This window comes from Streptomyces sp. NPDC047981 (genome assembly GCF_040653315.1).
Lineage (GTDB): Bacteria > Actinomycetota > Actinomycetes > Streptomycetales > Streptomycetaceae > Streptomyces.
This window is the reverse complement of the sequence record NZ_JBEZNQ010000011.1, coordinates 56,387-152,106: the sequence shown is the minus strand read 5'-3', so window position 1 is coordinate 152,106 and position 95,720 is coordinate 56,387. Positions and strand designations below refer to the sequence as shown.

General features: G+C 73.4%; 77 protein-coding genes and 1 tRNA gene (1 of these 78 cut by a window edge). 55 read left to right on the top strand and 23 right to left on the bottom strand.

Going from position 1 to position 95,720, the window contains the following annotated elements; all coding sequences use genetic code 11:
* Both AB0E14_RS09865 and AB0E14_RS09860 read right to left on the bottom strand, forming a co-directional pair.
* A partial coding sequence (locus tag AB0E14_RS09865; RefSeq protein WP_362414405.1) for a hypothetical protein occupies nucleotides 1–193 on the bottom strand: 193 nt, incomplete at its 3' end.
* Between the two features lie 8 nt (nucleotides 194–201).
* On the bottom strand, nucleotides 202–2,688 hold the full coding sequence (locus AB0E14_RS09860) for a DEAD/DEAH box helicase (protein ID WP_362414403.1): 2,487 nt from the start codon (nucleotides 2,686–2,688) through the stop codon (nucleotides 202–204).
* Nucleotides 2,689–2,767: 79 nt separating this feature from the next.
* Between AB0E14_RS09860 and AB0E14_RS09855 the strand changes: the two genes are divergently transcribed.
* The 12 genes from AB0E14_RS09855 to AB0E14_RS09800 all read left to right on the top strand — a co-directional run bounded on the left by AB0E14_RS09855 (nucleotide 2,768) and on the right by AB0E14_RS09800 (nucleotide 19,620).
* Nucleotides 2,768–3,121, top strand: a complete 354-nt coding sequence (locus AB0E14_RS09855; RefSeq protein WP_362414401.1) for an STAS domain-containing protein — start codon at nucleotides 2,768–2,770, stop codon at nucleotides 3,119–3,121.
* Between the two features lie 92 nt (nucleotides 3,122–3,213).
* Nucleotides 3,214–3,672, top strand: coding sequence for an ATP-binding protein (locus AB0E14_RS09850; RefSeq protein WP_362414398.1), 459 nt, complete (start codon nucleotides 3,214–3,216; stop codon nucleotides 3,670–3,672).
* A gap of 244 nt (nucleotides 3,673–3,916) precedes the next feature.
* Nucleotides 3,917–6,355 (top strand): sodium-translocating pyrophosphatase, encoded by a 2,439-nt coding sequence (locus AB0E14_RS09845; RefSeq protein WP_362414396.1) that lies wholly within the window; start codon nucleotides 3,917–3,919, stop codon nucleotides 6,353–6,355.
* Between the two features lie 188 nt (nucleotides 6,356–6,543).
* Entirely contained in the window at nucleotides 6,544–7,176 is a 633-nt protein-coding gene (locus AB0E14_RS09840) for a small secreted protein (protein WP_362414394.1), read from the top strand.
* A 211-nt stretch (nucleotides 7,177–7,387) separates the two neighbouring features.
* Entirely contained in the window at nucleotides 7,388–8,917 is a 1,530-nt protein-coding gene (locus AB0E14_RS09835; protein ID WP_362414392.1) for a methyltransferase, read from the top strand.
* A gap of 313 nt (nucleotides 8,918–9,230) precedes the next feature.
* On the top strand, nucleotides 9,231–9,428 hold the full coding sequence (locus tag AB0E14_RS09830) for a hypothetical protein (protein WP_362414390.1): 198 nt from the start codon (nucleotides 9,231–9,233) through the stop codon (nucleotides 9,426–9,428).
* A 237-nt stretch (nucleotides 9,429–9,665) separates the two neighbouring features.
* Nucleotides 9,666–12,506 carry a type I DNA topoisomerase gene (gene topA / locus AB0E14_RS09825; RefSeq protein ID WP_362414387.1) on the top strand — a complete coding sequence of 947 codons (2,841 nt, stop codon included), beginning with the start codon at nucleotides 9,666–9,668 and terminating at the stop codon, nucleotides 12,504–12,506.
* 139 nt (nucleotides 12,507–12,645) lie between these two features.
* Nucleotides 12,646–16,020 carry a dTMP kinase gene (tmk, locus tag AB0E14_RS09820; protein WP_362414385.1) on the top strand — a complete coding sequence of 1,125 codons (3,375 nt, stop codon included), beginning with the start codon at nucleotides 12,646–12,648 and terminating at the stop codon, nucleotides 16,018–16,020.
* 132 nt (nucleotides 16,021–16,152) lie between these two features.
* Nucleotides 16,153–17,355: a DNA polymerase III subunit delta' gene (locus AB0E14_RS09815; protein WP_362414383.1), complete on the top strand. Its 1,203-nt coding sequence runs from the start codon at nucleotides 16,153–16,155 to the stop codon at nucleotides 17,353–17,355.
* Nucleotides 17,356–17,413: 58 nt separating this feature from the next.
* Nucleotides 17,414–18,967: an alpha/beta hydrolase gene (locus AB0E14_RS09810; RefSeq protein WP_362414381.1), complete on the top strand. Its 1,554-nt coding sequence runs from the start codon at nucleotides 17,414–17,416 to the stop codon at nucleotides 18,965–18,967.
* Nucleotides 18,968–19,062: 95 nt separating this feature from the next.
* Nucleotides 19,063–19,139: transfer RNA gene (locus AB0E14_RS09805), tRNA-Thr, on the top strand.
* A gap of 310 nt (nucleotides 19,140–19,449) precedes the next feature.
* The gene (locus tag AB0E14_RS09800; RefSeq protein ID WP_362414379.1) at nucleotides 19,450–19,620 is read left to right on the top strand and encodes an MbtH family NRPS accessory protein; all 171 of its coding nucleotides are present in this window, start codon (nucleotides 19,450–19,452) and stop codon (nucleotides 19,618–19,620) included.
* Nucleotides 19,621–19,633: 13 nt separating this feature from the next.
* Here AB0E14_RS09800 and AB0E14_RS09795 read toward each other — a convergent pair whose 3' ends face one another.
* Entirely contained in the window at nucleotides 19,634–20,641 is a 1,008-nt protein-coding gene (locus AB0E14_RS09795) for a helix-turn-helix domain-containing protein (protein ID WP_362414376.1), read from the bottom strand.
* Nucleotides 20,642–20,810: 169 nt separating this feature from the next.
* Between AB0E14_RS09795 and AB0E14_RS09790 the strand changes: the two genes are divergently transcribed.
* Nucleotides 20,811–20,978 (top strand): hypothetical protein, encoded by a 168-nt coding sequence (locus tag AB0E14_RS09790; protein WP_362414374.1) that lies wholly within the window; start codon nucleotides 20,811–20,813, stop codon nucleotides 20,976–20,978.
* A gap of 79 nt (nucleotides 20,979–21,057) precedes the next feature.
* Nucleotides 21,058–21,963, top strand: coding sequence for a LysR family transcriptional regulator (locus AB0E14_RS09785; RefSeq protein ID WP_362414372.1), 906 nt, complete (start codon nucleotides 21,058–21,060; stop codon nucleotides 21,961–21,963).
* 197 nt (nucleotides 21,964–22,160) lie between these two features.
* Here AB0E14_RS09785 and AB0E14_RS09780 read toward each other — a convergent pair whose 3' ends face one another.
* Complete coding sequence (locus tag AB0E14_RS09780) at nucleotides 22,161–23,276, bottom strand: aspartate-semialdehyde dehydrogenase (protein ID WP_362414370.1); 1,116 nt, start codon at nucleotides 23,274–23,276, stop codon at nucleotides 22,161–22,163.
* A 511-nt stretch (nucleotides 23,277–23,787) separates the two neighbouring features.
* On the opposite strand from AB0E14_RS09780, the gene AB0E14_RS09775 reads away from it, so the two are divergent.
* From AB0E14_RS09775 to AB0E14_RS09700, 16 genes are all read left to right on the top strand, one after another.
* Nucleotides 23,788–24,516 (top strand): NAD(P)H-dependent oxidoreductase, encoded by a 729-nt coding sequence (locus AB0E14_RS09775; protein WP_362414368.1) that lies wholly within the window; start codon nucleotides 23,788–23,790, stop codon nucleotides 24,514–24,516.
* Nucleotides 24,513–25,352 carry an alpha/beta fold hydrolase gene (locus AB0E14_RS09770; RefSeq protein WP_362414366.1) on the top strand — a complete coding sequence of 280 codons (840 nt, stop codon included), beginning with the start codon at nucleotides 24,513–24,515 and terminating at the stop codon, nucleotides 25,350–25,352. Before AB0E14_RS09775 ends, AB0E14_RS09770 begins: the two co-directional genes overlap by 4 nt.
* Nucleotides 25,349–27,037, top strand: coding sequence for a condensation domain-containing protein (locus tag AB0E14_RS09765; protein WP_362414364.1), 1,689 nt, complete (start codon nucleotides 25,349–25,351; stop codon nucleotides 27,035–27,037). Before AB0E14_RS09770 ends, AB0E14_RS09765 begins: the two co-directional genes overlap by 4 nt.
* A complete protein-coding gene (locus AB0E14_RS09760) occupies nucleotides 27,027–28,892 on the top strand; it encodes an amino acid adenylation domain-containing protein (protein ID WP_362414362.1) in 1,866 nt (621 codons plus the stop codon). Before AB0E14_RS09765 ends, AB0E14_RS09760 begins: the two co-directional genes overlap by 11 nt.
* The gene (locus tag AB0E14_RS09755) at nucleotides 28,889–33,580 is read left to right on the top strand and encodes a beta-ketoacyl synthase N-terminal-like domain-containing protein (protein WP_362414360.1); all 4,692 of its coding nucleotides are present in this window, start codon (nucleotides 28,889–28,891) and stop codon (nucleotides 33,578–33,580) included. The genes AB0E14_RS09760 and AB0E14_RS09755 overlap by 4 nt, the downstream gene beginning before the upstream one ends.
* A gap of 2 nt (nucleotides 33,581–33,582) precedes the next feature.
* Nucleotides 33,583–34,860 (top strand): MupA/Atu3671 family FMN-dependent luciferase-like monooxygenase, encoded by a 1,278-nt coding sequence (locus AB0E14_RS09750; RefSeq protein WP_362414357.1) that lies wholly within the window; start codon nucleotides 33,583–33,585, stop codon nucleotides 34,858–34,860.
* Nucleotides 34,857–38,957: an amino acid adenylation domain-containing protein gene (locus AB0E14_RS09745; protein ID WP_362414355.1), complete on the top strand. Its 4,101-nt coding sequence runs from the start codon at nucleotides 34,857–34,859 to the stop codon at nucleotides 38,955–38,957. Before AB0E14_RS09750 ends, AB0E14_RS09745 begins: the two co-directional genes overlap by 4 nt.
* Nucleotides 38,950–40,224, top strand: a complete 1,275-nt coding sequence (locus AB0E14_RS09740; RefSeq protein WP_362414353.1) for an MFS transporter — start codon at nucleotides 38,950–38,952, stop codon at nucleotides 40,222–40,224. The genes AB0E14_RS09745 and AB0E14_RS09740 overlap by 8 nt, the downstream gene beginning before the upstream one ends.
* Entirely contained in the window at nucleotides 40,221–43,439 is a 3,219-nt protein-coding gene (locus tag AB0E14_RS09735; RefSeq protein ID WP_362414350.1) for a condensation domain-containing protein, read from the top strand. Before AB0E14_RS09740 ends, AB0E14_RS09735 begins: the two co-directional genes overlap by 4 nt.
* Entirely contained in the window at nucleotides 43,436–45,025 is a 1,590-nt protein-coding gene (locus AB0E14_RS09730) for an amino acid adenylation domain-containing protein (protein WP_362414348.1), read from the top strand. The genes AB0E14_RS09735 and AB0E14_RS09730 overlap by 4 nt, the downstream gene beginning before the upstream one ends.
* Entirely contained in the window at nucleotides 45,022–47,778 is a 2,757-nt protein-coding gene (locus tag AB0E14_RS09725; protein WP_362414346.1) for an amino acid adenylation domain-containing protein, read from the top strand. The genes AB0E14_RS09730 and AB0E14_RS09725 overlap by 4 nt, the downstream gene beginning before the upstream one ends.
* Before the next feature lie 3 nt (nucleotides 47,779–47,781).
* Nucleotides 47,782–49,065 (top strand): ATP-grasp domain-containing protein, encoded by a 1,284-nt coding sequence (locus tag AB0E14_RS09720; protein WP_362414344.1) that lies wholly within the window; start codon nucleotides 47,782–47,784, stop codon nucleotides 49,063–49,065.
* A complete protein-coding gene (locus AB0E14_RS09715) occupies nucleotides 49,058–49,792 on the top strand; it encodes an HAD-IA family hydrolase (RefSeq protein WP_362414342.1) in 735 nt (244 codons plus the stop codon). The genes AB0E14_RS09720 and AB0E14_RS09715 overlap by 8 nt, the downstream gene beginning before the upstream one ends.
* Nucleotides 49,789–50,922: a hypothetical protein gene (locus AB0E14_RS09710; RefSeq protein ID WP_362414340.1), complete on the top strand. Its 1,134-nt coding sequence runs from the start codon at nucleotides 49,789–49,791 to the stop codon at nucleotides 50,920–50,922. Before AB0E14_RS09715 ends, AB0E14_RS09710 begins: the two co-directional genes overlap by 4 nt.
* A gap of 100 nt (nucleotides 50,923–51,022) precedes the next feature.
* Complete coding sequence (locus AB0E14_RS09705; protein ID WP_362414338.1) at nucleotides 51,023–52,012, top strand: NAD-dependent epimerase/dehydratase family protein; 990 nt, start codon at nucleotides 51,023–51,025, stop codon at nucleotides 52,010–52,012.
* A 199-nt stretch (nucleotides 52,013–52,211) separates the two neighbouring features.
* Complete coding sequence (locus AB0E14_RS09700) at nucleotides 52,212–52,907, top strand: pyridoxamine 5'-phosphate oxidase family protein (RefSeq protein ID WP_362414336.1); 696 nt, start codon at nucleotides 52,212–52,214, stop codon at nucleotides 52,905–52,907.
* A 3-nt stretch (nucleotides 52,908–52,910) separates the two neighbouring features.
* Here AB0E14_RS09700 and AB0E14_RS09695 read toward each other — a convergent pair whose 3' ends face one another.
* From AB0E14_RS09695 to AB0E14_RS09680, 4 genes are all read right to left on the bottom strand, one after another.
* A complete protein-coding gene (locus tag AB0E14_RS09695; RefSeq protein ID WP_362414413.1) occupies nucleotides 52,911–53,537 on the bottom strand; it encodes a dihydrofolate reductase family protein in 627 nt (208 codons plus the stop codon).
* Between the two features lie 161 nt (nucleotides 53,538–53,698).
* Nucleotides 53,699–54,589: a sigma factor-like helix-turn-helix DNA-binding protein gene (locus tag AB0E14_RS09690; protein ID WP_362414334.1), complete on the bottom strand. Its 891-nt coding sequence runs from the start codon at nucleotides 54,587–54,589 to the stop codon at nucleotides 53,699–53,701.
* Nucleotides 54,586–54,762 carry a hypothetical protein gene (locus tag AB0E14_RS09685; RefSeq protein ID WP_362414332.1) on the bottom strand — a complete coding sequence of 59 codons (177 nt, stop codon included), beginning with the start codon at nucleotides 54,760–54,762 and terminating at the stop codon, nucleotides 54,586–54,588. The genes AB0E14_RS09690 and AB0E14_RS09685 overlap by 4 nt, the downstream gene beginning before the upstream one ends.
* A gap of 23 nt (nucleotides 54,763–54,785) precedes the next feature.
* Entirely contained in the window at nucleotides 54,786–55,184 is a 399-nt protein-coding gene (locus AB0E14_RS09680) for a DUF6479 family protein (RefSeq protein WP_362414330.1), read from the bottom strand.
* Nucleotides 55,185–55,332: 148 nt separating this feature from the next.
* Here AB0E14_RS09680 and AB0E14_RS09675 point away from each other — a divergent pair, with 148 nt between their 5' ends.
* Nucleotides 55,333–55,842 (top strand): SigE family RNA polymerase sigma factor, encoded by a 510-nt coding sequence (locus tag AB0E14_RS09675; RefSeq protein ID WP_362414328.1) that lies wholly within the window; start codon nucleotides 55,333–55,335, stop codon nucleotides 55,840–55,842.
* An 88-nt stretch (nucleotides 55,843–55,930) separates the two neighbouring features.
* Entirely contained in the window at nucleotides 55,931–57,166 is a 1,236-nt protein-coding gene (locus AB0E14_RS09670; protein ID WP_362414326.1) for a hypothetical protein, read from the top strand.
* A gap of 65 nt (nucleotides 57,167–57,231) precedes the next feature.
* Here the strand turns inward: AB0E14_RS09670 and AB0E14_RS09665 are convergent, their stop codons facing one another.
* The gene (locus AB0E14_RS09665) at nucleotides 57,232–58,938 is read right to left on the bottom strand and encodes a bifunctional 3'-5' exonuclease/DNA polymerase (protein WP_362414324.1); all 1,707 of its coding nucleotides are present in this window, start codon (nucleotides 58,936–58,938) and stop codon (nucleotides 57,232–57,234) included.
* A 78-nt stretch (nucleotides 58,939–59,016) separates the two neighbouring features.
* A complete protein-coding gene (locus AB0E14_RS09660) occupies nucleotides 59,017–60,276 on the bottom strand; it encodes a LuxR C-terminal-related transcriptional regulator (protein ID WP_362414322.1) in 1,260 nt (419 codons plus the stop codon).
* A gap of 128 nt (nucleotides 60,277–60,404) precedes the next feature.
* Between AB0E14_RS09660 and AB0E14_RS09655 the strand changes: the two genes are divergently transcribed.
* The gene (locus tag AB0E14_RS09655) at nucleotides 60,405–61,322 is read left to right on the top strand and encodes an NADP-dependent oxidoreductase (RefSeq protein ID WP_362414320.1); all 918 of its coding nucleotides are present in this window, start codon (nucleotides 60,405–60,407) and stop codon (nucleotides 61,320–61,322) included.
* An 87-nt stretch (nucleotides 61,323–61,409) separates the two neighbouring features.
* On the opposite strand, the gene AB0E14_RS09650 is transcribed toward AB0E14_RS09655, so the two are convergent.
* Entirely contained in the window at nucleotides 61,410–62,528 is a 1,119-nt protein-coding gene (locus AB0E14_RS09650) for a serine hydrolase domain-containing protein (protein ID WP_362414318.1), read from the bottom strand.
* A 187-nt stretch (nucleotides 62,529–62,715) separates the two neighbouring features.
* Here AB0E14_RS09650 and AB0E14_RS09645 point away from each other — a divergent pair, with 187 nt between their 5' ends.
* Nucleotides 62,716–63,390 carry a helix-turn-helix domain-containing protein gene (locus AB0E14_RS09645; protein WP_362414316.1) on the top strand — a complete coding sequence of 225 codons (675 nt, stop codon included), beginning with the start codon at nucleotides 62,716–62,718 and terminating at the stop codon, nucleotides 63,388–63,390.
* Between the two features lie 140 nt (nucleotides 63,391–63,530).
* On the opposite strand, the gene AB0E14_RS09640 is transcribed toward AB0E14_RS09645, so the two are convergent.
* From AB0E14_RS09640 to AB0E14_RS09630, 3 genes are all read right to left on the bottom strand, one after another.
* Complete coding sequence (locus tag AB0E14_RS09640; RefSeq protein WP_362414314.1) at nucleotides 63,531–65,771, bottom strand: FtsX-like permease family protein; 2,241 nt, start codon at nucleotides 65,769–65,771, stop codon at nucleotides 63,531–63,533.
* A complete protein-coding gene (locus AB0E14_RS09635; protein ID WP_362414312.1) occupies nucleotides 65,765–66,613 on the bottom strand; it encodes an ABC transporter ATP-binding protein in 849 nt (282 codons plus the stop codon). The genes AB0E14_RS09640 and AB0E14_RS09635 overlap by 7 nt, the downstream gene beginning before the upstream one ends.
* 168 nt (nucleotides 66,614–66,781) lie before the next feature.
* Nucleotides 66,782–67,594: an NAD(P)H-binding protein gene (locus AB0E14_RS09630; protein ID WP_362414310.1), complete on the bottom strand. Its 813-nt coding sequence runs from the start codon at nucleotides 67,592–67,594 to the stop codon at nucleotides 66,782–66,784.
* A 79-nt stretch (nucleotides 67,595–67,673) separates the two neighbouring features.
* On the opposite strand from AB0E14_RS09630, the gene AB0E14_RS09625 reads away from it, so the two are divergent.
* Nucleotides 67,674–68,078, top strand: coding sequence for a helix-turn-helix domain-containing protein (locus tag AB0E14_RS09625; protein WP_362414308.1), 405 nt, complete (start codon nucleotides 67,674–67,676; stop codon nucleotides 68,076–68,078).
* A complete protein-coding gene (locus AB0E14_RS09620; protein WP_362414306.1) occupies nucleotides 68,075–69,208 on the top strand; it encodes a DUF2786 domain-containing protein in 1,134 nt (377 codons plus the stop codon). Before AB0E14_RS09625 ends, AB0E14_RS09620 begins: the two co-directional genes overlap by 4 nt.
* A gap of 24 nt (nucleotides 69,209–69,232) precedes the next feature.
* Here AB0E14_RS09620 and AB0E14_RS09615 read toward each other — a convergent pair whose 3' ends face one another.
* On the bottom strand, nucleotides 69,233–69,721 hold the full coding sequence (locus AB0E14_RS09615; RefSeq protein WP_362414304.1) for a hypothetical protein: 489 nt from the start codon (nucleotides 69,719–69,721) through the stop codon (nucleotides 69,233–69,235).
* A 712-nt stretch (nucleotides 69,722–70,433) separates the two neighbouring features.
* Here AB0E14_RS09615 and AB0E14_RS09610 point away from each other — a divergent pair.
* Complete coding sequence (locus tag AB0E14_RS09610; protein WP_362414302.1) at nucleotides 70,434–72,596, top strand: FUSC family protein; 2,163 nt, start codon at nucleotides 70,434–70,436, stop codon at nucleotides 72,594–72,596.
* 138 nt (nucleotides 72,597–72,734) lie between these two features.
* Here the strand turns inward: AB0E14_RS09610 and rpsN are convergent, their stop codons facing one another.
* Nucleotides 72,735–73,040 carry a 30S ribosomal protein S14 gene (gene rpsN, locus AB0E14_RS09605; RefSeq protein WP_362414300.1) on the bottom strand — a complete coding sequence of 102 codons (306 nt, stop codon included), beginning with the start codon at nucleotides 73,038–73,040 and terminating at the stop codon, nucleotides 72,735–72,737.
* Entirely contained in the window at nucleotides 73,040–73,276 is a 237-nt protein-coding gene (gene rpmB, locus AB0E14_RS09600) for a 50S ribosomal protein L28 (RefSeq protein WP_362414298.1), read from the bottom strand. Before rpmB ends, rpsN begins: the two co-directional genes overlap by 1 nt.
* A 73-nt stretch (nucleotides 73,277–73,349) precedes the next feature.
* Between rpmB and rpmG the strand changes: the two genes are divergently transcribed.
* The 5 genes from rpmG (at nucleotide 73,350) to AB0E14_RS09575 (ending at nucleotide 75,604) form a co-directional block, all read left to right on the top strand.
* Complete coding sequence (gene rpmG / locus AB0E14_RS09595) at nucleotides 73,350–73,514, top strand: 50S ribosomal protein L33 (RefSeq protein WP_362414296.1); 165 nt, start codon at nucleotides 73,350–73,352, stop codon at nucleotides 73,512–73,514.
* 6 nt (nucleotides 73,515–73,520) lie between these two features.
* Nucleotides 73,521–73,787 (top strand): type B 50S ribosomal protein L31, encoded by a 267-nt coding sequence (locus AB0E14_RS09590; RefSeq protein ID WP_362414294.1) that lies wholly within the window; start codon nucleotides 73,521–73,523, stop codon nucleotides 73,785–73,787.
* Nucleotides 73,787–74,974 (top strand): GTP-binding protein, encoded by a 1,188-nt coding sequence (locus AB0E14_RS09585; protein WP_362414291.1) that lies wholly within the window; start codon nucleotides 73,787–73,789, stop codon nucleotides 74,972–74,974. Before AB0E14_RS09590 ends, AB0E14_RS09585 begins: the two co-directional genes overlap by 1 nt.
* A gap of 4 nt (nucleotides 74,975–74,978) precedes the next feature.
* Entirely contained in the window at nucleotides 74,979–75,218 is a 240-nt protein-coding gene (rpsR, locus tag AB0E14_RS09580) for a 30S ribosomal protein S18 (protein ID WP_362414289.1), read from the top strand.
* 173 nt (nucleotides 75,219–75,391) lie between these two features.
* Nucleotides 75,392–75,604: a DUF397 domain-containing protein gene (locus tag AB0E14_RS09575; protein WP_315892628.1), complete on the top strand. Its 213-nt coding sequence runs from the start codon at nucleotides 75,392–75,394 to the stop codon at nucleotides 75,602–75,604.
* A 177-nt stretch (nucleotides 75,605–75,781) separates the two neighbouring features.
* Here AB0E14_RS09575 and AB0E14_RS09570 read toward each other — a convergent pair whose 3' ends face one another.
* Entirely contained in the window at nucleotides 75,782–76,282 is a 501-nt protein-coding gene (locus tag AB0E14_RS09570; RefSeq protein ID WP_362414287.1) for an ATP-binding protein, read from the bottom strand.
* Between the two features lie 287 nt (nucleotides 76,283–76,569).
* Here AB0E14_RS09570 and AB0E14_RS09565 point away from each other — a divergent pair, with 287 nt between their 5' ends.
* The 7 genes from AB0E14_RS09565 (at nucleotide 76,570) to AB0E14_RS09535 (ending at nucleotide 83,725) form a co-directional block, all read left to right on the top strand.
* Entirely contained in the window at nucleotides 76,570–77,442 is an 873-nt protein-coding gene (locus AB0E14_RS09565) for a helix-turn-helix transcriptional regulator (RefSeq protein WP_362414285.1), read from the top strand.
* 123 nt (nucleotides 77,443–77,565) lie between these two features.
* A complete protein-coding gene (locus tag AB0E14_RS09560) occupies nucleotides 77,566–79,023 on the top strand; it encodes an aldehyde dehydrogenase family protein (RefSeq protein WP_362414283.1) in 1,458 nt (485 codons plus the stop codon).
* Between the two features lie 179 nt (nucleotides 79,024–79,202).
* Nucleotides 79,203–79,760 (top strand): DinB family protein, encoded by a 558-nt coding sequence (locus tag AB0E14_RS09555; RefSeq protein ID WP_362414281.1) that lies wholly within the window; start codon nucleotides 79,203–79,205, stop codon nucleotides 79,758–79,760.
* A gap of 55 nt (nucleotides 79,761–79,815) precedes the next feature.
* Nucleotides 79,816–80,475: a PadR family transcriptional regulator gene (locus AB0E14_RS09550; protein WP_362414279.1), complete on the top strand. Its 660-nt coding sequence runs from the start codon at nucleotides 79,816–79,818 to the stop codon at nucleotides 80,473–80,475.
* Nucleotides 80,476–80,553: 78 nt separating this feature from the next.
* Nucleotides 80,554–81,525 (top strand): ATP-binding cassette domain-containing protein, encoded by a 972-nt coding sequence (locus AB0E14_RS09545; RefSeq protein WP_362414277.1) that lies wholly within the window; start codon nucleotides 80,554–80,556, stop codon nucleotides 81,523–81,525.
* Nucleotides 81,522–82,286 carry an ABC transporter permease gene (locus AB0E14_RS09540; RefSeq protein WP_362414275.1) on the top strand — a complete coding sequence of 255 codons (765 nt, stop codon included), beginning with the start codon at nucleotides 81,522–81,524 and terminating at the stop codon, nucleotides 82,284–82,286. Before AB0E14_RS09545 ends, AB0E14_RS09540 begins: the two co-directional genes overlap by 4 nt.
* 155 nt (nucleotides 82,287–82,441) lie before the next feature.
* Nucleotides 82,442–83,725, top strand: coding sequence for a sialidase family protein (locus AB0E14_RS09535; RefSeq protein WP_362414273.1), 1,284 nt, complete (start codon nucleotides 82,442–82,444; stop codon nucleotides 83,723–83,725).
* 9 nt (nucleotides 83,726–83,734) lie between these two features.
* Here AB0E14_RS09535 and AB0E14_RS09530 read toward each other — a convergent pair whose 3' ends face one another.
* From AB0E14_RS09530 to AB0E14_RS09520, 3 genes are all read right to left on the bottom strand, one after another.
* Nucleotides 83,735–85,153: a glutamate decarboxylase gene (locus AB0E14_RS09530; protein WP_362414271.1), complete on the bottom strand. Its 1,419-nt coding sequence runs from the start codon at nucleotides 85,151–85,153 to the stop codon at nucleotides 83,735–83,737.
* 20 nt (nucleotides 85,154–85,173) lie between these two features.
* Nucleotides 85,174–86,463: an ion channel protein gene (locus tag AB0E14_RS09525; RefSeq protein ID WP_362414269.1), complete on the bottom strand. Its 1,290-nt coding sequence runs from the start codon at nucleotides 86,461–86,463 to the stop codon at nucleotides 85,174–85,176.
* Nucleotides 86,464–86,557: 94 nt separating this feature from the next.
* Nucleotides 86,558–86,926, bottom strand: a complete 369-nt coding sequence (locus AB0E14_RS09520; RefSeq protein WP_362414267.1) for a YbjQ family protein — start codon at nucleotides 86,924–86,926, stop codon at nucleotides 86,558–86,560.
* Between the two features lie 160 nt (nucleotides 86,927–87,086).
* On the opposite strand from AB0E14_RS09520, the gene AB0E14_RS09515 reads away from it, so the two are divergent.
* Complete coding sequence (locus AB0E14_RS09515) at nucleotides 87,087–87,794, top strand: VTT domain-containing protein (RefSeq protein ID WP_362414265.1); 708 nt, start codon at nucleotides 87,087–87,089, stop codon at nucleotides 87,792–87,794.
* Nucleotides 87,795–87,998: 204 nt separating this feature from the next.
* Here the strand turns inward: AB0E14_RS09515 and AB0E14_RS09510 are convergent, their stop codons facing one another.
* On the bottom strand, nucleotides 87,999–89,645 hold the full coding sequence (locus AB0E14_RS09510; protein WP_362414410.1) for a threonine/serine exporter family protein: 1,647 nt from the start codon (nucleotides 89,643–89,645) through the stop codon (nucleotides 87,999–88,001).
* 150 nt (nucleotides 89,646–89,795) lie between these two features.
* Nucleotides 89,796–90,290 (bottom strand): inorganic diphosphatase, encoded by a 495-nt coding sequence (locus AB0E14_RS09505; protein ID WP_019888410.1) that lies wholly within the window; start codon nucleotides 90,288–90,290, stop codon nucleotides 89,796–89,798.
* A 102-nt stretch (nucleotides 90,291–90,392) separates the two neighbouring features.
* Between AB0E14_RS09505 and dacB the strand changes: the two genes are divergently transcribed.
* From dacB to ftsH, 5 genes are all read left to right on the top strand, one after another.
* Nucleotides 90,393–91,832: a D-alanyl-D-alanine carboxypeptidase/D-alanyl-D-alanine-endopeptidase gene (gene dacB / locus AB0E14_RS09500; protein ID WP_362414262.1), complete on the top strand. Its 1,440-nt coding sequence runs from the start codon at nucleotides 90,393–90,395 to the stop codon at nucleotides 91,830–91,832.
* 28 nt (nucleotides 91,833–91,860) lie between these two features.
* Entirely contained in the window at nucleotides 91,861–92,991 is a 1,131-nt protein-coding gene (locus AB0E14_RS09495) for a zinc-dependent metalloprotease (protein WP_362414260.1), read from the top strand.
* A gap of 196 nt (nucleotides 92,992–93,187) precedes the next feature.
* Entirely contained in the window at nucleotides 93,188–94,234 is a 1,047-nt protein-coding gene (tilS, locus tag AB0E14_RS09490) for a tRNA lysidine(34) synthetase TilS (RefSeq protein WP_362414257.1), read from the top strand.
* A gap of 41 nt (nucleotides 94,235–94,275) precedes the next feature.
* Nucleotides 94,276–94,815 carry a hypoxanthine phosphoribosyltransferase gene (hpt, locus tag AB0E14_RS09485; protein WP_067161225.1) on the top strand — a complete coding sequence of 180 codons (540 nt, stop codon included), beginning with the start codon at nucleotides 94,276–94,278 and terminating at the stop codon, nucleotides 94,813–94,815.
* Nucleotides 94,816–94,989: 174 nt separating this feature from the next.
* On the top strand, nucleotides 94,990–95,720 hold the beginning of the coding sequence (gene ftsH / locus AB0E14_RS09480; protein ID WP_362414255.1) for an ATP-dependent zinc metalloprotease FtsH. It continues 1,291 nt past the right edge of the window; 731 of the gene's 2,022 nt are visible here — the first part of the coding sequence; its start codon is at nucleotides 94,990–94,992; the stop codon falls past the right edge of the window.

Genomic DNA, 95,720 nt, shown 5'->3' with positions numbered 1-95,720 from the left:
CCAGCTCCAGCTCGCCGATCTCGGCGGAGCCGTCGAGCAGCTGAGGATCGTCAAGCCGGGCCCTGTGGGGCGAGGAGAGCGCCTGCGCGGCCGCGGACCGGGTCGCCGCCGCGCAGGGGGCGGCCGTGGTGCGGTGCGCGGTGCGGGGCGACGTCGCGGACGTGACGGCGGCCGTGCGCCTCGGGCCGTACACACCGCGGGTCAGGGCGCGGGCGGGGCCTCCTGGGGCGCTGCCGGGGCCGGCGGAGCTTCCCGCAGCAGTTCCGTGAGCAGCCGCACGGCGCCGCGCTTGTGGAGCGGGTCGTTGCCGTTGCCGCACTTGGGGGACTGGATGCACGAGGGGCAGCCCGCCTCGCACTCGCAGGACGCGATCGCCTCCCGGGTGGCCGTCAGCCAGGCGCGCGCCGTGTGGAAGGCCCGCTCGGCGAAGCCCGCGCCGCCCGGATGCCCGTCGTAGACGAAGACGGTGGGCAGCAGGGTGTCGGGGTGGAGCGGCACGGACACCCCGCCGATGTCCCAGCGGTCGCAGGTGGCGAAGAGCGGCAGCATGCCGATCGAGGCGTGCTCGGCGGCGTGCAGGGCACCGCCGAGGATCTCCGGGTTGATCCGGGCGGCGTCGAGCTGGTCCTCGGTGACCGTCCACCACACGGCCCGGGTGCGCAGGGTGCGCGGTGGCAGGTCGAGCTTGGTCTCGCCGAGCACCTCGCCGGTGATCAGACGGCGGCGGAGGAAGGAGACGACCTGGTTGGTGACCTCGACGGAGCCGTAGCAGAGGCGGCCGGCGCCCCAGGGGATCTCGGTGTCGGTCTCCAGGACGGAGATGGAGGTGGTGTCGCGGGCGGTGGTCGAGTACGGCGGGACGGCCTCCTCGACCAGGGCCACGGAGTCCTTCAGGTCGAGGGTCTTCACCAGGTAGGTACGGCCCTGGTGGAGGTGGACGGCGCCCTCGTGCACGGCGGTGTGCGAGGCGGCCTCGTCGACCGTGCCGAGGAGACGGCCGGTGGCGGCCTCCACGATCTGGACGGGGCTGCCGCCCCCGCCCCGGATGTCGGTCAGGTCGGCGGCCCGCTCGCGGCGGGTCCAGTACCAGCCGGCGGCGCGTCGGCGGAGCAGTCCGGCGGCCTCCAGCTGGGGCAGCAGCTCGGTGACGGCCGGGCCGAAGAGGGCCAGGTCGGCGTCGGTGAGAGGCAGCTCGGAGGCGGCGGCGCACAGGTGCGGGGCGAGGACGTAGGGGTTGTCGGGGTCCAGGACCGTCGACTCGACCGGCTGCTGGAAGAGCGCCTCGGGGTGGTGGACCAGGAAGGTGTCCAGCGGGTCGTCGCGGGCGACCAGGATCGCCAGGGCTCCCTCGCCCGAGCGGCCCGCCCGGCCCGCCTGCTGCCACAGGGAGGCCCGGGTGCCCGGATAGCCGGCGATCACCACGGCGTCCAGGCCGGAGACGTCCACGCCCAGCTCCAGGGCGGTCGTGGCGGCCAGGCCGAGGAGCTCGCCCGAGTGCAGGGCGCGCTCCAGGGCCCGGCGCTCCTCGGGCAGGTAGCCGCCCCGGTAGGCGGCGACGCGGCGGGCCAGGGAGCGGTCGACCTCGGCGAGCCGCTCCTGGGCGATCACCGAGATCAGCTCGGCGCCGCGCCGGGAGCGGACGAAGGCGACCGAGCGGACGCCCTGCACGGTCAGGTCGGTCAGCAGGTCGGCGGTCTCGGCGGTGGCCGTGCGGCGGACCGGGGCGCCCTGCTCGCCGTGCAGCTCGGTCAGCGGCGGCTCCCACAGGGCGAAGGCCAGCTCGCCGCGCGGGGAGGCGTCGTCGGAGACCTCCGTGACCGGCAGGCCGGTGAGCCGGCCGGCGGCCTGGGCGGGCTCGGCGGAGGTCGCGGAGGCGAGGAGGAAGACGGGGTCCGCGCCGTACCGGGCGCAGACGCGGCGCAGCCGGCGCAGCACCTGGGCGACGTGGGAGCCGAAGACGCCCCGGTAGGTGTGGCACTCGTCGATCACGACGTAGCGCAGGGAGCGGAGGAAGGAGGACCACCTGGGGTGGGAGGGGAGTATGCCCCGGTGCAGCATGTCGGGGTTGGTGAGCACGTAGTTCGCGTACTGGCGGACCCACTCCCGTTCCTCGACGCGCGTGTCGCCGTCGTAGACGGCCGGCCGGATCCGGTTGCCGAGCGGAGCCGCCAGCTCACGGACCGCGCGGCGCTGGTCGGCGGCGAGGGCCTTGGTGGGCGCCAGGTAGAGGGCCGTGGTCCCCCGGCCGTTGGCGGCCTCCGAGCCGTCCAGGAGCGTCGAGAGGACCGGGGCGAGATAGGCCAGCGACTTGCCCGAGGCGGTGCCCGTCGCGATCACCACGGACTCGCCGTCCAGGGCGTGCTCGGCGGCCTGGGCCTGGTGGGCCCAGGGGTGCTCGATGCCCGCGGCCTGGATCGCCGCGATCACCTCGGGACGGATGCGATGCGGCCAGACTGCATGGCGACCCTCCCGGGCGGGCAAGTGCTCCGTATGAGTGATGCGCGCGGCCCGGCTCTCGCCCGAGGAGAGCCGGTCGAGGACCATGCCGGGGGAGGGGCGGCTGCCCGTGTCCCCGGCTGGACGACTGGGGCGGTGATTCTTGGCCATCGGCATCGAGTGTGTCACTGGCGTGACGGACAATGCTCCCAAGGCGTCGTGCATGGCTGCAGGTAAGTGATTGAATGCCATCGCGGCTGGCGATCCGTCCCCCGACTCCGCCCGGGAGACTTGAGGGACGACCGCTCGATAGCAAGGTGCTGGAGGATCCGTGGACCTGTCCCTGTCGACTCGCAATGTGTCCGGCCCGAGTGGCGACCGTACGGTCGTCGAGGTCGGTGGCGAGATTGATGTGTATACCGCGCCCAAGCTGCGCGAGCAGTTGGTCGAGTTGGTGAACGACGGCAGCTACCACCTGGTTGTCGACATGGAAGGCGTCGACTTCCTCGACTCGACCGGCCTCGGCGTGCTGGTGGGTGGCCTGAAGCGCGTGCGCGCGCACGAGGGCTCGCTGCGTCTCGTCTGCAACCAGGAGCGCATTCTCAAGATCTTCCGGATCACTGGTCTGACCAAGGTGTTCCCCATCCACACCACGGTCGACGAGGCCGTCAGCGCCACCGACTGACGGCCCGCAGCGGCCGGAAGAAGGAGTGGAGAACCGGGCCGCACACGCCCGGTCCTCCGAGTTGCCCGCTCAGACGTTCCAAGGGGGACCGCATGGCCACCGTTGAACTCCGCTTCAGCGCCCAGCCCGAGCACGTCCGCACGGCCCGCCTCGTGGCGGCCGCGGTGGCGCGCCGGGCCGGGGTGGACGAGGCGGTCCTCGACGAGGTCAGACTCGCCGTCGGCGAGGCGTGTTCCCGCGCGGTCGGACTGCACCGCAGCAACGGGGTGAGCACCCCCGTCCGGGTCGTGCTGACCGAGGAGGAGAAGACGTTCTCCATCGAGGTCGGCGACGAGGTGCCGGGCGCGGGTGTGGCGGCGGCCGACGCCGCTGGTGTCCCCGGCGCGCGCGACGAGGCGCCGGCCGAGGAGTTCGACGACGCCGACGGCGAGGACGAGATGGGTCTCGCGGTGATCCGCGGGCTCGTCGACGACGTCGAGGTCCGGGCCGGCGAGGAGGGCGGGGTCATCAGGATGAGCTGGCCGACCAACCCGGCCGTCGTGATTCCCTGACCGCGTCCGTACGGCCGACGCCGTAGCCGAGCCGTAGCCAAGATCGGAAAAAGAGGCCCTGCCGAGCAGGGCCTCTTTTCATTTCTCTAGATCATCGATCATGTGCCAATGCTTTTGGCCCATTACCGCATTCGGTGGGAAGATCAAGGCAATGGTGAATTCCATTTGCGGCGCCCTGTTTTGATCAGGTTCCGCTCCCTACAATCCGTCCACGTCTTGACCTCGCAAACGTCAAGGAGGACGAATGGCGGGGCTCTTCAACCCAGAACTGACCGGACACCCCACTTCTCTCGCCGCGGCGGTACTCACGGACGAGAACCGTACGATCGTGATCGTCATCGCGGCCGTCGCGCTCGCGGCCCTGCTCGTCGCCCAGGTCCTGACCCGTCAGGTGCTGGCGGCCGGTGAGGGCACCGACTCGATGAAGAAGATCGCGGCAGCCGTGCAGGAGGGCGCCAACGCCTATCTCGCACGGCAGTTGCGCACGCTCGGGATCTTCGCCGTCGTCGTGTTCTTCCTGCTGATGCTGCTGCCCGCCGACAACTGGTCGCAGCGCGCCGGGCGTTCTCTGTTCTTCCTGGTGGGTGCGCTTTTCTCGGCGGCCACCGGATACATCGGCATGCGACTCGCGGTGCGGGCGAATGTACGCGTGGCGGCCGCGGCCCGAGAGGCGACCCCGGCGCCCGGTGAACCGGAAAAGGATCTCACCACCGTCGCGCACAAGGCCATGAAGATCGCTTTCCGCACGGGCGGAGTGGTCGGCATGTTCACCGTGGGCCTCGGCCTGCTCGGCGCGGCCTGCGTCGTCCTCGTCTACGCGGCCGACGCGCCCAAGGTTCTGGAGGGATTCGGCCTCGGAGCCGCCCTCATCGCCATGTTCATGAGGGTCGGCGGCGGCATCTTCACCAAGGCGGCCGACGTCGGCGCCGACCTCGTCGGCAAGGTCGAGCAGGGCATCCCCGAGGACGACCCGCGCAACGCGGCGACCATCGCCGACAACGTGGGCGACAACGTCGGCGACTGCGCGGGCATGGCCGCCGACCTCTTCGAGTCGTACGCCGTGACGCTCGTCGCCGCCCTCATCCTGGGCAAGGCGGCCTTCGGCGACCTCGGCCTCGCCTTCCCGCTGATCGTCCCGGCGATCGGCGTGGTCACCGCGATGATCGGCATCTTCGCGGTCGCCCCGCGGCGCGCCGACCGCAGCGGCATGTCCGCGATCAACCGCGGCTTCTTCATCTCCGCGGTCATCTCGCTCGCCCTGGTCGCGATCGCCGTCTTCGCCTACCTGCCGTCCTCCTACGCCGACCTCAAGGGCGTCACCGAGCCCGGGATCTCCGACCACCCCGGCGACCCCCGGATCCTCGCGCTGGTCGCCGTCGCCATCGGCATCGTCCTGGCCGCCCTGATCCAGCAGCTCACCGGCTACTTCACGGAGACGACCCGGCGCCCGGTCAAGGACATCGGCAAGTCCTCGCTCACGGGTCCCGCCACCGTCGTCCTCGCGGGCATCTCCATCGGCCTGGAGTCCGCCGTGTACACGGCCCTGCTCATCGGGCTCGGCGTCTACGGCGCGTTCCTGCTCGGCGGCACGTCCATCATGCTGGCGCTCTTCGCGGTCGCCCTGGCGGGCACCGGACTGCTCACCACGGTCGGGGTGATCGTGGCCATGGACACCTTCGGCCCGGTCTCCGACAACGCGCAGGGCATCGCCGAGATGTCCGGCGACGTCCAGGGTGCGGGCGCGCAGGTCCTCACCGACCTCGACGCCGTCGGCAACACCACCAAGGCCATCACCAAGGGCATCGCCATCGCCACGGCCGTCCTGGCGGCGGCCGCGCTGTTCGGCTCGTACCGCGACGCCATCGCCACGGCGGTGGCCGACGTCGGGGCCAAGGCCTCCGGGATGAACCTCTCCATGGACATCTCGCAGCCGAACAACCTCTTCGGGATGGTCCTCGGCGCGGCGGTCGTCTTCCTCTTCTCGGGGCTCGCGATCAACGCCGTCTCCCGCTCGGCCGGCGCGGTGGTCTACGAGGTGCGGCGGCAGTTCCGCGAGCACCCCGGGATCATGGACTACACCGAGAAACCCGAGTACGGGCGCGTGGTCGACATCTGCACCAAGGACGCGCTGCGCGAACTCGCCACGCCCGGGCTGCTCGCCGTGATGGCGCCGATCGCGGTCGGCTTCACGCTCGGCGTCGGCGCGCTCGGCGCGTACCTCGCCGGGGCCATCGCGACCGGCACCCTGATGGCGGTCTTCCTCGCCAACTCCGGTGGTGCCTGGGACAACGCCAAGAAGCTCGTCGAGGACGGCCACCACGGCGGCAAGGGCAGCGAGGCGCATGCCGCCACCGTCATCGGCGACACCGTCGGCGACCCGTTCAAGGACACCGCGGGGCCGGCCATCAACCCGCTCCTGAAGGTGATGAACCTGGTCGCCCTGCTGATCGCGCCCGCCGTGGTGCAGTTCAGCTACGGCGACGACGCGAGCGCCGGATTGCGGACCATGGTCGCGATCCTCGCGGTCGCGGTCATCGTCGCCGCGGTCTACGTCTCCAAGCGGCGCTCCGTGGTCGTCGGGGACGACGAGAGTGACGAGAGCGGCGAGAGTGGCGACGTGGGTGACGAAGGCAACGCCGCGCGGCGCTCGACGGGCTCGCCGGACGCTCCGGTGATTTCGTAATACCAGGTCAGAAGGCGGGCGGACGGCACGTTCTGACGTGCTGTCCGCCCGTTTCGCGCCGCCGCGTGAGGTGCGTCTCCCTTGGTGCAATCGGCTGCAATATCGGATGAATCAGTCGCCTGAAAGGTGGATGTCGCGCGCTCGGCGTGTATGTTCCGGGGCCGAGAGCCTTGGAAGGGACCGAACCGGTGAACAAGAAGCTTGCTGTCGCGCTGTCAGGCGCCGCTGTGCTGGCGCTCACGCTGTCCGGCTGCAGCGACGACGGCGACAAGGTGAACGACTGGGCCAAGACGGTCTGCGACCAGGCGAAGCCGCAGATCCAGAAGCGGGCCGACGCCCAGCAGCTGATCATCTCGACGGCCGCGGACGGCAAGCCGGCCGACATCCAGGCCGCCGACTCCAAGGCCTTCCAGGACATCGCCAACGCCGACCGGGCGCTCGCCAAGGCCATCGAGGGCGCGGGGGCGCCGCCGGTCGACAACGGCGAGAAGCTCCAGCAGGACGCCGTCAAGGAGCTCAACTCCACGGCGGTCGCCTACGAGGCGCTGAAGAAGCAGGTCGACGCGCTCGACCCGAGCAACCAGCAGAAGTTCGCGGACGGCCTCCAGGACGTCGCCGACGGTCTGAAGAAGATCGAGAAGATGGACCAGGACGCGCTGGCCAAGCTTCAGTCCGGCGAGCTGGGTACGGCCATGGCGAAGCAGCCGGGCTGCCAGAAGGCCACGCCTTCCCCCGCCGGGTCCTCCCCGAAGGCGGGCTCCACGCCGTCCGGCGGGGCCTCCGCCAAGCCGTCCGGTTCCGCGAGCAAGAGCTCGGAGTAGAGCCGACGGTTCGGCGGCGCGGGACCGCGCCCGACGAGGGCCCCGGGACGAGCACGCCTCGCCCGGGGCCCTCGTGCGTCGTGACGGGCCCCACGCGCGCGTGGGGCCCGTGCGGCTCCACGCGCGCGTGGTTCCGTACGACTCCACGCGCGACCCCACGCGGGGGTGGGGCTGACGCGGCAATGTCGGTGTCGGCCGCCACAATGGTGGGGTGAGTACGACCAGCCTGACCTCCCGCCTCCCCGTCCCCGCGCGCGCCGCCCGGCTCCGCGAGGCCCTGCTCGCCGCCGACTTCACCGCCGACGGCCTGCTCGAACTGCTCGGCGCCCCCGCCTACGCCGCGCTCGCCCGCAGCGAGACCGTGCCCGCGCTGCGCGCCACCCGGGGGGACTCCGCACTGGAGACCCTCGTGCGGCTCTTCCTCCTCCAGCAGCCCGTCTCCCGCGACCGCGCCGCCGCCGCGCTGCCGTTGGAGGAGTGCCTGGAGGACGGCTGGCTGGTGGCCCGGGAGGACGAGCAGGAGGTCGGTGCCTCCGTCGACGTCCGGCCGTACGGCGGACCCGACGGGCAGGACTGGTTCATCGTCTCCGACCTGGGCTGCGCGGTCGGCGGGGCCGGGGGCATCGGCCAGAAGGACGAGGGTGTCGTCCTCGGCGTCGGCGGCGCCTCCACCACCCTGGCCGGCATCACGGTCCGTACGCCGGTCTCCTCCGCGCTCGACCTCGGCACCGGTTCCGGCATCCAGGCCCTGCACGCCGCCCAGCACGCCACGCTGGTCACCGCGACCGATCTGAACCCGCGCGCCCTGGACTTCACCCGGCTCACCCTCGCGCTCTCCGGCGCACGCGGGGCCGAGCTGCTGACCGGCTCGCTCTTCGAGCCGGTCGACGGGGACACGTACGACCTGATCGTCTCGAACCCGCCGTTCGTCATCTCCCCCGGCGCCCGGCTCACCTACCGCGACGGCGGCATGGGCGGCGACGACCTGTGCCGCACGCTCGTGCAGGAGGCGGGCGAGCGGCTCAACGACGGCGGGTACGCCCAGTTCCTGGCCAACTGGCAGCACGTCGAGGGCGAGGAGTGGCAGGAGCGGCTGCGCTCCTGGGTGCCGCGCGGCTGCGACGCCTGGATCGTGCAGCGCGAGGTCCAGGACGTCACCCAGTACGCCGAGCTGTGGCTGCGGGACAGCGGCGACCACCGCGCGGACCCGGCGGAGTACACGCGGCGGTACGAGGCCTGGCTCGACGAGTTCGAGGCCCGCAGGACCAAGGCCGTCGGCTTCGGCTGGATCACCCTGCGGAAGAACGCGGCGGTGGCCTCCGGCGCGGTCGAGCCGTCCCTTGTGATCGAGGAGTGGCCGCACCCCGTCGAGCAGCCGCTCGGCGACACCGTGGTCGCCCACTTCGAGCGCCAGGACTACCTGCGCTCGCGCGACGACGCGGCCCTGCTCGCCGACCACTTCACCCTCGCGCCCGAGGTCGTGCAGGAGCAGGTCGGGCTGCCGGGCGCCGAGGACCCGGAGCACGTGGTGCTGCGGCAGAACCGGGGCATGCGCCGCGCGACCAAGGTGGACCATGTGGGGGCCGGTTTCGCGGGCGTCTGCGACGGGACACTGAGCGCGGGCCGGATCCTGGACGCGATCGGTCAGCTGATGGGCGAGGACCCGGTGCTGCTGCGGGACCGCACGCCGCAGGCCATCCGGCTCCTGGTGGAGGAGGGCTTCCTGCTCCCGTCGAGCTGACCCCCGCGGCGCCGGGAGGTGCCTGGGAGTGCCGGTGAGGTGCCTGGGGGTGCCGGTGAGGTGTCCCGGGTCCCGGGTTTCCCGGGCCTCCCGGGGTGACCCGCGACACGCCCCGGACGCCCGTTCGCCTCGTCGTGAGGTGACGGACGAGGCGGCCGGGGGCGGGGGACACTACCGGCCATATTCGTGAACCCGTACGGGACCGTCCGCGTCGTTCACCCGGAATTCGCACCGGAGACGCCGGAAGGTGCCAGCCTCGGCCTCCAGGGCCACCGGGCGCCACCGGGGCCCGTGAAGGGAACGGGGTAGGGGCATGGAGAGCGGGCCTGCGATCTTCGCCGGAACGGCGTTCGCGCTGTTCGGAGCCGCACTGCTGCTGTGGACGGGGGTGCGCGTGGCGCACGGGGAACCCGTCGCCCAGGGGGTCGCCACCCGGGTCGCCGCCACACTCGCGACGATCTTCGGACTGCTCTTCCTGCTCCTCGGGGTGTGGTGCTTCGGCAGGGTGTGACGAGGTCGTTCCGCTTGGTCCCGCCCCACCGGACCGGGAGTCCGGGCGGCAGGAATGCCAGGAGTCGGGTTACCGTTCGAGTGGCCGTTGCGGGCTTTCGCCGTTTGACACGGGGGCGGGTTGTACCGTCACACTCCGCAGCGATGGCAGCGTCACCGTGCGTGCCGCCGCCGTGCGTGCACGCGGAGTGCCAGCGCCGTACGTGCCACCGAGCGTCGACCGGAGAGAAGAGCGAAGTTGTCCCCGACCAGCGAGACCGCACAGGGCGGCCGCCGACTCGTCATCGTCGAGTCGCCTGCCAAGGCGAAGACGATCAAGGGCTACCTCGGCCCCGGCTACGTCGTCGAGGCGAGCGTCGGGCACATCCGCGACCTCCCGAGCGGCGCCGCCGAGGTGCCGGAGAAGTACACCGGTGAGGTGCGCCGCCTCGGTGTCGACGTCGAGCACGACTTCCAGCCCATCTACGTCGTCAACGCCGACAAGAAGGCGCAGGTCAGGAAGCTCAAGGAGCAGCTGGCCGAGTCCGACGAACTCTTCCTCGCCACCGATGAGGACCGCGAGGGCGAGGCCATCGCGTGGCACCTCCTCGAAGTCCTGAAGCCCAAGGTCCCGGTCCACCGGATGGTCTTCCACGAGATCACCAAGGACGCGATCCAGGCGGCCGTCCGCAACCCGCGCGAGCTGAACAAGCGCATGGTGGACGCCCAGGAGACCCGCCGCATCCTCGACCGGCTGTACGGCTACGAGGTCTCGCCGGTCCTGTGGAAGAAGGTCATGCGCGGCCTCTCCGCCGGCCGCGTCCAGTCCGTCGCCACCCGGCTCGTCGTCGAGCGCGAGCGCGAGCGCATCGCCTTCCGCTCCGCCGAGTACTGGGACCTCACCGGCACCTTCTCCACCGGCCGCGCCGGAGACCCCTCCGACCCGTCCTCGCTGGTCGCCCGCCTGAACTCGGTCGACGGGGCGCGCGTCGCCCAGGGCCGTGACTTCGGCGCCGACGGGCAGCTGAAGAGCGCGAACGTGCTCCACCTCGACGAGGAGAAGGCGCGCGCGCTCGCCGCCTCGCTCGCCGACACCTCCTTCAGCGTCCGGTCGGTCGAGTCGAAGCCGTACCGCCGCTCCCCGTACGCCCCGTTCCGGACGACCACCCTCCAGCAGGAGGCGAGCCGGAAGCTGGGCTTCGGCGCGAAGGCGACCATGCAGGTCGCGCAGAAGCTGTACGAGAACGGCTTCATCACCTACATGCGTACGGACTCCACGGTCCTCTCGGACACCGCCGTCACGGCGGCCCGCGCGCAGGTCACGCAGCTGTACGGCGCCGACTACCTGCCGGAGAAGCCGCGCGTCTACGCGGGCAAGGTCAAGAACGCGCAGGAGGCGCACGAGGCGATTCGCCCTTCGGGTGATCGTTTCCGCACCCCGGCGGAGACCGGCCTGACCGGCGACCAGTTCCGGCTCTACGAGCTGATCTGGAAGCGGACCGTCGCCTCCCAGATGAAGGACGCGACCGGTAACTCGGTCACCGTCAAGATCGGCGGCCGGGCGGCCGACGGCCGTGACGCCGAGTTCAGCGCGTCCGGCAAGACGATCACCTTCCACGGCTTCATGAAGGCGTACGTGGAGGGGGCCGACGACCCGAACGCCGAGCTGGACGACCGCGAGCGCCGGCTGCCGCAGGTCGCCGAGGGCGACGCGCTCTCCGCCGAGGAGATCACGGTCGACGGCCACGCGACCAAGCCGCCGGCCCGCTACACCGAGGCCAGCCTGGTCAAGGAGCTGGAAGAGCGCGAGATCGGCCGCCCGTCGACGTACGCGTCGATCATCGGCACGATCCTCGACCGCGGCTACGTCTTCAAGAAGGGGACGGCGCTCGTGCCGTCGTTCCTCTCCTTCGCCGTCGTCAACCTGCTCGAGAAGCACTTCGGCCGGCTCGTCGACTACTCCTTCACCGCCAAGATGGAGGACGACCTCGACCGCATCGCCCGCGGCGAGGCCCAGGCCGTGCCGTGGCTGAAGCGCTTCTACTTCGGCGAGGGCGGCGGCACCGGCGAGGGCGGCGCGGCGGACGCCGGCAACGGCGACGGCGACCACCTCGGCGGTCTGAAGGAGCTGGTGACCGACCTCGGCGCGATCGACGCCCGGGAGATCTCCTCCTTCCCGGTCGGCGAGGGCATCATGCTGCGCGTCGGCCGCTACGGCCCGTACGTCGAGCGGGGCGAGAAGGACGCCGAGGGCCACCAGCGGGCGGACGTGCCCGAGGACCTCGCGCCCGACGAGCTGACCGTCGCGTACGCCGAGGAGCTGCTCGCCAAGCCGAGCGGCGACTTCGAGCTGGGCACCGACCCGGTCAGCGGCAACCAGATCGTCGCGAAGGACGGCCGGTACGGCCCGTACGTCACCGAGATCCTGCCCGAGGACACCCCGAAGACCGGCAAGAACGCGGTGAAGCCGCGGACCGCCTCGCTCTTCAAGTCCATGGCGCTGGACACCGTGACGCTGGAGGACGCGCTCAAGCTGATGTCCCTGCCGCGCGTGGTCGGCGCGGACGCCGAGGGTGTCGAGATCACCGCGCAGAACGGCCGGTACGGCCCGTACCTGAAGAAGGGCACGGACTCGCGCTCGCTCACGGAGGAGGAGCAGCTCTTCACGATCACGCTGGAGGAGGCGCTCGCGATCTACGCGCAGCCCAAGCAGCGTGGCCGGGCGGCCGCGAAGCCGCCGCTGAAGGAGCTGGGCACCGACCCGGTCAGCGAGAAGCCGGTCGTCGTCAAGGACGGTCGCTTCGGCCCGTACGTGACGGACGGCGAGACCAACGCGACCCTGCGGACCGGGGACAGCGTCGAGGACATCACGCCCGAGCGCGGCTACGAGCTGCTCGCCGAGAAGCGGGCCAAGGGGCCGGCGAAGAAGGCGGCCAAGAAGGCGCCCGCGAAGAAGGCGGCCGCCAAGAAGGCAGCCCCGGCGAAGAAGACGGCGGCCAAGAAGACCGCCGCGAAGAAGACGACCACGGCCACGGCGAAGACGGCGGCGGCGAAGAAGACGACTGCCGCCAAGAAGACGGCGGCCAAGTCGGAGCAGTAAAGCGGAACCCCGCGCTCTGCGGCGGGGTCTTGTAAGGGGCGGGGGCAAGTGACCCCCGCCCCTTACACGTTTCCCCGCCCCCCGACGTTTGTTCGGATGGAGGCCACGGGGAGTCAGAGGGTCCGGATAGGGTGGACGGATGACGCGAGCAGAGCAGCCAGACTCCGACGTCGCGCTTGTCGCAGACTCAAGGGAGCGTGCCGTACGGGCGCTTTTGCGCCATCAGCCCTTGCGACGGTTGTGGAGCGCCCAGTTCGTCGGCGGGACCGGTGACGCGCTCGCCGTGCTCGTCCTGGTGCTCCTCGGGCTCCAGGCGGCCGTCTCCGAGCAGGCTTTCGGAGGCGGGTACCGGGGCGCCGCGTTCGCCGTCGCCGCCGTGATCGGCGCCCGCCTGCTGGCCTCGGTGCTCTTCGGCGCCGTCCTGCTCGGCCCGCTCACGCAGCTGACCGGCCCCAAGGGCCCCCTCGACCGGCGCTGGACCATGATCGGGGCGGACGCCCTGCGGGTCGCGCTGCTCGTGATCGCGCCCCTGTGGATCGACTGGACCCCGGACAAGGCCCTCGGCTTCCTGCTCGGCACCGTCTTCGTCGTCGGCGCCGCCGAACGCCTGTGGACGATCGCCCGCGAAGGCGCGGCCCCCGGGCTTCTGCCCGCGCCGCCGCTGGAGGGCGCCGCCGTGCGCCCGCTGCCCGACCACCTCGACGCGCTGCGCAGGCTCTCGCTGCGCACCGGCTTCCTGGCCGTACCGGCCGCGGCAGTCGCGCTGCTCGCCGCCACCCTGGTCAGCAACCTGCTGGGCGCCGGCATCGACTGGTTCACGCTGCACCAGGCCGCCCTCGGCTCGTACGTCGCCGCCGGTCTGTTCGCCGCCTCCGTCTCCGTCCTGTACTTCGTCGAGCTGCCCGGCGGGCAGACCCCGAGGCCGCGCTCGCCCCTGGAGGGCCTGCGCCGCCCGGCCGCCGAGAAGGGCCGCACCGGCGCGGTCGGACTGCTCGTGATCGCCTGCGCCACGGTCGCCGGAGCCATCGCCGCCGCCGCGGCGGTCGCCGTCCTGCACGCGTACGACCTGGGTGGCGGTCCGGTCACCTTCGCGCTCCTGATCCTCGCGCTGAGCGGCGCCACCGCCGTCGGCATCCGCACGGCCGGCTCCGTGCTGACCGTGCTCTCCCGCCGCCGGCTCCTCGCCCTCGCGATCGCCCTCACCGGCATCGCGCTGCTCGCGATGGGCCTCGTGCCGGACACGGCCACGGTGCTGCTGCTCGCCGTACTCGCCGGCTACGCGGCCGGAGTCGCCGCCAACACCGGCCACACCCTCATCGACCAGGAGACCGAGGAGGCCCGGCGCCCCCGGGTCACCGAGCACCTCCAGGCCGTCGTCCGGGTCGCCATGGCCGCCGGCGCGCTCGCCGCGCCGCTGCTCGCCGCCGCGATCGGACCGCACCGGCTCGCCTCGGGCAGCTTCGTCTTCGCCCACGGCGGCGCCGCGTTCACGCTGATGCTGGTCGGCGCGCTGCTGCTGCCCGTCGCGGCCCTCGTCCTCGCCAAGACCGACGACCGGGCCGGCGTACCGCTGCGCCGCGACCTGCGGGACGCGCTGCGCGGCGCCGACCCGGCGCAGGCACCCGCGCCGACCGGCTTCTTCATCGCCCTGGAGGGCGGCGACGGCGCCGGCAAGTCCACCCAGGCCGAGGCGCTCGCCGAGTGGATCCGCGCCAAGGGCCACGAGGTCGTCGTCACCCGCGAACCGGGCGCCACCCCGATCGGCAAGCGGCTCCGCTCGATCCTGCTCGACGTCTCCAGCGCCGGGCTCTCCAACCGCGCCGAGGCGCTGCTGTACGCCGCCGACCGCGCCGAGCACGTCGACTCGCTGGTCAAGCCCGCCCTGGAGCGGGGCGCCGTGGTCATCTCCGACCGGTACATCGACTCGTCCGTGGCCTACCAGGGCGCCGGGCGCGACCTGTCGCCGACCGAGATCGCCCGCATCAACCGGTGGGCGACCGGCGGGCTCGTCCCGCATCTGACGGTCCTTCTCGACGTCTCGCCGGAGACCGCGCGGGAACGGTTCACCGAGGCCCCCGACCGCCTGGAGTCCGAGCCGCCGGAGTTCCACGCGCGCGTGCGGGCCGGTTTCCTCGCCCTCGCCGCCGGTGACCCCGGCCGCTACCTCGTCGTCGACGCCGGCCAGGAGCCGGAGGCCGTCACCACCGTCGTACGCCACCGGCTCGACCGGATGCTGCCGCTGTCCGAGGCCGAGGTGAAGGCCCAGGAGGAGGCGCGCCGGAAGGCCGAGGAGGAGGCCAGGCGCAAGGCGGAGGAAGAGGCCGCGCGCAAGGCCGAGGAGGAGCGTCTCGAGCGCGAGCGCCAGGAGCAGCTCGCCAAGCTCCGTGCCGAGGAGGAGGAGCGCAAGCGCCAGGAGGAGGAAGAGGCCCGGCGCCGCGAGGCCGAGCGCCAGGCCGAGGAGGCCCGCCGCCGCGCGGAGGAGGCCCGGCTGGCCGCCGAGGAGGAGCGCAAGCGGCGCGAGGCCGAGGAGAAGGTCCGCCGCGAGGAGGAAGAGCGGCGCCGCAAGCAGGCCGAGGAAGAGGCCCGGCTGCGTGCGGAGGCGGAGGAGCGTCGCCTGGAGAAGCAGCGCAAGGCCGAGGAGGCACTGCTGCGCGCCGAGGAGGCCCGTCGCCTGGCCGAGGCGGCCGCCGCGAAGGCGGCTGAGGAGGCCCAGCGGAAGGCCGAGGCGGAGGCCGAGGCTGCTCGGAAGGCCGAGGCCGAGGCTGAGGCTGCTCGGAAGGCCGAGGCGGAGAAGGCCGCTGAGGCCGCTGCGGCGGCGGAGGCGAAGGCGGCCGCCGAGGCTGCCGAGGCGAAGAAGGCGGCGGAGGCCGCTGCCGCGGCCAAGGCCGCGGAGGCCAGGAAGGCCGCGGAGGCCGCTGCCGCGGCGAAGGCGGCCGAGAAGGCGAAGGCCTCGGCGAAGTCGTCGCAGTCCTCGGCCTCGGCCTCGGCCTCGTCCCCGTCCTCGTCCTCTGCCGAGTCGGCGAACGAGGTCACCGTCCCGACGCCGGTCGTGCGCCCGGACGCGCCCCGCCCGGACGCGCCCCGCCTCGACGACGACGTGACGCAGGTCGTCCCCGTGGTGTCGCCGAACGAGATCACGGTCCCGACGCCCGTCGTGCGCCCCGATGACGTCCGGCCCGAGGAGCGGACGACGGTCCTCCGCCCCGTGCGGGACGCGGAGGAGACCACGGTCCTGCCGCAGATGCCGGCGGCCGCCGACGAGACCGCCGTGCTGCCTCCCGTACGGGACGCGGACCCGGCGGACCGGTTCCCCCAGGGGATCTTCCGTGACGAGCCGGACGGTGCGAACGACCGGACGCGCGAGCTGCCCCAGCTCGACGAGCAGGGCCGCCCCAAGCGCCGTTCCGACTGGGCGGAGGAGACCCCGCTCGACGACCTCCCGTCCCTGGCGGACGAGCTGCTCGGCCCGCACGACGACGAGAACGACGGCCGCCGCAGGGGCCGCGGCCGCTGACGCCGGGCACCCCGGGCCGCCCGTCGTGTTCCGGCGGGCGGTCCGGGGTGTCACCGGGGTGTCAGTGGGGTGCCCCACAATGGAGGACGTACCAGGGCAAGGACGTACCTGGGGCGTACCTGAGGAGCGCACATGGCCGTATGGGACGACCTCGTCGGGCAGACGCGGGTGGAGGAGCAGCTGGCCGCCGCCGCGCGGGACGCCGACGCGTTCGTGACCGCCCATGCCGCCGGTGCGCCCGTCCCCGAGGCGTCCAAGATGACCCACGCGTGGCTCTTCACCGGCCCTCCGGGTTCCGGGCGGGCGACGGCGGCGCGGGCCTTCGCCGCCGCGCTGCAGTGCGTCAGCCCGGACCGGGCGCTCGGGGGCGCGCCGGGGTGCGGGTTCTGCGAGGGCTGCCACACCGCGCTGGTCGGGACCCACGCCGACGTGGAGGTCGTCCGTACGGACCTGCTCTCCATCGGTGTGAAGGAGACCCGTGACCTCGTCCGGCGCGCCCAGCTCTCCCCGGCGGTCGGCCGCTGGCAGGTGATCGTCCTGGAGGACGCCGACCGGCTCACGGAGGGCGCGGGGAACGTGCTCCTGAAGGCGGTCGAGGAGCCCGCGCCGCGCACAGTCTGGCTGCTCTGCGCGCCGTCGCTGGAGGACGTGCTGCCCACCATCCGCTCGCGCTGCCGGCACCTGACCCTGCGGACGCCCCCGGTGGACGCGGTGGCCGACGTGCTCGTCCGGCGGGACGGCATCGAGCCCCAGGCCGCCGCGGCCGCCGCCCGCGCCACCCAGGGCCACATCGACCGGGCCCGCCGCCTGGCCACCGACGAGCGCGCCCGGGCCCGCCGGGCCGTCGTCCTCAAGCTGCCGCAGCGGGTCGGTGACATCGGAGGCTGTCTCAAGGCGGCCCAGGAGCTGATCGACGCGGCCGGCGAGGACGCCAAGCAGGTCGCCGAGGAGATCGACGCCAAGGAGACCGAGGAGCTGAAGGCCGCGCTCGGTGGCGGCCAGGGCGGGCGGATGCCGCGCGGCACGGCCGGCGCCATGAAGGAGCTCGAGGAGCGCCAGAAGCGCCGCAAGACGCGTACGCAGCGCGACAGCCTGGACCTCGCGCTCACCGATCTCACCGGCTTCTACCGCGACGTGCTCACGCTCCAGCTCCGTACGCGCACGCCGATAGCCAATGAGGACGTGCGGGACGCGGTGGAGCGGATCGCACGGGACACCGCGCCCGAGCGGACGCTGCGCCGGATCGAGGCGGTCCTCGCCTGCCGCGACGCGCTGGACCGGAACGTGGCCCCGCTGCTCGCGGTCGAGGCGATGACGATGGCGCTGCGCGACTGAGGCAGTACCGGGACGGCCGATTGGACACGTTCCGTACTCGTACGGATACGCTCCGGGCATGGACTCCAGGCGTTTGCTCCGCACGTCCGCGACGGCCGTCGTCGCCGCCGGACTGATCCTCTCCGGCTGTACGGGCGGCAGCGACGCCGCCGCCCCCGCGGGCGCGCCGGTGTCGCTGGCCAGGACCGCGCCCGCCACACCGGACCCGGCCCTGCGGAGCTTCTACGCGCAGAAGCTCACCTGGCGGGACTGCGGCGTACCGCGGTTCCAGTGCGCGACGCTCCGCGCGCCGCTGGACTACGCGAACCCGGCGGCCGGTGAGATCGAGCTCGCCGTCTCCCGGGTCGCGGCCACCGGCCCCGGCAAGCGCCTCGGCTCGCTCCTGGTCAACCCGGGCGGCCCCGGCGGCTCCGCCGTCGGCTACCTCCAGGGCTACGCGGGCATCGGCTACCCGGTGGCGGTCCGCGCCCAGTACGACATGGTCGCCGTCGACCCGCGCGGGGTGGCCCGCAGTGAGCCCGTCGAGTGCCTGACGGGACCGCAGATGGACACGTTCACGCAGGTCGACCAGACCCCCGACGACGGGAAGGAGACCACCGCCCTGACGACGTCCTTCAAGGGGTTCGCGGCGGGCTGCGCGAAGCGCTCGGGCGAGATCCTGCCGCACGTCTCCACGGTCGAGACGGCGCGGGACATGGACATCCTGCGCGCGGTGCTCGGGGACGAGAAGCTCACGTACGTGGGCGCCTCGTACGGGACCTTCCTCGGTGCGACGTACGCGGAGCTGTTCCCCGGCCGCGTCGGACGGCTTGTCCTGGACGGGGCGATGGACCCCTCGCTGCCCGCGATCGACCTCGCGCGCGACCAGACCGCCGGCTTCGAGACCGCGTTCCGGGCCTTCGCGGCCGACTGCGTCCGGCAGCCCGACTGTCCGCTGGGCACGGAGTCGGTCGACGCGGCCTCCGAGAACCTGAAGAAGTTCTTCCGCAGCGTCGACGCGGAGCCCGTGCCGACCGGCGAGAGCCGCGAGCTCGGCGAGTCCCTGGCGACGACCGGGGTCATCGCGGCGATGTACGACGAGGCGGCGTGGCCGCAGCTGCGCGAGGCGCTCACCCGGGCGATGGGCGGCGAGGGCTCGGGCCTGCTGGCCCTGGCCGACAGCTACTACGAGCGCGAGGCGGACGGCACGTACTCGAACCTGATGTTCGCCAACACCGCCGTGAACTGCCTCGACCTCCCGGCGGCCTACACCGGCCCGCCGGACGTGGAGAAGGCGGTCCCGTCCTTCGAGAAGGCCTCCCCGGTCTTCGGCGAGGGCCTCGCCTGGGCGGCCCTGAACTGCGCCTACTGGCCCACCGAGGCCACCGGCCGCCCCCACCGCATCACCGCCGAGGGCGCCGCCCCGATCGTCGTCGTCGGCACCACCCGCGACCCGGCGACCCCCTACAAGTGGGCCAAGTCCCTCGCCTCCCAGCTCTCCTCCGGCACCCTCCTGACCTACGAGGGCGACGGCCACACGGCCTACGGCCGGGGCAGCGACTGCATCGACTCCGCGATCAACACCTACCTCCTGACCGGCACCCCACCGTCGGCGGACAAGCGCTGCACGTGAGGGGTGTCGCGCACCACACGAGCATGGTCAGGAGCACCCCGGAAACTGTGTAGACTTGGCGAGGCCGCTGCGCCCAACATGGGAACGCACGGCATGCCGCCTTAGCTCAGTTGGCCAGAGCAACGCACTCGTAATGCGTAGGTCTCGGGTTCGAATCCCGAAGGCGGCTCCAAGGAAAGCCCCAGGACTCACTCTCCGTGACCTGGGGCTTCTGCTTTTCGGCCTCGGAGGTGTCACGAGCCTCGGTCGGGCAGCTCGGATCTCGACGTTTCGACTCCTTCAGCAGGGCCGCGAGTTGCCCCGGGCCAGATCCCTTCTGGCCTGGGGCTTCCTGGTTCGGGGGCGGGCTGATCGGCTGGGGCGATTCGCCGGTTCGGGAGTCGGTATGGGGTGGGTGTTGTGGGGCGGGGCGTGGGCGGATCAGGGTGGGGGCGAGTTCAAGTGGGCCGGTCGTGAGGCCGGCCGCCAGGTGGAGGTGCGGCGTGGAGCGGTACAGCGTGGTCGTCAACGGGGAAGAGCAGTACTCGATCTGGGCCGAAGGGCGCGAACTGCCCGCCGGCTGGCGGGGCGTGGGGGTCACCGGGACCAAGGAGGAGTGCCTCGCGCACATCGACGAGGTCTGGACGGATCAGCGGCCGCTCAGCGTGCGCTAGCAGGCCCCAGGGGTTACGGCTCCGGGGGTAGCCAGCCGCGTTGGACTGCCTTCGCGCCGGCCTCGAAGCGGCTGCGGGCGCCCAGGCGGTCCATGAGGACCGTGGCGATGCGGCGGGCCGTGCGGTGGGAGACGCCCAGGCGCTTGGCGATGCCCTCGTCGGTGTGGCCCTCGGCGAGCAGGCGCAGCGTCGCGGCCTCCTGGTGGTCGAGTTCGCCCTCGTCCCGGCGGGGCGCCTCGCCCAGCGGGCGGGCATTGGCCCAGACCGTCTCGAACAGGGTGCACAGGGCCGTCAGGATGCCCTGGCCGGTGAGGACGACACCGCCCGCGCTGCTGTCCTCGCTGTCGACGGGGATGACGGCGGTCGTCCGGTCCACGATGGTCATCCGCAGCGGGAGCGTGGCGACCGTGCGGACCTGTCCGCCGAGCTCCGTCAGCCACTTGGCGTGCGCCACGCTCGCCGGGCTGTTGCGCACGCTGTCCAGGTAGATCGTCCGCATCGTGACGCCCCGGGTGAGGAGCCGTTCGTTGAGGGGGCGGGAGGCCGCCATGTTCGCCTCGGTCTGCGCGCCGCCCGGCGCGAAGACCATCACCTCGGTCCTGAGGTTCTCGGTGAGCACCGCAAGCCGGGCCCGGATGTCGTCGAGGTGGACGAGGTGTTCGACGCCCACCGGAGGGTCCGCCGGGCGGAGTTCCTCGTACGCGGAGATCAGCCGCTCCGCCGCCGCTCTGGCGCCCGCGATCCGCTGGCGCTGGAGCTCGAATTCGGCCTGGCGCTGCGTCAGCAGGTACTCCAGGCCGGCCTCGGGGTGGACCGCGCGCGGTGGCGCGGACCCGTCGTGCGGATCCCCCGCGGGGTACTGCGCGAGGGACAGCTCGGCCAGCCGCCGCCATGCCTCGCGTACGGACGTCTCGGGCATCCCGAGCTGTTCGGCCAGCACGTCGGCCGGGGTGTCGGGGTGGGTCAGCATCGCCAGGTACACGGCCTCGGTCGGCTGATCGAGTCCCAGCAGTTCGAGCATGCGTTCCCCTCCGTTCCTTCCGCCATTATCCCCGGGGTGGCCGAAACGGCGCGGAGGTGGCCCCATTGGGTCAGGACCCAATCGGGCCAGCCGGAAGGCTTTCCTCCCGGTGTGACCAGTGGTGATGCTGAGGGCACAGAGACCACGTCGTCACAGGGGGATGCACGTCATGTTTCGCGCTCGTATGGTCCAGGCAGCCGCTCTCCTCGCCGTCACCGCCGCGCTGCTCGCGCCCGCCGCGGTCGCGCAGGCCGACGAGCCCGCGCCTGTGCCGCCGGCCGCGGCCGTGGTGACCGAGCCGGTGGAGGGCGCCACCAACGACATGGGCTGGCAGTGATCGCTCCGGCCGTTGTCGGGATCGCAAGCGGGTCCGCTTCCGGGGTCGCTTCCGGGTCTGCTTCCGGGCGGGACAGAGCATGGATCTGAAGCAGCTCACCACCTTCCACCGGGTCGCCACGATGCTCAGCTTCACCCGGGCCGCGGCGGATCTGAAGTACGCGCAGTCCAGCGTGACCGCCCAGGTCAAGAGCCTGGAGGTGGCGCTGGGCGTCGAACTCTTCGAACGGCTGCGGGGGCGCATCCGGCTCACGCCCGCCGGCGAGCGGCTCGTTCCGTACGCCGAGCAGATCCTCTCCCTCGTCGAGGAGGCCAAGGACCGGACGAGCGGCCAGGGGGAGCCGGCGGGGGTGCTCACCATCGGCACGATGGAGAGCTTCACGTCGTACCGGATGCCGCCCGTCCTCGAGTACTTCCACCATCGCTATCCACGGCTCCAGCTCGCGCTGCGGCCGAGTCTGTGCGAGGACACCTGCGAGTCCCTGCGCCAGGGCACCTTCGACCTCGGGTTCCTCATGGAGCCCGAGACCGAGCACCCGGGGGTACGGACCGAGGTCCTGGGCTCCGAGCCGCTGGTCGCGGTCGCCGCGCCCGGGCACGTGCTCGCGGACCGGGCCGACATCACCACCGCCGACCTGCGTGCCGTGCCCATCCTGGCCCCCGAGGCGGGTTGCTCGTACGGGGCGATGTTCGAGGCGGAGCTGAACGCCGGGACGGCCGAGCCCGTGCCGTTGCTGCAGTTCGGCAACGTCGAGTCGATCAAGCGCGGGGTCTCGGCCGGGCTCGGCATCAGCGTGCTGCCCGCGATGGCGGTGGCCGCCGAGGTCGAGGCGGAGTCGCTGACGGTCCTGGACTGGAAGGCTCCGTTCGAGGTGTACACCCAGCTCGCCTGGCGGCACGGCCGTCGGCTCACGCACGAGATGCGGGTCTTCATCGACGGGACCATCCGGTTCATGGAGCAGGAGCGGCCCCGGGTCGCCTGCTGACGGCGGCCGGGGCGGCCATGCGCGCCGGCCCGGCCGCTCGCGGTGCGCGGCGGCCGGTTCTGCCCACGTGTCGCCCGGACGCTCGCGGTCCATCCGTCCCGCCGTTCGCTGCGCATCCGCTCGGCCGCTCGCAGTGCATCCGTCCCGCCGTTCGCTGCGCATCCGCCCGGCCGCTCGAAGCGCATTCGCCCCGCCGCTCACAGCGCGCCGTGCGCGAGGAGTTCCTCCACGATCCGTACCGCGTCCAGCGCGCCCCCGACCCGGAGGTTGTCCGTGGCCAGCCAGAGCCAGAAGCCGTCGGACGCGGCACCGGTGACCCGGATCCGGCCCACGTGCACGCGGTCCGGGTCGCCCAGGTCCGCCGGGGTGGGCGACCCGGGGTGGTCGTGCACCGTCACCCCGGGCAACGCCCGCAGCAGGGCGACCAGTTCGGCCCGGTCCACCGCCGACCGGCACTCCACCCACACCGACGCGCCCTGCCCGCCGACCACCGGCACCCGGACACAGGTCGCCGTCACGTCGAGGCCGGGCAGCCGGAGGACCCTGCGGATCTCCTCGGCCAACTCCCGCTCCCGGCGCGTGGAACCGTCCTCCAGCGGCTCGCCGATGCCCGGCAGCACGTTGAAGGCGAGCGGCGGCGAGAACACCGCCGACACCGGGGACGCCTGCGGGTCCTGCAGCACCGTCCGCGAGCCGTCCTGGAGTTCCTCGATGCCCGGGTGGCCCGCGTCCGACGCGCCCTGGTACGTGCTGACCACGATCCGGCGCAGCCCCCAACGGCGCTCGACGTCCCGCACCACCCGCACCACCGGGACGGCGGCCGCGCCAGGCACCGCGATCACCCCGCCCGTCGGGCGGCGGTCCAGCCGGCCGGTGTCCAGCTCCGGGACGACCAGCGGGATCTCGGGGGACGCCCGGAAGGCGGAGGTGCCGTCCACGACCAGCGCGCCGTGCGCCACGGCGACCGGGACCCACTCCCGGCTGACGGCGGCGCCCGCGCAGAAGAACGCCACGTCCACGGAACCGAAGTCGAACCCGGCCAGCTCGGCGACCCGATGGTCCTCGCCGTCGACGCGGATCGTCCGGCCCGCCGAGCGCGCGGAGGCCACCAGGTGCAGTCGCCGGTACGGCAGCCCCCGGTCCTCGATGAGTTCGAGCAGGGTTCCGCCCACCGCGCCCGTCGCACCGACCACGGCGATACGCGGGGAGGCGGGCGCGGCAGGGGAGTTCGGGGCGTCCGGAGGGTTCGGTGCGTTCGGGGCGTCCGGAGGGTTCGGTGCGTTCGGGGCGTCCGGTGCGTCGGCCTGGAGCATGGGCTACTCGGATCCGCTAGACGATGGCGCCACAGCCTCCCCGGCCGCGCTCCGGGCGGGAGGCGTCGGCGGTCGGCCGGGCGGCCGCGCGAACCGGACGTCGACCCTGTCGGAGTACGTGCCGGACACGCGGCGGTGGGGCGGGGCGCGATCGGCGCCGGTTCGATCATCGGGGTCCGCGGGGCGCTCGGCAATGGGGGGCCGTACGGGCATCTCCGATGGTTCCCATCAGCGGGATCGATCGGTTCGGCGCGCTGTCGGCGGAGCCTGCGCGCACCTCGCGCACCTCATCGGAAAGTCCGAATCCCGGCATCGGAATCCCCGTCGGACGAGCGTTGACCGGCACGTGGGCTTCGCGAAGGCTGTGGCCGGTCCTGATCGGTCCGAAGAGACCGAGGCGGCTGGGGAGGCCGCGGGCGCCGACGGGTCGACCACCCGTCGGGAACCGGCGGCCGGCCCGCACCCGAGACGGGCCGGGCAGCCGGTCCGCACCACGCGAAACGGGGAGTTCATGCAGCAGGCCGTGAAGGTCGTCGGAATCGGGGGATCCTCCCGGCCCGGCTCGACCGCGGAGCTTGGCCTTCGGGTGGTCCTCGCGGAGGCCGCCCGGCTGGGCGCCGAGGTCAGCCTCGTCGGCGGCGCCGACCTGGTCATGCCGCTGTACGACCCGAGGGCGGCGAGCTGCCCGGCTCCGGCGCGGCGCCTGCTCGACGAACTGGCCTCGGCGGACGGGGTCGTCCTTGCCAGCCCCGCGTACCACGGCACGGTGTCGGGGCTGTTGAAGAACGCCCTCGACCACACCGAGGAACTCCGCGGCGACGCCCGCCCCTACCTGTCCGGCCGGGCGGTCGGCTGCCTCTCCGTCGGCATGGGCTGGCAGGGGGCGGTGACCACGCTCGCCGCGCTCCGCGACATCGTGCACGCCCTGCGCGGCTGGACCACGCCGCTGGGCGTGGCGCTCAACAGCGCGACGGCCGGATTCGGCCCGGACGGGCAGTGCGACGACCCGCACATCCAGGGCCAGCTCACCGCGATGGCCGGCCAGGTCGTCGACTTCGCCGAGGCGTTCCGCGCCCATCGGGCGCTCCGCGCGACCGCGGCCATGTCGACAGGGGCCGTGTCCGCCGAGACCGGGGCCGTGTCCGCCGAGCCGGCACCCGCCACGACCGCGGCCGTGTCCGCCCAGACCATGTCCGCCCAGACCGCGGCCGTGTCCGTCGAGGCGGTGCCCGCTCGATGACCGGTACGGCGACCGCGCACGGTCCCGACGACGACGCGCACTGTCCGGGCGGCGCACGACGTTCGGCCGTCAGTCCCTGGATCCGCTGCTTCCACCCGAAGCCCGAGGCGCGGCACACCCTGGTCTGCTTTCCGCACGCGGGCGGCGCGGCCAGTTACTACTTCGGCCTCTCCGCCGCGCTCGACCCGGACATCGAGATGCTGGTCGTCCAGTACCCGGGGCGCGAGAACCGTCTCTTCGAGGAGCCCGCGGGCTCCGTGGCCGAGTTGGCGGACGGTGTGTCCGAGGCGCTCGGCCACCGGCTGCGCAGGCGCCCGGCCTTCTTCGGCCACAGCATGGGCGGGGTCATCGCCTTCGAGGTCGCCCGCCGCCTGGAGCGGGCCGCTGGCCCCGCCCCGCACGTCCTCGTCCCCTCCGCCAGCTCCGCGCCCTCGATCCGTGCCGAACGGACGGTCACGGCCACGGCCGAGGAGGAGACCGACGACGCCGTGCTCGCGCGCCTCATGGATCTGGGGGGTACGCGCGAGAACGTGGGCCAGGACCCCGAGCTGATGCGGCTCGTGCTCCCCGCGGTCCGCGCCGACCTGCGCGCCCTCGCGGAGTACCGGGTCGACGCGGGCGCGGTCGTCGGCTGCCCGGTCACCGTGTTCGTGGCCGACGCCGACCCGGACGTACCCCCGGGAGAGGCGGACGCCTGGGCCGCCCACACCGTCTCGGAGGCCGAGGCCCACGTCTTCGAGGGCGACCACTTCTATCTGGGCGCGCTGCCGCCGAGGTTCCTCGCCCTGCTCCAGGACGCCGTCCGCCACTCTCGCACCGGGGTTTCACGCGCATGACAGCCATGGGATTCGTCGAGGAAGAACTCGCCCTGATGTGGGCGGAGTTGCTGAACATCACCAACTCCGCGGCCGCCGTCGCGACGCCCGACGCGGACTGGCACGCCCTCGGCGGCCGGACGCCGGCTGCCCGGCGGCTCGCCGACCGGATCGAGGAGGACCTCGGCGCCCGCGTCGAGCCGGGTGCCCTGGAGGGCGCGGCCACCCTCGAAGGGATGGCCACGCTCGTACGGCAGGCCATGGCGGCCAGGACCGCCGCCACCAGGAGCGCGGCCGGCGGCGGCACCGCGGTCGCGGGTGCGGGGGAGCGGCCCGCGCGCCCCGAGCGGCCCGTCCTGTCCTTCGCACAGCAGCGCCTGTGGTTCATGCAGCAGATCGACCCCGACACCACGCTCTACAACGTGCCGACGGTGCTCCGCATGCGGGGCGCCCTCGACCGGGACCGGCTCGGCCGGGCCCTCGGCGCGCTGGTCGCCCGGCACGAGGTGCTCCGCACCACCTACGAGGCGCCCTCGGGGGTCCCGCACCAGGTCGTGCGGGAGGCCGGTGCCTTCGACCTGCCGTACGCCGACCTGTCCGGCGAGCCCGACCCCTCCGCAGAGGCGGCGCGGCGCGCCGCCGAGGAGGGCCGGTGGGTCTTCGACCTCGCCGCGGCCCCGCCCGTGCGGGCGGCCCTGCTCCGGCTCGCCGGCGACGAGCACCACCTCGTGGTGACGTTCCATCACATCGCCATCGACGGCTGGTCGGTGGAGATCTTCTTCCGTGAACTCGGCCTGCTCTACGGTGCCGGCGAGGCCGCTGGGGCCCTGCCCGCGCCTTCCCCGCACTACGCCGACTACGCGCTCTGGCAGCGGGAGTGGCTCCAGGGCGACACCCTTGAGGCGCTCACCGCCCACTGGCGGGCGGTGCTCGGCCAGGACCCGCGGGCCCTGGCCGTGCCCACCGATCGCCCCCGGCCGCGGAGCCGCTCCTTCCGGGGGGCCGTCGTCACCCGCGAGCTCGGGCCCGAACTCACCTCCCGCATCCGGCGGTTCGGCCGGTCCGAGCGGGTCACGCTCAACATGACCCTGCTCGCGGGCTTCCAGGCGCTGCTCGCGGGCTGGTCGGGGGCGGACGACATCACCGTCGGCACACCCGTCTCGGGCCGCACCCGGCCGGAGCTCCAGGACCTCGTGGGCTGTCTGATCAACATGGTTCCGGTACGGGTCCGGCTCGAAGGGAACCCCGACTTCCGGGGGCTGCTCGCCCGCACCCGCACCGCGCTGATCGACGCCTCCGCCCACCAGGACCTCCCCTTCGACAAGCTGGTCGAGGCCCTGGTGTCCCGGCGCGGCCGGGACTTCCTGCCCGTGTTCCGGGTGATGTTCAGCTTCCTGAAGGAGCAGGCCGAGCCGGTCTTCCCCGGCCTGGAGCAGTGCGCCCTCGACCTCACAGGGCCGCAGGACACCGCCAAGTACGACCTCAGCCTGTACGCCCAGGAGAGCGGCGCGGGCGTCGCGCTGACCCTCGAGTACGACACCGATCTCTTCGGCCCGGACACCCCGGCCGAACTGCTGGCCGCCTACGAGCGGGCCCTGGACGACGCCATGACCTTCCCGGGCACCCCGGTTCTGGACCTGGACGCGGTCCGGTTCCGGGCGTCCGGCCCCGACGGCTCCGAGAGGAACATCCACAGTGACCGTTGACCGAGTGCCCGGCGCCGAACCGGGCACCATCGACGCCCGGTTCGCCCGGCGGGCGGCCGAGCGGGGCGACGCGATCGCCGTGACCGGCATCGACGGCCGGCTGAGCTACCGCGATCTCGACCGGGCCGCCAACCGCCTCGCCCACCGCCTGCGGTCCCTCGGCGTCGGCCCCGAAACGCCCGTCGCCGTCTGCGTGGAGCGGACGACGACCCTGGTGACCGCGCTGCTCGCGGTGCTCAAGGCGGGCGGCGCGTACGTGCCCGTGGACCCCGCGAGCCCCGACGAGCGGATCGGCTTCACCCTCGCCGACGCGGGCGCCCGTGTCCTGGTCACCGACCGGGCCGGGCGCGGCCTGGCCGTCGCGCACACCGTGGTCGTCGGCGAGGGGGCCGGCTCCACCGACCTCGCCGCCCACCCCGAGACCGCGCCCGAGGACCCCGGCACCGGACCGGACAGCCTCGCGTACGTCATCTACACCAGCGGCTCGACCGGCACCCCCAAGGGCGTCATGATCGAGCACCGCAATGTGACGGCTCTGCTCGACGGCACCCGCCGCCACTTCGGCTTCGGGCCCGACGACGTGTGGTCGATGTTCGCCTCCGCCGCGTTCGACGTGTCGGTCTGGGAGATGTGGGGCGCTCTGCTGCACGGCGGCCGGCTGGTCGTCGTACCGGAGGAGACCCGGCGCGCCCCGCAGGAGCTCCACGCGCTGCTGGGCCGCGAGCGGGTCACCGTCCTCAACCAGACGCCCGCCGCCTTCCGCCAGCTCGTCCGGCACGAGCAGGAGGCCGGGCCCGCCACCCTGGACGCGCTGCGGCTCGTGGTGTTCGCGGGGGAGGCCCTGCCGCCCGAGATGCTGCGGCCATGGATCGCCCGCTACGGCGACGAGCGGCCGGAACTGGTCAACATGTACGGGATCACCGAGACCACCGTGCACACCACCTACCGCCGGATGACCTCGGCCGACCTCGACTCAGGGGCCGGCAGCGTGATCGGCGGCGCCTTCGACGGCTGGACCATGACCGTGGTCGGACCCGACGGCGCCGAGGCGCCGGCCGGCGAGGCGGGCGAGCTGTTCGTCGGCGGCGCCGGGGTGGCCCGCGGCTACCTGGGCCGGCCCGCGCTGACCGCCGAGCGCTTCCTGCCCGACCCGGACGCGACGGTGCCCGGCGCCCGCCGCTACCGCTCGGGCGACAGCGCCCGGCGCACGGCCGACGGCGACCACGCGTACCTGGGCCGCCTCGACCACCAGGTCAAGGTGCGCGGCTACCGCATCGAGCTGGGCGAGATCGAGAACACGCTCACCCGGCACACCGCCGTCCGTGACTGTGTGGTCGTCGTCGACGAGGACTCCGTCGGCGAGCCGCGCCTGGTGGCGTACTGGGTGCCGGTCTCGGTGGACGCCGCCGAGAGCCACGGCACGGTCGACCTGCGCGAGCACCTGGGCCGGACCCTGCCCGCCTACATGCTGCCCAATGTCTTCGTCGTGCTCGACGCGCTGCCGCTGACCCTCAACGGCAAGGTCGACCGCCGGGCCCTGCCGGCGCCCGAGGCGGTCCGCCCCGAGCTGGGCGGCGCGTTCGAGGCCGCCGGGACCCCCGTCGAGAAGGCCCTCTCGGAGATCTGGGCCGACGTGCTCGCGGTCGACCGGGTCGGCCTGGACGACGACTTCTTCGACCTCGGCGGGCACTCGATGCTCGCGACCCAGGTGGTGGCCCGCACGAAGGAGCAGTTCGGGGTCGCCGCGACGCTCCGGCTCTTCTTCGACGCACCGACCGTCCGCGAGCTCGCGCAGGCCGTCGAAGAGCTGCTCGCCGCACAGTCCACAACCCATCCGCACGGGGAGAACGCATGACGCACGAGACGGAACTGCCGCTGCCCGAGCAGTCCGTGGCCATCATCGGGATGAGCGGCAGGTTCCCCGGAGCCGCGGATGTCGACGCCCTGTGGCGGATGGTGGCGGCCGGCGAGGAGGGCCGCCGTGCCTACTCCGACGAGGAGCTGGCCGCCTCGGGGGTGCCCGAGCTGCTGCTCGCCGACCCGGTTTTCGTCAAGGCGGGCTTCCCGCTCGACGGCTTCGACCGGTTCGAGGCCGAGTTCTTCGGCGTGACCCGGGCCGAGGCCGAACTGATGGACCCGCAGCACCGGTTGTTCCTGGAGACCGCGTGGCAGGCGCTGGAGCGGTCGGGCTACCCGGCGGGCCGTTTCGAGGGTCGTACGGGTGTCTTCGCGGGCACGTCCGGCAGTGGCTATCTGCGCGAGCGGATCGACGGTACGGACGACTCCGGCGGTGACGGGCGGATCTCCGACGAGATCCAGGTCGCCGTCGGCAACGACCCCGCCATGCTGGCCCTGCGCGTCTCCTACAAGCTGGGCCTGACCGGTCCCAGCTTCACCGTGCAGAGCGCCTGCTCGTCCTCCCTGGTCGGCGTGCACCTGGCCGTGCAGTCGCTGCTGAGCCGCGAGTCCGACCTCGCGCTCGCGGGCGGTGTGGCGGTACGGGAGTTCGAGCCGCGCGGCTACCGGTACGAGGAGGGCGCGATCCTCTCCACCGACGGCCGCTGCCGCCCGTTCGACGCGGACGCCTCCGGCACCGTCTCCGGCGACGGCGTCGCCGTGGTCGTCCTGAAGCGCCTGGAGGACGCGGTCGCCGACGGCGACCACATCCACGCCGTCATCCGCGGCTCGGCCGTCAACAACGACGGCTCCGCCAAGATCGGTTTCACCGCGCCGTCCGCGCAGGGCCAGGCCGAGGTCATCGCCGAGGCGCTGGCCGTGGCCGGGGTCGAGCCGGGCACGGTCCAGTACGTCGAGGCGCACGGCACCGCCACCCCGCTCGGGGACCCCATCGAAGTGCAGGCGCTCAACGAGGTGTTCGGGCCCGAGGCGGCGGCCGGAACGATTCACCTCGGCTCGGTGAAGTCCAACATCGGCCACCTCGACGCGGCCGCCGGTGTCGCGGGCCTGATCAAGGCCACGCTCGCCCTGGAACACCGCTTCCTGCCGCCGACCGCCCACTTCCGCGCCCCCAACCCGCGACTCGCCCTCGACAAGGGCCCCTTCACGGTCAGCGGGGAGGGCACCGCGTGGCCCGCCTCGGCCGCCGGCACGCCGCCGCGCGCCGGGGTGAGCGCCTTCGGCATCGGCGGCACCAACGCGCACGTGGTCCTGGAGGCCGCGCCCGCCGCCGCCGTGACCCCGGACGCCCCCGAGGAGGCCGGCGCGTGGCAGGTGCTGCCGCTGTCGGCCCGTACGCCCGAGGCGCTGGAGACGGCCGCCGAGCGGCTCGCGGACGCGCTCGGCGGGACGGACGCCGCCCTCGCGGACGCCGCCCACACCCTCCAGTCCGGGCGCGCCGAACTGCCGTACCGCCGGGCCGTCGTGGCCGACAGCCGGCAGGGCGCATCCGACGCGCTGCGCGAGGCGGTCCGGACGGCGACCACGGCCGGCCAGAACGGCCAGAACGGCCAGAACGGCCAGAACGGCCAGAACGGCCAGGCCGACAAGGCCGCGGGCCGGGACGGCGCCGCGCCCGCCGTGGTTTTCCTCTTCCCCGGCCAGGGCGCCCAGTACCCGGGCATGGGCGCGGACCTCTACCGCACCGAGCCCGTCTTCCGCACCGCGTTCGACGAGTGCGCCGACCTCCTCCTGCCCCGGCTCGGCTTCGACGTCCGGGAGGTGGCGTTCGCCGCCGACGGCGAGGAGACCCGGGAGCGGCTCCGGCAGACGCTCTACACCCAGCCGACCGTCTTCGCCCTCGACTACGCGACCGCCCGGCTCCTGCTCTCCTGGGGGATCCGCCCGGACGCGATGACGGGACACAGCCTCGGCGAGTACGTCTCCGCCTGCCTGGCCGGGGTGTTCAGCCTCGACGACATCCTCACGGTGGTCGCCCGCCGTGCCCGGCTGATGAACGACCTCGCCCCCGGCCGGATGCTGTCCGTGCTCCTCGACGAGGAGACGCTCACCGGGATCCTGGACGGCCGGGCGACGATCGCCGCCGTCAACGCGCCCGGCTCCTGCGTGGTCGCCGGAACGCCCGAGGAGGTCGCCGAGGCCCGTCGCGTCCTGGAGGCCCGCGGCGCGTCCGTACGGGAGCTGGAGACCTCGCACGCCTTCCACACCGCGCTGGTCGAACCGGCCCTGCCCGGTCTGGAGGAGGTCCTGCGCCAGGTCACCCTGAACGCGCCGCGCATCCCGTTCCTCTCCAACGTCACCGGCACCTGGATCACCGACGAGCAGGCCACCGACCCGGCCTACTGGGTCGCTCACACCCGCCGCGCGGTCCGCTTCTCCGACGGCGTCGACGCCCTCGGCCGGCGCGGCCCCGCCGTCTTCGTCGAGGCGGGACCCGGCAGCCAGCTCGGCGGCCTGGTCAAGAGCCACCCCGGCCACGGGCCCGTCGTCACCCTGCTGCGCAAGCCGCGGCCGGGCGCCGAGGTGCGCCCCGAGGGCCGCGGTGTGCGCGAGGGCCTGGCCGAGCTGTGGAGCCATGGCGTGAACGTCGACTGGGCCGCCCTGCACACCGGCCGGACGCCGCGCCGGGTGCCGCTGCCCGGGCACCCCTTCGAGGGCCGCAGCTTCCTGCTGCCCAAGCGGGCCGCGGCCACCACCGTGCGCACCGACCCCTCCCGGTGGACCTACGCCCCGGTCTGGCACCGCGCCGCCGCGCCCGCCGCCCCGGAGGGCCCGGCGACCGCCGCCACCTGGCTGGTCCTCGCGGACGGCCGCGGCCTCACCGACGCGTGGGTCGCCGCGCTGCGCGAGCGCGGCGAGAGCGTCGTCACCGTCCACAAGGCGGCCGCCTACGCCCGCACCTCGGTGCACGGCTACGCGGCCGACCCGGCCGACCCCGAGCACCTGGGCCGACTCCTCAAGGAGCTGCGCCAGGACGGGCTCGGCCCGGACCGGATCCTGCACGCCTGGGCGGTCACGGACCCCGAGGGCACGGACGGCCGTCCGGCCGCCGAGCGGTACGCCCACGGCATGGCGACCGGCTTCCACAGCCTGGTGTCGCTGGCCCAGGCGCTCGGCGAGAGCGGTCAGGACGCGCCCGTACGGATCGACGTCCTCACCGACCAGCTCCAGGACGCGCACGGCACGCCCGTGACGCGGCCCGAGCGGGCCGCGCTGTACGGGGCGCTGACCGTGCTGCCGCAGGAGTACGCCTGGCTGACCTGCCGGTCCGTCGACGTCACCGTGCCGACGGACGCCGTGGAGCGGGACCGGCTCACGGCGCGGCTGACCGCCGAACTCGCGGGCCCCGGCACCGAACCGCTCGTCGCCTACCGGGGCGCGCAGCGACTGGTCCGCGCGTTCGCGCCGGTCGAGCAGGCCCCCGTGGCCGTCGAGCAGGCCTGGAAGGCCGGCGGCGGGTACCTGGTCACGGGCGCCTCGGGGGAGGCCGGGCTCGGCTTCGCCGAGCAGCTCGCCGAGGCGGGCGCCCGGCTCGTGCTGGTCGCCGACCCGGCGTTCCCGGCCCCGGCCGAGTGGACCGGGCTGCCCGCGGGACCGGAGCGGGACCGTGCCGGGCGGCTCGCCGCGCTGCGCGCCGCCCACCCGGACGCCGTCACCTACCGGGCCGCCGACCTGGCCGACCCGGACGAGGCGCGGCGGACCGTCGAGGAGGCCCGCGCCCTGCTCGGTGCCGTCGACGGCGTCCTGCACTGCGCCGACGCGCGCGGCACGGGCCTGGTGGCGCTGAAGACCCGGGAGGACTTCGAGGCCGTGCTCGGCGCCCGGATCCGCTCGACGCTGCTGCTCGAAGAGCTCCTCGCCGACGAGCCGTCGGCCTTCTTCCTGTCCTGCTCGGCGACCACGGGCATCGTCGGCGGCTTCGGCCAGGCCGACAACTGCGCGGCCGCCGCCTTCCTCGACGCCTTCGCGGCAGCGGCGGCGGCCTCGGCCGAGGGGCGGAACGCCGTGACCCTCGACTGGGCGCAGTGGGAGTGGGACGACTGGTTCGAGCGGCAGATGGCGGGACTGCCCGAGGTGCGCGAGCTGTACGAGCGGCTCCGCCGCAGCCAGGGCATCCCGGTCGAGGACGGCCTGGCCCTCGCCCGCGCCGCGCTGGCCGGCGGGGTGCCGCAGGTCGTGGTCTCCCGGGCCGACTTCCAGGACGTCCTCGCCGACCAGCAGGGCCTGACCGCGACCTCGTTCACGGACGCGCTCGGCACCGGCCGGGCGGCCGAGGACAGCGACTGGGACCCGGCGACGGTGTGGCCGGACGACGAACTGGCCCAGTCGGTGGCCCGGGTGTGGCAGGAGATGCTCGGCGCGGCCCCGATCGGCCCGGACGACGACTTCTACGACCTGGGCGGCAACTCGCTCTTCGCCATCCAGATCGTGGGCCGGCTGCGGCAGGCGCACGGTGACTTCCCGATGAGCGCCGTCTTCGAGGCGCCGACCGTACCCGGGCTCGCGGCGGCGATCCGCGCCCACCAGGCCGAGTCCATCGGCCTCGACGAGTTCGAGGCGATGCTCCGCGAGGTCGAGGCCCTCTCCGCGGCCGAGGCAGAACAGAAGCTGAAGGGGGACAGCTGACCATGGCTGACGACACGAACACCGAGCAGCGCGACGCCCAGGCGAGGGCCCTGCAGGAGCGGCTCGCCTCACTGAGCCCCGAGCAGCGTGCGGTCCTGGAGCGCTCGATGCGCGAGCGCGGCGTGAAGGGCCCCGAGGGCGTGGACACCGGGGAGCGGTCGGCAGCCGGGCGGCAGACCGCCGCCCCGCGCCGCACCCGCCGCCCGGGCAGCACCATGGAGTTCAGCCTGTTCTTCTTCTCCGGCGACGGCACCGCCGCCGGGCCGGGGAAGTACGACCTGCTGATGGAGAGCGCCCGGTACGGCGACGCCAACGGCTTCGCCGGGATCTGGGTGCCCGAGCGGCACTTCGTGGACTTCGGCGGGCTCTACCCGAACCCGTCCGTGCTCGCCGCCGCCATCGCCGTGCAGACGGAGCGGATCCAGATCCGCGCGGGCAGCTGTGTGCTGCCGCTGCACCACCCGGTGCGGGTGGCCGAGGAGTGGGCGGTCGTCGACAACCTGTCCGGCGGGCGGGCCGCGCTGTCGGCCGCGTCCGGCTGGCACCCCGACGACTTCCTCCTCGCGCCCGGCGACGGGCAGGCGCGCTACCCGCGCCGCAAGGAGGAGATGTTCGAGTCCATCGACACCATCCAGCGTCTCTGGGCCGGGGAGAGCGTCGAACTGCCGCGCGCCGACGGCTCCTCGCAGTCCGTACGGACCCTGCCCCGGCCGCTCCAGGCCGAACTCCCGATCTGGGTCTCCGCGCAGGGCAGCCCCGAGACCTTCGTCAAGGCCGGTGAGGCCGGCGCGTACCTGCTGACCGGGCTCGTCGCCCAGCGGCCCGCCGACCTCAAGGACAAGATCGCGGCCTACCGCGAGGCGCTCGTCGCGGCCGGCCACGACCCGGGCCGCGCGAAGGTCACCGCGATGGTGCACACCTTCCTGGACGCCGACGAGGACACCGCGCGCGAGATCGTGCGGAAGCCGCTGACCGACTACCTGAAGACCTTCCTGGCCCAGCAGGACAGCTTCGGCAGCGAGTACTCCAAGCTCTCCGACGCCGAGCGCGACGTGATGCTGAACGCCACCTTCGAGCGCTACTTCGACTCCCTCGCGCTCCTCGGCACCCCCGAGAAGTGCGAGTCCCTCATCGAGGACCTGGTCGACATCGGCGTCGACGAGGTGGCCTGCCTGGTCGACTTCGGCCTCGCCGACGAGCAGGTCGTCAAGGGCCTGGAACACCTCACCGAACTCAAGAACCGGTACCGGGCCGCCGCGCCCGAAGGAGAGCAGTCGTGACCGAACTCGCCAACCGGCTGGCCGGCCTCACCCCCGCCCAGCGGGCCCTCCTCGACAAGAAGATGCGCGAGCGCGCCCAGGCGCCGGCGACGACCGCGCCCGTGCCCCGGCGCACCGGCGGGAACCGGATCCCGCTCACCGTCGACCAGGAACGCATCTGGCTCATCCACCAGTTCGACACCGAGGACCCGCTCTACAACGTGTACTTCGCCTCGAAGCTGTACGGCCCGCTGGACCGGGAGGCGCTGCAGCGCGCCACCGACGCGTTCGTCCGGCGCCACGAGGCGATGCGCACCACCTTCGAGCAGGACGGCCACGCGCCCGTCCAGGTCGTCCACGACACGATGACCGTGCCCGTCCGCCACGTCGACCTGCGGTCCGTGCCCGAGGCCGAGCGCGAGGCCGAGCTGACGCGCCTCGCCACCGAGGAGATGCGCGCCCCCTTCGACCTGGTGAACGGCCCGCTGCTGCGGATCGCGATGCTGCGCACCGCGGACGAGGAGCACGTGCTCGTCGGCACCGTCGACCACCTGGTCTGGGACCGGGGCTCGATGGGCCTGTTCAACGCCGAGTTCGCCGAGTTCTACACGGCGTTCGCGACCGGCCGGGAGCCGCGGCTGCCGGACATCGAGGTGCACTACGCGGACTACTCCGAGTGGCAGCCGAAGTGGCTGGCGGAGGAGGTCCGGCACAAGCACCTGCCGTACTGGAAGAAGCAGCTCGACGGCGCCGAACTGGTCCTGGAGATCCCCACCGACCGGCCCCGCCCGCCGCTGATGACGTCCAACGGCGCCCGCTACCAGTTCCCGCTCACCCGGGAGCTGACGCAGGCGGTCCGGGACCTCGCCAAGCGCGAGGACGTCACGGTCAACATCGTGCTGCTCGCCGCCTGGCAGACGCTGCTCGCCCGGCTCAGCGGCCGGCAGGACGTCGTCGTCGGCACGACCTCCTCGACCCGCAGCAGGCCCGAGACCGAGCCGATGGTCGGCTACTTCCTCACCATGCTGCCGCTGCGGACCACGGTCGCCCCCGCGATGACCGTGCGCGAGCTGCTGCAGGCGACCCGCTCCACGATGCTCGGGGCCTTCGACCACCACGACATCCCGTTCGGCACGCTCCTGGACGAGCTGGACCTGGTCCGCGACCCGAGCCGTACGCCGATCTACCAGGCGTCCTTCATCCTCGTGGACTTCGTGCACGAGGACCCGCCGCCGATGGCCGGGCTGCGCGTCGAGGAGCTGATGCTCGACAACGCCACCGCCAAGGACGACGTGATGCTCGGGTTCCTCGACGACCCGGCGCTCGCCGCCGACCACTTCCACGGCCTCTTCGAGTACAACACCGACCTGTTCGACGAGTCGACGATGGCCCGGATGGCCCGGCAGGTGCTGCGCGTCCTGGAGCAGATGACCGAGGACGCCGGGCGCACGGTCGGCGAACTGTCCCTGGTCGACGCCGAGGAGGCGCACACCCTCCTGGTCGCCTGGAACGACACCGCCGCCGCCCGCGAGCCCGGCCTCGCCCTCGACGACCTGGTCCGGCGGCAGGCCGCCGCGACCCCGGACGCCGTCGCCGTCTCGTGCGGTACGGAGGAGCTGACGTACGCCGGTCTCCTGGAGCGGTCCGGGAAGCTGGCGTCGCACCTGCGCGCGCGGGGCGTCACCCCCGAGACGGTCGTCGGGGTCTGCCTGGAGCGCTCGGTCGACCTCGTCGTCGCCCTGCTCGGCGTGGCCATGTCGGGCGGCGCCTACCTGCCGCTCGACGCCTCCTACCCGGCGCGCCGGCTCGCGGACATGACCGGGGACGCGGGCGCCGCGTACCTGCTGACCCGGTCCGGGCTGCTCGACGCGCTGGCGGACTGCCCCGGCGAGCGGATCCTGCTCGACTCCGACGCCGGGGCCATCGAAGCCGCGTCCGCGGAACCCGGCCGTCCGGCGGCGGGTGAGGACCGGCTCGCGTACGTCATCTTCACCTCGGGCTCCACCGGCCGCCCCAAGGGCGTCGAGGTCACCCACCGCAACCTGGTCAACCTGCTGCTCGCGATGGCCCGGGAGACCGGGCTCGGCCCGGGCGACACCCTGGCCGCCGTCACCCCCGTCACCTTCGACATCGCGGGCCTGGAGCTGTACGCCCCGCTGATCAGCGGCGCCCGGGTGCACATCGTCACCAAGGAGCAGGCCGTCGACGGCCGGCGCCTCGCCGAGCTGCTCGCCGAGACGGGCGCCACCGTCATGCAGGCCACGCCCGCCACCTGGCACCTCCTCGTCGAGGCCGGCTGGCGCAACGACGGGGGCCTGCGGGTCCTGGTCGGCGGCGAGGCCCTGCCCCCGGCCCTTGCCGAGCGGCTGGTCGTCGAGCCCGGCCGCACCTGGAACGTGTACGGCCCGACCGAGACCACCATCTGGTCCACGTTCCAGCGCCTGGACAGCGGCACCGAGCAGATCTCCATCGGCCGCCCACTGGACAACACCCAGGTGTACGTCCTCGACGAGCACCTGGAGCCGGTGCCCGTCGGCATGCCCGGCGACCTGTACCTCGGCGGCACGGGCGTGGCCCGCGGCTACCGGGGCCGCCCCGGACTGACCGCCGAACGCTTCGTACCCGACCCGTACGGCACGGTCCCGGGCGCGCGCCTCTACTTCACCGGTGACCAGGCGCGGCTGCGCGAGGACGGCACGCTCGTCTTCCTGGGCCGCGACGACGGCCAGATCAAGCTGCGCGGCTTCCGGATCGAACTGGGCGAGATCGAGGCCCGGTTGGAGGAGCACCCGGCGGTGCGCCGCGCGGTCGCCCTGGTCCGCGAGGACCGGCCCGGCGACAAGCGGCTGACCGGCTACGTCGAGACCGCCGACGCCTCGCTCACCGCCGAGTCGCTGCGCGAGCACCTGCGCGGCACGCTTCCCGACTACATGGTCCCGGCCGCGATCGTCCGCCTGGAGACCTTCCCGCTGAACACCAGCGGCAAGATCGACCGGCGCGCGCTGCCCGCCCCGGCCGTCGAGCGGGACGCGGCGAGCTACGTCGCACCGCGCGACGCGGTGGAGCTGGAGGTCGCCCACATCTGGGAGGAGGTCCTCGGCGTCTCCCCGATCGGTCTGCACGACCGCTTCTTCGACCTGGGCGGCCACTCCCTCCTCGTGCTGCGTCTGATGGCCGAGATCGAGAAGCGGTTCGGGCAGCAGCTGCCGATGGCCGCGATCTTCCAGGGCGCCACCGTCGACCGGTTCGCCCGGATGCTGCGCGAGGGCTACCGGGCGGAGACCGGCGTGCACCTGGTGGAGCTGGGTTCCGGCACGGGCGGCGGCACGCCGCTGTTCTTCGCCCACCCGGCCGGCAGCGAGGTCGTCTGCTACCTGCCGTTCGCCGAGCTGGTCGAGCCCGCCGGACGCCCGCTGTACGCGCTCGCCTGCCCGCCTCCGGTGGACGGGAAGCTGCCGTTCACCGACTTCGGCGACCGGGCCGCCCAGTTCGCCGAGCTGATCCGGGAGACCCAGCCGGAGGGCCCGTACACGCTGGCCGGCTGGTGCTACGGCGGCGCCAACGCGTTCGCCGTGGCGAGCGAGCTGGAGAAGGACGGCGCCGAGGTGTCCGTCGTGATGATGGACGCGCACGCGCCCGCCGTCGTGGCACCCGGCTCGGAGCCGGACCCGGCCGAGATCGTCGAGGCCATCGCCGCCAACCTCCAGTGGGACTACGGCGACCGGCTCAAGCCGCTCGACGAACTGCGGACGATGAGCACCGAGGAGCACCTCGACTACCTGCTCGACATCGCCCGCGCCTCCGGCTACGTACCGCCGGACGCCGGACGCGAGCAGATCCGGGACGTCCACACCCTGTGGGTGGCCAACCTGCGGCTGATGTGGAACTTCCGGCCCGCGCCCGTCAAGGGCAGGGTCACCCTGCTGCGCGCCGCCGAGGAGACCTGGGATCTCGCCTCGACCTGGCGCGACCTGACCGGGCAGAGCTTCGACGTCCGCGCGGTCCCCGGCAACCACTACACGATGATGCGCGAACCCCACATCCAGGGCGTCGCCGCAGCTCTCAACGAGGTACTGAACACCGCCCCGCGCGGTGCAGACGGAGGCGACCGTGCTTGAGCTCCTGAAGGACCGGACGTACATCCGGTACTGGCTGGCCGTCGTCGCCTCCTTCCTCGGTGACGCCATCACGAAGATCACCCTGATCTACGTGGTGGCCACCGAGACCGACGACCCGGTGCTGTACGTCTCGCTGGTCGTCATCGCCCAACTCCTGCCGTTCGGCGTGCTCGGCGCCTTCGTCGGCCCGCTCGCCGACCGGCTGCCGGCCCGCTTCCTCATGGTCGGCTCCGACATCGTCCGGATCGGCCTGGTCCTCGCGATGATCGCCGTACGGGACTCACCCCTGCTCCTGCTCGTGCTGATCCTGCTCAGCGGCATCGCCAAGGCCTTCTTCGAGACGGCCCGCATCACGGCGATCCCGCTGATCGTGCGCGGCCACAGCATCCCGACGGCCGTCGCCCTCTTCCAGTCGACCAACCACACCCTGAACCTGATCGGCCCGGCGCTCGGCGGACTGCTCATCGCCTTCGGCAGCGTCACCGCCGTCTTCGTCATCGACGCGGCGACGTTCGCGGTCTCCGCCGTGCTGCTGGCCAGCATGGCCGTCCTGAAGGAGGTGCCCGTCAAGGGCGCCGACAGCGGACGGGAGGGGTACTGGACGTCCCTGCGCACCGGTATCTCCGGGGTGCTCGCCGTGCCCTCGCTGAGGTTCCTGGCCATCGTGATGGTCCCGGTGATGCTGGTCCTCGGCCTGTTCACCACCAACCTCAACTCCCAGCTCCTCAACGTCTTCGAGCTGCCCGCCACCAGCTACGGCCTCGCGCAGGCCATGTTCGGCGCGGGCAGCATCGTCGGCGCGCTGGCCGGACCGCCGCTGGTCCGCCGGTTCTCCGACCGCAAGCTCCTCATCGGCTCGATCGTGGTCTTCGGCGCCTCACTGCTGCTGCTCGCCCCCGCCGGCGCCGTCTGGGACGGCACCGACCGGGGCGCGGCCGGCCTGGTCGTCGTCATGGCCTGGTGCGTCCTCGCCGGGCTCGGCTCCGGCCTCTTCCAGGTCCCGGTCGCCAACACGCTGCTCAGCGACCTCCCCGAGGAGCTGCGCGGCCGGGGCGTCGGCCTGCTCAACGCGCTGATGGTCAACTTCACCGTCATCGGCGTCGTCGTGGGCGGTCTGCTCGCCGGGTTCGTCGGCATCGCCGCCTCCATCATCTGGTCCGGCGCCGTGCTCGTCGCCGCCGCCCTGGTGCTGCTCGTCCCGGCACGGCGCGGCGGGACGAGCGCCACGGCGTCCGCGGCCGAACCGGAAGCGGAGGCCGTCAAGTGAGCCCCCGCCACCTTCCCCTCAGCCCCGCCCAGCGGCGGCTGTGGGCCCTGGGCCGGCTCCGGCCCGGGGACCCGTTCTTCACCGTCCCGTTCGCCGTCACCCTCGAAGGCCCCCTGGACGTCACCGCGCTGCGGCGCGCCCTGGCCACCCTCGTGGAGCGGCACGACGCGCTGCGGGTCCGGATCGTGCCCGGCGCCGACGGGCAGCCCGTCCAGGAGATCGGCGCCCCGGCGCCGCTCGACCTGGACCCCGTCGACGTGACGGAGGCCGAAGCGGCCGAGGCCGCCGACGCCTTCGCCGCCACCGCCTTCGACCTCGACGGCGGCCCGCTCCTGCGGACCCGGCTGCTGCGCCTCGGCGCGGAGCGCCACCAGCTGCTCGTCGGCGTCCACCACATCGTCTTCGACGGCGCGTCCCTGGAGCTGTTCACCTCCGAACTCGCCGCCCTGTACGGCGCGTTCGCGCGCGGACAGGCGGACCCGCTGTCCGCGCCGGCCGTCGGGTACGGGGAGTTCCTCGCCCGGCGCACCGCCGAGGACGAGCAGGCCCGTCCCGAACGCCTCGCCTACTGGACCAAGCGCCTCGCGGGCGCCCCCGACCTGCTCGAACTGCCCCTCGCCGGGCCGCGGGAGGCCCGCGCGGGCCACGCGGGCGGGCGGGTCACCGCCTCCGTCCCCGGGACGGTCGTCGAGCCGCTGCGCCGGCTCGCCCGGACGAAGCGCGCCAGCCTCTTCATGGTCCTGAAGGCCGCCGTCGACGTCGTGCTCAGCCAGTACGGCTCCACCGACGTGCTCACCGGCATGGCCCTCTCCGGCCGTGACACCACCGAGAGTGCGGGCGTCGTCGGCTACCTCACCCGCCCCGTCGTGCTGCGCGGAGACCTGTCCGACGACGCCGCGTTCACCGACCTCGTCGGCCGGGTCCGCGGCGACCTGCTCGACGCCCTCGACCACCCCGACCTGCTCGTCGACGAGGTCATGGACGAGCTGGGCCTCGGCCGCGACCCGAGCTACCACCCGCTGTACCAGGTCATGTACACGCACTCCCCGGCTCCGACCGGGCACGAGGCCGCCGGCGTCCGGATCGACGCCGCCGAACTGCGGCTGCCGACCATGAAGACCGACCTGGCGATCGACACGATCGAGACCGGCGAGGGCCTGCTCGCTCTCGTCGACTTCCGCACCGACCTCTTCGCACCGGCCACCGCCGAGCAGCTGCTCGCGCGACTGCGCACCGTCCTGGAGCGGATCGGCGCCGACCCGGGCGCCCGGGTCTCCGCGCTGCTGCGCACCGAGGCCCCGGCGCCGACGGAGGCGTACGAGGACGAGAGCCTGCTGCACGACCTGGTGGACGCGCAGATCGCCCGCACCCCCGACGCGGTCGCCGTGACGGCGGGCCCGCGCGCCTGGACGTACGGCGAAGTCGGCGAGGCCGCCGAGCGGGTGGCCGCCTCCCTGCGCTCGCGCGGGATCGGCCCGGAGACCCCGGTCGGGGTCTGCCTCGCGCCCTCCTTCGCGCTGGCCGCCGCCCAGCTGGGCGTGGTCAGGGCGGGCGGTGTCTGCGTGCCGCTCGACCCGGCCCTGCCGGCCTTCCTGCTGCGGCTCGCCGTCGACGACGCGGGCCTGCGGACGGTCCTCGCGGACGGGTTCTCCGGCGCCCTGTTCGACCACACCCGCGTCGACGTCCTTGACCCCGAGCGGCCCGACGCGGAAGAGCCCGGCGTCGCGGGGGCGGCAGCCCCTGCCGGACCTGTACGGGCCGACGTCCTGGACCCCGAGCGGCCCGACGCGGCAGCGGCGGCAGCCCCTGCCGGACCCGTACGGGCGCGCAACGCCGCCTGGATCCTGCGGACCTCGGGCGTCACCGGGGAGCCCCGGGCCGTCGTCGCCGAGCACCGCAACCTGGTGTCCCGGCTGCGCTGGGCCCACCGGGAGCTGCCCGCCGGGACCCTGGACGCGGTGGCCCTGCTCGCCCCGCCGGACTCGCCGGCCGCGTTCCTGGAGCTGTTCGCCCCGCTGACCGGCGGCGGCCGGGCGGTCGTCCCGACCGGCCGCGACGAGGCCACGGTCCTCGCCACACCCGCCGACCTGGCCGGGCCGCTCACGAGCGGCGCCCCCGCCCTGCTCAGCCACGGCGAACCGCTCTTCCCGGGCGCCCTCGACGACGTGCGCGCGGTCCACCAGCTGTACACCTCCGCCGAGACCGCGGGCCCCGCGCTCGCGGGACCCGTCGATCCGGCGCCCGCGGCGGGCTTCGGTCCCGTGCCGCTCGGGCTCCCGGCCGGTGCCACCGCGTACGTCCTCGACCGGTTCGGCGCGCCCGCCGTGCCCGGGGCCGTCGGCGAGCTGCACATCGGCGGCCCCGCCGTCACCCGCGGCTACCCGGACCGGCCGGGCGCGACCGCCGAGCGGTACCTGCCCGACCCGTTCGCCGCCGAGCCCGGCGCCCGGATGTACGCGACCGGCGACCTGGCCCGGCAGACCCCCGACGGGCGCTTCGTCCTCGCCGGCCGGGCCGCCGACCGCACCCGGGTGCGCGGCGTCCGCGTGGCCGCCGTCGACGCCGAGGGGGCGCTGCTCGCCCACCCCGACGTCGTCCGCGCCCAGGTCCTCGTGGACCCGGCGGACGGCTCCCTCGGCGCGGCCGCCGTGGCGCGGGCCGGCAGCGGCCTGACCCCGGACGCGCTCCGCACCCATCTGCGCGACCTCGCGCCCGGCTACCTGATGCCCGCCCGGCTGTACGTGGTCGACGCGCTGCCGCTGCTGCCCGGCGGGCGCCCGGACCGGGAACGGACCGTCGCCCTGCTGGCCGAGGCGGCCGAGCGGGCCCGGCGGACGGCCGAGGAGGCGCAGGCGCCGCCGGTGAGCGACGTCGAACGGACCGTCGCCGCCGCCTGGGGGCACGTCCTCGGGCGGGTGGTCGGCCCGGCCGAGAACTTCTTCGACGCCGGCGGCAACTCCCTGCTCCTGATCCGGCTCCGCGAACGGCTCCACACCGACCTGGGCCGGGACGTCGACGTGGTGGACCTGTTCCGGCACTCCACCGTCCGCGCGATGGCCGCCTTCCTCGGCGACACCCGGATCCCCCGGCAGCCGGACGCCGCCACGGCCTCCGCCGCCGAGCGCGCCCACGACAGGGCGGCGGCCCGCGCCGAGGCCATGCGCGCCCGCGGCCGCACCCGCCCGACCAGCACCCCGACAGCGAGGAACCGATGAACCAGCGGCAACCACGCACGCTCTACCAGTTGTTCGAGGACTCCGCGCTGCGCCACCCGGACCTGCCCGCCCTGGAGATCGGCGACGAGGTCCTCACCTACCGCGAGCTGCGGGCCCTCGCCCTCACCCTCGCCGACCGCATCGCCCGCAAGCACGGGTCGGTGCCCGCCCGCGTGGCGCTGGCGGCGAACCGTTCCGTCGCCGCGTACGCCGGCTATCTGGCGATCCAGCGGCTCGGCGCGGGCATCGTGCCCCTGAACCCCGACTACCCCGAGCAGCGCAACCTCGACATCGCCCAGCGGGCCGGGGTCGAGGTGGCGCTGGTGGCGGGCCGGACCGCCGGGCTGTTCGGCCGGCTGCCCGAGCGGCACCGGCCGACCGTCCTCGAACTCGACGAGGCGGAGCGGGCCGACGCCGCCGCGGCGGACGTCCTGGCGGAGTCGCTGCCGCCCGTGCCGACGGACCTGGACCGTGAGGCGTACCTGCTCTTCACCTCCGGCTCCACCGGCCAGCCCAAGGGCGTGCCGATCCGGCACCGGAACGCGTACGCCTTCCTCGCGCACACCATGGCGCGGTACGAGGTCGCGCCGGGCGCCCGGCTCACCCAGACCTTCGGGCTGACCTTCGACGCGCACCTCTTCGACCTGTTCGGCACCTGGGGCGGCGGCGCGACGATGGTCGTGCCGCTCGCGGCCGACCTGTTCCGGCCCGTCGACTTCATCGTGGAGCGCCGGCTCACGCACTGGTTCTCGGTGCCGTCGGTGGTCCGTGAGGCGCAGCGGCTCGGCAACCTGCCGCTGGGCCGCGCGGTCACCCTGAAGCACAGCATGTTCGGCGCCGAGCCGGTCACAGCCCAGCACGCCGAGCTGTGGCGGGCGGTCGCCCCGAACGCGCGGATCCACAACGTGTACGGGCCCACCGAGCTGACCGTCTGCTGCACCAACCACGGCCTGGACGGCGACAGTTCGAGCTGGCCCGCGTTCTCCAACGGCACCGTCCCGATCGGCGTCGCCTTCACCGACATGGACCTCGTCCTGCTCGACGAGGACGGCCTCGCCGCCGACGAGGGCGAGTTGTGCGTCCGCGGGCCGCAGCGCTTCGACGGCTACCTCGACCCGCGCGAGAACGCCGGCCGCTTCCTCTCGTACGAGGAGGGCACGGGACCCGCCGTGGGCTACGACGGCACCACGGAACTCACCGACCGGCACTGGTACCGCACCGGCGACCGGGTCCGCCGCGAGAACGGCCTGCTCGTGCACTGCGGCCGGCTCGACCAGCAGGTCAAGGTGCGGGGCTTCCGCATCGAGCTGGGCGAGGTCGAGGCGGCGCTGCACCGCCACCCGTACGTCATCGACGCCGCCGTGCTCGCCCTGCCGGGCGCGGACGGCGAGACCGAGCTGCTCGCGGCCTACGCGGGCCGGCCGGTGGAGCCGGAGCGCCTCGACGCGTGGCTGCGCGAGTCGCTGCCGCTGCACATGGTGCCCGCCTCCCTCACCCACCTGCCCGACGGGCTTCCGCTCAACGACAACGGCAAGACGGACCGCAAGGCACTGGCGCGGATCCTCGGCACCTCGGAGGGGTCATGACCGACGCGCTGGAGTACTGGCGTACCGAACTGGCGGGCGTGGACCCGCTGGAGCTGCCCACGGACCGGCCGCGCACCCCGTCCCGTACCGCGGGCACCGCGCACGTGGACCGCGTGGTGCCGGACGGCACCGCGCGGGCGCTGCGCAAGGCCGCCGCCGAGTACGGCACCGGTCTGCCCGCCGTCCTGCTCGCCGCGTACCAGGCGGTGCTGGGGGTGTGGTCCCGACAGCGCGAGCTGGCCGTGGGCGCGGCCCTCGGCGGGCCGGGCGGGTCGGGCGGTTCGGCCGCGGTGGACGCGCCGGGCGCGTTGGGCGGGTCGGTCGCTTCGGCCGCTTCAGTCGTGTCAGGCACGTTGGGCGCGTCGGGCACCTCGGGGCCGCCGGTCGCGCCGGTCGCGCCGGTCGCTTCGGCCGGCGTGGGTGAGGGCGCGGGCGCCGGGGACAGCTCGGGCGGCCAGGGAGGCACGTCCTTCGCGGGGCCGCGCTTCACGCCCGTACGGGCGGACCTGACCGGCGACCCGGTCTTCGCCGCGCTCGCGGCGGCCGCCGACGCGGCCCTCGCCCGCGGCCGGGACGCGGCGCTGCCGGTCGCGCGCCTTGCCGAGGAGCCTTCGGCCGGGGCCGACCCGAGCCGCCATCCGCTCGTCCAGGCGCTGTTCACGGACGGCCCGGTCGCCGAGGCCACCGGCCCCGGCTGCCCGCCGGACCTGGTCCTCGGGCACGAGGACCGGGACGAGCGGCTCACCGTGCGCGTCGGCTACGCCACCGACCTGTTCGACGCCGCGACCGCCGAGCGGTTCGTGGGCACCTACCTCACCCTCCTCGCGGCGGTCGCCGACGCCCCGGACGCGGCGCTGAGCGGCCTCGACCCGCTGACCGCCGACGAGCGCGCCCACCTGCTCACCGACTGGGGCACGGGCCGCACCGGTCTGCCCGCCGCCCCCGGTGTCGCCGATCTGGTCGCCGCGCAGGCGGCCCGGACGCCCGGCGCCGTCGCGGTCGTCTTCGGCACCGAGGAGGTCACGTACGCAGAGCTCGACACCCGCGCCGACCGGCTCGCCCACCACCTGCGCGGTCTCGGCGCGGGCCCCGACGTGCCGGTCGCCGTCTGCCTGGAGCGCGGCCCCGACCTCGTCGTGGCGCTGCTGGCGGTCCTCCGCTCGGGCGCCGCGTACGTGCCGCTCGACCCGCGCCACCCCGTGGACCGGCTCCAGTTCGTCCTGCGGGACACGGCCGCCCCGGTCGTCGTCACCCAGGAGTCGCTGCGGGAGCGGCTGGCCGGGCAGGCGGGCGAGGGCCGCACCCTCGTCGCCGTCGACACCGACCGCGAGGCGATCGCCGCAGCCGCAGCCGCATCCGCAGCCGAGGCAGAAGCGGAAGGTGCCGCGCCCGCGCCCGCCGCCGGGCCCGAGCACCTCGCGTACGTCCTCTACACCTCCGGCTCCACCGGCACCCCCAAGGGCGTCGCCGTCACCCGGGGCGGCTTCCTCACCCTGCTCCAGGGGATGGTCGCGACCTTCCCCGCGCCCGCCCCCGACCGGGTCCTCTTCACCACCTCGGCGACCTTCGACATCGCCGGAGTGGAGGTCTTCCTGCCGCTGATCACCGGCGGCCGGATCATCGGCGCCGACCAGGACCAGATCCACACCCCGAACGCCCTCGTGGAGCTGATCGACCGGCACGCCGTCACCCTCGTCCAGGCCACGCCCTCCGCCCTGCGGCCGCTCCTGGACGCCCTCGGCGACCGGCCGCGCGCCCTGGAGATCTTCGCGGCGGGCGAGGCGCTGCCCACGGAGCTGGCCGCGCGGATGCTGCGCGTCGCCACCCGGGTCCTCAACGGCTACGGACCGACGGAGACCACCGTCTACGCCTCCGTCGCCGAGATCACCGGCACCGACGGCGTGATCCCGATCGGCCGCCCGACCGCGGGCACCGCGCTGTACGTCGTCGACGACGCCGACCGGCCGGTCCCCGTCGGCGTGCCCGGCGAACTCCTCGTCGGCGGCGCGGGCGTGGCCCGCGGCTACCTGGGGCGCGAGGACCTGACCGCCGAGCGGTTCATCGCGAACCCCTTCGCCGAGGGGCGGGCGTACCGCACCGGCGATCTGGTGCGCTGGCTGCCCGGAGGCGAACTGGAGTTCCTCGGCCGCCTCGACCACCAGGTCAAGGTCCGCGGCTTCCGCATCGAACTCGGCGAGATCGAGGCCGCGTTGCTCGCCCACGACGAGGTCGACACCTGCGTCGTCACCGTCCGCGAGGACGCCCCGGCGTCCCCGGGCGAGAAGGCGCTCGTCGCCTACGTCGTCCCCGCGCCCGGCGCGACCCCCGGCATCGGGGCGCTGCGCGACTGGTGCGCGCGCACCCTGCCCGGCTACATGGTGCCCGGCACCTACGTCTTCCTCGACCGGCTGCCGCTCACCACCAGCGGCAAGACCGACCGGACGGCGCTGCCCGCGCCCGACGGTGAACGCACAGGTCTCGAAGCCGAGTTCGTCGCGCCGCGCACCCCCGCCGAGCGGGCGGTGGCCCGGACGTTCGGCGAGGCGCTGTGGGCCGACGAGGTCGGCGCGCACGACGACTTCTTCGACCTGGGCGGCGACTCGCTGACCGCGACCCGGGTGGCGCACGCCCTCCAGGCGGAGTTCGGCCTGGAGATCCCCGTACGCGCCCTCTTCACCCATTCCACCGTCGAGTCGCTGGCGCGGGCGCTGACCGCCGCGCGCCGCGCCGGCGCCTTCCCGGACGGAGGCTGACCCATGACCGGTACCGCTACCGACACCCCTGGCGGGCTCCTCGCCGAGCAGCCCGTCCTCCTCGTCGTCTACGACGCGGGGAGCCTCGCCCCCACCCGACTCGCGGAAGCCGCCCAAGGGGTGGGCTGCGCCCTGGTGTTCGTCACGGCAGACACCGCGCACGCGCAGGAGATGATCCCCACCCTGGAGATGGTCGGCACCGTCGTGAACACGGCGGGCCGTACCGAGGCGCAGACGGTCGACACCCTGCGGGTCCTCGAACCGGCGGGCATCCTCACCTTCAGCGAGTTCCAGATCGCGGCCACGGTCCGGTTCGCCGAGGCCCTCGGGCTGCGCTACCACCGCCCGGCCGACGTCGAGGCGATCACCCACAAGGACCTCCAGCGGCAGCGGTTCGCCGAGACGGGCGTGGACAGCGTCCGCTTCCGCACCCTGACCGGGCCCGAGCAGGCCGACGAGGCCATCGCCCACGTCGGGCTCCCCGCGATCGTCAAGCCGGTGATCGGCGCCTCCAGCCGCAACACCGTGGCCGTCACCACCCCCGAGGAGTGCCGGGCCGTCCTCGACTCGGTCTTCACCGGGTCGGACGGCGCCCCCGCCGAGACGGCCGTGATGCTGGAGGAGCTGCTCGTCGGGCGGCCCACCCCGGCGCCCTGGGGCGACTACATCGCCGTGGACTGCGTCGCCGACGGCGACGACGTCCGGCCCGTCTTCGTCACCAGCAAGTTCGCCCTCGCGGAGCCGTTCCGCGAGCGCGGCGGCTACGGCGGCTTCTCCGTGGTCCCCGAGGACGAGGAGCGCGCCGTCCGCGACCTGGCGTGCGCGGCGGTGCGCGCCCTGAACATCCACGGCGTCGCCGACGTCGAGATCAAACTGACCGTGGACGGCCCCCGGGTCATCGAGGTCAACGGCCGGCTCGGCGCCTGGGTCGACGACCTCGCGGTCCGCTCGGGCACCTCCGACCCCGCGCACGTCGCCGTCGCGGCGGCCCTCGGCCTCCCGTACGAGACGCCCGAGGTCAAGCGGGGCGGGCCGATCGCCTTCCACTACCTGACCGTGCCGCCGTTCGGAGCGCGCCGGGTGCGCGCCATCCGCAAGGTCTCCGCGCTGCGCCGGCTCGTGAACGTCGACCGGGTGGTCGTGCTCGCCGAGCCGGGCGCCGACGTGGACTGGCGGATCGGCGCGCGCGGCAACACGGCGGCCGTCATCGGCTCCGCCGCCACCCATGAGGAACTGGCCGCGACCGTCGCCGCCATCGAGAGCGTGGACTGGATCGACTATGAGTGAGTTCAGCGGTTCGACTCGGAGCCCGTTCGCCGTCTTCGACCTGGACGGTGTCCTCGTCGACACCCAGGACGCCGAGAACGGCGGCCTGGCGTACGTCGGCGAACTGATGGGCCTGCGCCTGGACAAGGAGCGGCGCGACGAGCTGTTCTCCGGCAAGAAGATGCAGGAGTGCCTCGACCTGATGGCGGACCTCACGGGGACCGCGCCGCCGAGGGACGCCATGCCGATCGCCCGCGCCAGGTGCGAGGAGCTGATCGGCGACCGGATCGAGCCCATCGACGGTGTCGCGTACGCCCTGGAGCAGCTCGCCGCCGCTCTCGGCGACCGGATGTGCGTGGCCTCCAACAGCCCGCTCGCCATCATGGAGAGCCGGCTGCGCAAGGCGGGCATCCTGCGCCACTTCGAGGGCCGGCTGTTCTCCGCGTACGACATCGACGCCTGGAAGCCCGACCCGAAGCTGTTCCTCTGGGCGGCCGAGAGCTGCGGCGTCACGCCCGACGAGTGCGTCGTGATCGAGGACAGCCCGGTCGGCGTGGACGCCGGCCTGGGCGCCGGGATGCGGGTCCTGCAGTACACCGCCGACCCGGCCGACGGGCCGCACCGGGAAGGCGCCGTCGCCTTCCCCTCGATGCGGCTGCTGCCCCGACTCGTCCTCGAATCCCCCCTCATGGCGCCCGTCGCGCCGCCGTCCCTCGCCGTCGCCGCACACCTCGGAGGCACCGCATGAGCAACGCCCGCAAGATCATGGTCCTCGGCTCCGGCGACATCGGCCGCCGCGTCTTCCACGAGCTGGCGCACAGCCCGCACGACCGCCACCTCCAGCTGGTCGGCCGCGACGAGGAGACCACGCTCCGCGCCACCAACCTGACCCGCTTCTGCAGCGTCCAGCGCGGCTACGCGACCACGGTCAGCCACGCGCGGACCGACGTCACGGACGTGGCGCGCACGGCCGAGCGGATAGCCGCCTTCGACCCGGACATCATCTTCCTGGCCGTCAGCTACCAGGCCTGGTGGGTCATCTCCACCCTGGAGCAGGCCGCCTTCCAGCGGGTCTACCGCGCCAACTTCGGCCCCTGGCTGCCCATGCACCTGGTGCCGGTGATGAAGGCGATGGAGGCCGTCCGGCTGGCCGGCAGCCGGGCCCTCGTCGTCAACGCCGCCTTCCCCGACGCCGTGCACCCCGCGCTCGCCGCGATCGGCCTCTCCCCGGACATCGGCATCGGCAACGTCGCCAACAACGTGCCCGGCATCACCTCGGTCGCCGCCGACGAGCTGGGCCGCTCCACCGCCGACGTCGAGGTGCGCCTGGTCGCCCACCACTACGTCTCGCACCGCCTGTCCCGTACGGGCAACAGCGGACCGGCCGCCATGGGCCTCGGCATCCGGGTGGACGGCCGGGACGTCACCGCCGAACTCGACGTGGCGGCGCTCCTGAACCGCCTGCCCGCCGAGTACCGCCGCACCGGCGGCCTGCCGGGACAGACCATGACCGCGTCCTCCGCGCTCAGCGTCCTGGAGCCGCTGGCCGACGAGCGCGACGCGCTGGTCCACGCGCCCGGTGTCGACGGGGCGCTCGGCGGCTACCCGGTGGCCATCGAGGGCGGCAAGTTCCGGGCGGTGCTGCCGGACGGCATGACCCCTGAGGAGGCGCACGCCATCAACGTCTCCGGTTCGGTGCAGGACGGCATCAGCGAGATCCGCCCGGACGGCACGGTCGTCTTCGAGCCCTCCGCGATGGCGATCCTCGCGGAGGAACTCGGCTACGACTGCCCCGAGATGAAGCTGTCGGAGGCCGAGGACCGGGCCCGGGAGATCGCCGAGCGCTTCGCCGCGTACCGCGCGCGCACCACCGGCTGACGCGGGTTCTGCCGCCGCGTGCACGAACGGGACGGCCGGCCTCCGGGAAGCTTCTCCCGGCGGCCGGCCGTCCCACCTCGAACGGAGAAGAGGAACGACGATGAGGCTGCTGCTGCTCGGGGGAACGGACTTCGTCGGCCGCGCGGTCGCCGAGGCCGCGCGCGACCGGGGCTGGGACGTGACCGTGTTCCACCGGGGCGAGCACCCGGCGCCCCCCGGAGTGCGGGCCCTGCGGGGCGACCGCACCGCACCGGACGGCCTCGGCGCGCTCGCCGTGGGGGAATGGGACGCGGTCGTCGACACCTGGTCGGGTGCCCCGACGGTCGTCCGGGACGCGGCCCGGCTGCTGGCCGGCCGCGTCGGGCGCCACGCCTTCGTCTCCAGCCGGTCCGTGTACGCCTGGCCCGCTCCCGCGGGCCTCGACGAGTTCGGGCCGCTCGCCGAGGGCGACCCGGACGCGGACCACACGGACTTCGCCGCCGACAAGCGGGGCGCGGAGCTGGCGGTCGTCCGGGCGTTCGGCGCCGAACGCGCGCTGCTGGTCCGCCCCGGCCTGATCCTCGGCCCGCGCGAGAACGCCGGCCGGCTGCCGTGGTGGCTGGCCCGGATCAGCCGGGGCGGCACGGTCCCGGCACCGGGACCGCGCGACACCCCGCTCCAGTACGTCGACGCGCGCGACCTCGCCGACTGGCTCCTGACCGCCCTCGCACAGGGCCTCCACGGGCCGTACAACCTGGTCTCCGCACCGGGGCACACCACGATCGGCGAACTCCTCGACCTGTGCGTCCGCGTCACCGGCTCCACGGCCCGGCTGCGCTGGACCACCCCGGAGGCGATCGAGGCGGCCGGCGTCTCGCCCTGGACCGACCTGCCGATGTGGGCGCCGCCCGGCACGGACTTCCACGCCGCGATCCACGCGGGCGACGTCACCCGCGCCCTGGCCACGGGCCTGCGCTGCCGCCCGGCCGAGGAGACCGTCGCGGACACGTGGGCCTGGCAACAGGGCGTTCCCGGCGATGAGTTGAGGACGGCCGAGGGGCTGAGCGAGGAGGCGGAGGAGAAACTGCTCGCGGGAGGGGAGAGCCGGTAGCCCGCCCGGTGGTCGCTCGGTAGCCGTTCCGACAGGCGGGCGGCGGTGGCGGCGCACGCCCGGAGGACGTAGAAAACCCGGAGCACGCGCTCGCACCGGAGCACGCGCACGCACCGAGTGCACGCTCGCACCGGAACGAGCGGACGCACCGAAGTGCCCGCTCGCACCGGCACACACGCTCCCCGACGAAGAGGACTCCATGAGCACCGCCCCCGCAGGGACACCCGCCGCGCCGGACGATTTCGGTCCCACCGAGCGCACCCGCCTCCGCCGGATGCGCCACAAGGGCAGCCACCGGCGCGCCGATCTGGAGGCGGTGCTCGCCGCCGGGTTCCTCTGCCACCTCGGCGTCACCGTCGACGGCACCCCGATGGTGGTGCCCACCGTGTACGGCACCGAGGGCGACCGCCTGTACGTGCACGGCTCCGTCGCCAGCCGCAGCCTGGTCCAGGCGCCCGACGCGACGGTCTGCGTCACCGTGACGCACGTCGACGGCCTGGTCCTCGCCCGGTCCGTCTTCGAGCACGGGGTCAACTACCGGTGCGCGATGATCTACGGCGTTCCGCGTGTGGTGACCGACCCGGAGGAGAAGCTCCGCGGGCTGCGGGCGCTCACCGAGCAGAGCACGCCCGGCCAGTGGGAGTACGCGCGGCAGCCCAGCCGGAAGGAGCTGGCGGCGACCTCGCTGCTGGCCCTCGACCTCACCGAGGCATCGGTCAAGATCGCCTCGGGCCCGCCGGACGACGGCGAGGGGCCGGACGCCGAACTGGGCCTGTGGGCCGGGGTCCTCCCGGTCGTCACGACCTTCGGCACCCCGGTCCCCGACCCGCTCCTGCCGGCCGGCGTCGAGCCGCCCGCGCACATAGCGGGCCGCGCGGGGAGCCGGCTCGGCTGAGGGTCACTTCCGCCAGAACAGATGGTGGGTGACACCGCTGGGGCTGGGCACGATCTCCAGGTGGAAGCGGTCGAGCAGCTCGTCCGGGGACTTCCAGAGCCGTGATCCCGCGCCGAGTTCCACGCCGTCGGCGACCGCGACATGGAGGGTGTCCACGAGGTCGGCGTCGAGGAACTCCCGTACCGTGGCGGCCCCGCCGCCGAGCCGGACGTCCTTGCCGTCGGCCGCCTCCCGCGCCTGCGCGAGGACCGTGGCGGGGTCGGCGTCGACGAAGTGGAACGTGGTGTCGGAGAGCGTGAAGGACGGCCGCACATGGTGCGTCATCACGAACACCGGGGTGTGGAACGGCGGTTCGTCACCCCACCAGCCCTGCCACTCCAGGTCCTGCCACGGCCCGCGCTGCGGCCCGAACTTGTTCCGGCCCATGATCTCCGCGCCGATGTTGTTCGCGAAGTCCCGGGTGAAGTAGTCGTCGATGCCCCGGGTGCCCCCGGGCTCGGTGCGGTTCGGCCAGCTCGCCGTGGCACCGGCCCAGGCGAACATGGTCCCGGGGTCGGCGTGGCCGAAGGGCCGTTCGAGGGTCTGGTTCTCGCCCGCGCCGAATCCGTCGCGCGAGACGCAGAAGTTCATGACTCTGAGCAGTTGGTCCTGGTGCACGGGTCTCCTCCTGAGGCTGTCGAAGGGGTGGACCGTCCGGGCCGGCGGAACTCATCGGCCCGTCGCGGGCGCGTCGCGGGCCCGTCGCGGGCGCGGAAGGGGAAGGAGAAGCGGGGCGCGGGCACCCGGGGGCCTCAGCCGCCGTCCAGGACCTCCACGCGCAGCCGGTCCAGATGGCCGGGGTCCATCAGGACGTCGACCGCAGTGACCCGCCCGTCGATCACGGTGAAGGCCATCACCACGGCAACCCCTGCCTCCACCTGCCCGACCAGTCCCGCCGCGCCGTCCACGAGTGCGGGATACGCCGTCCCGGCCCGCTCGGCGAGGAGATCGGCGACCGCCCGAGCCCCGTGGGCGGTGGTCGCCCCGGCACGTACCGCCGCCGCGTCGGCGCGCAGCAGGACGTCCGGGTCGAGGAGCGCGCGCAGGCCGTCGGCGTCCCCGCCGCGCGCGGCGGCGTGCAGCGCGGCCACGACCTCCCGCTGGCGCGTGAGGTCCGGCGCGGGCATCTCCTCCGCACCCCGTACGCGGACGGCAGCCCGGCTCAGGAGCTGCCGGGTGGCCGCCGGGGTGCGGTCCACGACGGGCGCCACCCGCTCGATCGGCACCGCGAACATGTCGTGCAGCACGAACACCACCCGCTCGGCGGGCGTCAGCGCGTCGAGGGCGGCGAGCAGGGCCGGGTCGACGGGGTCGGCGGACCCGCCGCCCCGCCCCGGCTCGCGGGGCTCGTCCGTGGCCGCCCAGGCGCCCGTTGCCCAGGGATCCCAGGGGTCCTGGCGCAGGGACTCGCGCGCCCGGAGCCGTTCGAGGCAGACACGCGCGACGCGGGCATCGGGGTCACCGACGCCCGGCCCCGCCGAGCTGTCCGTCGAACCGTCCGTCGCGCCGCCCGCCGACCCCGATGCCTCGGCCCGGACGGGCGCGGAATCAAGCACCCGTCCGACCGCGACATCGGCCTCGGCGGCCGAGCCGAGCAACGCGTACGCGATCGCCCGCATCCGCCCGGGATCGTCCTGCCTCACGGCGTGATCGACCACCTCTCCGCTCCACCTCCGTCGCAGGCCAGGGCCACGGCCAGGGACGGGTCCGGGGCCAGGGACGAGCCCCGGGACAGGTCCAGGGCCAGGGACGGGTCCCGGGACAGGTCCAGGGCCAGGGACGGGTCCCGGGACAGGTCCAGGGCCGCCTGGTCCATGGCCTGGCACGGCAACGGCACGATCAGTCGCCGTGCCCCGTACCGCCGCTGCCGAAGCCGCCGCTGGAGATCCCGCCCCACTTGCGCTTCTCCTCGCTCGGCGGGTCGGGCGAGGTCTCCGTGCCCGAGGTGCCGCCGTTCTTCAGCTCGTAGGGCATGAGGCGGTGCTCGCCGTCGGTGTGGGGCATCTCCGCCGGCCGCCGGTACTCGGACATCTCGCCGGGCAGACCGCCCTCGGGCCGGTGCGGATGCTCCTCGGCCTTGGGGGTGGGGGACTCCTTGTCCCGGACCCTCATCCCGAACCAGAACGCGCCGATCAGTACGGCGACCACGACCAGGCCGCCGAGAACCTGGGCCAGCCCGGACTGCCAGACACCGGCCGCCGTCGTGACCCCTGCGGAATCCACGAGAAAACCGTTCATGTTCCAGAGATACCCATCTCGGACCAATCTGAGCAATACGTAATTTTACGGACCTGGTGATCTCCCGGCTCGAAAGCGCGTGAAACATTTCCCCGGCCCCGTCGCGTCAATGAGGTGTAGGACGGTCGGCGCGACGGAGGGGAGGGACATGAGGCAGTCCCGTGCGGACGAGTTCCTGGAGTTCGCGGCTGCCAGGTCGGGCCATCTGTACCGGTCGGCATGCCTGCTGACCAGCGGAGACACCCATCTCGCCGAGGACCTGGTACAGGAGACGCTGGGCCGGATGTACGCGATGTGGGGTCGCGTCCACAGGGTCGGCAACCCGGCCGGGTACGCGCAGACCGTCCTGGTCCGCACGTTCCTCAGCCACCGGCGGCGACGCTCCGCGACCGAGCGTCCCCTGGGCGAGCTGCCCGACCGGGCCCCGGAGGACGGCGACGATCCGACGCTGCGGATCGCCCTGCTCGACGCGCTGGCGGCGCTCGCGCCCAAGGACCGGGCGGTGGTGGTCCTGCGGTACTGGGAGGACCGCAGCGTCGAGGAGACGGCCGACGCGCTCCACGTCAGCTCGGCGGCGGTCCGTACCCGCACCTCCCGGGCGCTCGCCAAGCTCCGGCAGCGACTCGGCGGCAGCATCGTCGAGTTCGCGCCCCGCTGACCCCGCTGACCAGCGACTTCTTCAGATTTCCCCTTCCTTTCAGCTCTTTTCAGTGCTTTCACTCATGGACCGGAGACGGTGATTCGGCATGCCTCTGAACGAGGGACACGACGGTTTCGAGGACGAGCTCGGTGCGGCGATCCGCCGTACCGGTGACGGTTTCGCCACCGAGGACGGCCGCGGGCTCGTGACCGGGGGCCTGACGCGCGGCCGGCGCCTGGTGAAGCGCCGCCGCACGGCCGCCGTGACCGGCGGCGTGCTGGCGTTCGCGCTGGTCGGCGTCGGCGGGGTGTACGCCGGTGACCTGATGGGTTCGGGCACGGAGACGGAGGGCGCCTCGGTCGCCGCGCCGCGGGGCACGGCCCCCGCGGGGGCCCTGGGGGCCGTCCTCAAGGCGAACACCCCGCCCGGCAACTGGTCCTTCGACCACAGCGACGCCAGGTCCGTCTCGGCCGTCTACGAGGACGGCAAGGGCCCCGCGGGCGTCACCGTGGGCCTCTACGTGGCGGGACAGACCGAGGAGTCGGCCGAGGGCCAGGTGACCTGCCCGGACAAGGCGTACGTGCCGCACGACGCGTGCATGACCGACGATCTGCCGAACGGCGACCGGCTGATGGTCCTCCAGGGGTACGAGTTCCCGGACCGGCGCACGGACACCAAGACCTGGCGCGCGGTGCTGCTCACGAAGGACGGCTTCCTGGTCGACGCCAGCGAGTCCAACGCGGCCGGCGCCAAGGACTCCGCCGTCACCCGCACGGACCCGCCCTTCAGCCCCGCACAGCTGGAGACGCTGGTCACGGCGCCGGGCTGGCGGCCGCTCCTGGAGAAGCTGCCGACCCGGAACGCGCCGCCCAGCCAGAGCGGCGACACCCCGCCGCAGACCCCGGACGGAGCGAACGGCGCCGACGTCGGGGCGACCCTGCGCTCCCTGCTGCCCAAGGGCCTCACGGTCGTGTCGAGCGGCGGGCAGGACGAGGAGTTCGCGTACGTCGTCGTGAACGACGGCAAGGGCAAGAGCCTCGTCCAGATCAATGTGCAGAACCGCATGGGGGACCTCGCCCCGCACCTCAGGGCCGGCGGCGCTACGCAGCTGTCGGACGGACAGCTCGTCCTGGTCGCCGAGCAGCCCGGCGAGAAGGGCGGCGCGGGGGTGACGGCCTGGACGGCCGAGTCCCTGACGTCGTCGGGCTTCCGGGTCGTGATCTCCGCGTTCAACACGGGCGCGCAGCACGAGGCGGCGACGCGCGCGAAGCCCGCGCTCACGAAGGCCCAGCTGAGGGACCTGGCGCTGAGCCCGAAGTGGTCGAAGTTCGAGACGCGGTAGTTCGAGGGGCGGTGCCGGACGGGCGCGGGCGGGGCCGTAGACGACGGCCCCGCCCGCGCCGCCCGTCACTTCGCGTCCGCGTACCGCTCCACCGTCGCCGTCGTGAACGGGAAACGGACCGGTGTGTGGCCGAAGGCGATACGGCCCGCCTCGTCCCCGGCCGCGCGGATCGCGTCCGTCACCGCCTCGGCCTCCTCGGCCGGGCAGTGCACGATCACCTCGTCGTGCTGGAAGAAGACCAGCTCGGCCCGCATCCCCGCGGTGGCGCGGCGCAGCGCGGCGAGCATCAGCAGCGCCCACTCCGCCGCGCTGCCCTGGACGACGAAGTTGCGCGTGAACCGGCCACGCGCCCGGGAGTTGCCGGAGGCGTAGCCGGGCGTGTACTCGCCCTCCCCGGCCGCCGGTCCGACGTCCTGGTCGCCGCCCTCCTGCGGGATGCCGGCCTCGTCGTCCTCGGCGGTGCCGACCGCGCGCGGGCTGGTCCGGCCGAGCCAGGTCCGGACGAGCAGCCCGTCCTCGCCGGCCTTCGCCGCGTCGTCGACGTAGGCCACGGCGCGCGGGAAGCGGCGGCGGAGCGCCGCCAGGTTCTTCAGGCCGTCGCCGCTGGTCTGTCCGTAGATCGCGCCGAGCAGGGCGAGCTTGGCGTGCTCGCGGTCGCCGGAGAAGCCGCGGTCCGACAGGCGGGTGTAGAGGTCGTCGGGGTGTCCGGCGACCTCCATGAGACCGGGGTCGCGGGAGATCGCGGCGAGGACCCGGGGCTCCATCTGGTCGGCGTCGGCGACGACGAGCCGCCAGCCCTCGTCGGCGACGACGGCCCGCCGGACGACCTTGGGGATCTGCAGGGCGCCGCCGCCGTTGGTGGTCCAGCGGCCGGTGACGGTGCCCCCGGGCGTGTACTCGGGCCGGAAGCGCCCGTCCCGCACCCAGTCCTGGAGCCAGGACCAGCCGTGGGCGGTCCAGATCCGGTACAGCTTCTTGTACGCGATGAGGGGCGCCACCGCCGGGTGGTCGAGCTCCTCCAGCTCCCAGCGGCGGGTGGACCGCACCCGGATCCCGGCCCGGGCGAAGGCCTTGACGACGTCGGCGGGCAGGTCGGGGCGGACGCGGTGGCCGAAGGCGGCGGAGACCTCGTCGGCCAGCTCCGCGAGGCGCCGGGGCTCGCCCCCGCCCGCGTACCGCTCGCCCAGCAGCTCCTGCAGCAGGTCCCGGTGCACGTCGGCGCGCCACGGCAGGCCGGCCCGGTGCATCTCGGCGGCGACGAGCATGCCCGCGGACTCGGCGGCGGTGAGCAGCCGCATCCGCCCCGGGTGGGCGGTCCGGTCGTGCCGGGCCTGCTGCTCGGCGTAGACGGCGAGGAGGTCCTCGAAGGAGACGGCCGCGGCGGTCGGCCGGGCCTCGAAGAGGGAGTCCTGCGAGCCGGGCTCGGCGGCCCGCTGCGGCGGATCGGGCGGTACGGGAGCGTTCCGCAGGCGGGCGAGGGCGGCGGCCGCGGACCGGGGCTCCCCGAGCCGCCCCTCGTGCCCCAGCAGGAGCCCCTCGGCGACCTCGATGTCGTAACACCGCTCGACGCGCACCCCGGCGGCGAGCAGCCGCGGGTGGATCTCGGCGGTGGACCGCCACACCCAGCGGGTGACGCCGGGCCGGGAACGGACGGCCTCGACGAGGTCGGGCTCGTGCAGGACGGGGCCGGTGGGCAGCGCGTCGGGGCCGAGGGGGACGAGCCGTGCTCCGTCCCCCTCCGCCTCGGCGGCCAGCGCCCACCTCTCGCTCACGGGTGCGAGTCTGGCACCCACCACTGACAGCGCCGCTCCGGCAGCGCCGGTCGGACAGGGCCGCTCGTCTCTGGCCGACTACGCCGCTCTGTGGAACATCGCGGCGGCCTCGCCCCGCGAACCGACCCCGAGCTTGGTGAGGATGTTGGCGACGTGGAACTTCACGGTCGACTCGCTGATGTGCAGCTCGGCCGCGATCTGCCGGTTGCGGTGGCCGAGGGCGAGGTGGGTCAGAACCTCCAGCTCGCGTTCGCCGAGGCCGGTGAGCGGGTCGACGGCGGCGGCGGGCGCTTCGGGGGTGGCGAGCGGGAGGGTCGCCGTGAAGGTCGTGCCCCAGCCGGGGACGGCGTCGAACGCGAGGCTCCCGCCGAGCACGTCGAGGCGGTCGGTGACGCTCCCCGCGCCCGCGGGGCAGGCGTCCAGGGCGCCGGGGCCGTCGTCGCGCAGCGTGGCCCGCAGCTCGTGCTCGGTGACCTGCCAGCCGACGTGGACCCGGCCGACCGCCTCCTGTTCGAGGACGACGAGCAGCAGCGCGTGCACGATGGCCCGCGCACCGTGGGCGACGTCGGCCGGCAGGGTGCGGGGAGTGTCGGGGGGCCCGAGTTCGAGCTGTACGGGGCTGTGCCGGAGCATCGTGCGCAGCCCGTCCGCCAGTCGTTCGAAGGCCTCGTGGGCGGGTTCCTCGGCGACGGACCGGTCCCGTGTCGCCTCGGCCCGCATCTGGATCAGCGCGTTGCCCGCGAGGTCGATGGCGGTGGTCCGGGCGGAGGCGTCGTCGAGGGCGCGGCTGCGGAGCACGGCGAGGATCCCGGAGAGCGCCGAGGAGTGCGCGGTCGTCAGCTCGGCGATGACCCGGGCGCGGGTGTCGGCGGCGGTCCGCGACCGGGCCAGGGCGCCGGGCATCGCCTCGACGGCGAACCGGTCGAAGTGACTGGTCACCAGATCCCAGAGCGCCTGCACGACACCGAGGACGTCACCGCTCACGTCCGCGTCCTCGTGCTCGTCCTCCGCGCGGACGAGCACGAGGACGGACCGGCGCGCGGTCGCGTCGCTGGTGACGGCGACGACCGCGCGCTCGACGCCACCGGTGACGACGCGGCCCTGCCAGGGCCGACCGGGGATGCCGGAGGCGAGCAGTGGGGTGAGTTCGGCGGCGGTCGGCAGCCCGGGTCCGGGCTCGCCGACGCTCTTGTACGGGGAATGGGCGCAGTGGGTCGCGAGTTCGGCGGCGGCGTCGTGCGGGATCAGCGGCCCGAGCGCGGCGGAGAGCCGGGGCAGGATCCGGCCGAGGGGCTGCCGGATGATCTCGTACGCGGTGGTCAGCGTGAGCGCGTCCATGGGGGGAGCTTAGGCCTGCCCTTTCGGCCAGGTAGGCCTGTCCGAACGACGGGCGGAGAACGGTGCACGGCGCGACAAGCTGGACCTCGACGACGAACGGCAGTCAACGAGGGTCCACGGAGGCCGAGATGGAAGCGATCGTGTACGAGGAGTTCGGCGGCCCGGAGGTCCTGCGCCATGTGTCGGGGCTCGCGGTGCCCGAGCCGGGGGAGGGCGAGATCCGCGTGAGGGTGGCGGCGGTGGGCGTCAACCCGGTGGACCACAAGCGCCGTTACGGCTGGGTGGAGGCGTTCTACCCGACGACGTTCCCCGCGGTGCCGGGCCTGGAGTTCGCGGGCACGGTGGACGCGCTGGGGCCCGGGGTCACGGGGGTGCGGGTCGGCGATGAGATCCTGGGGTGGACGACGACGGGCGCCTACGCCCAGTACGCGCTGTCGGACCTGTGGGTCCCGAAGCCGGCGGAACTCTCCTGGGAGCAGGCGGCGAGCCTCCCCGTGGCGGGCGAGACGGCGGAACGGGTGCTGGACCTCCTCGGCGTGCGGGCGGGCGAGACGCTGCTGCTGCACGGTGCGGCGGGCGCGGTCGGCTCGGCGGCGGTCCAACTGGCGGTCGCGGCGGGCGTGACGGTGATCGGCACGGCGTCGGAGCGGAACCACGCGTACCTGAAGTCCCTGGGCGCGATCCCGGTGACGTACGGCGAGGGCCTCGCGGCCCGCGTCCGCGCGGCGGCCCCCGACGGCGTCGACGCGGTCTTCGACGCGGCGGGCCACGACACGCTTCCGGTCTCGATCGAGTTGATGGCGGGCGAGAAGACCCGCATCGTCACGATCGCGGCGCCGGACGCGGAGGCCCACGGCATCGTCTTCTCGGGCGTCATCGGCGACCGGGAGAAGGTCCGCGAGGACCTCACCACCCACGCGAAACTGGCGACGACGGGCGCCCTGACGCTCCGCGTGGCGCAGACCTTCCCCCTGAAGGATGCGGCACGCGCCCAGGAGCTGAGCGAATCGTCCCGCGCACAGGGCAAGTTGATCCTCCTGCCCTGAGCGCGTACGGGCCCTTGGCGGGCAGGGTTCCCCGACCGACTTCAGGGAACCCGCCCCGTGCGCCGGGCCGTCCTCGGTGGGTGTCGGTCAGCCGTACATCGCGACGCGGTAGAGGGCGTCGAGCGCGTGGTCGATCGCATGGGGCTCCGGTCGGCCCGAGGAGTCGAGCCGGTTGGGCCTCTGCAGGTTCACCGCGACGGCCATCCGCCGCCTTCCGTCGGCACGGGTCATGGCCAGCGTTCCGGCACCCCAGACCGTGCCGCCGTGGCCCCAGAAGGTGGCCTGGCCAGGGGCTTCCATCGGGTACAGGCCCAGGCCGTAGTCGTTCGTCTTTCCGTCCTGGGTGACGACCGGGACGGTGCGTCGCATCTGCGCCAGTGACGAAGGGCTGACGATCTCGCCGGCCAGCAGCAGACCGTAGAAACGGTTGAGGTCGGCGACGGTCGATATCAGTGAGCCCGCCAACCCTGCCCATGACATGTCGAACACGCTGTAGTCGCGCGGCGGGTCGATCATGCCGAACCACGCCTCGTAGATCCGCGAGTGCGGCCCGTCGATGTCGGGCCCGGTGGGGAGTTCGGTGTCGCGGAGTCCGGCGCGCTCGATGACGTTGCGGGTGATGTACCGCTCGGCCGTCGTGCCCGTCACCCGCTCCAGGAGTTCGCCCAGGAGCAGGTAGTTGGTGTTGGAGTACAGCCCCGGAGTGGCGCCCGGGGCGCCGGCGGGTGGTGCGGCGACGCCCATCGCGATGAGTTCGGTGGGGTGGAAGCGCGTGAGCCGGTTGTCGTCCAGGCTCTGGGGCCCGGTGTTCGCGAGGTCGGGGTAGGCCTTGAGGGACGGATAGGCGTAGGGGAAGTACTCGGCGAGGCCGCTGGTGTGGTTGATCAGCATCCGGACCGTGATCGCCTCGCCGCGTGCCCCCGGAACCAGCCGGGGGAGGTACCGGCCGATCGGCGCGTCGAGTGCGATCCGGCCGCTCTCGACCTCCCGCAGCACCGCGACGCTGGTGAAGGTCTTGGTGACGCTGCCGACGCGATGCCGCATGTCGGCCGTGACGGGGCGCCCGGTCTCGACGTCGGCGACCCCGGCGGCGCCCCGCCAGACCTGCTCGCCGTCGCGTACTTCGGCGAACAGGCCCGGCATCCCGGCGCGGTGGACGTTCTCGATGGCCGCGTTCAGCTCATCGGGGTTCAGTGCGTTCCTCACGACTTGCGTCCTTTCATAGGCCCCGGGGTCGAGCTCCGCAGAGGTCGCCGGACCGGGGTGACAGGGCACGAGCGGTACGTCGGCCCGCTCGGTGCAGGCCGCGCTTCAGGTTCACGCACACATTATGCACGCGGTGCGTGCAACGCCAAGTGCATAGGTTAGGCTGGCTGTTGGCGAGAGGGGTGAGATGGCAGGTCGAAGGCGATGGTCGACCGAGGAGATCCTGGACGCGGCGGCGGAGCTGCTGCGCACGGGCGACGCCGAGTCGTTCAGTGTGCGCAAGCTCGGCGCGGCCCTCGGGACCGACTCCTCCAGCCTCTACCGGCATTTCCGCAGCAAGACCGAGTTGCTGCGGGCGCTCGCCGACCGGATCCTCGTCTCCGCCATGGAGGGCTACCGCCCCGAGGGCGACTGGAAGCAGCGCATCACCGCCCTGGCCCTGCGCGTACGGGAGGCGTTCGGCCGGCAGCCGCAGGTCGCCGCGGTCTGGGGCCGCTACGCGTCAGGAGGTACCGGCTCCCGGCTCGCCATGGAGGAGCTCCTGCAGGCGCTGCGGGCGTCCGGGCTGCCCGACGAGGAGATCCCCGAGCGCTACCACCGGCTCACGGTCCTCATCGCCTCGCTGATCGCGTCCGAGGGCGGGGTCGGCACCATGACCGCCGACGAGTACGAGCAGGGACTGGAGTTGTTCCGCGTCTCGGCACTGGGCGCGGACCCCGAACGGTTCCCCGCCCTCGCCCACTTCGCGCGCGATGTCCGGCCGCTCGGGGCGGACCGCCGTGCCGCGTTCGAGGAGATCCTCGCCGCCCATCTCGCCCACATCGAGGCCGCGATCCCGCCGAAGCGACCGACGGGGTCGTGAACGCGGGCGGCGCTCTGCCCCTGACCCCCTCGATGACCTGACCCTGCCCCCACCGGTCCGCCCTCTGGCCTCAGGAACCAGGACGGGGCGGTGACCCGGCTCCGACCCTGGTCACCGCCCCGTCCACCTACCTTCGCCGCTCAGCGCGTCGCGCGCCACGCGGGGAGGGCGGAGGCGGTCGCCGCGACGAGGGCGCAGGTGGCCGCCGCCGCGCCGACGGCGGTCCAGGGAACGGTGAGCGAGACCGGGGCCGAGAGGGCCGCGAGGGCGGCGCCCTGGACGGCCAGACAGGCCGCCGTCACCGTGAGGCCCAGCGCCGTGCCGATCGCCACCGCGAGCGCCGACTCGCCCGTCACGACCCGCAGGATCTGGGCGCGGGTGGCGCCGGCCAGACGGAGCGCGGCCAGTTCCGCGCCCCGTACCGAGGTCGCCATGAGGAGCGTGTTGGCGAGCGCGATCACCGTGTAGACGAGGGCGATGCCGAGGACCAGGAGCAGGCCGAGCCGGGCCTCCGGGCTCGACGCCGGGTGCGCGGCGGCGGCCCAGTCCTCCACGCTCCGCACGGTCCCGCCCGCAGCGGCCAAGGCCTCCGCGTCCACGCTCCGTACGGTCCTGCCGGCAGCGGCCGGCGCCTCCGCGTCCACGCCCTGTACGGTCCCGGCGGCAGCGGCCGGCGCCTCCGCGTCCACGCCCTGTACGGTCCCGGCGGCCTCCGCCCGGGGCTCCGGCGAGGCTCCCGCCCTCGCTCCCACCCCCCGCGCGTCGATCCGGTCCACGACCGCCCCCGGGGCGTTCGCCCGCGTCACGTACGGGCCGTTGTCACCGGTCCCGAGCGCGAGTACCGCCGCCACCCGCAGCCGGACCGGACCGCTCCCGTCCGCGCGCCACACCTCCACCACGTCACCCACCGTCCGCCGCTCGAACTCCTCGTTCACGACGATCGACCGGTCGTCCAGGTCGGCCACGTCCCCGGCCACCACCGGCAGCCGCGACAGTTCCGCGAAGGCCGCCGGGTCGGACACCGCCCGCGCCCCGTACTTCACCAGCGCCTCCTCCCCGTCCCGTACGAAGACCGAGGTGGCGCCCGTCGCCGACGTGCCCGGCACCGGCCGCAGGTCGTCGCCCGTCACCACCCACTCCGCCCGGGTCTGCTCCCGCGCCTCCGCCGCCTTCGTGCTCGTGACCGTCGCCGACGCCCCCAGCAGCGAGCCGGCCAGCGCGACCGTCACGAGGACGGGCGCGGCGACGGCGGCGGTACGGCGGACGGCCGCCGCGCTGTTCTCCCGTACGAGCATCCCCGTCGCCCCCGGCAGCCGCACCGCGCGCGCCACCGGCCCGACCAGCACCGGGGCCAGCAGGGCCACGCCCGTGATGAGGAGCATGGGCACGGTCGTGTACGTCTTGCGCTTCAGCAGCTCCGACGGCTCGGTGACACACGTCCACACCAGCAGCGCCGCGCCCGTCACCAGCAGGCCCGTGCCGAGCAGCGCCCGGCCGAGCGGCAGCACGTCCCGGTCGACGTCCGCGTCCCGCAGCGCGTCCGCAGGACCGACCTTCCCCGCCCGCCGCGACGCGGCGAAGGCCCCCGCGAGGGCGACGGTCACGCCCGTCCAGAAGGCGACGTGGAAGGGCCACGCGGCCCCGCCGATCGCGAACCACTCGGGCGCGAGCCCCCCGTCCACCAGCACCCGTGCCAGCCAGGGCGCCGCCCACCCGCCCAGCGCGCACCCGGCGGCCGAGGCGAGCACACCGACCCCGGCGGCCTCCGCGAGCAGCATCCGCCGCACCTGACCGGGCGTCGCGCCCGCCGTCCGCAGCAGTCCGAACTCCCGCCGCCGCAGGGCGACCGCGAACGCGAAGGTGGACGCGACGACGAAGACGGACACGAAGGTCGTGACGCCCCCGGCCGTGCCGAGGAGCGCGTTGACGGCGACGAGCGCCTCGGCGTCCCTCTCCGGTTCGGGGTCGGCGAACCGCCGCTCGTCCCCGGTGAGCACCCTGGCCCGGTCGCCGACGAGCGTACGGACCTCGGCGGCGGGGCCGTGGACCCCGACGGCGTCGGGGCCACCGGCGGTGGTGACGGTCCAGCGTGCCTTCAGCTCGCCAAGCAGTTCGATATCCACAGCCTGTGGACGGTCGAGCTTCTGCGAGACGGTGGCGGTGGCAGGACCGCGCCGTACCTCGACCGTGACCGCGTCCCGCCCCTTCACGACCACGGGCGCCGCCGCGAACCGCTGCGGGGCCCGCTCGGGCGGGTCGAAGGTGGCGGAGAGGCCGAGGCCCATGGTCGTGAGGAGCCCGACGCCGAGCGCGAGGGCGACGAAGCTGCCGAGGAAGGCGGCCCAACGGGCGCGCAGCCCGGCGAGGACGACGGTCAGCACGGCAGGACCTCCACGCCGGAGGCCGCCGTGGACGTGGCGGCCGCTGGCGCACCCGCCACCGTCGACGTACCAGCCGCCCCTGCACCCGCCTCAAGGCCGGCCATCCGCCCCGCGACCCCCTCCACCGTGGGCCGGTACAGCTCACCCGCCACCGTCCCGTCGACGAGGAACACCACCCGGTCCGCCCGGGCCGCAGCCACCGGGTCGTGCGTGACCATGATGATCGTCTGGCCGTCCCGGTCCACCAGCTCCCGCAGCATCGTCAGGACCTCGCGGCTGGTGGTGGAGTCGAGGGCGCCGGTCGGCTCGTCGCCGAAGAGCACCGCCGGGCGCGTGATCAACGCCCGCGCGATCGCGACCCGTTGCTGCTGCCCACCGGACAGCTCCCCGGGCCGGTGGCGCTCCCGCCCACCGAGCCCGACCCGTTCAAGGGCCGCCCGCACCTCACCCCGCGACACCCGCCGCCCCGCGAGGCGCAGCGGCAGGGCCACGTTCTGGGCGGCCGTCAGCGAGGGCAGCAGGTTGAACGACTGGAAGACGAAGCCGATCCGGTCCCGCCGCAGCAGGGTCAACCGCCGCTCGCTCAGCCCCGCGAGACCGACCCCGCCCACCTCGACCGTGCCGCCCGTGGGCCGGTCGAGGCCCGCCGCGCACTGCAGCAGCGTGGACTTGCCGGAGCCGGAGGGCCCCATGACGGCGGTGAAGGTCCCGGCGCGGAAGTCCAGGTCGACGCCGTCCAGGGCCCGCACGTCCCGGTGATGGCGGCGAAGACCCACCAGCCGAACGGCGATGGGGGAGCGGTCGGAGCGGTCGGAACGGTCGATGGGGTTCGTTGAGGTCATGCCCCCAGCGAATCGTCTCCGCGCCCTCGGATCACGACCGCTGAAGGGCGTCTCCGAGGTATGCCTGGCCCTACCCCCGCCGTACGGCTGCCCCCGCCGTACTGCTGTCCGCGGCCGCCGTACGCCTGTCCCCGCCGTACGACCGTCCGCGCCGTACGACCGTCCGCGCTACCCCCGCCGCACCGTCGCCACGAACACCTCCAGCGCGTCCAGCGGCGCCCGCCCCAGCAGCTCCCGCAGGTCGCTCTTGACCCCCGTACCGTCCAGGAAGCCGTGGGCGATGGCCGAATACGTGCCCGTCAGCATCGGCACCTGGAAGTCCACGGCCCCGGAGGTCGCGATCGCCGTGCGTGCCTCGGCGAGCGTCCCGGGGGCGTACGTGGCGCCCAGGGCCTCCGCCAGGTCCGCCCCGCCGAGCGGGCGCTCGCCGACGAGCTCGTAGGTGCGGCCGGCGTGCGCGGCCGGGTCGGTGGCGACGCGGACCGCGATCTCGGCGAGGTCCGCCCGCGCCACGGCGGCGAGCCTGCCGTTCCCGAGGGGCGCGGTGATGCGGTTGTCGGCGTCGGGCGTCGCGATCCAGGTGAGGAACTCGGCGTACAGCCCGTTGCGCAGCACCGTCCACTCCACGCTCGACCGCTGGAGCCGCCGCTCGGTCCAGCGGTGGGCGAGGGAGTACGTGAGATGGTCGCCGTCGCCGGAGAGGCTGGTGTAGACGACGTGCCGGACTCCGGCGGCCTCGGCGGCGGATATCGCGGCCTCGTGCCGGGCGATCACGACGTCGTCCTCGCCGTACCCGGCCGAGATCAGCAGCAGGGTGTCCACCCCGGCGAAGGCTTCCGGCAGGCTCGCGGGCGCGTCGAAGTCGACGTGCCGGGTGCCGGGCAGCCCGGCCCGGGTGCCGAGGAGCACGTCCTCGCGCCCCGCGAGGCGCTCCGCGACGAGCGAGCCGAGGCCGCCGGAGACACCGGTGACGAGCAGCATGATTCCCCCTGGTTTCGTGGTTCCGTCCCTGTCGGACCATGCTGGAGGCAAGGCGGGGATCTTGTAAGGAGGCACATTCGTGTACGAGGGGCACACCGAGGTAACCAGTGGGGCGGGAGCCGCCGACCCCCTGGTGAGCTGTGCGGAGGAGTGCGGGGTACGGGATGTGCAGGACCGCCTCGGCGACAAGTGGACCGTGCACGTGGTCGTCGAACTGGCCGCGGGCCCACGGCGCTTCAAGGAGCTGCAGCGCCTGGTCACCGGCATCTCGCAGCGCATGCTGACCCTGACCCTGCGCCGTCTGGAGCGGGACGGACTGGTGACGCGGACGGTGTACCCGACGACCCCGCCACAGGTGGAGTACGCGCTGACGGAGACGGGGCACAGCATGACGCACCTGATCAAGCAACTGATCGACTGGTCGCTCGACCACCGCGCGGTGATCGGCCGCGCGCGCGAGGAATGGGACGCGAAGCAGTCATGAGCACGGGGACGACGGTGGACAGGGCCCTGGAGACCGCCCTGTACACGGACGAGGACGCGCTCCTCGACACGGCGGCGTCGCTGCTCGCGGCCGACCGCTCGGCGGACGCGGAACTGGCGCGCCGGGGTGAGGAGTTCGTACGCAGGGCATGGGAGCGGGGCTGGCAGCCGGCGGATCTCGTACGCCTGGTGAGACGGGACCTGGCGGAGGAGCACGTACGCCTGGCAGGGGTCTTGATCGCGGCGGAGACGGCGGGCTACGCACACCTGCCGCACCGCTGGGCCGCCCAACTCGCCGACCTGGACACGAAGCCCGCCCGGGGCGCGGACCGCTTCTCGTCGGCGACGACGACCCTCGAGCTGTACCGCCTCCTGGTCCGGCTGCCGTCCCTCGAACCGGTGGGCCCGGTCCCGGGCGACGCGCTTCCGGCGCCGGCGGCGGGGGAGCCGCGGATGCTGACGCGGGTCCGCGCGCTGCTGGCGAAGGCCGAGGCGACGGGGTACCCGGAGGAGGCGGAGGCGCTGACCGCCAAGGCCCAGGAGCTGATGGCCCGGCACAGTCTGGACGAGGCGGCGCTGGCGTCGCGCACGCCCTCGGGCGATGTGCCGGGGGCGCTACGGGTCGGGGTGGAGCCGCCGTACGAGCAGGCGAAGGCGATCCTGCTGGACGCGGTGGCGACGGCGAACCACTGCCGGGCGGTGTGGAACGAGCCGTACGGCTTCTCGACGGTGGTCGGCTTCGAGGCGGACCTGGATCCGGTGGAGCTGCTGTACACGTCGCTCCTCGTCCAGGGGACGGCGGCGATGACGCGCGCGGAGGCGGAGCAGCGGGCGGGCGGCCGGAGGCGTACGAAGTCCTTCCGGCAGTCGTTCCTGCTGGCGTACGCGAACCGGCTCGGCTCTCGTCTCGCGGCGACCGCGCGCCGGGTGTCGGCGGAGGAGCCCACGCTGCTTCCGGCGCTGCGCAGCCGCGAGGCGGCCGTCACGTCGCACACGGACGAGATGTTCCCGCGGACCCGCACGACCCGGGTCCGCGCGATGTGGGACGAGGCGGGCTGGTCCCACGGCACGACGGCCGCGAACGCGGCGGGCCTGGGGCGGGCGGGCCAGGGGGAGGTCGAGGGCGGCTAGGGCCAGGGCCCAGGGCCTCACGGGTCAGGCGGCGCGGCAGAGCGCGTCCGTGTCGACGTTCCTGGCGAGGGACACGCTCCGGGCGGACCGCTCGCGGGCGAAGACGACGAGCCGCAGAACGGCGAACCGGGCGACTCCGGCGAGCGCGGAGGCGGAGAGGTAGACGACCTGCTCGAGCACCGCGCCGGGCGAGGCCACGAGCTGCTGCAGGACGAACATCGCGACACAGGTCACCGCGTACGCGGCCGCCGCCGACCCGGCCGACTGCAGGTGCTGGCGCCGGGTCGCGCGCCCTCCCGCACCGAAGGTGAAGCGCGCGTGCAGCTCGGTGGCGAGGAGCGTCGAGACGACGGCGACGAGGGCGTTCGCCACCGCCCAGGGAACGAGGGCGGCGAGCGCGGCCACCCCGAAACTGGACGCGATCCCCACGCCCCCACCGCAGAGCACGAACCGCGCGAAGGCCACGAAGGCACCGGGCGCCGCGTGCTGCGTGCCGCTCTCCGCTGTCTCCATGACCCGACCCCTTCGCCGCCTCGACGCACGCGAACTGCGAGTGGCGCCATGATGGCACATGCATGGCGCCATGGCGAGTGATTGCTCTGGGGTCAGGTGCCGTGCAGGCTCCGTCGATCCCCGTCGGTAGGGGTGCGATTGCGATCGCGAGGCGCCCTGAACTGCTCACTTTCTCCCCACAAGGCATCCTGGCGCCATTGGCGCCAATGCTGGCGCCAATAACCGCCGCGGCGGCGCCAACGCCACACCGCAGCGCCAATGACTGCCCGCGGCGGCGCCAACGCCACACCGCAGTGCCAGTGGCTGCCGTGGCGGCGCCAACGCCGCACCACGCCCCCCTCCCGGGCCCCCGCCTGCCCAACGTGCACCACCTCCCCCTAAGCCAGGCGCGCCGTCCCCCGAACAAGCCCACGGGCCCCGGCTCCTGGGCCCCAAGCCCCCGATCTCCGGGGCGTCTGAAACCTCCGGGTGTGAGCCCTCCGCCCTCCGGGGCCCTGCGTGCGTCCGGTTCCCGCGGCCCTCCGCGCCCCGGCTCTCCTCCGGCTTCCCGAGCCCTTCGGCCCCCGGCCCCGCCCTCGGTGCCCCCTGCTCGCCCGCGCTCCCCGCCTCGCCCCCCCGCCTTACCCACCCCCGCCCCCGGCAGGGTTTCGGGAAGGGGCGGGGTGGGGGGCGAATCATCCCGTTCATACCGCTTCGCGGATAGGCTCCCGCCATGAGCTGGCTCCGGGCCCTGAAAGCGACCGCCCGTTCCGGGCTCACCGTCGAACGGCGACGGCTCGAACCGCTCGTCGCCGCCCGCGCAGCCCTCGGCCTCGCCCTCGTCGTCGGTGCGACGCTCGCGCTCTTCGGCCCGGGAGCCGCCATCAGCTCCGCGTTCGGCGCCTTCCAGGCCGCCATCGCCACGTTCCAGCGGTCCTGGCGCCCCCGCCCCACCCTCGCCCTCGCCTCGGGTGCCAGCCTCGCCGTCTCCACCTTCCTCGGCTACGTCACCGGCGCCGGCTCCCACCCCGCCCTCTTCCTCGCCCTGCTCGCCGTCTGGACGTTCCTGTCGGGCCTCGCCTGGGCCGCGGGCCCCACCGTCGGGATCATCGCCTCCTCCAACGTCGCGATGATGCTGGTCACCGTCACCCTCCCGACCTCCGTCGCCGAGGCCGCCGGCCACGCCGCGATGATCGCCGTCGGCGGCCTCGTCCAGGCGGCCCTCGTCGTCCTCCTCCCCGTCCGCCGCTGGGGCGCCCAGCGCGACGCGCTCGCCGACGCCCTCGCCGCCGAGGCGGACTACGCCCGGCGCCTGCGCCACGACCCCACCGCCGCCTTCGACCCGGTCCCGCTCATGACCGCCCGCAGCGCCGCCGCCGTGACGCCCCGCCAGGCCCGCCGCCGCCCCGCCGAACTCCACGGCGCGCGGGGCCTCGCCGAGCGCATCCGCCCCGTGCTCGCCTCCCTTGCCGACCCGGCCGTCGGCGCCTCCGCCGAGGGCCCGGCACGCGACCAGGTCCGCGAACTCCTCGCCGCGGCCGCCTCCGTCCAGGACGCCGCCGCCCACGCCATCCGGCACGGTGAGCCCGTCGACCTACCGCCCGCAGCCGTCGCCGCCCTCCGCACCCCCGACACCGGCGCCCTCCTCGGCGGCGCTCCCCGCCGCGCCGCCGTCCGCCTCGCCGCCCTCCTCGACGACGTCGTCGAGACCGCCGATCCCCGTACGGAAACCCGCACCGAACCCGGCACCGAACCTGGCATCGGACCCGGCACCGAACCCGGCACCGGGTCCCGCACCGAATCCGGCACCCGGTCCCGCACCGAATCCACCGCACAGGCCCGCGCCCGCCCCACCCTCCTCCGCCTCACCCCCGTCGTCCTCGCCCGCATGCGCGCCGAACTCCGCCCCGACTCCCCGGTCCTCCGGCACGCCGTCCGCGTCACCGCCGTCACCGCCACCGGCTACGTCCTGGGCTCCGCCCTGCCCCTCGGTCACGGCTACTGGGCCCCGATGGCCTCCGTGATGGTCATGCGCCCCGACTTCTCGCAGACGTACTCCCGTTCCGTCGCCCGTTTCGGCGGCACCCTCGTCGGCGTCGCCCTCGCCACCGCCGTCGTCGAGGTCGCCGACCCGGGCGTGTACGCCTCCGCCGCCCTCGCCGTGGCCTGCGCCTTCGGGATGTACCTGCTGATGCGCACCGGGTACGCCGCGAGCCAGGTGTGCGTCTCCGCGTACGTCGTCTTCCTGCTCGGCATGGGCGGTTCGGCCTGGACCCAGACCGTGTTCGAGCGGGTGGTCCTCACCCTCGTCGGCGGGGTCCTCGCGATGCTCGCGTACGCCGTCTACCCCGCCTGGGAGACGCCCCGGCTGCGCGGTCGGCTCGCCGACTGGCTGGTCACCGACGGCCGTTACGCCGCCTCCGTCGTGGCCCACTACGCCGACCCGGCGGGCCCGGTCTGCGCCGACGTGCGCGAGGCGCTGCTCGCCACCCGGGCCACCCGGATCGCCTGGCAGGAGGCCCTGGACCGGGCGACCCACGAGCCGGTCCGCCACCGCGGCCTTTCGCGTGCGGCGGCGGACGACGCGGAGCACGCGCTGGCCCAGTTCGGCCGGGTCGCGATGCTGATGGAGGCGCATCTGCCGGAACGCGGCGCCCCGCCCGTCCCGGCCGCCGCGACCCTCGCGGAGGCGCTGCGCCGGTCGACGGAACGGGGCGGCAAGGCGGTACGGGAGCGCAGGGCGCCGGAGTGGGACGAGCTGCGCGAGACCGTCGCGGCCTGCGCGCCGCTGCTGGAGGACCCGCTGCTGCGCAAGGGGGCGGGTCTGCTTCTGGACGCCTTGGACGACCTGTCGGAGTCCCTCACCCCCAACCCCGCCCCCCAGCCCCACCCCTGACGCGCGCCCCGGACCCGGGGGAGCCCCTCACCTCCGCCCCCACCCCTGACGCGCGCCCCGGACCCGGGGGAGCCCCTCACCTCCGCCCCCGCCCCCGCCCTGACCCGGAACGGAACCGCCCCCTCACCCCACCCCCGCCTACCAGCTGGCCTTCCGCACCCCCGGCAGGAACCCCGCGTGGGCCTGCTGCCGCAGTCGTACCCGCGAGATGCCGAACTTCCGCAGATGCCCCCGCGGCCGCCCGTCCACCGCGTCCCGGTTGCGCACCCGCGTCGCGCTCGCGTCGCGGGGCTGGCGGCGCAACTCGCGTACCGCCGCCTCCCGTTCGGCCTCCGGCGTGTTCGGCCGCCGGATGATCTCCTTCAGTTCGGCCCGGCGCTCCGCGTACCGCTCCACCACGCCCCGCCGCCGCTCGTTGCGCGCGATCTTGCTCTTCTTCGCCATCAGACCCGCACCCCCCGCGCCCGGATCCGGGCCACGGCGGCCTCGATCCCGATCGTGTCGACGGTCTTGATCGCGCGGGCGCTCAGCGTCAGCCGGACGTGCCGGCCCTCGCTCGGCAGCCAGTAGCGCTTCTTCTGGATGTTCGGGTCGAACCGTCGTGACGTGCGGCGGTGGGAGTGCGAGATGCGGTTGCCGAAGCCGGGCTGTGCGCCGGTCAGCTGGCAGTGGGCGGACAAGGGTGACCTACCTCTCCCGGGAATCCGAGGATTCTTTTGGAAACGAGAACCATTTTCATTTACTCTACACACCATGGCCCGCAACGAACTCCGCCCGATCATCAAGCTCCGGTCCACCGCCGGCACCGGCTTCACCTACGTCACTCGCAAGAACCGCCGCAACAACCCCGACCGCCTCACCCTGCGCAAGTACGACCCCGTCGCGGGCTGGCACGTCGACTTCCGAGAGGAGCGCTGAGCACCCATGCGCCACGGCATCCACCCCCCGTACGGCCCGGTCGTCTTCCGTGACAAGGCCGGCGATCTCGCCTTCCTCACCCGCTCCACGCTCGCCGCGCGCGACGGCCTGAAGACCGTGGTGTGGGAGGACGGCAACACCTACCCCGTCGTGGACGTCGAGATCTCCTCGGCGAGCCACCCCTTCTACACCGGCACCGCGCGCGTCCTCGACACCGCCGGCCGCGTGGAGCGCTTCGAGCAGCGGTACGGGCGCCGCGAGGCGGCGCGCTGATGTCCACGCACCCCCCGGCGGGCCCGGCCGCCCTCTCCGTCGCCCTCGTCGGCGGGCTGCACTCCGAGGCCCGCCGCACCACCGTGGACCGGCTCCTCGCCGCCGTCCCCGGCAGCGTCGCGCTCCACCACGACCTGGCGACCGCCTCGGAGACCGGGACCGTCGCCCGTACGGTCCGCGACGCCACCGGGGTCCTGTCCACCGGCGAGACCCCGCTCGTCAACGACTGCGCCTGCTGCGCCCTGCGCGAGGACCTCGTCCCCGAGCTGCGGCGGCTGGCCGACTCCGGGCTCACCCGGCTCGCGGTCGTCGAACTCTGGGACTCCGTCGAGCCGAAGGCGATGGCCGAGGTCGTGGTCGCGGCCGGGCTCCGGTTGACCGCCGTGATCACCGCCGTCGACCCGGCCCTCGTCCTGCCCTGCCTCGGCAACGGCGACGACCTCGCCGACGTCGGACTCGCGGCCGCCGCCACCGACCAGCGGACCGTGGCCGACACCTGGGCGCGCCAGCTGGAGTACGCGCCCGTCCTCGCGGTCGTCGACGCGCCGGAGGGCGAACTCGCCGCCGACGACACGGACCGCGCGCTGCTCGCCCAACTCCACCCCACCGCACGGCGGATCGCCATCGGCCCCCGGGGCGCCGATGCCGACCGCGAGCTGGCCGCCGCCGCCCTCGCGGGCTTCGACGTCGAGGCCGCCGCGGCCGCCCAGCACCCGGCGTGCGCCCTGCTGCCCCAGGACGCGGACGACAGCGGGGTGACCACCTTCGTCTGGCACCACACCCGGCCGTTCCACCCCGAGCGCCTCTACGCGGCACTGGAGGAACTGACCTGCGCCGCCGCCCGCAGCCGCGGCCGGTTCTGGCTCGCCGACAAGCCCGATGTCCTGCTCCACTGGGACGCGGCCGGCGGCGCGCTCTGCGTCGAGGGCGTCGGGCCCTGGCTGGTCTCGCTGCCCGACGCGGCCTGGGAGATGATCCCGCCCGTCCGCCGTGCCGCCGCCGCCATGGACTGGCATCCCGAGCACGGAGACCGCTGCCAGCACCTGGTCTTCACCTCGCCCGGCCTGGATCGCGAGGGCCTTGCCGAGGTCCTCGACTCCTGCCTGCTCACCGATGCCGAGTACGCCGCCGGGCGCGAGGCCTGGAAGCTGCTCCCGCCCGCCTTCGACTCCCTCCTGGAGGTCTGACCCCGTGCCCCCCAAGTCCCCCCGCAAGCCGGCCAAGCCGCGCCGGAACCCCCTGGATCGCGACGGCGTCTCTTATGTGGACTACAAGAACACCGACCTTCTGCGGAAGTTCGTCTCCGACCGGGGGAAGATCCGAAGCCGTAGGGTGACGGGAGTGAGTGCCCAGCAGCAGCGCCAGATCGCCAGGGCCGTCAAGAACGCCCGGGAAATGGCGCTCTTGCCCTACTCGTCGGTAGCCCGCTGACGCGGACTCGCTCGCACGGAGTCGCGTAGTCGCTACGCCACCCCCCGTGCACGTGCATCTGCTCATGCATTGGCATATGAACACAGCTATGATCCGAGGAAGTTGACACCTGCACCAATCATCTCGGGGAGCTACCAGTGCATCATGCGCACGCGCATCACGCGTACAACGGCATGGCGGCCACGGAGCTCCACGGTGTCGTGTGGCAGAAGAGCCGGCACAGCAACTCCCAGGGTTCCTGCGTGGAGTTCGCCAAGCTGCCGGGCGGGAACGTCGCCGTGCGCAACTCGCGCCACCCGGACGGACCCGCGCTCGTCTACACGCCCGCCGAGATAGAGGCGATGCTTCTCGGCATCAAGGACGGGGAGTTCGACCACCTCGTCTGACGCGACCCACGCGCAAGCGCACGCGCACACGCACGCGCATAAGGGAAGGGCCCCGGCAGGATGCCGGGGCCCTTCCCTCTGTCCGTGTACGCGCTGCCTGTGTACGCGCGCGTGCGTGCGGGCGTACTGGCCGGCGTACTGCGGGCGTACATGCGCGCGTGCGTACGCCTTCGCGCGTCACTCCGGTCCGAGCCGGAAGAGCGCCCACACCACCTTGCCCTGGAGCGTCCCGGCCAGCGGGTGCCAGCCCCAGCTGTCGCTGAAGGAGTCGACCAGGAACAGCCCGCGCCCCGACTCCGCCGCGAAGTCCTCGTCCCCCGAGCGCGTCTCCGGGGTCTTGTGGCTGGGGTCGCGCACCGCGCAGACCAGGCGGCTCGTCCAGCGCATCAGGTGCAGGCGGACCGGGGGGCTGTTGCGGCCCTCGTCCGCGGCGGACTCCGACGGGAGCGCGTGGCGCAGGGCGTTGGTGACGAGTTCGGAGACGACCAGCGCGACGTCGTCGAAGCGCTCGGTGAGATCCCACTGCGTGAGCGTGGCCCGGGTGAACTTCCGTGCGCCGCGCACCGCTTCGTACGCGGGCGGCAGGGCGCAGGAGGCCGAGTTGGAGACCGTGGCGGGATCGATCGGCGGAAGCCCCTGCCGTAACGGCTCGAGCATGGTCGATCCATTCGTCCCCATGCGAGGCACTCCCGGGAATCGCGGCGAATCGCGGATGTGGTGCGGTTGCGCGGGGTCCATCGTTCCGAATGCGACCACTGGATGCAAGGGCAGATGCACGTGCACGCGCCTGACCTGTCCACCCCCGTGCCGATTCTGTGCATATCTTCTGGGTACTTGTTTCGCCTTGATCAGGAAGTCGCCCTGAAGTCGCCGTCTTTCCGTAATCGAATGTGTACGGGCTGAAGCGTTTAGTGGCAGAATCCGGGGCTCCGGGGGCCCGTGACCGCGAAGGAGAGGCTGGAGCCGTGACCGCAGTCGAATCGAGCGGAGCGAGCGGAAGCGTCGTACGGCGCATCCTGCTGGGTTCGCAGCTGAGGCGGTTGCGCGAATCGCGCGGCATCACCCGTGAGGCGGCCGGTTACTCGATCCGTGCGTCGGAATCCAAGATCAGTCGTATGGAGTTGGGCAGGGTGAGCTTCAAGGCAAGGGACGTCGAGGACCTGCTCACGCTCTACGGGGTCAGCGACGAGTCCGAGCGCGGCTCGCTGCTCGGCCTTGCCCGCGAGGCCAACGTGGCGGGCTGGTGGCACAGCTTCGGCGACGTGCTGCCCGGCTGGTTCCAGACGTACATCGGCCTGGAGGGCGCCGCCTCGCTCATCAGGATCTACGAAGTCCAGTTCGTCCACGGCCTGTTGCAGACCGAGGCGTACGCGCACGCCGTCGTCACCCGCGGCATGCCCGACGCCCCGCGCGCCGAGATCGACCGCCGTGTCGCGCTCCGCCTGGAGCGGCAGAAGGTCCTCGTCTCCGAGCGCGCCCCGCACTTCCACGCCGTCCTCGACGAGGCGGCGCTGCGCCGCCCCTACGGCGACCGGGCCGTGATGCAGGGTCAGTTGAGGCATCTGATCGAGATCTCCGAGCACCCGCACATCACGCTCCAGGTGATGCCCTTCAGCTATGGCGGGCACGCGGGCGAGAGCGGCGCGTTCACCATGCTGAGCTTCCCGGAGTCCGATCTCTCCGACGTCGTCTATCTGGAGCAGCTGACCAGCGCGCTGTACCTCGACAAGCGTGAGGAGGTCGCCCAGTACGCGCGCGTGATGGAGCGGCTGGCCGAGGAGAGTCCCGATCCGGCCGAAAGTCGTGATCTTCTCCGAGGACTCCTTCAACTCACGTAGGACGTCAGTACGATGACGTGACATCAGCATTTCCGGCCGTCTCGGAAGACTCGGGGTGCACAGCCGTCCCGGCCGTCACGGTCGCCACAGCGTCCGCCACCGCGGGTTAAGGGGTCTCGCCTCATGTCCTACTTCACCGACCTGGCTCACCAGTACATAGACGGCGAGTGGAAGCCGGGCAGCGGCTCGTGGGACATCATCGACTTCAACCCGTACACCGGGGAGAAGCTCGCCTCGATCACCGTCGCCACCGCCGGCGAGGTCGACCGCGCCTACCGCGCCGCCGAGCGCGCCCAGCGCGAGTGGGCCGAGACCAACCCCTACACCCGCCGGCTCGTCTTCGAGCGCGCGCTGCGGATCGTCGAGGAGCGCGAGCAGGAACTCGGCGACATGATCGTCGCCGAGCTGGGCGGTACGCGCCTGAAGGCGGGCTTCGAGCTGCACCTCGCCAAGGAGTTCCTGCGCGAGGCGATCCATCTGGCCCTGCGCCCCGAGGGCAGCATCCTGCCCTCGCCGGTCGACGGCAAGGAGAACCGGGTCTACCGCCTCCCGGTCGGTGTCGTCGGCGTCATCTCGCCCTTCAACTTCCCCTTCCTGCTCTCCCTCAAGTCCGTCGCGCCCGCCCTCGCGCTCGGCAACGCGGTGGTCCTCAAGCCGCACCAGAACACCCCGATCTGCGGTGGCACGCTCGTCGCGAAGGTCCTGGAGGACGCCGGTCTCCCGGCCGGTCTGCTGAACGTCGTCGTCACCGACATCGCCGAGATCGGCGACGCGCTCCTCACGCACCCGGTCCCGAAGGTCATCTCCTTCACCGGCTCCGACAAGGTCGGCCGCCACGTCGCCACCGTCTGCGCGCAGAACTTCAAGCACGCCGTCCTCGAACTCGGCGGCAACAGCGCCCTCATCGTCCTCGACGACGCCGACGTCGACTACGCCGTGGACGCGGCGGTCTTCAGCCGCTTCGTGCACCAGGGCCAGGTCTGCATGGCCGCCAACCGGATCCTGGTGGACCGCACGGTGGAGGCGGAGTTCACCGAGAAGTTCGTCGCCAAGGTGAAGACGCTGCGCGTCGGCGACCCGGCCGACCCCGCCACCCACATCGGCCCGCTCATCAACTCCCAGCAGGCCGAGTCCGTCTCCGCCGTCGTCGAGCAGGCCGTGGCGGCCGGCGCGACGGCGCTGCTGCACGGCTCCGCCGACGGCAACGTGGTCTCCCCGTCCGTCCTCGGCGGCCTGCCGGCCGACGCGCCCGTCCTGAGCCAGGAGATCTTCGGCCCGGTCGCCCTCGTGATCCCCTTCGACGGCGAGGAGGAGGCCGTCCGGATCGCCAACGACACCCCGTACGGCCTCAGCGGCGCCGTCCACACCGGTGACATCGAGCGGGGCGTACGGGTCGCCAAGCGCATCCACACCGGCATGATCCACATCAACGACGGCACCGTGCACGACGAGCCGATCGTGCCGTTCGGCGGCGAGAAGCACTCGGGCGTCGGCCGGCTGAACGGCGACGCGATGATCGAGGCGTTCACGACCCAGAAGTGGATCTCGATCCAGCACGGCCGGAGCCGCTTCCCCTTCTAGGACCTGAGGCTGTCCAGGACCCCTTCCAGGGCCGAGGCCGTCCAGGACCCTTCCGGGGCCGAAACTGTCTAGGACCGAAGCTGTCCGCAAGGCTTCATAACGTGGTGGGTGTCGGGAGGGAAGAACTCCCCGGCACCCACTCTCACTTTCGGCCGTAGCAGGCCAGGAAGGCGGACCCCATGGTCGCATTCGTTCCCGCGGAGGCTCAGGGCGACGAGCGCGGAGCGTTCCTCGGCTTCGTCGAGGCCCAGCGGGCCGCGATCCGCCGGGCCTCCTTCGGTCTCACCGAGGAGCAGGCGGCGAGCCGCCCCAGCGCGAGCGCGCTCAGCCTCTCCGGGCTGATCAAGCACGTCGCCGAGGTGGAGCTGGTCTGGCTGCGCCTCGCCCAGCAGCGCCCGAACGAGCGACAGCGCAGCCAGGAGACCTGGGGCGACGGCTTCCGGCTCGTGGAGGACGAGACCGTCCCCGAGGTGCTGGCCTTCTGGGCGGGCGTGGCGAAGGAGACGGAGGAGTTCGTCCGCGCGGTGCCGAGCCTGGACGACACCTTCCCGCTGCCGCCGGCGCCCTGGTTCCCCAAGGACGGCCGGGTCTCGATCCGCTGGATGCTGCTCCACCTGGTCCAGGAGATGGGGCGGCACGCCGGGCACGCGGACATCGTCCGGGAGTCCCTGGACGGCAAGGACTCCTTCACCCTGATCGCGGAGGAGCAGGGAGCGCAGGGAGCGCAGGGAGCGTAGGGCGCCGGAGGCATACGGCCCGTACCCTAGTCAAGGTTGACTAGGAGGTACGAGAGTGTCTGCGATCCGGCTGCTTGTCCTCGGCGCGGTGCGCCAGCACGGGCGGGCGCACGGCTACCAGGTCCGCAACGACCTGGAGTTCTGGGGCGCGCACGAGTGGTCCAACGCCAAGCCCGGTTCGATCTACCACGCGCTCAAGCAGATGGCCAAGCAGGGCCTGCTGCGCGCGTACGAGATCGCGCCGAGCACGGCCGGCGGGCCGCCGCGTACCGAGTACGAGGTGACGGACGAGGGCACGGCGGAGTACTTCGCGCTGCTGCGCGAGGCGCTGACGACGTACGACCAGAAGATGGACGTCCTGTCCGCGGGGATCGGCTTCATCGTCGACCTCCCCCGGGCGGAGGCCGTGGAGCTGCTGAAGCGGCGGGTGCGGGCGCTCGACGAGTGGCGCGAGGCCGTCACCGAGTACTACACCCCGGAAGGCGGCCCGCAGCAGCTGGGGCACATCGGCGAGATCATGCACCTCTGGATCCACTCGTCCGACGCGGGCAAGGAGTGGACGCTCGGTCTCATCGAGCGGATCGAGGCGGGCGCGTACACCTTCGCGGGTGAGGGCGAGCCCTTCGTGGGTGTGCTCGCGGAGGGCGAGGAGAACCCGTTCGCCACGGACGAGCCCGACCCCGAGTCGGAAGATCATCGAAAGAATTCTCTCTAATCAAGTTTGACTAATCGAGTCGCCGGGGCATACCTTCGATCGAGTGGTCAAGTTTGACTACTGGGCTGGGAGGCTGCAATGACGGACGCGATCGTCGTCGAGGGCGCGCGGAAACGGTACGGCGACAAGCAGGCGCTCGACGGCCTCGACCTGCGCGTGGGGCGCGGCACGGTGCACGGCCTGCTGGGCCCCAACGGCGCGGGCAAGACCACGGTGGTGCGGATCCTGGCCACCCTGCTGCGGGCCGACGAGGGCCTGGTGCGGGTGGCGGGCTTCGACGTGCGGAGCCAGGCCGCCGAGGTGCGGCGCAGGATGGGTCTCCTCGGGCAGCACGCGGCCGTGGACGAGGAGTTGAGCGGCCGGCAGAACCTGGAGATGTTCGGCCGGCTGTACCACCTGGGCGCCCGCCGGGCGGGCGCGCGGGCCGACGAACTCCTGGAGCGGTTCGGGCTCACGGACACCGGGCGCAAGCCCGTCAAGCAGTACAGCGGCGGCATGCGGCGCCGCCTCGACCTGGCGGCCTCGCTGATCACCGAGCCGGAGGTGCTCTTCCTCGACGAGCCCACGACCGGGCTCGACCCCCGGGGCCGGGGCGAGGTGTGGGAGTCGGTGCGCTCGCTGGTGGGCGGCGGGACGACGGTCCTGCTCACCACCCAGTACCTGGAGGAGGCGGACCAGCTCGCCGACCGCATCTCGGTCGTCGACCGGGGCCGGGTCGTCGCCGACGGCACGGCGGACGAGCTGAAGACGAAGGTGGGCGGCGACCGGATCGACGTGGTCCTGCGCGACGCCCGGCGCCTGGCCGAGGCGGCCCTGCTGCTGCCCGTACCCGCCGGGGAGGTGAGCGTCGACGCCGACCGGCGGCGGATCAGCGCGCCGGTGACGGACCGGATGGCGGCCCTCGCGGAGACCGTACGGGCCCTGGAGACGGCCGGGATCGAGGCGGAGGACATCGCCCTGCGGCGGCCGACCCTCGACGAGGTCTTCCTCCACCTGACGGGGGACGAGAAGACGGACGAGGAGAAGGCGACGGAGGGCGTGGCGGCATGAGCGTGGCGTATGTGATGAGCGACTGCTGGACGATGACCCGGCGCGAGCTGGCCCACTGGGCGCGGCAGCCGGTCGTGATGGTGGTCGGCCTGGCCTTCCCGATCATGATGCTGCTGATGTTCGGCTATCTCGTCGGCGGCGGGCGCGGGATCGAGGGCGAGTACGTCGACTTCCTCGTGCCCGGCATGCTGACACTGACGATGGTCTTCGGCCTCGAAGCGACGATGACGGCCGTCACGCAGGACCTCAACAAGGGCGTGATCGACCGGTTCCGCTCGATGCCGATGGTCGACGGGGCGGTCCTGGTGGGCCGGTCGGCCGCCGACATGCTCCAGTCGGCGGCCGGGCTCCTGCTGATGGTCGGCGTCGGGTACGCGATCGGCTGGCGGGCGCACGGGGGCCCGGGGGCGTTCGTGGCGGCGCTGGGGCTGCTGCTCCTGCTCCGGTTCGCCATGCTCTGGATCGGGATCTTCCTCGCGATGCTCGCGGGGAAGCCGGAGTTGGTGATGGCCGTGCAGATCCTGGTCTGGCCGGTCGGCTTCCTCTCCAACGCCTTCGCCTCGCCCGAGTCCATGCCGGAGTGGCTGGGCGCGGTCGTGGAGTGGAACCCGATGTCGGCGACGGCGACGGCGGTACGGGACCTGTTCGGCAACCCGGGCGGCGAGCCGGGGCACGTGTGGGCCGCGGTGGTGTGGCCGCTGGTGCTCCTCGCGGTCTTCTTCCCGCTGGCGGTACGGAGGTTCAGGCGGCTGAGCGCGTAGCGGAGGCGGGTCGCGGCGGAGGTGGTTCGTAGCGGCGGCGCGGGCGCGTCTCCGAAACTCGACGCGGGGGAGTGGGAACGCGAAGCCGTCGAGCGGTGTACCCAAGGCAGACGGTTCACCGAGGACCGTCTGCCTCGGGGACAGGGGGACGGGAGATGCGCGGGTTTCGCGGAGTGACGGGCGCCGTCATGGCGCTGATGCTGGCGGTGGTGGCGGCGTGCGCGGGGGTGGGGGCGCGCGACGGGGGCACGGGGCCGTCGAGGAGCTCCGGACCGGGTGCGCCGCGACCGGAGGTCTCGGGCCCGACGGGCCCGCCCGGCGAGGGGGGCCGGGGCGGGGCGGCCGGCGCTCCGCCGCGCATACCGTCCGCCGAGGGGTTGCCCGGGTGGTCGCACAGCCCGGGCTTCGCGGCGGACGGCAGCGGGTTCGCGCTGCTCGCCGACTGCGTGCAGAACGCGGGGGCGCCGGAGAGCGGCTTCTGCCGCCAGCCCGTGGCCGTGCTCGACCGGGGTGCGAAGGGCTGGGTGCTGCGGCGCTCCCCGCTGCCCGAGACCGCGCCGATGGACGGCGTCTCGGCCGACCTGAAGGTCCTCGGACCGGGCCGGGCCCTGATCGAGGAGGGCGGCGCGAGCCCGGAGACCGGCAGGGCCTGGTTCACCCGGGACGGCGGGCGGACCTGGCGACGGGTCGACACGCGCACGAGCGGGACGACTCCGGTGATCCCGGCCGGTGCCGTCCTCACCACCGACTGCGCCGAGCCGAGTTCGCCGTCCTCCGGCCCGCTCGCGCGGGACGAGTGCGCGCGGGAGCGGCTGGTCGTGATCGACCCGGAGGACGGCCGGCGGCGGGCGCTCGCCCAGGGTCCGCCGATCGGGCCCGGCCCGAGGCCGGCCGGGGTCGCCGAGCCGGACGGCTCCTGGTGGGTCTCCGGCACCGACCCGCTCTCGGGCCGGGCCGCCGTGGCCGTCTCGCGGGACCGGGGCCGCAGCTGGTCGATCGGCCAGTTGCCGAGCCCGACCACCGCACCGGGCTGGTACACCGCGGTCGCGGTCGGCCAGGACGCCGTCTACGCAGCGGAGATGGGCGAGTTGAAGGGCGGGAACCCGGTCAAGAACCCGATGCGCGCCCTGCACCGCTCCCTGGACGGCGGCCGGACCTGGGAGCGGATGTGGACGACAGGACCGGTCCACGAGCCGCGCACGCTCCAGGGCCTGCCCGTACCGGGCCCCGGGGGCCGGGTGCTGATCACCGCGGAGGACCGGGAGTTCGTGAGCGTCGACGGCGGCCGGAGCTTCCGGCCCTCGGGCGAGGGCACGGGCTTCATCCGCCGTACGCCGCTCGGACTGCTCCGCTCCGGGTCCGCGTGCGGGTACGCGATATCGGTCGACGGCGAGCGCTGGTCGACCTTCGCCCTGGCCTGCGCGAGCGACCAACGATGACGACGGGCTCTAGTGGTGGAAGGAGGTGGCGGCCCCCCGGTCGGCGGTCGACGGGCCCGACTGGCGCCGCAGTTCGGGCAGCAGGCGCCGCAGGTCCTCGATGAAGAGGTCGGCGAGGTCGGCGGAGAAGCCGTTGCGGGCCACCACCCGCAGCACGGACAGGTCCTCCCGGTTGGCGGGGAAGGTGTACGCGGGGACCAGCCAGCCGCTCTCCCGCAGGCGCCGCGAGACGTCGAAGACGTCGAAGTTGGTGACCTCGGGGGCGGTGGTGAAGGCGAAGACGGGCAGCTGGTCGCCCTGGGTGAGGAGGCGGAAGTCGCCCATGGTCTCGATCCGTTCGGCGAGCCCGCGGGCGACGTCCCGGGTCGTCTGCTGGACCGCGCGGTAGCCCTCCCGGCCCAGCCGCAGGAACGTGTAGTACTGCGCGACGACCTGGGCGCCGGGCCGGGAGAAGTTGAGGGCGAAGGTCGGCATGTCGCCGCCCAGGTAGTTGACCCGGAAGACGAGGTCCTCGGGGAGTTCGGCGGGCGAGCGCCACAGCGCCCAGCCGACGCCCGGGTAGACCAGGCCGTACTTGTGACCGGAGGTGTTGATCGAGGAGACCCGCGGCAGCCGGAAGTCCCAGACCACGTCGTCGTCCAGGAAGGGGGCGATCATCGCGCCGGAGGCGCCGTCGACGTGTACGGGGATGTCGAGACCGGTCCGTTCCTGGAGGGCGTCGAGCGCGGCGCAGATCTCCGCGACCGGTTCGTAGGAGCCGTCGAAGGTCGAGCCGAGCACGGCGACCACACCGATGGTGTTCTCGTCGCAGAGCGCGGCGGCCGACTCCGCGTCCATGTGGAAGCGGTCGCCCTCCATGGGGACCAGCCGGGCCTCGACCTCCCAGAAGTTGCAGAACTTCTCCCAGCAGACCTGGACGTTGACGCCCATCACCAGGTTGGGCCGGGCGCTGCCCGGGTAGCGGTCGGCGTTCCGCTTGGCCCAGCGGCGCTTGAGGGCCATGCCGGCGAGCATGCACGCCTCGCTGGAGCCGGTGGTGGAGCAACCGACGGTGGCGGCGGGGTCCGGCGCGTTCCACAGCTGGGCCAGCATGGCCACACAGCGCCGCTCCAGCTCGGCCGTGCGCGGGTACTCGTCCTTGTCGATCATGTTCTTGTCGCGGCACTCGGCCATCAGGACACCGGCCTGGGGCTCCATCCAGGTGGTGACGAAGGTGGCGAGGTTCAGCCGGGAGTTCCCGTCGAGCATCAGCTCGTCGTGGACGAGCTGATAGGCGCTCATGGGCGGCAGCGGCCCGTCGGGGAGCCGGTGGCGGGGCGGGGCCTCGGTCATGCCGCCGACCGGGTTGGCCTCACCGAAGAACGGGTTGAGGGCGAGGTGCCGGTCCGGCTCGGCCTGGGGCTTGTCGGGGCCCTTGTGCAACGCCATGGGAACTCCTTGGGGGGTGGTCAGCGCAGCGAGGCGCCGTGCTCGTCGAGTTCGAGTTGGGGGCGGCCGGTGACGACCAGCCAGGCGGGCAGGGAGGCCAGGCAGAGGATCGAGAGCATGGCCGGGGAGGAGGCGAGGACGGCGGCGACGAAGAGGCTCACCCAGCCCTGCCGGGTGGTCGCGAGCAGCACACCGAGGACGGCGGAGGAGATGGCGACCGCGGGGTGGATCTCCGTGACCAGGGCCTGGGCGAGCATGCCGAAGGCGACGCCGATGAACACGGCGGGGAAGATCCGGCCGCCGACGAAGCCGCAGGCGGAGGCGACGAGCAGGGCGACGAGCTTGACCACGGCCATTCTGGCCAGCTCGCCCGAGGACCAGCCGCCGAGGTTCGCGGCGAGCTCCTTCATCTGGTCCAGGCCCTTGAAGAGCGTCAGGGACCCACCGAGCGCGCCCAGCAGGCCGAGGACCAGACCGCCGGTCGGCAGCATCAGCATCGGGTGCTTCAGCCGCCGGAAGGCGCGGTGGACGTAGGGCAGGCCGTAACAGCACAGGAGGCCGAAGCAGGCGGCCAGGGTGGCCACGATCAGCGAGGCGAGCAGGTCACCCCAGCCGGGGTCGGTCAGCTGAGGGAGCGACAGGTCGAAGGTGGGGTGCGAGAGCAGGGACGTGGTCAGGGACCCCGCCCCGGCGGCGAGGAGCGGTGCGAAGAGCCGGTCCCAGAGCGAGCCGGGGCCCGGCTGGTGGACGAGCGCCTCGGAGATGACGAGGGCGGCGGCCACCGGGGTGCCGAAGAGGGCGCCGATGGTGGCGGACGAGGCCAGCACGACCCAGAAGGCGCCCGGGGCGTTCGGCCGCAGCTTGCTGCCGAGCCAGTAGGTGAGCGCGATGTTCGCCGCGATGATCGGGTTCTCCGGGCCGAGACTGACCCCGCCGGCGAGCGTGAGCGTGCCCGCGAGCAGCAGCCCGGGGACGACGTAGGGCGCCAGCGGGGCGCCGCCGAGGCCGGTCTCGGAAGGGTCGGGCCCCGCGTGACCGGGGACCTTCCAGATGATGAGCCCGACCACGATGCCGGTCGCGGTCAGCATGACGATCATCCACAGGGACGAGTAGCCGCCGATCCCGAGCGCGTCCGGAAGGGTGTCCCAGAGCACGTGCTCGAACTCCTCGGAGATCCACGTGATCCCCAGGTAGAGCAGGGCCGCCAGCACGCCCACGACGAGGGCGGGCAGCACTTGCGGCAGCAGCGTGCGGGAGGGCGTCCGAGGTGCGTGGGGCGGGGGCCCGGACGACGGGGTATCGGTGGCCACCGCCCCACCATAAGTGCACAAATGCCGCACAACACCCTGAGAGTTGAGGGTGTCGCCCCTCGGAGTCGCGGGTGTCGTCCTCCGGCATCACGCCTCACGCACGTGGGGCGATCACCGCCGCCGTCCCGTAGGCGCAGACCTCCGTCCCCACGTCGGCCGCCTCCGTCACGTCGAAGCGGAACATCAGCACGGCGTTGGCACCGCGCGCCTTCGCCTGCTCCACAAGACGCTCCATCGCCTGGTTGCGGGTCTCCACCAGGGTCTTCGTCAGACCCTTCAGCTCTCCGCCGATCATCGACTTCAGCCCCGCGCCGATCTGGCTGCCCAGATGACGTGAGCGCACGGTCAGTCCGAAGACCTCGCCGATGACCTGCCGGACCTCGTAGCCGGGTACGTCGTTCGTGGTGACGACCAGCACGTCCGGGTGCGGCCCCTGGCCGCCGCCGTACTCCTCGATGCCCATCCGCATCCACCTCCTGGCCACCAGCCTCGGACGGCCCGCCCGCCGTCGCATCCCGGGAACGCCCACCGGGGGCCCGTGGAACCCGGGCCCGTAAGAATGCGTTGGTACCTTGGGGCAGCCGTCCCCCTCTCCCCCACCGACCGCAGGAGCCCGGAACCCCGTGAATACGCTTGCCCTCGGACCGAGCTGGCTGGACCCGGACTATCTGATCCAGACCTTCGGCCTGATCGGTGTCCTCGTCATCGTCTTCGCCGAGTCCGGCCTGCTCATCGGGTTCTTCCTGCCCGGCGACTCGCTGCTCTTCACCACCGGCCTGCTGGTCACCACGGGGAAGCTGGACCAGCCGCTGTGGCTCGTCTGCACGCTCATCGTGGCCGCCGCGATCATCGGCGACCAGGTCGGCTATCTCTTCGGCCGCAAGGTCGGCCCCGCCCTCTTCAAGCGTCCCGACTCCAAGCTCTTCAAGCAGGAGAACGTGGAGAAGGCGCACGAGTTCTTCGAGAAGCACGGCCCGAAGTCGCTGATCCTGGCCCGCTTCGTGCCGATCGTGCGGACGTTCACGCCGATCATCGCCGGCGTCAGCCGGATGAACTACCGCTCGTTCATCACGTTCAACATCATCGGCGGCGTGCTCTGGGGCGCCGGCGTCACCATCCTCGGCGCCTCCCTCGGCAAGATCGACTTCGTGCACGAGCACATCGAGGCGATCCTCATCCTGATCGTCGCGATCTCCGTGGTCCCGATCGTGATCGAGTACCTCCGCGCCCGCTCGCAGTCGAAGAAGGCCAAGGCCGCCCAGGACGACGAGCACGGCCACGACGCCCCCGGCACCCCGAACCCGGGCCGCGGCCGCCACGCCAAGCGCTGACCCGCCCCCGCGGAGCCCGTCCGGGCTCCCGGAGCACGTCCAGGACCCCGAGGCCCGTCCCGGCCCCGGGGTCCTGCGCGTCCCGTCGGAGGCCGTCCTGCCAGAACCGGCCCTACCAGGAGCCGCCTCGTCCGAGGCCCTCCCGTGCGAGGCCGCCCCACCGAAGCCGTCCCGCCGAGGCCGCCCCGTCGGAGGCCGTTCCCGTCAGAAGCCCCTGGTCCGCTTCGCCGCACGCCGCGCCGCTGCCGCGCGCGGGGCCTGCATGAAGAGGCGGGCCAGCTCGCTTCCCAGGTTCACGCCGATCGCGATCGCCAGCGCCAGGGCCGCCGCCTTCGCCAGGTTGGCGAAGCCCTGGTCCAGGTTGTTCTGGGCGATCGACAGCACCCCGAAGTACGTCGCCGAACCCGGCAGCAGCGGCCCGATCGCCGCCGTCACGTACGGCAGCGACGACGTGTGGTGGTACCGGGCGATCAGCTGGCCGAAGAGACCCACCAGGCCCGCCGCCACCGCCGTCGCCATCACCGCCGAGCCGCCCGCCGTCACCGCGATCGCCGCGTAGACCACCCACGCCACCCCGCCGTTCAACGTCGCGAACAGCACCGTCGCCCGCGACTGCTGCAACAGGATGGCGAACGTCGCGCACAGCACCATCGACGCCAGGATCTGCACCACCGGACGCTCGACCGGACTGAGCGCCCCCTCCGGGTTCAGCTGCGCGTCGAACTGCACGGCCACGTACAGCACCGACAGCACACCCACCACGATCGCCACGAAGAAGTACCCGACCTCCAGGAGCCGGGCCGAGGCCGTGATGTAGAAGCCGGTCAGACCGTCCTGCACGGCCGCCACCAGGGCACGACCGGGGATCAGGGCGAACAGGCCACCCGTGATGACCGCCGAGGGCCGCAGATCGGCGTGCAGCAGCGTCAGCAGCACCCCCATCGCGGCCGGCGGCATCGCCGCCACCAGGAACTGGTAGAACTCCGGCAGCCCGCGCCCCGCGCACAGCCACGCCAGCCGGTCGCCGAGCACCGCGCCGAGCGCGGCCACGCAGAAGACCGTGAAGTCACCGCCGAGCAGCACCGAGGCCGCCCCCGCGAGGACACCCGCCGCCAGCGTCAGCACCCAGCCCGGATACGGGTGCCGGTTGCGCCGGATCTCCGCGAGCCGCCGGTAGGCCTCCTCCGGCGTGACGTCGTGGTCCGGCGCGTTGATGTCGGCGAGCAGCTGGTAGACCGCGGCCAGCCGGGTGTAGTCCGTGCCCCGCCGCCGGACCGTCCGGTTCGCCGTGATCGGGTCGTCCATCAGCGACGGCTGGTGCGTGATCGACAGCAGCGTGAACGTCACCGTCGGCTCGCACCGGTCCAGGCCGTAGCTGCGGCAGATCGCGAACATCGCCGCCTCGACGTCCTCCGCGCCCTCCCCGCCCGCCAGCAGCAGCTCGCCGATACGCAGGGTCAGGTCGAGCACACGGCCCACCGCGGGCCCCGCCCCGTCCTCCTTGGGCGCGGTCTCCGGCATCGGCCGGTCACCCACCGGCAGCCGCAGCATCGTCCGCATCCGGTCCTGCCACGGCGCGTCCGCCGGCAGCCGCACCAGCGGCATCCCGTGCGCCGGGGTGAAGGCCGCCGGAGCCTGCCTCGCCGAGTACGTCGACGGCGGCGCGAACGCGGAACCCTCGGGCTCCTCGGGCGGCTCCGCCGTCAGCCCCTCGGGAACGGCGAACTCGGAGGTCGGGTGCTCCTCCTCCACGACCACCGGTGGTTCCACCCCGGCGGGCGGGACGAAAGCGCTGCGCGCCTCGTCCGACTGCGGCTTCCGGTCCTCCGGGCCGTCCGCCTCCACGACCACTCTCTTCGCCCTCACTCCCATGCGCGCCGCCTGCCCAGGATGGGCACCGGCATACGACAGCAGTATGGGCACGGGCCTACGGCAGCACGCGAGACGGGCGGCGCACCCGCACGAGGTGCACCGCCCGTCACAGCTTCAGCAGGGACCCACTCAGTGGGCGCCGCCCTGCGCCTCCAGGCGCTTGTACGAGGCCTCGATCTCGGCCTCGGCCTCGGCGCGGCCGACCCAGTTGGCGCCCTCGACCGACTTGCCCGGCTCCAGGTCCTTGTAGACCTCGAAGAAGTGCTGGATCTCCAGGCGGTCGAACTCCGACACGTGGTGGATGTCGCGCAGGTGCTCGACGCGCGGGTCCGAGGCGGGCACGCACAGCAGCTTGTCGTCGCCGCCGGCCTCGTCCGTCATGCGGAACATGCCGATGGCGCGGCACTTGATCAGGCAGCCGGGGAACGTCGGCTCGTCCAGGATGACGAGCGCGTCCAGCGGGTCGCCGTCCTCGCCGAGGGTGTTCTCGACGAAGCCGTAGTCGGCCGGGTAGCTGGTCGAGGTGAAGAGGCGACGGTCCAGGCGGATGCGACCCGTCTCGTGGTCGACCTCGTACTTGTTCCGCGACCCCTTCGGGATCTCGATGGTGACGTCGAACTCCACGGGTGGCTCCTCCTGAATCAACACATGTGAATGCTTGCGGCAACGCGCAGTGATTAAGTGTCCCTCACGCCTGTGTGTGATCGCGAAAGGGGCTGGTCAGCAATGCCGGAGCCGAGGACCTGGCAGCTCACTGCGTGCTCTGCCGTACTAGGTCTGGCCCTGGCCGCCGGAGCGGTGACCGCCGCCGGACCGTGGGACAACGGTCAGCGTAAGGCCGAGCGCGCCCGGGCGGCCGCCGCGACCCCGACAGGTGGCGCACATCACGCGCCCCCCGCCGCCCCGCGCCGCCCCGCCCCCGCCCCGGCCCCCAGCGCCCCCGGAGTGCTCCGCCCCCTCGACGCCGCCGGCAGCACCCAGCCGGGTGACCTCGCCGCCGTCCTCGCCCCGCTCCTCGCCGACCCCGGCCTCGGCCCGCTGCGCACCGCCTCCGTCGTCGACGCCACCACCGGCGAGCAGCTGTACGGCGAGGGCGCCGGCACGGCCATGACCCCGGCCTCCACCATCAAGATCGCCACCTCGGTCGCCGCCCTCTCCGCCCTCGGCCCCGACCACCGCATCCCGACCACCGTCGTCGCCGGCCCGGACGGCCGCACGCTCACCCTCGTCGGCGGAGGCGACCCCACCCTCGACCGGGCCCGCCTGAAGACCCTCGCCGCCGACACCGCCCGCGCCCTGAAGGCCCGGGGCGTCACCGCCGTACGCCTCACCTACGACACGAGCCTCTACCAGGGCCCCGCCCGGCACCCCATCGGCCGCAACGAGAACCTCGCCCCCGTCACCGCGCTGATGATCAACGCGGGCCGCCCCGACGGCATCGACCACGGCCGCGCCGTCCGCAGCGACGACCCCGCCGCGGACGCCGCCACCGCCTTCGCCGAACTCCTCACCGAGGCCGGTACGAAGGTCCAGGGCGCCCCCACCCCCGGCCGCGCCCCCAAGCCCGCCGCGGGCACCACGAGCGCCCCCCTGGCCCGAACCGAGTCCGCCCCGCTCTCCGCCCTCGTCGAGCGCACCCTCACCGACAGCGACAACGACCTCGCCGAGGCCCTCGCCCGCCAGACCGCCCTCGCCCGCAAGCAGCCCGCGAGCTTCACCGGCGCCGGCAAGGCCGTCCAGGCCGAACTCGCCGCCCTCGGCCTGCCCACCGCGGGCGCCCGCTTCGCCGACGGCAGCGGCCTCTCCCGCGACGACCGGCTCTCCGCCGCCCTGCTCACCGGCCTCCTCACCCGAGCGGCCGACCCCGCCCGCCCCGCCCTGCGCCCCGTCCTCACCGGCCTGCCCGTCGGCGGCTTCAGCGGCACCCTCGAAGACCGCTTCGACACCGGCCCCGCCCTCGGCGGAGCCGGCCTCGTCCGCGCCAAGACCGGCACCCTCACCGGCGTCAACACGCTCGCCGGCACCGTCGTCACCGCCGACGGCCGCCTCCTCGCCTTCGCGTTCCTCGCCGGCCGCACCCCCTCCCCGTACCAGGCCCAGCCCGCCCTCGACCGGCTCTCCGCCGCGCTGGCGCCCCCGTCAGGAACCGTCCCGAACCTGCCCTGATCGGGCCCGGAGAACGTACGGTTGACGCATGACGAGCATCGGTGGAGCCGAGATGGTCGACTGGAATCTCGCGGTCGCGACCGCGACCCGACTGGTGAAGGCGGGCCCCGAGGTGAGCCGCGACGAGGCCCGCGAGGTCGTCGCGGAACTCCGCCGGCACGCCAAGGCCTCCGAAGAACACGTGCGGGCGTTCACCCGGATGATCCCCGACGGCCACGAGCCACGGGACACCCCCGTCCTCGTCGTCGACCGCGCCGGCTGGATCAAGGCCAACGTCGCCGGCTTCCGCGAACTGCTCTCCCCGCTCCTCGACAAGATGCAGGAACGCCGCTCCACCACACCCGGCGGCTCCATGATCGGCGCCGTCGGCGGCAAGGTCACCGGCGTGGAGCTCGGCATGCTCCTGTCGTTCCTCGCCTCCCGGATCCTCGGCCAGTACGAGACCTTCGCCCCCGCCACCCGCGACCTGCCCGCGGGCGACAACGGCGGCGGCCGCCTCCTCCTCGTCGCCCCCAACATCGTCCACGTCGAACGCGAGCTCGCCGTCGACCCGCACGACTTCCGCCTCTGGGTCTGCCTCCACGAAGAGACCCACCGCACCCAGTTCACCGCCGTGCCCTGGCTCCGCGACCACCTGCAGGGCGAGATCCAGTCCTTCCTCGGCGCCACCGAGGTCGACCCCTCCACCGTCGTCGAACGCCTCCGCGAAGCCGCCCAGGCCCTCGCCGGCGGCCGCCCCGAAGGCGAACAGGGCGAGCCGACCCCCTCCCTCGTCGAGATCGTCCAGACCCCCGAGCAGCGCGAGATCCTCGGCCGCCTCACCGCCGTCATGTCCCTGCTCGAAGGCCACGCCGACTACGTCATGGACGGCGTCGGCCCCCAGGTCGTCCCCTCCGTCGCCGAGATCCGCGAGAAGTTCCAGCGGCGCCGCGCCCGCGGCGCCTCCCGCCTCGACCTCGCGCTGCGCAAGCTCCTCGGCCTCGACGCCAAACTGCGCCAGTACCGCGACGGCGAACGCTTCGTCCGCGCCGTCGTCGACGAGGTCGGCATGGACGGCTTCAACCGCGTCTGGACCTCCCCCAACACGCTCCCCACCAAGGCCGAGATCGCCAAACCGGCCGACTGGGTGGCGAGGGTGCACCGTAAGGCAGACTCCTGAGACGGGTGCGACGTACGACGGAAGAACACACCGCCAATCACCCATCCGAGGGACCGTAGACGGAGGGTGGGGCGTGCAATGCTCGGGTAACGGCCATGTTCTGTCACCATCGACGCACTCTGAGTGACCGAACCCCCTCTTCCGACCGTTAAGACTCCGACCGAGGCACCCCACTCATTCACGAAGGGCACCGGACATGGGTCCCCATCCTGCGGTCGCGGCGATACGCCTGGCGGTCCGCCGCGTACTCCACGACGTCCTCACCGAGCACCAGACCGCCCCCGACGCGACGGCGGGGCACCACCCCCTCGGCCCCTCCCCGGACCGACCCGCTCCGCTGGTCCTCGTCGCATGCTCCGGAGGTGCCGACTCCATGGCGCTCGCCTCCGCGCTCGCCTTCGAGGCCCGCAAACTCGCCGTCCGCGCCGGCGGCATCACCGTCGACCACGGCCTCCAGGACGGCTCCGCCCAGCGCGCCGCCGAGGTCGCCGGACGCATGGCCGCGCTCGGCCTCGACCCCGTCGAGACCGTCGCCGTCACCGTCGGCCGGGAAGGCGGCCCCGAAGCCGCCGCCCGCGACGCCCGCTACGCCGCCCTCGACGAGGCCGCCGAGCGCCACGGCGCCACCGCCGTCCTGCTCGGCCACACCCGCGACGACCAGGCCGAAACCGTCCTCCTCGGCCTCGCCCGCGGCTCCGGCATCCGCTCGCTGTCCGGCATGGCCGCCGTCTCCGGCGCCGCCGGCCGCTACCGCCGCCCCTTCCTGGAGCTCGACCGGCAGACCGTCCGCAAGGCCTGCGTCGCCCAGGAACTCGCCGTCTGGGACGACCCCCACAACAGCGACCCCGCCTACACCCGCTCCCGGCTCCGCCACGAAGGCCTCCCCGCCCTGGAGAAGGCCCTCGGCAAGGGCGTCGTCGAAGCCCTCGCCCGTACGGCCCAGCTCTCCCGCGACGACGCCGACGCCCTCGACTCCTGGGCCGCGGACGCCGAAGCCGCCGTCCGCGACGAGGCCGGCCGACTCGAATGCGCCAAACTCTTCGGACTCCCGCCCGCCGTCCGCCGCCGCATCCTGCGCCGCGCCATGATCGCCGAAGGCGCCCCCGCGGGCTCCCTCTTCGCCCGGCACATCGAGGAGGTCGACCGGCTGATCACCGGCTGGCGGGGACAAGGCGCCATCAATCTGCCCGGCCGCGTCGAGGCGCGGCGCCAGGGTGGCAGACTGGTCATTCGGCAAGGCTGACGCAAGCTGCAACGAAAGTGACCCGGGTGAACGAGAAGGACATGGGCACCGACCTCCAGTCGGTACTCATCACCAAGGAAGAGATCGACGCGAAGCTGGCCGAGCTGGCCGCGAAGATCGACGCGGAGTACGCGGGCAAGGACCTGCTCATCGTCGGCGTCCTCAAGGGCGCCGTGATGGTGATGGCGGACCTGGCGCGCGCGCTGTCCACCCCCGTCACCATGGACTGGATGGCCGTCTCCTCCTACGGCGCCGGCACCCAGTCCTCGGGCGTCGTCCGCATCCTCAAGGACCTCGACACCGACATCAAGGGCAAGCACGTCCTGATCGTCGAGGACATCATCGACTCCGGCCTGACCCTGTCCTGGCTGCTGTCGAACCTCGGCTCGCGCGAGCCGGCCTCCCTGGAGGTCTGCACCCTGCTGCGCAAGCCCGACGCCGCGAAGGTCGCGATCGACGTGAAGTGGATCGGCTTCGACATCCCCAACGAGTTCGTCGTCGGATACGGCCTCGACTACGCCGAGAAGTACCGCAACCTCCCCTTCGTCGGCACACTCGCGCCGCACGTCTACGGAGGCTGACGCACGGGAACCCGTCCCGCCTTCCCGCCGTTGGAGCAAGGGAAGGCGGTCACGGGTCACCTGGCTGAGGTACCTTCCGAAGAACAGCTTTTTTCATAGCAGCTCTCGAGCAGCTCTCACAGCAGCATTTACCTACGGGCAGGAGGGACGGGGCGTACTACTCGCTCCGTATGGATGGACGTGAAGCGATACTTCCGTGGGCCGGTCATGTGGATCGTGCTGGCCGTCCTCGCCGTGGTCGTGCTGATGCAGGTCGTCGGCTCGTCCGAGGGCTACAAGACGGTGGACACCAGCAAGGTCGTCCAGGCGATCAATGACAAGCAGGCCGACCAGGTCAAGCTGACGACCGGCGACGAGCAGGTCATCAAGGTCGAACTCAAGAAGGACGCCGACAAGAACAAGTACGGCGGCAGCACCAAGATCCAGGCGAGCTACATCGGTGACCAGGGCGCCAACCTGACCACCACGCTCCAGGAGCAGTCCGCCGCCGGCGACCTCGACAAGGGCTACACCGTCTCCCCGGAGCGGCAGAGCCCCTTCCTGTCGGTGCTGCTCTCGCTGCTGCCCTTCGTTCTCATCGTGGTCGTCTTCCTGTTCCTGATGAACCAGATGCAGGGCGGCGGCTCCCGAGTCATGAACTTCGGGAAGTCCAAGGCCAAGCTCATCACCAAGGACACCCCGAAGACCACGTTCGCCGACGTGGCCGGCTCGGACGAGGCCGTCGAGGAACTCCACGAGATCAAGGAGTTCCTCCAGGAGCCGGCGAAGTTCCAGGCGGTCGGCGCCAAGATCCCCAAGGGCGTGCTCCTCTACGGCCCGCCCGGAACCGGCAAGACCCTCCTCGCGCGCGCCGTCGCGGGCGAGGCCGGCGTGCCGTTCTACTCGATCTCCGGCTCCGACTTCGT

Excerpts from the sequence above, each read along its gene's own strand:
- hpt (WP_067161225.1), top strand. The coding sequence starts at position 94,276 with ATGGGCACCGACCTCCAGTCGGTACTCATCACCAAGGAAGAGATCGAC.
- AB0E14_RS09615 (WP_362414304.1), bottom strand. The coding sequence starts at position 69,721 with ATGGAGACAGCGGAGAGCGGCACGCAGCACGCGGCGCCCGGTGCCTTC.
- AB0E14_RS09715 (WP_362414342.1), top strand. The coding sequence starts at position 49,058 with ATGAGTGAGTTCAGCGGTTCGACTCGGAGCCCGTTCGCCGTCTTCGAC.
- AB0E14_RS09660 (WP_362414322.1), bottom strand. The coding sequence starts at position 60,276 with ATGGACGCGCTCACGCTGACCACCGCGTACGAGATCATCCGGCAGCCC.
- AB0E14_RS09670 (WP_362414326.1), top strand. The coding sequence starts at position 55,931 with ATGCCTCTGAACGAGGGACACGACGGTTTCGAGGACGAGCTCGGTGCG.
- AB0E14_RS09765 (WP_362414364.1), top strand. The coding sequence starts at position 25,349 with ATGACAGCCATGGGATTCGTCGAGGAAGAACTCGCCCTGATGTGGGCG.
- AB0E14_RS09610 (WP_362414302.1), top strand. The coding sequence starts at position 70,434 with ATGAGCTGGCTCCGGGCCCTGAAAGCGACCGCCCGTTCCGGGCTCACC.
- AB0E14_RS09535 (WP_362414273.1), top strand. The coding sequence starts at position 82,442 with ATGCGCGGGTTTCGCGGAGTGACGGGCGCCGTCATGGCGCTGATGCTG.
- AB0E14_RS09695 (WP_362414413.1), bottom strand. The coding sequence starts at position 53,537 with ATGAACTTCTGCGTCTCGCGCGACGGATTCGGCGCGGGCGAGAACCAG.
- AB0E14_RS09675 (WP_362414328.1), top strand. The coding sequence starts at position 55,333 with ATGAGGCAGTCCCGTGCGGACGAGTTCCTGGAGTTCGCGGCTGCCAGG.
- AB0E14_RS09570 (WP_362414287.1), bottom strand. The coding sequence starts at position 76,282 with ATGGGGACGAATGGATCGACCATGCTCGAGCCGTTACGGCAGGGGCTT.
- AB0E14_RS09795 (WP_362414376.1), bottom strand. The coding sequence starts at position 20,641 with ATGCTCGAACTGCTGGGACTCGATCAGCCGACCGAGGCCGTGTACCTG.
- AB0E14_RS09575 (WP_315892628.1), top strand. The coding sequence starts at position 75,392 with ATGGCGGCCACGGAGCTCCACGGTGTCGTGTGGCAGAAGAGCCGGCAC.
- AB0E14_RS09790 (WP_362414374.1), top strand. The coding sequence starts at position 20,811 with ATGTTTCGCGCTCGTATGGTCCAGGCAGCCGCTCTCCTCGCCGTCACC.
- AB0E14_RS09815 (WP_362414383.1), top strand. The coding sequence starts at position 16,153 with ATGGCCGTATGGGACGACCTCGTCGGGCAGACGCGGGTGGAGGAGCAG.
- AB0E14_RS09655 (WP_362414320.1), top strand. The coding sequence starts at position 60,405 with ATGGAAGCGATCGTGTACGAGGAGTTCGGCGGCCCGGAGGTCCTGCGC.
- AB0E14_RS09780 (WP_362414370.1), bottom strand. The coding sequence starts at position 23,276 with ATGCTCCAGGCCGACGCACCGGACGCCCCGAACGCACCGAACCCTCCG.
- AB0E14_RS09645 (WP_362414316.1), top strand. The coding sequence starts at position 62,716 with ATGGCAGGTCGAAGGCGATGGTCGACCGAGGAGATCCTGGACGCGGCG.
- AB0E14_RS09710 (WP_362414340.1), top strand. The coding sequence starts at position 49,789 with ATGAGCAACGCCCGCAAGATCATGGTCCTCGGCTCCGGCGACATCGGC.
- AB0E14_RS09555 (WP_362414281.1), top strand. The coding sequence starts at position 79,203 with ATGGTCGCATTCGTTCCCGCGGAGGCTCAGGGCGACGAGCGCGGAGCG.
- rpmG (WP_362414296.1), top strand. The coding sequence starts at position 73,350 with ATGGCCCGCAACGAACTCCGCCCGATCATCAAGCTCCGGTCCACCGCC.
- AB0E14_RS09810 (WP_362414381.1), top strand. The coding sequence starts at position 17,414 with ATGGACTCCAGGCGTTTGCTCCGCACGTCCGCGACGGCCGTCGTCGCC.
- AB0E14_RS09845 (WP_362414396.1), top strand. The coding sequence starts at position 3,917 with ATGGCGGGGCTCTTCAACCCAGAACTGACCGGACACCCCACTTCTCTC.
- AB0E14_RS09585 (WP_362414291.1), top strand. The coding sequence starts at position 73,787 with ATGTCCACGCACCCCCCGGCGGGCCCGGCCGCCCTCTCCGTCGCCCTC.
- AB0E14_RS09520 (WP_362414267.1), bottom strand. The coding sequence starts at position 86,926 with ATGGGCATCGAGGAGTACGGCGGCGGCCAGGGGCCGCACCCGGACGTG.
- AB0E14_RS09635 (WP_362414312.1), bottom strand. The coding sequence starts at position 66,613 with ATGACCTCAACGAACCCCATCGACCGTTCCGACCGCTCCGACCGCTCC.
- AB0E14_RS09755 (WP_362414360.1), top strand. The coding sequence starts at position 28,889 with ATGACGCACGAGACGGAACTGCCGCTGCCCGAGCAGTCCGTGGCCATC.
- dacB (WP_362414262.1), top strand. The coding sequence starts at position 90,393 with ATGCCGGAGCCGAGGACCTGGCAGCTCACTGCGTGCTCTGCCGTACTA.
- AB0E14_RS09725 (WP_362414346.1), top strand. The coding sequence starts at position 45,022 with ATGACCGACGCGCTGGAGTACTGGCGTACCGAACTGGCGGGCGTGGAC.
- AB0E14_RS09530 (WP_362414271.1), bottom strand. The coding sequence starts at position 85,153 with ATGGCGTTGCACAAGGGCCCCGACAAGCCCCAGGCCGAGCCGGACCGG.
- AB0E14_RS09620 (WP_362414306.1), top strand. The coding sequence starts at position 68,075 with ATGAGCACGGGGACGACGGTGGACAGGGCCCTGGAGACCGCCCTGTAC.
- AB0E14_RS09705 (WP_362414338.1), top strand. The coding sequence starts at position 51,023 with ATGAGGCTGCTGCTGCTCGGGGGAACGGACTTCGTCGGCCGCGCGGTC.
- AB0E14_RS09850 (WP_362414398.1), top strand. The coding sequence starts at position 3,214 with ATGGCCACCGTTGAACTCCGCTTCAGCGCCCAGCCCGAGCACGTCCGC.
- rpsN (WP_362414300.1), bottom strand. The coding sequence starts at position 73,040 with ATGGCGAAGAAGAGCAAGATCGCGCGCAACGAGCGGCGGCGGGGCGTG.
- tmk (WP_362414385.1), top strand. The coding sequence starts at position 12,646 with ATGACGCGAGCAGAGCAGCCAGACTCCGACGTCGCGCTTGTCGCAGAC.
- AB0E14_RS09630 (WP_362414310.1), bottom strand. The coding sequence starts at position 67,594 with ATGCTGCTCGTCACCGGTGTCTCCGGCGGCCTCGGCTCGCTCGTCGCG.
- AB0E14_RS09775 (WP_362414368.1), top strand. The coding sequence starts at position 23,788 with ATGCAGCAGGCCGTGAAGGTCGTCGGAATCGGGGGATCCTCCCGGCCC.
- AB0E14_RS09720 (WP_362414344.1), top strand. The coding sequence starts at position 47,782 with ATGACCGGTACCGCTACCGACACCCCTGGCGGGCTCCTCGCCGAGCAG.
- AB0E14_RS09830 (WP_362414390.1), top strand. The coding sequence starts at position 9,231 with ATGGAGAGCGGGCCTGCGATCTTCGCCGGAACGGCGTTCGCGCTGTTC.
- AB0E14_RS09685 (WP_362414332.1), bottom strand. The coding sequence starts at position 54,762 with ATGGACCAGGCGGCCCTGGACCTGTCCCGGGACCCGTCCCTGGCCCTG.
- AB0E14_RS09785 (WP_362414372.1), top strand. The coding sequence starts at position 21,058 with ATGGATCTGAAGCAGCTCACCACCTTCCACCGGGTCGCCACGATGCTC.
- AB0E14_RS09680 (WP_362414330.1), bottom strand. The coding sequence starts at position 55,184 with ATGAACGGTTTTCTCGTGGATTCCGCAGGGGTCACGACGGCGGCCGGT.
- AB0E14_RS09560 (WP_362414283.1), top strand. The coding sequence starts at position 77,566 with ATGTCCTACTTCACCGACCTGGCTCACCAGTACATAGACGGCGAGTGG.
- AB0E14_RS09770 (WP_362414366.1), top strand. The coding sequence starts at position 24,513 with ATGACCGGTACGGCGACCGCGCACGGTCCCGACGACGACGCGCACTGT.
- AB0E14_RS09700 (WP_362414336.1), top strand. The coding sequence starts at position 52,212 with ATGAGCACCGCCCCCGCAGGGACACCCGCCGCGCCGGACGATTTCGGT.
- AB0E14_RS09495 (WP_362414260.1), top strand. The coding sequence starts at position 91,861 with ATGACGAGCATCGGTGGAGCCGAGATGGTCGACTGGAATCTCGCGGTC.
- AB0E14_RS09750 (WP_362414357.1), top strand. The coding sequence starts at position 33,583 with ATGGCTGACGACACGAACACCGAGCAGCGCGACGCCCAGGCGAGGGCC.
- AB0E14_RS09590 (WP_362414294.1), top strand. The coding sequence starts at position 73,521 with ATGCGCCACGGCATCCACCCCCCGTACGGCCCGGTCGTCTTCCGTGAC.
- AB0E14_RS09730 (WP_362414348.1), top strand. The coding sequence starts at position 43,436 with ATGAACCAGCGGCAACCACGCACGCTCTACCAGTTGTTCGAGGACTCC.
- tilS (WP_362414257.1), top strand. The coding sequence starts at position 93,188 with ATGGGTCCCCATCCTGCGGTCGCGGCGATACGCCTGGCGGTCCGCCGC.
- AB0E14_RS09545 (WP_362414277.1), top strand. The coding sequence starts at position 80,554 with ATGACGGACGCGATCGTCGTCGAGGGCGCGCGGAAACGGTACGGCGAC.
- AB0E14_RS09540 (WP_362414275.1), top strand. The coding sequence starts at position 81,522 with ATGAGCGTGGCGTATGTGATGAGCGACTGCTGGACGATGACCCGGCGC.
- AB0E14_RS09860 (WP_362414403.1), bottom strand. The coding sequence starts at position 2,688 with ATGGCATTCAATCACTTACCTGCAGCCATGCACGACGCCTTGGGAGCA.